Genomic DNA, 113,956 nt, shown 5'->3' with positions numbered 1-113,956 from the left:
CTGCAGCAGCGCATCCACTGCGGCATCCGGATGCGCGCCGCGTTGCATGCGGTATACGCCACGCTGCTGCACCTGCGCGATGAAATGCGACCAGCCGGGCTGGCCAGCTGCATATGGCTGATCCGCCGCCAGGCATGCAGCGATCTCCTCGTGCGCCATTGGCGTCAGCAGGTGGGCCGGATCGGTGGCCGGCACATCGCTCAGCAACACCACCGCCGCCAACGGCAGCGGGGCCGGCGCGAGCACCGCGCGGCTATCGCGCAGATCGACCTCGAACTTTTCCACCCCGCTGCGCCGCCGGATGGTGGGGGCCGCACTGATCCAGGCGCGGGTGGGTGCGTCCAGCAGGCCCAGTGATGCCGGCCGCAGGTGCAGGAAATTGGCTACACCGGTTGCGACCAGGCTGTGCGGCTCCACAAAGACACCGTCTTCTGCCACGAACTGCAGCCCACGCAACAGGCTGTGCAAGGCCAGGGTCGACTTGCCGGCGCCACTGGCCCCGAGCAAGAGCGCACCATGTCCCTGCCAGCCAACGCAGGCGCCGTGCAGCGGCACCAGCGACATGCCACGCGCTGCCAACAGGAACACCGCGAATTCGATCAACTCGTAGCGCAGGTGATAGGCATGCATCAGCATGTCGTCCGACACCACCACCATGGCGCGCCGCTCGGCGACCGACACCATCAGGTAGTTGCATTCGTCCATCACCCCGCACAGCAGACCGGCAGCGGCATGCGTGCGAACCGGCGGCGGCTCGGCCACCGGCAGCCGCGGCGCACGCGCCACCACATCCAGGGTGATATGGAACTGCGGGGCGCCATCGAAGCGATGCGCAGGCAGCCCGGCGTACGCGGCCTCAACCAGCGAAAGCAGCGCCGGGCTGTCGCTTTCGAAGTGGAACGACGCGCCAAGTACCTGCTTGCGCACGCCATGCCGGCGTGGCCCTTGCTCGTCAAACGGATCCAGCGGGGCCGGCATTGCAGCGTGCGCGCGCTCCGCCCGCAACGCGCTGATTGGCGCCAATTCCGCCACTGCGGCCGATTGCGGCATGCCGTTTCATCCGTGCACAAGTTCAGCCGGTGTGTGCGGCTCGGCCGCCGAAAGGTTGCGTGCATTGCCCGCCGCGCGCATGAACGGCGCGCAGCGCACGGCTCGTGCATCGGCACAACCAAAGTGGCTTGCATGCGCACCTACTGCCGAGCCGAATGCCGGTGTCTTGCGCGCGCCGCTGCTGCGCCCACCTGGCGACAGAACGAGAACCTTGCGCAGATGCTAAAGATCCAGGTCAGCCATTCGTACTTCCTGCGTTACGACCCCAAACAATGGGAACGCGGCAAGCCCTATCCGCCGCTTGCCACGTTGCAGGTGGCCGCCTTGCTGCGCGAACACGGCCATCGTTTGAGCCTGTTCGATGCCATGCTTGCCGACGACGTGCAGGACTACCCCGGCGCGCTGCAGGCGGCGCAGCCGGACCTGGTGGTGTTCTACGAAGACAACTTCAACTTCCTCACCAAGATGTGCCTGAGCCGCATGCGCGAGGCGGCCTGCACGATGATCGCCACCGCGCGCGCGCAGGGCTGCCGCGTGCTGGTGGCCGGCTCCGATGCCTCCGACAACCCGGATGTGTTTCTGGCCGCCGGTGCCGATGCAGTGTTGATCGACGAAGGTATCGCGCCGTTGCTGGAACTGGTGGCGCGGTTGGACGCGAACCCGCAATGCGCACCCGACACCTGGCTGGACGGCGTGGCACGCATCGCCACCGCGCATCCTGCCGCCGCTCGCGAACACGTGGGCGCGCAGCCGCCGGATGCGCGGCTGGGCGGATTGCCCGCGTGGGATCTGGTGGACATCCCGCGCTATCGCACCTTCTGGCAACAACGCCACGGCTATTTCAGCCTCAACATGGCCGCCTCGCGCGGCTGCCCGTTCCGCTGCAACTGGTGCGCCAAGCCGATCTGGGGCAACCACTACAAGCGCCGCAGCGCAGAAGACGTGGCCGCAGAGATGATCCACCTCAAGCGCACATTTGGGCCCGATCACATCTGGATGGCCGATGACATCTTCGGCTTCCATATCGACTGGGTGGAAACCTTCGCCGAGCAGCTCAGCGATGCCGATGGTGCGATCCCCTTCATGATCCAGACGCGCGCCGATCTTGCCAGCGACCGCATGGCTACCGCCCTGGCGCGTGCCGGTTGCGCCGAGGCGTGGCTGGGCGCGGAAAGCGGGAGCCAGCGCATCCTAGACAAGATGACCAAGGGCACGCAGGTGGCCGATGTCATCGCCGCACGCCGCCGCCTGGGTGCGCGCGGGATCCGCGTGGGCTTCTTCATCCAGCTGGGCTATCTGGGCGAAGAACTCGTCGACATCCTGGCCACCCGCGCCTTGGTGCGCGAGGCCGCACCGGATCTCATCGGTGTCAGCGTGTCGTATCCGCTGCCCGGCACCAAGTTCTACGAGGAAGTGAAAAACCAGCTGGGTGGCAAGACGCATTGGCAGGACAGCGACGACCTGGCAATGATGTTCCGCGGTGCCTACGACTCGGAGTTCTACCGCAGCGTGCGCAACCTGCTGCACACCGAAGTGGACCTGCAGCAGGCGCGCACCACGATGGGCGATCTGGCGTATGCGCAGGCGTGGCAAGCGCTGGAGCAGCGCTGGGACAGCTTGATCGCCTCCGAGCACGCACATCGCACCGAACCGTTGATGGCGGCGGCGCGACCAGTGCGCCAGCTGGCCAGCGTGCTGGTCGGCTGAAACGCGCCACGGCCCTGCACCACCGTTGTTACCTCTTTTCCGGATTGCCTCGATGCAGCCTTCGCTTCGCACGATCAAACACGGCCTGCGCACGGCCACCGAACGGCTCGCCCGGGAGCTTGCGCAGCCCAGCGACGCGCCGCCACGCTGGGATCGCCTGCAATGGCAGCTGGCAGCCGCTGCCGCCGCCGCACATGGCGTTTCGCCGCTGCTGCAACGCCAATCGCTGTGGCAGACAGCCGAATGGACACGCTTCCTCGATGAGCAGCGTGCGCACGTGGCGCATCGCCATCGCCGCATCGCCTTGCTGTTGACCCAGATCGATGCCGCCGCAAGAAGCGCCGGCATTGCAGTGACTGGACTCAAGGGCACTGCCCTGCATCGGCTGGGCGTGTATCTGCCCGGCGACCGGCCCATGGCCGACATCGATCTATTGGTAGAGGCTGAGGACGCGCCGCGTGCGGCCGAGCTGCTGTGTGCGCTGGGCTATGTGGCCTCGTTCGACCAATGGAAGCACCAGGTGTTCAAGCCGGTGCACGGCGAGGCCGTGGCCGGGCTGGGCGAGCACCGCGATGCACCGATCAGCATCGAGCTGCACACGCGCATCCAGGAACGCTTGCCGGTGGCGTGTGTGGACATCACCGCGCGTGTACTGCCGGAGCGTCCGCAGCCCGGTCTGAACGCCTATCCGTCGATTGGCGCGTTGATGTGCCATTTGCTGCTGCACGCCGCCGGCGGTATCTGCCACCGCAGCATCCGCCTGATGCACCTGCACGACCTGGCACTGCTGGTCACACGCATGGGCCCGCGCGATTGGGAGGTGCTGTGGGAAGACAGCGCTGCGCCGCCGTGGTGGGCGTTGCCGCCGCTGCTGTTGCTGCAGCGCTACTACGGCGATGTGGTGCCGGCCGCGGTGCTCGCACGCCTGCGTGCGCAGTGTGCGCCACTGTTGCGGATGCGCGCCGCGCGCCTGACCTTGACGACCGCGTCCTGCTCCAACCTGTGGCTGCCGGCGTTGCCCGGCATCGAATGGTCACGTTCGCTGGGCGAGGCACGCCAGTACCTGCGCCAGCGCATCGCGCCGTCGGCAGAGAGCCGCAAGGAGCGCGCCGACATGCTGCGCACGCAGCTGTGGCTGCAAGACCAGCCATGGGTGCGCCAGTCACAGACGCGGCGACTGATGACGCGCCTCACCCGGCCGGTGCCACGCACCGACATGCTATACGTGGTGCGCGCGGCGCTGGATGGGTATCTGCAGCCGGCCTGAGGCCAACCTGCAGTTGATCAGCGCAACGGTCGCTCCGCGCAGAGTTCGCGGTACAGTGTTTCGAACAGCCGGGTGGTCAGCCCGGCATCTTCGCGGGTGGCGCGGCATTGCGCGGCCCAGGCAAGCCGCAGGCGCAGTTCGTCGTCGGCCAGCACCTGGCGGATCGCTTCGGCCAGGCCGGCCCAATCGCCCGGTGGTACCGCCAGTGCGGCGCTCGGCGCCCACTCGGCCAGATGGCCCACCGCCGTACCCACCGTGGGCACGCCCACCAGCGCGGCCTCCAGTAACACCATCGGCCCGGCTTCGTGCAGCGAGGACATCAGCAGCAGATCGGCGGACTGCATGATCGGGCGCAATTCGCGCTGTGTCTTGAAGCCCACAAAGCGCACCTGCGCGCCGAGATCCAGCTGTTCGGCCAATGCGTGGATCCTGCCGTCGAGCGTGTCCACACCGACGATGTCCACCACGAACGCCACACCGGCACGCTTGAGGGCAGCCAGGGCGCGCAGCAAGGTGGTCTGATCCTTGACCGGGTTGAGGCTGGCCACGTGCAGCAGCCGCGCCACACCGCCGCTGCGTGCCCGCGGCGGCGCCGGTGGCCACGCGCGCAGGTCCACGCCCAGCGGCACACGCTGCGCCGTCACGCCCAGCGCATGCAACGAAGCAATGATGGGCAGGCTGGCCGCGGTGACACGGTCTGCCAGGCGCAGGATCACCGCCTCGCGCAGGCGCCCGCGCCAACGCCGGCGGCCGCCGTAGCCGATGCCGTGCAGCGCCACCAACTCGCCGCCGGCGATATGCACCACGCTGGGCCGCCGCAGCAGCTTGGCCGCCACCACCGCGATCAAGCTGCAATAGCCTGAAAACAGGGCCTGCACCACGTCGAATGGCGCGCGCCGATGCTCCTCGCGGATCGCGGCGATGGCACGCAGGCGGGTGCGGTGTTGGCCGATGTTGTGCACGGTGGCGCCGCGCAGCATCCAGGTCGCCGGTTCCGGCTCCTGGTGCAGCACGAACACATGCACCTCGTGGTTGCGTGCCAACCAGTCGATCAAGGTCAGAAACACCGGAATCACGCGCACTTCGCCGCTGCGATCCACGCCACCGGGCACCACTACCGCCAGTTTCATTGCCGTTGCCCCGCTGCCGTGCGCAGCACCTGTGTGTAGGCGTCGCGCCATTGCCGGCCCACTGCGGCAAACGACAACCGCGCATCAAAATACGCACGCACCCGCGCCCGGCCGGGGCGCTGGCGTGCGTGCGCCACCAGAAGATCGGACAGGCGCGCGGCATCCCCCACCGGAAACAGCGCGCCCATGGACGCGTTGTCGCTGAGCGCGCGGAAGGCGGGAATGTCGCTCAGCAGCGGCAGCGTTCCGCAGGCATAGGCTTCCAGCGCGGCATAGCCGCAACTTTCCGCATGACTTGCGGAGACGAACACATCCGCCGCCCGCTGCAGCTGCTGAATCTGCGCATGCGTGACCTTGCCCAGCAAGTGCACGCGTGATGCAAGCCGTGGGTCGTCGTGGATGCGCTGGCGCACCGCCTCCAGCAGCGGCGCCTCATGGAAGGCGCACCACAGCCGCAGGCCAGGCAAGCGCGCTGCCGCCATGGCCACGGCATCCAGCACGCACAGCGGGTCCTTGCCCTCGCTCAAATGGCCAACCCACAGCACGCATGGGTCGCCGGCCAGGCCGGTGACCGCGCGCGCCTGGATGCGGTCGCCCGGCGTGAAGCGGCTGCTCGATTCGGGGATCGCAAACAGCTGCGTGCGCGGCCCAAACAGCCTGGCACGGACGAAGGGCTGCGCCAGCGCCAGCGAGGTGAACGCGATGCCGGCCGCCGCCGCGTAGCGCGCGCGCCACACCGGCCTGCGCCACCAGCGCGGCGGCCGATTGGCATGGTCCTGCAGCACGATCGGCACCTGCGGCAACAACCGTGCGAGGCGCCGTGCATCGCCGGCAAATTCCAGCCCATGTACATGGATCACCGCAACGTCGAGCTGTTGCAACAGATCAGCCAGCCGCCGCGCACGTACGGCGCTGCCGCGTTTGCCAGGGTCGAGAAAGTGATACGCCACGCCCTGCCGTGTCAGCTGCTCGGTGTGCGCAGCCACCTGCAGTACCGTCACCTGGGTGCCGGTGCTGGCGACTGCTTCGGCAATGTCGGCCAGCGATGGCCACTGCGCGAATACCTGCACGGCGTCCCAGCCGCTTGGCGCGGGCAGCAGATTGAGATGGGCCACGTGCACCGTCAGTCCCCGGAGCGCAGGGAACGTGCGGCGCGCGCGATGTGGGCACGACTGCCCGCGTTCTGCGCGATCCGTTGCACGGCGTGGCGCCAAACCGCCGCCTGCACATCGCTCACCATGCCGCTCACGCGAGCCGTCGCAGGCGTAGCACCAGCGCCACCGGCACTTGCAGCGCGGCGGTGTCGAAGCGCGCGCCGGGCGGGATGTCGGCAGGATCGAGCATCGGCTCGGCCACCGCCTCGATCGCCAGATCCAGCGCCGCGCATGCCGAATGCCAATGGCTGTAGAGATGTTGGGTATGGCGGATGGCGTAGTGCTGGCCGTCGGCCTTGAAGTCGCGTCGCCAGCCCAGCGCATGACCGATCGGATGCACGTCGCTGCACAGCACGCTGCCGCCGATGCGGGTGACGCGCCGCAGTTGCTCCAGCGCCGTCCACAGCCGTGGCAGATGCCCGACCACCAGGCCGCACACGGTGATGTCGGCCATGGCATCGGCAACCGGCAACTGTTCCAGGCTGCCCTGCTGCAGGGAGAAGCACGTGGCGGGCCAGCGTTGCGCCAGTTCGTGCGCGGCGCGTTGCAGCATTTCCGGCGAGAGGTCTACGCCAGTGACCTGCGCAGCGCCGCGTTGCAGCGCCTGCAGCATGTAGCGCCCGCTGCCACAGCCGGCATCGAGCACATGCTGGCTGCGCAGGTCGGTGGGCAACAGCGCCAGCATGGCGCGCTGCTCGGCGAGCATCACCGGGTTGTGCGCGTGCGGCGGATACGCCTGCGCCCACAGCGCATACGCTGCGGCCGGCTCCAGCGTGGGCACACTGCTCATTGCACTGTTCATTGCGCCGCTCCAAATGCCACGCGCGTTGCGGCATGCGTGTGCGGCGACAGCAGCTGCACGCCGGGTTCAAGTGCCAGCACCTGTGGATCGGCCAACGCGGCGTCCAGCAATTTGGGGCAGCCATCCAGCAACACCGGCAAGGTTGCGATGCCGGCTGCGTCGAACCAGTGGGCGAAATCGGGGTCGGCAATCCGCGGTTTGCCATCGCGGATCACCGCGCGCAATTGGCTGCGGCTGCAACCCACCACACTCGCCGCAGGCTCACCGCCGCGGTCGCGCACGATCACCAGGTCGGCCACCGCGCCCGGTGCCAGGCTGCCGCGCGCGGGCAGGCGCAGGATGCGCGCCGCTTGATGCGTGGCCAGGCCCAGCAGCAGGTCCGGGGCCAACCCGCTGTCGGTGGCCAGGCGCAGATCGTCGAGCAGGTCGCGCCCGCCGCTGACGCGCGCATCGCTACCCAGCGCCAGCCGCCCGGCCATGCACAGACGCCAGGGGTCCAGCGTCTGGCCGAGCAGCGCCAGATTGCTCGACGGGCACCACACCACGGCCGCACCGCAGGCGATGATGCGGTCGATATCCTGCTCGCCCAGCCCCACACCATGGATCAGCACGCTGTTGCCGGCCAGGCAACCGAGACGGTCCAAGGCGTCCAGCTCCGCGCGTGCAACCGCGTCGGTGCCTTCGGCCAGATGGATCATCCAGGGCTGCCCGGACGGGGTCGCGGCGAAACTCTCCTGCACCGGCGGCCCATAAGCTGGCCCGCCCAACGCATAGCTCCAGCCGAATGCACGCAGGACCGCCACCGGGAAATCGGCCGTATCCAGTGCGGCGTGCCAGGGATCGTGCTGGGCCACGCAGGTAACCCCCGCGAGCAGATTCTTCAGACCACCCTGGCGCAGGCGTACGTCCTTGGGCACTTGCAGCGCAACGGCCACCTCGCGACGCTGAAAATGCGCCTGAAAGGCATCGATCCACGCATAGCTGTTGGCGAACGGTGCGCTCTGCGGCAGCGGCGGCACGGCATTGATCTGCAGATGCTCATGCGCGTTGATCAGGCCCGGCGCCAGCACATGCCCCTGCAGATCCAGCCGCAGCGTGCCGGTGCCCAGCGTGCCACCGAAGTGGCCGGCACGCAGCGTCACCGGCGCGCGCGATGGCCCGGCCAGGGTGATCGCGCGCGCGCCGTACAGGCACACATCGGCCATGGCCATCGCGGTCTCCACTCAGCGCTTGCGCATCACGATCAGGAAGTGATCGCCCATGTCGCGCAGCAACGGCCAGCCGCCCATGCGGTCGTCCAACTGCCCCAGGCGCGCGGACAGGCGCGGATGGCGCTCATAGAAGTCCACCAGATACGGCGGCGGCAGGAACAGACTCAACGCCTGGTAGCGATCGAGCACGAAGTGCTGGCTGAAAGCCCGGTAGAACTCGCGCGGCAGGTGATACCAGGTCCAGATGGTGTGGCCGTTCATGCCCACCGCGGTCGCACCCTGCGCCGCACGCACCGCCGCGCGCTTGAAGCGGCCGCGCACTGCGTAGTGGCCGACTTCCCACGGGCAGATCCGCCCGATCACCGAAAACACCAGGCAGCCATCCGGGCGCAGCAGGCGTGCGCACTCGGCAGCGACGGCCGGCAGGTCCGGCGCGCAGTTGAGCGGGCCGAAGTTGGAATACATGCCATCGAACTCGCCTTCCAGCCGCTCCAGCTGCTGGATGCCGACATGCGCGGCAGTGAGGCGCTCCTCAAGGCCTTGTCGGGCAGCACGCTCACGGGTGCGCGCCACCATGGCCGGCGACCAGTCGGTGGCCAGCACGCTGTAACCACGGCTGGCGAACTCGCCTGCATCCAGCCCGGTGCCGCAGCCCAGGTCCACCAGCCGCGAACCGACCGGCAGTTCGGTGGCCACGGTGTCCCATAGCGTGGTGCGCATGCGCTGGATCAGCGCGTTGTTGCCGCGCGGCCCATCGTAGTCGGCAGCCACGCTGTCGAAGGCACGCTGGGTTTCCAGCAACTGCGACGCATCCACACCGCGGCCACGCCGCGCCAGTGGCTCATTGGTTGCCGACATGCGCGCGCTCTCCCACCGGTCCTGCTGTTGTCACGACACTCTCCAGACGCGGCGCCGCACTCGCGGCATCGCTTGATTGAACAGTGAGTGCCGGCTGCCGCCACTTTGGTTGCGGCACTGCGTGCGCCCAATCCGGGTGGAACGAATGCGCGTCGCAGCACTCACACCGTCGCGTGCGGTGCCTGCCCGCGTCCGCGACCGCGCACGGCATTTCGCAACACCGCGGCCAGTACGCCAAGCGCACCACCACCGAGAATGCCGGCGGCCCAGGCCATGATCGCGTTCGGGAACGCCTGGTGGTCCGGCACATACAACGGCCACGCCAGCGAGGTCTGGTAGGTGTAGCGCTCGGTGAGCCGTGCGACCAGATCGTCGCGCTCGGCCTTCAAGGCGCGGATGGTGGTGTTGCTGTCGGTGAGCAGGACGCCGGCCAGCACCTGCGCAGGCGTGGCCTGGTCATTGGCTTGCGGGCTGCCCAACTGCTGCTGCAGCTGCGCGCGGCTGGCCGTCGCCACGCGCAGGTCCTCGTCCAGGCCGCGCAGGCGCGTCTTCGCGAGCGCCAACGCCGCGGTGTTGGTCTGGCCATGCAATGCCTGCAACTGCGCGACGGTGGCCATTGCGAGCGTGCGTGCCTGTGTTGCGGATTCGGCGCGGATGGTGATGCCGATCAGGTTGGCATACGGGTCCGGATCGGGCTTGAGACTGCCGCGGTACAGCTGCGCGGCACGGCTCTTCAGCGGCACGCCAGCGTGCGTCAGCACCGCGTCTTGGAACAGCCGCGTCTTCATCCGGTCGATCACCCGCTGGAACGGCTCCACCTTGGGATCGCGGCCGGCCGGGGTCGGCCCGATTTCGCCCACCTGGATCCAGGCCGTAGCCTCCCACTGCGGCTTGGCCACGCGGGTAAAGGCGAATGTGATTGCCAGCACCACCAGCATCGCGGCGAGCGCCCAGCGCCATTCGCGCAGCAGGATGCGCCACAGGTCGATCAGGTAGATCTCGTCTTCATCTTTCATCAGGCTTGGCTCGGCAATCGAAAACAAACGGGGGCGGCTACGCGGAGGCAACCGGCAGGACGCGACGGTTCGGCAACAGCAGCGTGCAGGCGTGCAAGCCCAGGCACAGGCCGATGAAGGCGAAGTTGGTCCAGGTGAATGCCTGCGGGGCGAACGGCGACATCAGGCAGGCGTAGGCGATCCGCAAAAAGATCAGCACGTGGAAGATCGAAAGCGACGCATTGAGCCGGCGCACGCTCCACAGCAAGGCGGCATACAGCGCCAGCAGTGCGATCACCGCGCCGGGTGCGCCCCAGGCCATCAGGAACGGGAAAAACTCGGTGCCCACGTTGATATTGGGCGCATCCAGCGGAATGCTGGTGTCGGCGGTGGCGATGGAGCCGCCCAGCGGCATCAGCTGGTTGATCAGAAAGCTGGCATTGACGTAGCCCTTGGCCAGGATCGCGCCGAAGTTGTACGGGCCCGCGCTGATGTACAGCAGCAGCCATTGCACGCCTTGCGGCATGGCGCGGTAGAACGCGCTGAAGGGCAGCGCCACGGTGGCCAGCGAACCCGAACGCAGCGCGCCGAGCACCGAGAACACCGCGCCACCCGCCATCACCAGCAAGGCGATGCGCTTCCAGGGCAGTTGCCGCGCCGGGTCGCGGCGCAGCAACAGCACCACCACGAACGAGAACAGCCCGGCAAAGATGCGATTGCGGTCGATCACCACGATCGGAAATACGAACCCCACCAGTACCATCGCGGTGCGCAACCCGCGGTGGCGCACGCACAGCAGCGCAATCGGCGGCAGGATCCAGCACATGTTGGAGATGTGCCGCACATGTGCCCGCAGCGGACTCAAGGTGGCATACGAAGACGGGTCACTGAACAGTGGAATCGGAAACAACGCCACGTCCAGCAGGCAGAACACCGCCACCCCGGCGGCCAGCGCCATCACCAGGAATGATTCGCGCGTGCCGGCATACCGCTGCAGGCGGAACTGCTGCGCGCTTGGCAAGCGGGTGCCGAGCAATGCGTCCATCAACAGAGTCAACGAGGCAGCAAAACCCAGAATCCACAATCCTGCGAGATAGCCGGACGGCAGCTCGTAGATCCAATAGGTGATGCCACAACTTGCCAGCATTGGCGGCCATAGAAACATCGATGGCCATCTGATGAGATTGCCCTTCATGTTATGAGCTGACCATCCTGTCCCACCCTGCTTTCGCCAAGACACTTCTCGTCAGATACAGCACAAGAAATCCCGATGCCTGCAGGTATCTCTTCTCGATGAAATGTATTTTGGATGAGATCAAGCTGGATTGAGCGAGTATGAATCGCTGGTCCCTGCGACCAAAAATATGACGGGACGCAGAAGCGACCTCCAGGAATTCGGTCAGGTTGCTTAGCCTCTTTCCAGGATCACGCGTCTTGCTTGCATTCGCTCCATGGAGCCGATACGCACACACCGGAACATCAATGAACGCAAGCAGATCTTTCGATACAAGCCTGAGATAAAAGTCCCAATCCTCAATCCGAAGGCTTTCGTTCCACCGGAGACCTGCCGCGAACGTACTCCTGCGCAGCAGCAATACGGCGCCGCTTACGGCCCACCTACAAATGATCTCGCGGCGAATCCCGTCATCGCTTGCGTAAGGGCCGCGACTCACTCCATGGAGTCCGGACATCGCACTTGCATGCAAGGTCGCGCCATCACCATCGATCACGATCGCATCGCCGATGACCGCCGCTTTATTCCTATGGCGTACCAGGTAGTCAACCTGAACGTGCAGTCCGCCAGGAAGAAGATAGTCGTCACTCGCACAAATGCGCAGATACTCCCCGCGCGCGCGCAATGCCAGCTCGTTGAGCGTGGCCGCCACACCGCGGTTGCTGCGCTGGACGAACTGCACCGGCACGCGATGGCCGTGCAGCGCGATCCATGCGGCGATCTGCTCGCCGGTGTCATCGCTGGAGCCATCATCGATGATGACGATCTCCTTGGACGGGTACGGGTCCTCCAGCACGCTGTCCAGACAGCGCTGCACAAAACGCGCATGGTTGAACGCGGGAATCAGCACCGACACCAGCGGCCAGCGCGCACGTCCGCTCGGGCGTTCCAGCAGGCTCATGCCGTCGTCCTCAGATAACGGCGCACCACCACGATGTTGAACAGCAGATACAGCACGTAGTTGACGACAAATGCATACATGGCGCCGATCAGGCCGAACTGTGCAGTGAACAGGTACACCAGCCCCAGATAGCTGGCGGCAAACACGCATTCGGACACCACGAACAGCCGCGTCATCGCCTTGGCCAGCATCACGTAGGACAGCACGAACGCGGCGATCTTGATCACATCGCCGAGCAGCTGCGGGCCATACAACGGAGCGGCCGCGGCGAAGCGGGCATCGAACAGTAGCCAGGTCACCCAGTCACGCAACAGGTAGACGCACGCGGCCATCGCCACCACCGCGGGCATCACGTAACGATAGGCGGTCCGCAGCTCGCGGCGCAGTGCCTGCCGGTCCTGCAGCGAGGCCAGCTTGGGCAGGTAATAGACGTTGATCGCGGTGGTAAAGAACAACAGGTAGGCATCGGAGACCCGGCTCACCGCCTGCCAGTAGCCAACCTGCTGCCAGCCAAACTGCAGCGCCAGATGATCGCGCACCAGCATGCCCACCAGCTGCGGCACCAACGTGGCGGTGAGGGTCATCACCGAAAACGCCGCAAGCTGGCGGGTCATCTGCGCATCCAGCCGCATGCGCAGCATCTCGCGCTGGAAATACGGGCTGCGCAGCAAGGCCGGCACGGCGGCGATCAACCACAGCACCTGGCCCAGCACCAACGCCAGCAAGGCGCCTTGCAACTGCCACCCGCTGCCCAGCCAGGCGACCAGGGCAACACTCAGCACCGCCCCGCTCACCTGCACGATGGCGAGCCGGCGTACGTCCATGAAGCCATTGATGATCGCCAGGATGTAGTTGACCAGCGCGATGCCGATCTGCGCCACCGCCAGCACACAGATCAGCCAACGCGCCTGCGCATCGCCCAACAACCGTTCGGCGAGCACGTCGCTGAAGACCAGCGCCAGCACTGCCATCACGCACGCCGCACTACAGGCGTAGCCGAGTGCTGCGCTCAACAGTCGTTGCAGTGCAAGTGCATCGCTGCGGTACTGCGCCACATACTTGACGATGCCGGTACTGATGCCGCCACCGGCCAGCACCGCCAGCACCGACATCAGGGCCAGGAACTGCCCCAGCCGGCCAACTCCCTGCGGCCCGGCAAACACCGCCACCAACTTGATCACCACCAGCGCCGCCAGCAGCTTGGCCAGCGTCGCAACGCCGGTGTAGGCGCTGCTGCGCACCAGATTCACGGTGCGCTACCGAACACTTGGCAGGCGGTGATGACGCGGCTGACTGCCGCGTCGTCCAGCGCCGGGCTCATCGGCAGGCTCAGCACTTCGCGATGCAGCTGCTCGCTGATCGGCAGGCAGGTATCGCCCAGCATGGCATAGGCCGGCTGCAGATGCGGCGGCACCGGGTAATGGATCTGGGTCTGGATACCGAGGTGCTGCAGATGGCTTTGCAAGGCATCGCGGCGCTGGCTACGCACCACGAACAGATGCCAGACATGCTGCTCGGCATGCGCCACCGGGGGCAACGTGATCCAGGGGTGATCGATCTCTTGCAGGTAACGCTGGGCCACTGCGCGGCGCTGTGCAGCCTCCTCATCCAGATAGCCCAACTTGACCCGCAAGAAGGCCGCCTGCAGCTCATCCAGGCGCGAATTGACCCCCTGGAACAGATGCTGGTATTTCACCTCCGAGCCATAGTTGCGCAGCGCGCGCACGCGCTCGGCCAGGCGCGGGTCGGAGGTCACTACCGCACCGCCGTCGCCCAGCGCACCAAGGTTCTTGGTGGGAAAAAAACTGAACGCCGCCGCATCGCCGAACGCGCCCGCACGCACACCGTCGCGGCTTGCGCCATGCGCTTGCGCGGCGTCTTCGATGAGCAGCAAGCCATAGCGGTGCGCCAACGTCTGCAGTGCCGGCATGTCGGCAAGCTGTCCGTACAGATGCACGGCCAGAATGGCGCGTGTGCGCGGCCCGATGGCGCGCTCCACCCTGCACGGGTCCACGTTGAAGGTCTGCGGATCCGGCTCCACCGGCACCAGCACCAGATGGTTGTGGCTGATCGCCAGGAACGTCGCAATGAACGTATTGGCCGGCACGATCACCTCATCGCCCTCGCGCAACACGCCCAATTCGCGGTAGGCGCGCAGGATCAGCGACAACGCGTCCAGCCCGTTCCCCACCCCCACCGCCTGCTGCACGCCGCAGTAGCTGGCGAACTCCTCTTCGAACGCCGCCAACTCCTGGCCAAGCACATACCAGCCCGAATCGATCACCCGCGCAGCGGCGGCCTTGAGCGCATCCGCGTAACGCGCGTTGACGGCACGCAAATCCAGAAAGGGAATTTCAGGGAGCGTCATTGACTGAATGTTCCAACGCATGTCTGCTCAGACAGGCACGCACTCAAATTCACGAACGCAGGCCCAATGACGCGCTCGCAACGACGTGCACTGCGACTACGACCAATGCGGCCAGCGATCTGCGCAAACTCGCCCGCCCCGATGATGACCAACGGCTTGCGCATGCTCATGCCTCCAGCCGGCTGACGCCGCGGGCTTCGGTGAGGAATTCGTCGTAGTCCAGGATGTAGTCGCCCGGGTCGTAGTACTGGTCGGCCAGCACCATCAACACGCAGTCCTCGCTGAACTGGTGCAGGTCGCGCCACACCATGCGCCCGAGCAGTACGCCCTGCGACGGGTCGTCCAGCACCACTTCTTCCGGGCCCTGGCCCTGGCCTTCATCCAGCAGCAGCGTCACCGACCCATGCAGGGCAACTGCCAATTGGTTGAGCTGGCGGTGCGCATGCTGGCCGCGATGCACGCCCTGGCGCGTACCGAAGATGTAGTACACGCGACGGATCTCGAACGGGACGTTGCGCTGCTGCTCCAATGAAATGAGCAGCCCGCGGTCGTCGCCGTGCGTATGCAACTGGATGCGTTCGATGGCCATGTTCCGGGGGCGTAACCGCTGACTGCACGTAGTGCGACATGCCTGAGTGCGTCCGGATGTGCGAAAGGTTGCGGCCCGTCACGCCATGCGCACACGCCAGACAGGCACGCCCATCTCATTGCGCACACGCCCATGCACGACGCACCGGCGGTGCGATTTCACGGCGATGCAACCTTTCGTCGGCATCGCCGCACATATCCGTGCACGTTCACCTGGCTGTCATGGCCGGCGTGGGGAGCGCAGGCCCGGCGACGCATCGCATTACCGGATCCAACGACCACCTCCGAAGAGGACCCCAACCCGATGAATGCCCCCCGGCATGCCCCTGACATGTCCGCCAGTAACGGCGCCGACGCACTGCCGCCGCCGTCGGCGACCACCGCGCCGGGCGTGGTTCCCCTGCCCCGCTCCATGCGTGTCCTGCACTGGCTGACGGTGCTGTGCCTGGTGATGGCCGCCAGCCTGATCCTGCTGCGCGCCGAACTGGAGGGCCGCGCCCTGCGGCAGTGGTTGCTGGAAGGCCACCGCCACTTCGGCCTGATGGTGCTGCTGCTCTTCGTCTTACGCGTCAGCCTGCGTCTGCGCTTGCGCGCCTTGCCGCCCGGCCCGCCCTCGCCGCTGATCATGCGCCTGGCTGCCGGTGGCACGCATGTGGCGATGTACGCGCTGATGCTTGCGCTGCCGCTGATCGGCTGGTCGCTGAGCAACGCTTACGGCAAAACGGTCTATCTGTTCGGGATAACGCTGCCAAACCTGGTCGCTGCGGATGAGGACCTGGCCGACACCCTCGGCACCTGGCACTTGAATGCGGCCTGGGCACTGCTCGCATTAGTCGCGGTGCATATCGTTGCCGCACTCGTGCACCACCTGGTGTTGCGCGATGGCCTGCTGCATCGCGTGCTGCCCGGCAAACATCACCGATGACCCGCTTCCTGCTGCCCGCCCTCGCCCGCTCCCGCACCGCCGAACAAGGACTTCCCATGCCTTCCACACTGCCCGCTCCCCGCCGCACCCATGCCGCACGCACGGCGTCGCTGACCTCCATGTTGTGCGTGTCCGGCCCGTTGCTGCTGCTTGCCAGCACCCAGGCCCAGGCCATTCCCTCGTTCGCGCGGCAAACCGGTTCGTCGTGCGCAGACTGCCACATCGGCTCCTACGGTCCCTCGCTCACGCCCTACGGCATGCGCTTCAAGCTGGGCGGCTTCACCGACACCGACGGCAACGGCACCAAGATCCCGGCGTCCGGCCAGCTCACCTGGGCCCGCACCAATCCCAGCCGCGGCGACAGCACCGCGCGTCTCACCCAGGCCGATCTGTATCTGGCCGGCCGGGTCAACGACAATATCGGCGGTTATTCGAAGATCCGCTCCAACAACAGCGGCAACGCCACCTTCGACACGCGCCTGGACGATGTGGATCTGCGCTTTGTCAGCAAGCCGTTCCAGATGGCGGGCAAGGACGCGATGCTCGGCGTCAGCGTCAATAACAACCCCGGCATTTCCGACCCGATCCACGTGCTGCCGAATGCCTCGACGCTGACACCGGCCTCCAATGGCGGCGCCTCCACGATGCTCAGCTCCTCGGCGCTGTCCAACCGCGTGATCGGCGCCAGCGTTTACGGGCTGTACGACCGCAACTGGTACGGCGAAGTGGGCACCTACAAGGCGCTTTCCACCGACACGCAGGACCGCCTGGGCTGGCCGATCAACGGCGACCCCGGCAGGCTCAGCGACACCAGCTACGCACGCGTGGCCTACATGAAGGACATGAAGCGGCAGTTCTTCTCGATCGGCATGACCGCGTTGAACACGCGCCGCCAGCGGCCGCGCAACGGGCCCAGCGACGACCTCACCGACCTGGGTTACGACCTGACCTATCAGTTCCTCGGCACCCGCGAACACACCATGTCGCTGGCCTACGTCAACATCTACGAGCGCCGCAAGTACGGCAGCCCGCTGGTGTCCTCGGACCCAAGCATGGGCCCGCTGGATCGCGGCAGCGTGCGTGACCAGACCCTCAGCATGAACTACGCGTTCAAGCAGACCTACGGCGTGCTGGCCGCGCACATGATCAATACCGGCTCCTTCGATGCGGCGCGTTATTCGCCGGTCGGCATTCCCGACACAACCAGCAATCTGATCCTGGTGTATTGGAGCCCGTTCGGCCGCGAAGGCACTTACACCACCAACGCCAACCTGCGCGTATCGGCCGGCTGGTTCCGCTTCGACAAGTTCAACGGCAGCACCTCCAACGTGTTCCGTGGCCCCCCGATCACCAACCCGCGCGATCTGGACAGCTTCTCGCTGTCGGTGAACCTGGCGTTCTGATCCCCATCGCTGCACGTATTCCGACGGACCCCCATGCATCCATTCCACAAGACCCTGTTGTGCGCCCCGCTCGCCGGCCTGCTATTGGCCGGCGCCACCCTGGCACCGCCGGCGCGTGCCGCCGACGGTGCGGGCAAGGACACCTTCATGGCCGAATGCGCCGAATGCCACAGCGCAACGCAAGGCAAGAACAAGAAAGGCCCGTCCATGTTCGGCATTGGCAACCGCCAGGCGGCCAGCCTGCCGGACTACAGCAACTACTCCGACGCGCTCAAGAACAGCAAGTGGCAGTGGACGCCGGCACAGCTGAAGACCTACCTGTCGCAGTCTTCGTCCAAGGCGCTGCCCGGCACCAAGATGAAGTACGAAGGCCTGGATGATCCCAAGGAGTTGGACGCACTCATCGTCTATCTCAACAGCCTCAAATGAGGCTGGGCATGACCGGCAGCGTACGGTCAGGCGCGGTGCACGGCGCCTGACTGCCCTGGGCCAGCCGCGTTGTCGGCGGTGATTTGTTCGCGTATACGAACGGAACCGCTGTTGCCGACGCGGCTGCACCTGGCCCGACCGGGCAGTATCGCCCACCGTTCACCGTAGACACCTACCGTTGCCGCACGCCTTCATCGCCAGCGCCGATCGCCCGCCCTGCTATGCCCATTTGAGCATGGCAGCGGGCAGCTATGGGCCATGCTGACCCCCCCTGCCCGCCTGCGCCGCGGCGCTTCGGCCTCCTTTCGAAACGCAGGCCACCCGGGGCCTGCCAACGGCCTATGGCTCGCCCTGGCGCTCACGCTGGGGCCGTGTAGCCACGCACTGGCTGACAACGTCGGCGGCGCTGTTTCGCTCTCCTCCAGCCTGATCGACCGCGGCATCTCCATCGCGCCCGACAAGGCCACCCTGCAGATGGCCGGCTATTGGCTGCCCTCACCCGGGTGGTCGGTCTCGGTGTCCGGCGCGCTGCAGGCGCCGTCATTGAGCGACCCGGTGGCGGTCGCCGCCCAGATCGGGCGTGCCTGGATGCTGGGCGATCGCTGGCAGATGCAGGCCAGCGCGCTGTATTACGGCTACCCGACCAACCAGGCCACGCGCACCTTCGACCGTCAGGAAGGCAGCCTGGCCTGGTCCTACCGCGATGTGCTCACCTTTTCGGTCTCGGTCTTCAACTTCCCGCGCGCCGACCAGTCACCGTGGAATGTGGCGGTCGACGTCACCGCCAATGTGCCGCTGCGTCACGATGTCAGCCTGGTGCTGGGCGCGGGGTCGTCGCGATTTCCGGCAATGGCCTACGGCGCCAGCGAAGCCGGCCGCTATCAATACGGACAGGTGGGGCTGTGCTGGAGCCGTGCCGGCTGGGCGTTGAAGCTGGAGCGCGTGATCACCAGCAACAACACCCCGCGCATGCAGGGCGGACCGGGCGAAACCCCCTGGCTGAGCAGCGTCTCCAAGTCGTTCTGATCCAGACGCAACCTTTTGCCCGGTGATGGGCACTGACCGATAACCTTTGCAGCGCCTCTTCGATGACTGACACCGATACCCTGGGTGACGCGACCGACCGCATGCTGCTGCGCCGCATGGCTGCGGGCGACCGTGACGCCCTGGCGACCATGTACACCGCCTATCACGGGCGGCTCTGTCGCTTCCTGTCGCGCCTGACCCGGCGCCCGGACATCATCGAAGAAGCGATCAACGACTGCTTCTGGATCGCCTGGCAAAAAGCCGGCGACTTCCGCGGCGATTCGCAGGTGTCGACCTGGATCATGGGCATCGCCTACCGCTGCGGCTTGAAGTGCCTGCGCCAGCACGACGGCGAGGCCATCGACGACACCGCCACGGTCGAAGACCACGCTCCCAGTACCGACGACAACGACGACCGCGAACTGCGCGACTGGCTCGACAAAGGCATGGAACGGTTGTCGCCAGACCAGCGGCTGGTGATCGAACTGGTTTATGGCGTCGGCCACAAGCTGGAAGAAGTCGCCGAAATCATGCAGTGCCCGGTGGGCACGATCAAAGCCCGGCTGTTCCATGCGCGGGTCAAATTACGCAATGTGCTGCCCGGCCTGGCCGGCAGCGCGCCATCTACGGAGACCATGCAATGAAGACGTTCTTCATCGCGCCGGGCAAGGAATGCTCGCACGCCTGGGAGTTGATGCCCGCCGTTCTGCTGGACAGCGCCAGCGAAGAAGAGAACACCTGGCTGATCGCACACGTGGCCAAGTGCCCGTCGTGCAGCGCCGAGTTCGCCCAGCAGAGCCGCCTGCGCCAGGCGCTGGCCCTGCCCTGCGCGGTCAAGCTGGATGCCAATGCCGGCCTGCTGCGGCTGCTCGGCAAGATCGATGCGCCCGAACAGGTGCCGGTCCCGGCACGCGCACCGCCCGCCCGCCGCTCAGGTAGCTGGACGGTGCGTGCGCTGGCCGCCGCCGCCCTGGTGCAGGCAGTCGGCCTGGGCGTCATGGGCGTCAAGCTGGCCGCGCCAGCGCCGGTGCACGACTACCGCACGCTCAGCAGCGCCACTGCATTGCCGGTACCGAAGGGCGCGATCCGGGTGGTACCGGATGCCGGCCTGACCGTCGCCGACTGGGATCGCCTGCTGCATGCACAGCAGTTGCAGGTGGTGGGTGGCCCCAACGAAATGGGCGCCTACACCGTGGTACCGGCCGCACAGCCGCCGGCGCCATCGCAACAGACCGTGCAGCAGCTGCGCGCCACCCCGGGCATCCGGCTGGCCGAGATCGTGTCCGCGCCATGACCACGCCCTGGGCCATCGGTCTGCTGGCGGCGCTGCTGAGCCTCACCGCCCCCGTGTGCGCGCAGGCGGCCGATCCGCAGGCCATCGCCGCGGCTGCCGAGGCAGAGAAAGCGGACGCCGACGCAAAGGTGCCCGACAGCAGCCGCGACATTCTGCTGGCGGTGGCCAACCCACTCACCGCGCCGCCGGCACGCGCCGGCTCCAGCCTGATCGGGTATGCCTCCAGTTACTACGGCGCCGGCCAGCATGCGGCCGCCCGCATGGAAGCGCTGAAGCAGCGCTACCAGTTGCGCGAAGTCTCGGCCTGGCCGATCACCTCGCTGGGCCTGTATTGCGCGGTGCTGCACCCGCCGGCCGGTGTCTCGCGCGACGAATTGATCAAGGCGCTGTCCGACGACGACGGCGTGGAGCTGGTGCAACCAGTACAGGAATTTTCGGTGTTTTCCACCGATGCCTCGGAAAAGACCGGCGCCCTGACCGGCTACAACGACCCGTACGTGGACCTGCAACGCGGCTTCATCGCCACCAATGCGGCAAGTGCGCAGGCCGTCACCCAGGGCCGCGGCGTGACGGTGGCCGTGGTCGACACCGGCGTGGACACCAGCCACCCGGATCTGAAGTCACGCATCCGCGAGGTGCACGACCTGGTGGACGACACCCCGGTCACCACCAGCAGCGATTCGCACGGCACCGAAGTGGCCGGCATCATCGCCGCCGGCAGCAACAACCATCAGGGCATCGTCGGCATGGCGCCGCGGGCCATGCTGAGCATCTACAAGGCCTGCTGGTATGCGCCCAGCACCGGCAGCACCGCCCGCTGTAATTCGTTCACCCTGGCCAAGGCGCTGGCGGCGATCAACAACAGCTCCGCGCGCGTGGTCAATTTGAGCCTGGGCGGCCCCGCCGACCCGCTGCTGCGCAAGATGCTCACCCACCTGGTCGACCATGGCCGCATCGTGGTCGCAGCCATGCCGCCGAACGGGCGCCTGGATGGCTTTCCGAACGATGTACCGGGCGTGCTGGTAGTGCGCAGCAGCAGCGCCACGGCCGCCCTGCCCGGCGTGCTCAGCGCACCGGGCAAGGACATCCTGACCACGCAGCCGAACGGCCGTTACGACTTCACCTCCGGCTCGTCGATGGCCACCGCGCATGTCAGCGGCATGGCCGCATTGCTGTTGTCGCTGTCGCCATCGATGGACGCCAACGCCTTGCGTGCGCTCATGCAGCGCACCAGCAAGGTCTCCGATGGCCAGTTGCAGGTCAACGCCGGCGCCGCGGTCGACGCGCTGGCGCTTTCCAAACACTCCAACTGACGACGCGCATGGCCAAGTGGATTCCCCTGTGGCTGCACAAGCTCAGCTCGCCGCCCACCTTCTACCGGTTCGCCGGTGTGGTGCGCCCGTGGGCGCTGGGCCTGGCACTGCTGCTGGCTACGGTGGCCGCCTACGGCGGGCTGGTACTGGCGCCGCCGGATTACCAGCAGCACGACGCCTACCGCATCATTTTCATCCACGTGCCCAGCGCCTGGATGAGCCTTTTCATCTACGCGGCGATGGGCGTGTCGGCGTTCATTGCGCTGATCTGGCGGATCAAGCTGGCCGAAGTGGTGACCATGGCCTCGGCACCGATCGGCGCCGCCTTCACCTTGATCACCCTGTGCACCGGCTCGCTTTGGGGCAAGCCGATGTGGGGCACCTGGTGGACCTGGGATGCCCGGCTCACCTCCGAACTGTTGCTGCTGTTTCTGTACCTGGGCGTGCTGGGCCTGTACCACGCGGTGGAAGACCGCCGCCAGGCGATGCGTGCGGCCGGGCTGTTGGCGCTGGTCGGCCTGGTGAACCTGCCGATCGTGCATTACTCGGTGGTGTGGTGGAACACGCTGCACCAGGGCTCCACGGTGCGCCTGCTCGGCCCCTCCAAGATGGGCGCGGACATGCTGTGGCCGCTGCTGCTGATGCTGGTGGCGACCAAGCTGTATTACGTGGCCAGCCTGTTCGGCCGCGTGCGGGTGGACCTGCTTGCGCTGGAAAGCGGCAAGGACTGGGCACGCCGCATCGTCTTGACCGAGCGCACCGCATGAGCGCCTTTCTCGCCATGGGCGGCTACGGCGCCTACGTGTGGACCGCGTATGCCTTGTTCGTGCTGGTGCTGCTGGCCGACCTGATCGCCCCATGGCTGCGCCGGCGGCGCTTGCCCGCGCAACTGCGCGGACAGCTGCAGCGGCAGGCGCCGCGCCGGCCGCGCGAGCAGCCGGTGCCGGTGCTGGAGCGCGACGCATGAACGCTACGCGTAAACAACGCCTGTGGCTGGTGATCGGCGTGCTGACGGCTGCAGCGCTGGCGGTGACACTGATCGCGCTCGCCCTGCAGCGGAACATGAGCTACCTGTTCACGCCCAGCCAGGTGGATGCGGGCGCGGCGGCCGGCTACCAGCAGTTCCGCCTTGGCGGCATGGTCAAGGCCGGCTCGATCCAGCGTGCCACCGACAGCCTCACCGTGACCTTCAAAGTGATCGACAAGCACGCCGCCACGCAGGTGGAATACACCGGCATCCTGCCGGACCTGTTCCGCGACAACCAGTCGGTGATCGCCAACGGCCGCATGCAGGCGGGGCGCTTTGTCGCCAACGAAGTGCTGGCCAAGCACGACGAAACCTACATGCCGAAGGAACTCAAGGACGCGATGGCCGAAGGCCACGTCGGCAAGCCGATCCCAGCGGCCGCGGCCCCGTTGAGCGGTGTGCGCTGACCCGCGCCACCACTCCATCACTCCGGATCCAGATGACTCTTTTCCGTTGCCCGCAGCGCCACGCCCATGACGCCTGAACTTGGCCAGATCGCGCTGATTTTGGCGTTGCTGTTGTCGCTGACGCAGGGCGTGTTGCCGCTGATCGGTGCCTGGCGCGGCAACACCGCGCTGATGGCGGTTGCGCGGCCTGCCGCCGCCGGCCAGGCGGTGTTCGTGTGGCTGGCCTTCGGCCTGTTGGCCTGGTCGCTGCTGTCGCTGGATTTTTCGGTGCGCTATGTCGCCGACAACGCCAACATCGCCCTGCCCTGGTATTACCGCATCGCCGCGGTGTGGGGCGCGCACGAAGGTTCGCTGCTGCTGTGGATCGCGATCCTGTCCACCTGGACGGTGCTGCTGGCCGCCTGCAGCCGGCACTTGCCGCAGCACTTCGCCGCACGCGTGCTGGCGGTGCTGGGGCTGGTATCGGTGGGCTTTCTGGCCTTCATCCTGCTGACCTCCAATCCGTTTGGGCGGCTGTCGCCGATTCCGCTCGACGGCAGGGAACTCAATCCGGTGCTGCAGGACCCGGGCATGACCTTCCACCCACCGGTGCTCTACACCGGTTATGTCGGCTTCTCGGTGGCATTCGCGTTCGCGGTAGCCGCCCTGCTGGGCGGCGAACTCGAACAGGCCTGGGTGCGCTGGGCGCGGCCATGGACCAACGTCGCCTGGGCCTGCCTCACCGCCGGCATCGTGGCCGGCAGCTGGTGGGCGTATGCGGAACTGGGCTGGGGCGGCTGGTGGTTCTGGGACCCGGTGGAAAACGCCAGTTTCATGCCGTGGCTGGTGGGCACCGCGCTGATTCATACCCAGGCAGTGACCGAAAAACGCGGCAGCCTGCGTGCCTGGACCATCCTGCTGTCGATCCTGGCATTTTCGTTGTCGTTGCTGGGTACCTTCCTGGTGCGCTCGGGCGTGCTCACCTCGGTGCATGCGTTTGCCGCCGACCCACGGCGCGGCCTGTACATCCTGATTTTCCTGGTGGCGGTGGTGGGCGGCTCGCTGCTGCTGTATGCGCTGCGCGCGCCCAAGATCGCCACCGGCAAACCGTTCGCAGCGGCCTCGCGCGAGACCGCGATCCTGGTCGGCAACCTGCTGCTCACCGTGGCCGCGGCGATGGTGTTGCTGGGCACCTTGTTCCCGCTGGTGGCCGATGCGTTCGGGCTGGGCAAGGTGTCTGTGGGCCCGCCCTACTTCGGCCTGCTGTTTCCGTTGCTGATGGCGCCGGTGGTGCTGTTAATGCCATTCGGCCCGTACTTGCGCTGGGGCAAGGCCGAGATGGCACCGCTGCTGTCGCTGGGCGCGCGTGCGGGCATTGCCGCCATCGCCTGCGCGCTGGTCGCCAGCGTGTTTGCCGAGGGCCAGGCCAAGGCCATTGCCGGCATCGGTGCGGCCGCCTGGGTGGCTGCCGGCACCGCGTTGTACATGCACAAGCGCTGGCGCGAGATGCCGCGCGGCCGGCGCTTTCCTGCCGAGATGGCCGGCATGTTGTTGGCGCACGCCGGTGTGGCGGTGTTCGTGGCCGGCGTGCTGGTGTCGGACAGCCTGTCGGTGGAACGCGACGTGCGGCTGGCGCCCGGCCAGAGCGCGGAGATCGCCGGCTACAGCTTCCGCTTCGATGGCGTGCAGCTGGTGGATGGGCCCAACTGGAAAGCCGAACAAGGCAGCGTGCAGGTCAGCCGTGATGGTGCGCCGGTGGCTACCTTGCATCCGCAAAAACGCCTGTACAGCAGTGAGCGCATCCAGACCGAATCGGCGATCGACGCCGGCGCCACCCGCGACCTCTACGTGGCGCTGGGCGAGCCGCTGGACGACCAGCACATCGAAAACGACTGGACGCTGCGGCTGTACTACAAACCGTTGATCCGCTGGATCTGGGCCGGCGGGCTGTTGATGATGCTGGGCGGGTTCGTCAGCGCCTGCGCGCGGCGCTTCCGCGCACCGGTACCTGCGGTTGCCGCGGTGTCGTCGCCTGCTCCCATCGCCCCCACTCCCCTCGCCGTTGCCGGAGAGTTGCACCTGTGAACCGCCTCCTGCCCTTGTTGGGCTTTCTGGCGCTGGCCGCGCTGTTCGGCTTCGGCATCTACTGGACGATGCAGCACAACCCGCGCGATGTGCCCTCGCCACTGATCGGCAAGCCGGCGCCGGCGTTCTCGCTGCCGCTGCTGGATCAACCGCAGCAGCAAATCACCCGCGATCAATTGCTGGGCAAGCCCTACGTGCTGAATGTCTTCGGCAGCTGGTGCGCCGCCTGCGCGCAGGAGCATCCGGTGCTGATGGCGCACGGCCGCACGCTCGGCGTGGCGTTGATCGGCTACAACTACAAGGACGCGCCGGCCGATGCCAACGCCTGGCTCGCGCAGCACGGCAATCCCTATGGCATGGTGATTGCCGATGAGCCCGGCCAGACCGCGATCGATTTCGGCGTGTATGGCGCGCCGGAAAGTTTCCTGATCGATGCGCACGGGATAATCCGCTACAAGCACATTGGCGTGCTGACGCCGGAGGTCATCCGCAATGAATTGATGCCGGCGATTGCGGGCTTGTCCCAAGGCGCGCCGTGAGCCTGCGGCAACGCACCGCGCGCCTGCTGCTGGCGCTGCTGCTGGGCATGCTGCTGGCCCCACCGCTGGCCGCCCAGGCGGTGGACCCGTTGCCGTTCAAGGACCGCAACGAAGAAACACGCTTCCAGCGATTGACCGCGCAGCTGCGCTGCCTGGTCTGCCAGAACGAGAACCTGGCCGACTCCAATGCAGACCTGGCCCGCGACCTGCGCCACCAGGTGTTCGCGCAACTTCAGGCCGGCCGCAGCGATGCGCAGATCAAGCAGTACATGGTGGAGCGCTATTCGGATTTCGTGTTGTACGACCCACCGGTCAAGCGCGGCACCTGGCTGCTGTGGTTCGGGCCGTTGCTGATGTTGGGCGCAGGCGCGGCCGTGGTCCTGCACACCGTGCGTAAACGGGCGCGTGCCGGCACCCCGGTGGCGCCACAGACCGAGGAAGACTGGTGATGATCGGGTTTTATGTCGCAAGCGCCGCGATGGTGGTGGGCGCCACGGCGCTGCTGGTGGTGCCGGTGCGCCAGCATGCGCAGCGCAACGGCAGCGCGCGGCATGCGCTGCCGTTGCTGCTGATGCTGGGCCTGCCACTGAGCACGGCGGGGCTGTATCGCCTGGTCGGCACGCCCGATGCAATGGCGAACGTGCAACCACAGCGTGCGGCTGCAAGCGCCCTCGCGCAGCCCGGCAGTGCAGCGTCTGCGTCAGGCATGACTGCTGCAGTAGAGCAAACGCCGGCACCGGACTCGCAACAGGCCGCCGCGCTACAGGCGCTCACCAGCTGGATGCAGCAGGCCAAGGCGCATGAGCAGGAAAACCGCCCTGCCGAGGCACGCGATGCGTATGCGCAGGCGTTGCAGCTGGCACCGGACAACAGCGCGGCCATCGTGGGCTGGGTGGCCTCGGACATGGCCACGCGCGCAGACTTCGCCATCGATGCGTCCTCGCGGGCACGTTTGCAGCAGGTGGTTGCCGCCGAGCCGGACAACCAGCGCGGCCTGTGGCTGCTGGGCATCAGCGATTTCCAGCAACACGACTACGCCGCGGCCACCGACCACTGGCAGCATCTGCATGGATTGCTCGACACCGGCTCGCCGATGCAGCAGGCCGTTGCCGACAAGATCGCGGTGGCGCAATCGTTGGCCAGCGCGCGGCAATCGAAGGCAGCCACGCGTTGATCCTGCAGCGCGTGGCGGCAGCGACGCACGCGCAGCGTTACGCAGAAGGCCCCAGCACTTCGTGCAACTTGCCGCTGAACTCGCCCAGCGTAAATGGCTTGGCGATCATGCTCATGCCCTCGCCCAGGAATTCGCCGCGATCGCGCGCGGTTTCCGCATAGCCGGTCATGAAGATCACCGGCAGATCGCGACGCGACTGGCGGGCGATCTCGGCCAGCTGGCGGCCGTTGAGGCCAGGCAAGCCGACATCGGTGACCAACAGATCGATGCGCTGCGGCGAGGCCAGGATCGGCAATGCCGCATCGGCATCGGCCACCACTTCGGCCTGATAGCCGAGCTCCTGCAGTAATTCGGTGACCAGCAGCCGCACCTGTGCATCGTCTTCGACCACCAGCACCTGCTGGCCTTGCCCGGCGACCACGCTGCTGGGCAGCACGGCCGGGCGCGCATCGTGCACGTTGACGCCGGAGGGCAGATACAGGCTGACGGTGGTCCCCGCGCCCGGTTCCGATTCCACCCACACCTGGCCGTTGGACTGCTGCATGAAGCCGTAGATCATCGACATGCCCAGGCCGGTGCCCTGGCCGATCGGCTTGGTGGTGTAGAACGGTTCGAACACCCGCTCCAGCACGTCCGGGGTCATGCCGGTGCCGCTGTCGGTGACCGAGACCACCGCATAACCACCGACCGCCAGCGTAATGCCGCGGCCGAGCAACAATGGTGCGTCGGTGACGGTCAGATGCCGGGTGGCGATGCGCAGCTGGCCGCCATCGGGCATGGCGTCGCGCGCGTTGATCGCCAGATTGAGCAAGGCGCTTTCCAGCTGGTTTTCATCCACGTACGCCGCCGGCATGTCCGCCTGCAGGTCGGTCACCAGCTGCACCGATTCGCCCAGCGTGCGCGCCAGCAATTCCTGCAGCGACACCACCAGGTCATTGACGTGCAGATGCCGGGCCTCCAGCGATTGCCGGCGCGAAAACGCCAGCAGCCGCTGGGTCAACGCTGCCGCGCGCAGCGCCGAGGCCGAGGCCACATCCAGGAACCGGCCCAGCCCTTCGCTGCGGCCCTGGTCGATGCGCAGCCGCGCCAGATCCAGTGCCGAGAGAATGCCGGTGAGCATGTTGTTGAAATCGTGCGCGATACCGCCGGTGAGCTGGCCCACCGCTTCCATCTTCTGTGCCTGGCGCAGCGCCGCTTCGCTGCTTTCGCGCGCCTGCATCTGCTGCTCCAACTCGGCGGTGCGTTCGGCCACCTTGGCTTCGAGCAGCGTGGCCTGCTGCTGGATCGACTCCATCGCCACGGTGCGCGCGGTCACGTCGGTGGCGAACACATGAAAGCCGTCCACCTCGCCATGTGCATCGAAGCGTGGCAGGTAGCGGATCTCCGCATCGCGGCGGCGGCCGTCTGCATGCGGCCAGCTCACCTCCACGGTGAGCGCCTTCCCGGCAAGGGCGGCATCGATCCAGCCGCGCCGCTGGCGCACCAGCGCCGGCCCCATCACCTCGTCCAGCGACCGCCCCACCACAGCGGCGGGCGACTGCCCGATCCAAACTTCATAGGCCTGGTTGGCGAAGCGGTAGATCAGGTGTTTGTCGATGAAGGCGATCAGCACCGGCAACGCATCGGTGACGCGGCGCAGCTCGGCTTCGCTCAGCGCCAGCGCCGCCTGGCTTTCGGCCAGCTGCGCCATCTGGTCGCGAATGACGAATTGCTTCTGACGCGAGCGCAGCGCTGTGGAAATGGCGCTCTGCAACGACACCGCACCCAACGGGCGTTCCAGCTCGATGACATTGATCGCCGCCGCCGGCAGCGTGGTGTGCCGGTTGTAATAGGCACCGCGCGAGGAGCGCAGCAGCACGAACGGAATGTCCGACCATGGCGGCTGCGCCTGCAGCGCGGCGGTCAAGGCCTCCACATCACCGGACACCGCTTCTTCGGTCAGCACCACCACGCCGGCGGAGTCGTCCAGCTGCCGCGCCATCTGCGCGAGCGAGTCATGGATGCACACCGACAGGTCCTGACGATCCAGGATGACCGCAATGCTCTCAGCATCGCGGCCGAACGGCGCCACGATGTGGACCGTGCAGCCGGGGGCCTCAACGCCGCGCAAGATCGTTGCCCAGCAGCGGCGCCTCGTCACCGATGAAATGCGGCGTCCCGGTCAGCACGCCGTGGAAGTCGTTGAGCGGCGCGCTCAGGCGAATGCCCGAATTGCCGATGCGCAGCTCGCGGATGGCATCTTCGTGCGCACCGCTGCGGTTCTTGATCACCGACAGCGCCTTGCGGATGCGGCCCTGTGCTTCGAAGAAGCGGAACAGGATGACGGTGTCGGCCATGTAGGAGATGTTGAGGTTGCCGGTGGACATCGTGCCCACCAGACCATGCTGCGGATTGATCAGGAACGTGGTCACGCCGCTCTGGTTGAGATACGACAGCAGCTCGTGCATCTGCAGCATCAGCTGTTTTTCCTGCGGCATCGACGACAGATAGCCGTTGAGGCTGTCGATCACCAGCAGGCGGCAGTTGCGCTGCTCCACGCTGGCGCGCACCTGCCAGGCGAACTCGCCCGGCGACAGCTCGGCCGGATCCATCTGGCGTAGCTCGAGCAACCCGGACTCCAGATGCCGGCGCAGATCCAGCCCCAGCGATTCGGCACGGGCCAGCAAGGTGCCGGTACGCTCGTCGAATTCGAAGATGCAGCAGTGCTCGCCACGCGCACACGCCGCAGCGACGTATTGCAGGGCGAGGTTGGTCTTGCCACTGCCGGCCGGGCCGGTGAGCAAGGTACTGGTGCCACGCAACGGCCCACCGTGCAGCAGATCGTCGACTTCCTGCACCCCGCTGGAGACTGCATCGCCGATAAAGGTGACATGGTGGTCGGAGGCGATCAGGCGCGGATAGATCCGCAGGCCGCCACGCAGGATCGACAGATCGTGATAGCCGGCAATGAAATCCACGCCGCGCAGTTTCTGCACCTGCATGCGCCGACGTGCGGCGCCGAAATCCAGGGTCAACCGCTCCAGCGACACCACGCCATGACACAGGCTATGCAGATGCGAATCGCGTCCCTCGCTGGTGCCGGTCAGATCGTCTACCAGCAGCACGGTGATATTGCGCGGCGCAAAGAACTGCTTGAGCGCCAGCACCTGGCGGCGGTAGCGCAGCGAGTCCTGCGCCAGCAGGCGCAGCTCGGACAACGAGTCGAACACCACGCGCTGCGGCTTGACCCGGTCCACCTCGGCCTGGATGAGCTTGACGGTGCCATCCAGTTCCAGTTCCCACGGATGCAGGATGGATTGCTGCCGCCCGTCGCCCAGAAACGCTTCGGCCGATGCCAGCTCGAAGATATGCAGCGCATCCAGCGACCAGCCGTGCGACTGCGCAACCTCTTGCAGCTCATCCAGCGTTTCGGACAAGGTGATGTACAGGCAACTCTCGCCTTTGGCCGCGCCTTCCAGCAGGAACTGCAGCGCCAGCGTGGTCTTGCCCGAGCCTGGCTGGCCTTCGAGCAGGTACAGCCGGTTGGACGGCAACCCACCACGCAGGATGGTGTCGAGTCCGCTTGTTCCCGTGGCGATACGCGTTGAGGTCATTGGATGAAGTGTCCCTAGGCCATTCAGGTTAACACGCGCGTTCACTCCTTCACCGTAGCCGGCTGAAGTGCTCAGCTTGCTGCCAGGCCTGCCGCTGGACACCGTCACACCTGCCCCAACGCAACCCTCACGGCCACTGCCCTAGCGTTGCATGCAGATCGCTGCACCGCGACAGATTGTTTTGAGGCTCTGGTGAATCACGCAACTGCACACGCACGCATCCTGCTGGTGGAAGACAACGACGCTATCCGCCTGATGACCACCGACATCCTGAGTGACGAAGGCTACACGGTGGTCGCCGCGGAGGATGCCGAAGTTGCATTGCAGCAGCTACAGAACCTGCCGGTCTTTGATTTGCTGTTGTCCGATATCTGCCTGCCCGGCATGAACGGGCGCGACCTGGCCGATAACGCACGTGTGTTGTACCCGAGCTTGCCCATCGTGTTCATGACCGGGTTCGCAGGTGCGGCATCGGCGCGCAAGGACTTTCTGGCCAGCGGCATGCGTCTGCTCACCAAGCCGTTCACGCTGCGCGATCTGCTGGACACCGTTCGCACCTCGCTGTAACTCACCGCGCTGGCAGCAGCAGTCAGGCAGCACCGCCGCCAGAGCTTGCGAGCAGTTGGCCAACCCTGCGCTCCAGGTCGGCGGCCAGGAATGGCTTGGTCAGCACTTCCATGCCTGTTTCCAGTTGCCCGGCACCCACGGCCGCGCTCGCTGCGTAGCCGGTCACGAACAACACCGGCAGCGCTGGCCGCTGCAGACGGCCGGCATCGGCCACCTGCCGTCCATTGAGCGCGCCAGTAAGGCCGACGTCGGTCACCAGCAGGTCGATCACCTCCGCCGATTGCAGGCGCTCCACCGCGGTACTGCCGTCCGCGACGTCGATGACCCGGTAGCCGGCATCGATCAGCACTTCGCAGATCAGGATGCGGATCGGCGCTTCATCTTCCACCAGCAACACGGTCTTGCTGTCGCCGGCCGTTGGCAGCGTGGGCGCGTCGATGGCGGCCTGGTCGGCGGGCAACGGTTCGCCGGTAAAGCGCGGCAGGTACAGCGACATGGTGGTACCGACCTCGGCTTCGGAATGCATGCGCACCTGCCCGCCGGACTGCCGGGTAAACCCATAGATCATCGACAGACCAAGGCCGGTGCCCTGCCCGATCGGCTTGGTGGTGAAGAACGGTTCGAACACTTTTTCCATCACCTCTTCGCTCATGCCCGTGCCGGTGTCCTGCACGCTCAGGCACACGTATTGCCCTTCCGGCAGCTCCAGCTGCTGCGCGGCGCTGCCACGCAGCTCGGCATTGGTAATGGCGATGGTCAGGGCACCGCCATCGGGCATGGCGTCACGTGCATTGATGCACAGGTTGAGCAAGGCGTTTTCCAGCTGCGGCGCATCGACCAGCACCTGCCACGCTTGCGCATCGGCACGCAGTTGCAGCGCGATCGATGGTCCCAGCGTGCGCGCAATGATCTCGCGCATGCCGCGCACCAGCGTTTCCACTTCCAGCGCCGTGGGCGCCAGCGTTTGCCGCCGCGAAAACGCCAGCAGGCGCTGGGTCAGCGCCGCCGCACGCGCCGCGCTGGATTGCGCCATCTCTACATAGCGCTCCAGCCGGTCGTAACGGCCTTGCGCGATGCGCGTTTGCAGCAGCTCCAGCCCCACGCTGATGGCAGTCAACAGATTATTGAAGTCATGCGCCAGCCCGCCGGTGAGCTGCCCCACCGCTTCCATCTTCTGGCTCTGGCGCAATTTTTCTTCGGCCAACAACAGCTCGGCGGTGCGCTCGCGCACGCGCTCTTCCAGGGTATCGGTGAGCTGGCGCAACTGCGCCTCGGCCTGCCGCTTGTCGGTGATGTCGGTGGCGGTGCCGAACCACTCGATGATGCGCCCGTGCGCATCCAGCAGCGGCACCGCACGCATCTGCGTCCAGCCGGTCTGCTGGTCGGGAAGATTGACGCGGTACTCCACATCCAGGCTGGCCGTGTTCGCGATGGCGGTGGCACTGGCTTGTGCCAGCTGCGCGCGATCGTCCGGATGCACCAGCTCCTGCTGCCAGCGTGGATTGGCCGGCAGGTCGTCGCTGAGCACGCCATTGCCCACGCGGTGACGCAAGGCACTCCAATCGGCACTGGCCGAAAAGATCGCATGCGACGACGCACGCACCAGCGCATCCAGGCGGCGCTCGCTCTTGAGCAGCGCTTCGCCGGCCAGGCGCTCGGCGGTGCGGTCGCGCAACACCTTCACGAACCCGATGGCTGCGCCGGTTTCCTCGCGCAGCACCATCATCGAGCCGTTGGCCCAGAAGCGCTCGCCGGAGCTGCGCACATGCCAGCGCTCATCCGTGCCGCTGCCTGTTTCCAACGCACTCGCCATTTCGACCAACAACTGCTTGCGTGCGATGTCCTCTAGGGTGAAGGTGCGCTCCAGCGTCTGGCCCAACATGTCGGCCTCGGCCCAGCCCAGGATGCGCCGCGCGCCCTCATTCCAGGACGTCACCCGGCCCTGCAGATCGGTGGCGATGATGGCGTAATCCATCACGCTGTCCAGGATCTGCCGGTTGCGCACCTCCGCTTCGCGCACGGCGCGTTCCAGGCTGAGGCGGTCGGTGATATCCAGGCCCTGAATGAACACGCCGGAGATCGCGCCATCGCTGCCGGTGATTGGCTGATACACCAGATCCAGCAGGCGCCGCTCCACTGCACCGTCCGGTTCGGCCTGCATGGTGTAGGCAAGCGCATTGGCCGTGTACGCACGGCCGGAGCGGTACACCTCGTCCAGCGGCTGCAGGTAGCCCTGCTCGGCCGCGTCCGGCAATGCCTCGGCCAGCGGCTTGCCGATCACATCGCGGTGCCCGATCAGCTTCGAATAGCCATCATTGACGAACTCCACCCGATGCTGCGGCCCGGTGAGGAACGCCATGAACATCGGCGCCTGCTCGAACAACCGGATCAGGCGCTCGTGTTCGTCGGCCAGGTGCTGCTGCGCCAGCTTGCGATCGGTGACCTCGTTGGTGACGCAGAACGCACCGCCCACACGGCCATCGTCCAGATAGATCGGCGAAAACGAAAACGTCCACCAGGTCTGCTCCGGGCTGCCGTGCCGATTCATGCCGATGGGCATTTCCTCGAAGCGCGACGCGTGGCCGGCAAACGCGGCCTCGATCGGCCCACGCACGGCGTCCCACGCATCGGCCCACAACGCGCGCAACGGCGCGCCCAACGCACGCCGTTGGCGCGGGCCCAGGATCGGGGTGTAGGCGTCGTTGTAGAAGAATGTCAGCGCCTCGCCCCACACCAGATACATGCTTTCGGGCGAGCTCAGAATAAGGTTGACCGCGCTGCGCAGCGGTGCCGGCCATTGTGTTGGCGGCCCGAGTGGCGTCAGCGCCCAATCGTGCTCGCGCACCGCTTGCGCCATGATGCTGGCACCGTGCGGAAATGCCGCCGTCACGCGCGTTCCCGCCGCACCTGCGGGGCCATCATCGCGCACGGCAGCGACACTTCGCCGATAAACACCTCTACGGCGTTGACGCTGGCGAACAACGCCGTGGCATCCGTGGTCACGCGTGCATACATGTGTCTGAACACCAGAAAGCAAAGGGAATGCGACACCGCAGCTGCACGTGACGAGGGCTAGCAGCCGCTGCCGCAAATGATGGGAGTGCGGCGCAGCCACGTCCAGCACGCACGCCTGGAGTGCATGTTGCTGTTGTCGCAGGTCGCTGATGAAGGTGTCGCGTTCTTTGCTGATGGTGTGGCACGCATCAGCCACGCAAGCGCTCAATCATGCCGCGCCGCTGGATGCTGCTGTGAGTGCAAGACCACGCATGCTGGTGCTTGCGTGTTTGCCGATCGGCCGTGCTCTGGCGATTCGGGCTTGCTGTGCATCCAGAACGCATCTTGATGTTGATGCACCATTGGCGTGCAACAAAGCGATGGCATGCATCAGTACGCGCGCATGCACAACGATGCAGCACGTGCACGACAGTTTGTTTGCACGCAGGTGATCGCGCTATTACACAGTTGAAGTTTTTGCGCTGAGTCACAGCTCGCGAAATCCAGCGTTGACGCTCGCGCTCGCTTGACGGATATCTAACTCACCGCGTGCCACTGCGTGGCGATAGGGGCGCGGCACCACCATTCACTGACAGGCCTACACAGGCGGCCTTCGGCTGCCCGCGACATCAACGCAATCACGCATCTCGCTCGACAGGCGGCGGACGTTTCCGGTGCCTGGCGCCAGCGGCGTGCGCCTAACTGACAGACACACTACCCACGGAGATGTGCCGCTATGCGTTTGGGAATCTTCCTCGCCGTTTTCCTCCTCACCACCTTCAGTGCCGGTGCCCAGGCCCAGGTGGTCACGCTCAACAAGGGCGGCTTCCTGCTGCGCTACGACTGCACCAACCGCACGGCCTTGCGTTACGAATACACGCTCACCGCCGACACCGGCTCGGCCGCGCGTCCGTCCAGCTTCTTCCTGGACACCGATCTGCCCAGCGGTTGCGCCGGCCAGACCACCACCAACTCGTATGCGAGCGTGCGCTCCGGCTACGACCGTGGCCATCTAGTTACCTCCAACCACATGGACTACAACGCCACCTACATTCGCCGTGCCAACTTCATGTCCAACATCGTTCCGCAGGTGGCTGGCTTCAACCAGGGAATCTGGGTACGTGCAGAAAATGTCGCCGAGTGCTACCGCGACATCGCCAGCGTGCAGGTCTATGGCGGCGTGATCTATAGCGACACCAGCAACGACTACTTCCTGGCCAGCCACGGCATCCGCACACCGGATTTCTTCTGGAAGACCATCATCACCGCCAACCCGGGCGGCGGCACGCGCGCGATCAGCTGGCTGATTCCCAACAGCGCCACGCTTGGCTCACTGGACAGCTACATCGTCAGCATCGATGAGCTGGAAGACCTCTACGGTGCCAGCGAGATCGGCATCTCAGCACCAGCCGCAGTGAAGGCAATGCTGCCTGCAACCACCTGGCCGCAGCCGAGCAATTGCGACCTGGGTTAACCGATCTGACGTAATGCGCAAGAAGCCCTGTATGCAGGGCTTTTTGCTTTTACGCGCGGCGCATAGTCGCGCTACTTACTAAAGCTTCTGCCTGCTTGCACTCCATGCATTGCAGGCCGGCGAGATTGGCTCTTGGCGTTCGCCCGAACCGCTAAGAGCGGCTAACAAAACGTAGCGAGCAGTCGTCAGGTGGGTGCGGAAGGCGCGGAGGAACCGGAGTGTACGGGGTACATGAGGATTCCGAGCACTGGCCGCGCCCGCCTGGCGGCTGCGCAGTAGTTTTGATAGCTGCTCTAAACATCGGTGGCGCGTTTGTGATCAGGTTCGTGCCCGACGCCCACGCCGATGCATACGCGCGCCGTAACTGCAGTGCGTCCCGATGCCGAGCAACTGCGTAGCCGTGGCCGGCCTCAAGCGCGGTGACCTGTCGGGTTACGTGTGGAACTGGATCGCCGCGCAGCGCCTACGCATCACGGCCGAGCTCTTCAAGACCATGCCAGGCAAGAATCTCGTCGATGCGCCGACCGACAAAGCGTGCATCTTCGACCGACAATGCGCGTGCCTCGATGACCTCAGCCATCCCGGCAAAGGCTTGCCAGAAATGGCAGCGATCCGGGCACGACTTCAGCAACGCCGGCACCGCGGCATCGAGATGATCCAGATGTGTGCGCAGCGCGGTTCGATCCATCCGACCTAGTATCGGCCACACCGTCTCACGGCATGAGACGCGGACTGGCGACACTTCTGCCATGGCACCCCCACCTCACCCGCCCACCAGTCTGTTCGAGCAGCTCTGCCGGCGCGTGGCGACCAGCGCGGACCCGTGGGAGGCGATCGAAGCGTTCGAGCGCGACCTGCTCCGCCGCTATCCCGACGATGGCGCCGAAGCGGTGGAGCTGGTGATCGCCTTCGCCTCCAGACTTGGCCTGCTGTCGCGGGAGGCGCTCGACCGCCAGCACGACGCGTAAGCATCGAAGCGGCAGAAGCGACGCAGGGCCTGCGGTCAGCCGATACGTTCGAACCGCGGCCGCATCATGCCCTCTACCTCGACCTGCGCCACAAACATCTCGAATGGCCGCACCCACATCCCTACGTCCGTCTCGAGCGGGCGGTACAGCACCAGCGGCGCCAATGTCTCGCTGTGACGAACCACGTCCAACACCTCGTAGTGCCCCCCTTTGAAATGCCGATAACGGCCGGGCTCAATGGACGGGAGTGGAGGCAAGGAAGGCATGGGCATGCGTCATGAGTGGAAGTGCGCAAGGGTAGCCTAGCTTCGCCGCTCGCGTGGTGCGATGGCTGCTGACTGCTGGACTCGCGCTCGCTATCAGCAGACGACATGACGCGTGCTGGCAGGCTTGCGTCAAAACACTGCAGCTTGCTTAGGCGCTGCGCGCGATGCGTGCAGGCTACGCATCGTGCTCCGCAAATAAAGCGCCCTGCTGCGGTGGATAAATCAAATCCGTGCCTGCCGCCTGCGCGCCGGGCGTCAGTTGGTGCGGCTGCGGGGGCTTCTCGCTCATCACGTGCAACACTGCATGGCCGCGGTGCACCAGCAAATCGGAAATCAACCGGCGGTGGCACTGCCACCACAGCGCCTCTGCACACATCAGCGCGCTACGCGTGCTCGCCGCAAGCGTGGTCACTCGCGCAAATGCCTGCTGGAATTCCGCGCTGGTCATATGATCGGCATAGCCCTGGAACGCGGCATTACGCCAGGCCCCATTCGGCGATCCCGGCTGCGCACGACGGCGTCCACCGAGCTGCGGCAACCAGACGTAGGCCAAGCCGATCTCGGCCAACGCCGATGCCATTACGTCACTTGCAAACCACGGATACCGCCTGGAGCCAGGAAAGCGCCGCACATCCACCACCGCCTCGATGCGGTGCACGCGCAGCAGTGCGAAAAACGCTTCCCAACTGCGTGTGGAATGGCCAATCGTCCAGACGGTGCTGGGAGCACCGGCATCCGCTTCGTCCAACGCATGTACCTCGTGGATCTGCGGCGTTTCATTGTTCATCGCCATGATTCATTGATCGCGAAAGTTCAGTGCGACCGTAAAAGATCTGCCACGCACGCGAGGTGAACTGGCTGTTGCGCCAGTGCATGTGCTTGCTGGCTGCAATTTCGCAACGTCGCTGCAAATGCCGCCGCTCCGAGACTCCCGCCTTTCTGTTGCTTGCACGCCAACGAATCCTCGTGACTGCCTGCTCACAGCACACGCAAGCCAACTCAACCGGCGTCATCACCGCGCCGCGATGACCGCCTCACACCTCTTGCACCGAGCGCTGCTTAGCTTTTCGTGATGAACGCACGCATCAGTCCGATGACACTCATTTCGTCATCACTTTCTCCAGCATCTGCGCAGAGCGGCCTCGACCTGGCCGCAGCGAATACGTGGCTGGCCATGCATCCCACGCTGCCCCTACCTGGCCGTGGCGACACCCTCGCACGCTGGCGCATCCTCGCCGACATCGCGGCGGCGGACTTGTGCGTTGCCAAATTGTTGGAGGCGCACTACGACGCGCAGGCCATCTGCGCGGATCTGGGCAGTGATCTCATGCAGCCAGGGCAGTGCTGGGCCGTGTGGGCGACCGAGCCGCCAGGCACAGACATGCACTTCACCGGCAACGCATTGCACGGCACCAAGGCCTGGTGCTCGGGCGCAGCGCATGTCACGCATACACTGGTCACCGCTCCGCACCAGGGTGCCCCAGGTCTGTTTGCCGTTGCGCTCGATCAGCCCGGCATTCGCATCGATGCCAGCGCGTGGCAGGCGCTCGGCATGCGCGCGATCGAAACGGCCAACGTCACCTTCTCTGCCACGCCGGCACAGCTGGTTGCCGCAGATGGCGGCTATCTGGCGCGCCCGGGGTTCTGGCACGGCGGTGCCGGCATTGCTGCGTGCTGGTTCGGCGCAACCGCGGCGGTGGCCGACGTATTGCGGCAATCACCGCGCGTGCGCCGCGACCCACACGCCGCTGCGCACCTCGGCGCCATCGATGCGGGCCTGGCCAGCACACGTGCGCTCATGCGCGAGCTGGCGGCACGCATCGATGCGCAGCAACACCTGGCGCATCAGCGCGAGGTGATGCAGCTGCGCAGCAGTGTCGAAGCTATCGCCCGCGACACCGTGGATCGCGTCGCCCGCGCACTCGGCCCGGGCCCGCTTTGCATGCAGGGCGCGCATGCGCAGCGGTGTGCAGATCTGCTGGTCTTCATTCGCCAACACCATGCAGAGCGGGACCTGCAATCACTGGGCGAGCGCTGCCACCAGGAGGCGGCCGCATGGACGCTCTAGCAGGGCAGCCGATCGAAGGCACCGGAACTCCGGAATCGGTGTGGCGCGCTGCAGCCGTGCTCCAGCACATGCCGCAAGCGTCACTGGGCGCGCTGCTGCAGGATGCGCGGCGGCTGGTGGTGGTTGCGCCACATCCGGACGATGAAGTGCTTGGCTGTGGTGGTTTGATGGCCGCCGCGCAAGCACACGGCATTCCAGTCTGTGTGATTGCGCTGACCGATGGCGAGATGGCCTACCCGCACGTGCCCGCCTGGGCACCGCACCTGTTGGCGCCTGCGCGCAGGCAGGAACTCGATGCGGCACTGGCGGCCCTTGGGCTGACCAATCACGCGGTGACCCATTGCGATCTTGGCGACGGCGCATTGCACGAGCACGAAGACGCCATGACGCACGCGATTGCCAGCCATCTCCAGCCACAGGATCTTGTGTTGGTCACCTGGCACCGCGACGCGCACCCCGACCACGAAGCCGCTGCGCGTGCCACCCGCGCCGCCTGCGCGCGCCACGGTGTGCGCCTGCTCACCTATCCGGTGTGGGCATGGCATTGGTCGCAACCGGGCGACGGCGTTTTCGAAGATGACCGCGCGCTGCGTTTCGAGCTCACGCCCGCCGTGCACGCCGCCAAACAGCGCGCGATCACGTGTTTTTCCACCCAGCTCGGCACCTGCACTCCGCCGGTCAACGAGCCGATTCTTCCGCCGCATGTGCTGGCGCGTTTCGATCGCACGTTCGAAGTGTTCCTCGCATGAGCGTGTTGAACAGCGACGACTCCGAGCAGCTCTACGCGGACGCTGACCCGTTCGGTTACCGCTCGCGCTGGTACGAGCAACGCAAGCGCGCCGTGCTGCTGGCCGCCCTGCCCTTTCCCTTGGTCGACCGCGGCTGGGAATTCGGCTGTTCCAATGGCGAGCTCACCGCAGAGCTGGGCACGCGCTGCACCCGCTTGCTGGCAACCGATCTTTCTCACCACGCCGTCAAGCTGGCCAGCGAGCGCGTGCAGCAGCACCCAGGCATCACGCTGCAACAAGCCAACCATCCGGCCGACTGGCCAACCGGTCAATTCGACCTGATCGTCTTCAGCGAAGTCGGTTATTACCTCGACGCAAATGCATTCGAGCGCACCGTCGCTTTGTTCGCCACATCGCTGGCGCCGCAAGGTTGCCTGGTGGCCTGCCACTGGCGGCATCCGTTCGAAGGCGCGGTGCGCAGTGCGGAGCAGGTGCATCAAGCGCTCGATCAGGTGCTGGCGCGCGATACCCTGTGCCGCTACGAAGACGCAGATTTCCTGCTGCAGGCATGGATGGCCGGCCCCTCAATCGCACAACGCGAGCAGTTGCGATGATCGCGGTCACCATCCCCGCGCATAACGAGCAGGCACTGATCGGGCCGTGCCTGCAGTCCATCCGCGTGGCCGCGCAGCACCCGGCACTGCAAGGCGAAGCGGTCGAGATTCACGTCGCACTGGACCGTTGCACCGATCAAACCGGCGTCATCGCCCGCGCGCATGGCGCGATCACCCAGGAGGTGTGCGGCGGCGTGGGCGTTGCACGCGCGGCCGCCGCAAGCGCGGCGATTGCGCGCGGTGCGCATTGGCTGGCGTGCACCGATGCCGACACCCGCGTGCCGCCCGATTGGCTTATGGCGCAACTCGCCTGCGCGGCAGATGCCTTCTGCGGCGTCGTGGAAGTGACCGACTGGCGCGATCACCTGAGCCAGACCCGCGCCGCGTTTCTGGCCAGCGAAATCCGGCACGACGGCCATCCGCATGTGCATGGCGCAAACCTGGGCATGCGGACCTCCGCCTATCTGGCCGCCGGCGGCTTTTCCAACGCGAGTAGCAGCGAAGATGTCGCGCTGGTCGCCGCCCTGGAACAGGCCGGCATGCGCATCGCGCGCCTGGCCAGCCCGGTGGTGAACACCAGCGCGCGCCGCAGTGCACGTGCCAGTGGCGGCTTCGCCGATTATCTGCTGCGCCTGGAGGCAGCCCTGCTGGCAGCCAGCCCAAGCCTGGGCTGACCCTCTCCACTAAGAGCAGCGATCAAAACGACTGCGCAGCCGCCAAGCGGGCGCGGCCGGTGCTCGGAATCGGCATGTACCCCGTACACCCCGGTTACTCCGCGCCGTCCGCATCAGGTGACGATTGAAATCGGGTGCACCGTCGTTCCACCAGACCGCCCCACGCTCACCGAGTCCTGTTTTTGCAGCATCCACCTCACCGCGCGCTGCTTTGAGTTGCATCGCGTCGCGCGTACGTAGCGCCGCTTTGACCGCACGTCGCGCGTCCATCAAGGCATGCACCAGCGCATCGCGTGCTTCTGCCGGTAGATCAGGATTGGTCGCGCGCCACAAGCGCCCGCAGACTACGAGATACCGGCCATCTGGGGTGCGGAGAGGCCCGTCAGCTGCTTGCTTGGGAGTCGCGCTACGCATGTGTGGCAGAAATGTCGAGAGACGCGGTAGTGAACCGTGCCTTCCGCGAATGCGATGTCGAGAAGCAGGAGGAGAGCCTTCGGAGTTAACTATTCGAGGCTTAGCGGCGGTCGAGGTCGAACGCACAAGACGATTGGCGGAGAGAGTGGGATCGGATCACCTTCGACTCAAGCCCTTCTCACCGTTGCAGAAAGCCTGCTGGGCAGGTTTCCTTTCGATGTTTCCTCGATCATAACGCCGGGCTTGGCTCGATTGCTAGCGCCCGCTTGCCATCGGCAAGTTGCTGACGCCATTGTCTGTCTGCATAAACTCGGACCTCACAGACATGAGCAACTCAAACAACCCGCTTGAAGCACATTTCGCCGTGTTGGTCGATTGCGACAACGTGCCGACGGACATCGTGGAGCACGCGTTGCTCATGGTGGCCCACCAAGTCCAGGCCTTAATCGCACCCGCGACCTTCGAAGCCCTGACCTGGCAGCGCGATGGGCCTCCCTCATTGGCCTGTATACCGGCGCCCGCGCGTCGGAGGTCGGCCAACTGCTGACCGCCGATGTGGTGGAGGACGGCGGTATCCCCTGCATCCAGATTTCAGATGAGGGAGAGCATCAGAAGGTAAAGACGGACGTGAGCTTGAGGACGGTGCCGGTCCACCCCGACTTGCTCGCCCTGGGCTTCCTGGACTGGGTCGAGCAGGCGCGGGGCCAAGGCCAGGAGCGCTTGTTCCCGGCGGCCAAAGCCGATGCCAAGAACGGCCAGGGCAACTGGATTTCCAAAGCCTTCAGCCGGCACCTGGCCGAAGTGGGCAAAAACTGGCCCACGGCCAAGCGCGGCTTTCACTCGCTTCGCAAAACCCTGATCCAAGAGTTGCAAGGCGCCGGCGTGGTGTCCGAGCTCCGGGCTCAGTTGGTCGACCACGAATTGGACGACGAGCACCACGTCACTTACAGCCGGGCCTTCACCGCCAAGGAGAAGCTGGACGGACTCCGGGCTGTCTCGCCGGGCCTGTCCGTGCTTGATTACGGCCTCAGCCTCGATTCCCTGTCGGCCTTGATGAATCAGACAACGTCAGTCGTTTCCTTGAAAAGCAATGCTCTGAGAGCTTGATGACCTCAGCGAAGGCGTCAACTGACAACGAGCGAAAATATCCTCTACATTCCTTAAGTAACGCCAGGCATCCACAGCTACAGCCAAGGCGCATCTGTCGCATCAAACAGACTGCGCCCTAAATGGCTGCAAGCAATCGAACGAAGGGCATCATCTGCTACCCAATTAGGCTCCTACCGCTGGATTTGAGCAGAGCTTCCTGTAAATATCAGGATTCACGCTGTTCCACCGATACTGCCTGCCGGAAGCCGCCCCTAAAAACACGACTTGCTGATATTTCAGCGACTCGTCGCTCGCCTTCACCTCTCTGCTCTCACATCCATAACGTATGTCCACGATAGTGGCACCTGCAAATCCAACGTTGTCCTGGACAAGCTGGTATTGGCCAGCAGGCAACCGGCGATTGAACACTTCAGAAACAGCCACACTCTGAGCAGTTTTATAGGACATCATCGTGAGACCCGAATCAATATCAGAGTAAACATCGATTTCGGTAGCATCACTAGGTATGCCACCTAGCGACGCTGAAACTGAAAAATCATTCGACCTCTTCAGGCTTTCTAGATCCTTATAACTTCTTGGGGCGTCATAGGGGGCACAGCCCGAAAGAGCAAGAAGAGCGAACGAAAAAAGTGTGGACCTACTCATCTTGACCCTGAGGTTTCCCCACATTTCCTCCTGGCAAATCAATCACTTGCGACGTAATTGCCTGGAAGAAAGTGCGCGCATGGCGCAATCTTCAAGGTGACTAAGCCAGAGAAGGTTGACGACCATGCGCGCCAGCGAAGTATTGCAGAAGTGCCTGCCCAACTCACTGTCCGGGATGCATGCGTTGCGCGAACGCGCGTTGCTGCATGCGGTCGAGGCGTTGTTGCACGGACGCAGGCTGACACTGATGGACATCGCACGTTCGTGGCCGAGCGCACTGCGGGTGCGCGCGCCGCTCAAGGCAGTTGATCGCCTGTTGAGTAATCGCAATTTGCAGGTCGAGCGATCAGTGATCGACCACGAGATGGCGCACTGGCTGCTGCGCGGCGCGCAGCCGGTAATCGTCATCGACTGGAGCGATCTGAAGCCAGACAAATCGTGGTGTCTGCTGCGCGCAGCGGTGCCGGTGGGCGGCCGCACGCTTACCTTGCTGGACATGGTAGTGCCAGGAAAGCAGCAGGGATCGCCTGGTGCAGAAAGACGCTTCTTGCAACAACTGAGGGCACTGGTTCCGGACGATGTTCGCCCGATCCTGGTCACTGACGCCGGCTTCCGGACACCGTGGTTCCGCGCTGTATCGGCCATGGGCTGGTGTTGGGTTGGGCGACTGCGCGGGCGCACGCAAGTCAAGCCGCAGGACGTGCGGGATGAAGCAGATCAGTGGATCGACAGCCGGAAACTGCATGTGTTGGCGTCCAATCGTGCATGCGAGTTACCGCCGATGCAGGCCAATCGCAGCGATCCACTCGATTGCAGGTTGGTGATTTACGCCAAGGCACGGCAAGGGCGCAAACAGTGCAATCGCCGCTCACCCGCCAAAGTCTCGCGTGCGTCATCGAGTCTGAAGGCCGCAGCGCGCGAGCGCGAGCCTTGGCTCATCGTTGCATCCCCGCAGCTGCAGGCGCCCAGCGCAAAGCAGTTGGTCAATGTGTACGCACGACGGATGCAGATCGAGCTTGCATTTCGCGATCTGAAATCACATCGCTACGGCCAGGCGCTGGAAGACAGTTTGACCCGACGCGGCGAGCGACTGCAGATCCTGCTGCTGATCAATACGTTGGCTGCATTCGCCAGCTGGTTGGCGGGGCTGGGATGCGAAGCGACCGGTATCGCCCAGTGGCTGTCTCCTCGCAACAGCACACGCAAGCTTTACTCCACGCTACGCATCGGCCGAGAAGCGCTGGTCAGGCAGTGGCCGATGGAACCCGTCTCACGGTGGATAGGGCGCTTGCGCGCACTGCCTGCGGCAGTGCGCGAGCAGATGACGCTTACGGTGTAAAACGTGGGGATACCTTAGATCTTGACCCCATTCCGGGATGTAATTGGATAAAAATGGCCGAGAGCGCTCCGGGACAAGGCCCATACAACGACGGGGGCAATCCTCGCCCATCTGACATGTCGCACCTAGCTGATTAGCGGCCATATCTTGCTGATTGTCACTTTGCATCTCGTAATGGCCACGCCGCCTTCCATCCCCATACAATCCCAAGCGTCCAGCGTAGTAATCCTTGGTTTCCTTAAGTGCCATCATTTCTAAGACTAGGCCAGGATTCTTTGTCGCTTGCGTTGCCCTACAAGAAGCGAGGCAGTGATAGAACTGATCGCTCCCCGCAATATTTCGGCTCTTCATTTCTGAATTCAACGAGGAAAGTATCTTCATTGCCGTCGCACCACCTCGATTAGCGCCCGACTCAAATTCTGCTGCTTCATTCGGTACTGGCCAAATTGGAATGTGCCAGACTCAAGCCCTAGCGGATCAATCAGGTAAAGTGGACTTCCTCCAACATAGCCAAATGTCGACAAACCGCCGCCCAATCCAATCGGATCACTCTGCCCATACCGCCCGGTAGCAGAGTCGTAGTCCCTGAAGTAATTTTGATTCAACCCGCTAGCCGCATCAAACCGCTGCCCCGGAAAGCGCATATCCAACACCAGCGCCGCACCATCGCCATCCGGATCCTGATTCGGCGCAGTGTTGCCGAAGGCCTCGCCCTTTAGGCTCCAGCTCCACGCCGCCACGTTACGAACCGGGTCAACCACCACACGCGGGCTGCCCAGGTGATCAGGTTCGATGTAGTGCAGCTTGTTGGCGTTGGCCAGCAGGCCCACCGGTAGGTCGTCCAGCCAGATCGCCTGCTGCTTGGGCGCGCCATTGTTATCGTAGTCGCCCAGCCAGTGGCCGGCTTCGTCATAAAGCGTGTAGGTGATAGTTGTGCCCAAGAAGCGGCGCACCTGCTCGCCTTTACCGTTGTAGCGATAGTTCATCACCAGCACGCCTGCACGCTTGACCATGCTCATGCGGCCGGATGCGTCGTAGGGGAACTCCCGCGCCTTGCCACCGATGCTCAGCGTATTGCCTGTCTTGTCGTACGTGCGCGCCACGCCGGCTACTGCACTCAGGCGATGATTGGTCGTTGGATAGGTGTAAGCCTGTGTAACGCTGCCGACTTTGGCGCTGAGGCGATTGCCGGTGGCGTCGTAGCTATAGCCATCAATGACGGTTCCGGTGACACCGTCGGTGAGGGCTGTGAGGCGGCCGAGCGTGTCGTAGCCCAGGCCGATCTCCGGCGTTGGATTGCCGGCTGGGGTCAGTGAGGTGAGATTGCCCACCTCATCGAACCCGAACCCGACATCCAGACCGCCAACCGCTTTGTCCTGAATGGCCTTGGGGCGGTAATCCTGGTCGTAAGCTCGAGTCAGCACGCGGCCGTTGCCGTAGGTCCAGCCGTCCACCGGGCCCATGGGCAGATACGTGGCACCCTTGACCAACACCTCGCGCGAGCCTCCAGGCGCGGTATAGCCCACCTCGGCGACCTGGCCCAGCTCATTGCGTACATAGTCAACCATCGCCCCGTCCGGATAGACCATGCTCGTCAGGCGCCCGCCTGCCGTGTAGGCATAACGAACCGTCAGTGCCTTGCCATTGGTCGTCTGGACCTTGCGCACCAGGTCACCGAATCGGTTGTAGCAATACTGCGTTGTGCCGCTGCCGTCCTTCATGCTGGCCAGGCGCCCGGCTGCGAACTGCTCTCCCGCCACGCAGACAGCCGGGGCCACGTCGTAGACAAAACGGGTCTCAAGCGCTGCATCGGCATAGGACACCGATACTGGCCGGTTTAAGGCATCGTAGGTGTAGGTGGCCTGCCGGTTGGCTGCGTCCTTCCTAGACAGCACGTTGCCTGCGTCGTCGTAGGTGAAGCCGGTGCTGCCCGTGTCGGGACTTGTCAGCGCCAACAGTTCGCCCAGACCGTTGCGCTGGTAGGTAGTCTTCAAGCTTTTCGGATCCGTCACCACTGACGGTTGTCCAAGCACGTCGTATTGAAAAGCGCTCGTCGCCTTGATGCCGCCGGCGTCTTCGATACTCTGCTTCAAGCGATGCAAGGCATCATAGGTATAGGTGCTTGACCTACCCATGGCATCTGTCCGCTCCTTCAACGTGCCCACTGCATCGTAGGTAAAATCCGTCGGGTTGCCCTGCGCATCTGCGGTTGTTTTTAGGTGGCCTAGCTCATCGTAGAGCCGGGACATGGTGGCCTTAAGCACACCTTTTGAGTCCTGGATCTCCTCCTTAACTCGCCGTCCGGATTTGTCGAGCGTATAGAGGATGGCATTTCCGTAACGATCCGAAACCTTGGTCAGGCGGAATGCGCTGTCGTAGGTGAAGTCAGACACGTCGCCACCCGGCAGCGCAACCTGCTTGACCAAGCCGGTGGGCCAATAGCTGTAGCGCGTAATGCGGTCATCCGTCTCCGAGCCGCTGTCCTGTCCCCGGACAATGCTTGCCGTCAGCCGACCTCGCGCATCGTAGCTGTAGTCGGTCACGACCCCATTCGGATCCTTCTGCGACAGCAGGCGGCCGGCGCTATCGTAACTAAGGAGTCGCCCCTGAAAAACCCCCTTCAAGCACCAAGTGTCATCGGCGACAGCGGCACGGCGCTAAAGGATGGCCATCCCATCGCCCGCATCCAGGCACGCAAAAACGCGATCCAGCGCAGCAGCCAGCGCAGGTTGTAGCCGGCGGCGCAGCCGAGTACGTGCAGCGCATCGCCTTGTGCACCTTTCAGCCTGCAGCGACGCAACCTGCAGTCGTCTTTCAGATGTCCGATCACCGGTTCCACCGCCTGCCGTCGTTTGATCCAGCGCCATTGCCGTCGCGTCAGCGTCTTGGCCTTGCCACGATGGAGCACCTGCACGCCATCGACCTCGCGCCCGCGATAGCCCAGGTCCACGATCGCCACCGTCGGTTCTACGCTCAGATCCTGCAGCAACCCGCGTGTCTGCTCCAGCTGCTCGGCCAAGGTGTCGCCGTCGTACGGGTTGCCCGGGAAGCTACGCGCACCCACGACCAATCCCTTGCAGGCGGTGACCGCAATGCCGACCTTGACGCCGAATTCGTACGCTTGACGCGCCTTGCCCTTACCGATGCATTCCACTTCCGGGGCATGCAATGCGTACAGTTTTTGTTTGTCCTTCGGACGCTGCGTGTACAGCCGTTGCGCACGTTCCAGCCAGACCGCGATGCGCTCGCGCACGCCGGGTTCCACCTGGTCCAGCTTGCGCGCGATATCGCGCAACACCCGCCCCAAGACCGTGCGTTGACGTCGCAGCACGCGCTGCATGCGCTTGAACTGGCGTGCATGCGCATAGCGGCCCGCCTTGCGGCTCAGGGCCGGACCTTGCCGTGCGTAGCTCTGCCGCAACCCGATGCCGTAACGCTTGGCCAGCAGCACCAGTTTCTTGCGTGCCACCTCCAGCAACCGACTATCGGTCGGATAGGCAATCGCCTTTTCCTGCACCGTGGTGTCCACGATCACCCGCGACAACTCGCGTGCGTCCACCGCCTGCATGGCATGTGCAGCGTTGATGGTGTGTGCCAGCAACTCTTCCATCCCCGCTTCGTCAAGCCGCTGACGCCAGCGCGTCAGCGAGCTGGCATCGCACGGCAAGCGCGTCTGGAACACGACCTCGCCAGTGAAAAACTGCCAATACGGATTTTCCAGCCAACGCTCGCACACCGCCTCATCGGACAGGTCGTAGGCGTGTTTGAGGTAGAGCAAACCGGCGATCAGCCGCACCGGCAATGCCGGCCGACCGCCACCAGCCTGGGTGGCCGGCAAGCGCGATGAAAGTGCTTGCTCCAACGCCGTCCACGGCATCCGTTGGCTCAGCTGCGCCAGCGGATGCCGCAGATCGATCTGGTTCTCCAGGCGCGAACGAAACAACTCCTCGGCAGGCATGTGCTCGGCAGCAGGACGGCGTGTATGCATGAGTGGAAATTGCCAGAAACCAGCCTTCAGCGTAGCGAAAACTGGTAGTTCTGGCACGCCGCTGCAGACATCAAGGCCTTGCGGGCGTTGGGTGATTGGGGGTTTTTCAGGGGCGACTAAGGAACTGGGTGACCTGGCCCACTGCGTTGGTGATCGTCTTCAGGTCCCCGCCCTGAGCCGCGGGATAGTAGTCGTACGTGGTGGCGTCGCTGAGATCTGTTCGCGCTCCGTCCACACGCAGCAGCACTCCCACCAGGGGGCAGCTTCCTGCGGTTACGTCGGCCTGCTCGCAATAGGTGAAGGTCTGCTGACGCTGCTTCCCGGAAACGGCATCTTGCTCGACCTGGGTCAGTGCTTGGCCACGCTCATTGCGAGTCCATCGCTTGGACACAACCAGCCCCTGTGCCCCCTTCACATTGAGCTCGGTCAATTGGTGGGTCAGCGCATCCCTCACGCTCTCAGTGCGCACCGCCTCCTGCGTGCCGTCACCGACCGTCACGGCTGATCGATACGCCGGCGCGTATTCGTAGGAAACCTTACTGCCCGATGCGTCCGTCACGCTTTGCAGTCGACCATCGCTGAAGTAGGTGTTGGACGTGCTTGCTGCGCCTTCGGTTACGTTGTTGACCGGGCTGAAAATGGTAGACCCATACTCGAAGCGCTTGACCGCGCCAGATGCCTGGGTGACTTCCGTGACGCCTTCGGCCACGTAGTTCAGAGTCACTCCATCGACCGCCCCGGTATCGCCATGGAGAACGCTGCTTATCACGCGTCCATAGGTGTCGTAACCAAACGATGCATAGCGCTGCCCGCTCTCCCCGGTGATACCAGTTAAATAGTTGACCAGCTGAGGTTCCGCAAGTCCCTTCTCGTGATAGTGGTAAAGGTGCTTCGCACCATCGGGATACGTGGCGGCAATCAAATTACCGTCAACATCGTAGTCGTAAAGAACGATTCCGCCACCCGGAATCTCCATGCCCGTGACACGCCCGTCCGTATAGGCGAACGTCACGGCGCGGCCATGACCATCGACCAATCGCGCAATGCGCGTGCCCTCGTAGACTACGGTTACGTCACGGTCCGGCGAGGCTGGATTGCGCACCGCGAGCAGCTCGCCATCCTTGCCGAAATCGCGATATTCGCCAGTTTCTTCGATGACTCGGTAATACGTAGTGCTATTGCTGATGCGGCGATACAGCCGTCCCGAATTCCGGGCACGGCCGGTGCCAGCAGCAACCGTGGTGAAAACATCCCTGTTGCCCGCCTCGTCGAGATAGGCTGTGTTGGAACTGTCGAATCGGTCGCTGTAACTCAACGACCAGCCCTCTCCGACCGGTATGACACTCTTGGTCTGATTGACGGAATGATAATAGCGATTGAAAGAACGACCTGCGAACTCGAAGTCTTTCTCTTCGCGAGACTTATCGCCTGTCGTGGGATGGCAAGGGTTGTTTGTGCTGCAACTTTGGAACTGCTTCAAGGGCGACGTGACCCAGGTGTTGTCATCGTTCTTGGGCTTACAAACAGCCTCTGTCGTAAGAGCTGCCTCCGCGAGAATTAAATTTCCCTGAGAAGGCGTGAAGTTTGCTTCGCACGTCAACTTTCGCTTCTTGTAGACATTCCAACGCCACGACACTGAGACAGGTGCCCCCGAGTTCGACAGACAATTAAATGTCGCGTTGAAATATTTGTCTGAGCTATAACTAACATCGCCATTTGAGGAGAGGCCAAGACCAGTCGTATTGTAATCCGACGTTTGAGTACTGGACTGAAGTGAACAAGATTTCCCGAGCTTTGTCGTTAGGATGTCCAAGGACTTGGCGATGAGTGCGCCTTCCTCCGTGCACCAGCTTGATCCAAACTCTGGGGACGCTGTGCAGCCGGGGTTTCCGACCCCGTAGATACCCAAATTGACTCCATAGGACGGGCCAGAGACCGAGGCGGCCTTTAGAAACGGGACACGGAAATAGGTCCAGACCTCTCCCGCTCCCCGATTCAAAAAAGCTTTTGAGTAGGGCTTCAAATACTGCCCGATGCCTTGATAGTCCTTGGAGTTGCGAAGGGCATCGGCAGCCTTCTCCATCGTGTCGTAGCAGCCGAGGGGCAGCGCGCAGAATGTAGCTTTAGGCGGGGTTTGGGCGTGCGCAGGGCTAGCGCCTAGTAACCCATAGGCACTAAAAAAAAACGGTATCAAGAGAGCTGCGCAACGCGCGCCCTTTGACGGGACTGAGTAAACAGAGAGACACGCAACGGCCCGAATTGACACGGCAACACTCCTTGTCAGCTGCACTTGCAGCATCAGTTAGGAATCCATTCCCACCCACCCCACGCTGGCAGCGGTGGTGATTACAACCAGTCCCACGAAGGGACCGCTAGTTTCGACGATATCGGATTAGTGATGCGCCGACAAGCGAGGCGTTTGCGGACAGAAAGATTGTCTGGAGTAAGGGTGGCCGCGTCAGCGGCAGCGGCTCGGGGCACTCCGAATGTAACGAAGTCAAACCGTTGCAGGAAGCCTGTTCGGCAGGTTTGCTTTCAGTGTTGACATGATCAGAGCTCCGCGCTTCGCCCTCTTGCTAGCGCCCGTTTGCCAAGGGGAGTTGCTGACGCCATTGTCTGTCTGCGTAAAACTTGGATCTCGCCGGCATGAGCAACCCGAACAGACCGCGTGAAGCACGTGTTGCGGTATTGCTTGACTGCGACAACGTGCCGACCGACATCGTCGAGCACGCGTTGCTCATGGTCGCCCAATTCGGCCGGGCCGTGCTTCGCTGCGGGTATGGCAATCACAACACGCTCGCCAACAAGTGGCGGGAGGTCTTGGTCCGCCAGACCTTCCAATTCCATCAGCTGCCTACGAACCTGTTCACGATCTTTCCTGATCAGTGCAGACTATGCGGATGCGCCAAAAGACCTATCCGAGCGACATGAGCCGGGAGCAGTTCGAACACGTGCTGCCGATCCTGGAACAAGCGCGTAAGCGCACCAAGCCACGCCGTGTGGATGTGTATGAGGTGTGGTGCGCAGTGTTGTACGTACTGCGAACCGGTTGCCAATGGCGAGCGCTACCCAGCGACTTTCCAAAGTGGCGGACCGTGCACTCGTACTTTGCCAAGTGGAGCGAGTGCAACGATGAGGGAGTGAGCCTGCTGGAGCAGGCACTTAAAAAATCAGGTTGGCGTGGCCCGCGCCAGACAGGAGCGCAACGCTTGCACCAGGTTCTTGATCGTGGACGCGCAGAGCGTAAAGAACACGGACACAGCAGGGCAAAAGGGATATGACGCGGGCAAGAAGGTGTCGGGCATCAAGCGGCATATCGCTGTTGATACTCAGGGATTGCCCCATGCAATCGCGGTGACGACGGCGGAGGTGACCGACCGCAAAGGTGCGCTGCAAGCGTTGGAGCGCTGCCAGTCAAACTTGACGCATGTACAAAGCTTACTGTGCGACAGCGGTTACACCGGAGTACGGTTTGCCGACGGCGTGCGAGAGATTTTAGGCGAACAGCTCACGGTGCAGATTGCCAAGCGCAGCGAACTGCATACCTTCAAGGTCATGCCCAAGCGATGGATCGTCGAGCGTAGTTTTGCTTGGCTGGAGAAGAACCGAAGGCTATGGAAGAACTGCGAGCGCAAACTCAACACCAGCCTGCAGTTCATCCATTTGGCCTTCTTGGCACTATTGCTCAGAAGATCGTGAACAGGTTCTAAGAAAACTTCCGGTCCTTAGCGCTGCCGATTTGCCGCTGCTCCGTCATCCTGCCGTGCAGCTGATGGGTGCGCTTGAGCGTCAGCTCCTGGAGATTCCCGGCACTCGTCAGACGAGCTATGAGCAGCGTCCGACTTGCTGAGCTTGGCCACGCGTTGATCCTTCAACTGTGCGAAGAGCCGAGCATAGCCCTCCCCAAGCACGACCGCACGCACGTAGGCCTGCGCCAAGTCCTTCGTTTGCCGGAACTGCACGGGCAAAAGAGTTGGAGGTCGAGGTGATGCAGACCTTGGCTCGCTTGAGCCCGGAAGCTGAGCAAGAACGTCCTGCACCCCCATCGCAGGCCGAAGGTGCCACCGGAGATAGGGACAGGCTCTGGTCTCCACCCGTGGCTCCGCCTGACTCGGCACACCGCCCCAAAATTTATGCCAATCGCCCCAAGGATGTGCTTGCTGCGTGGTCTGCGCTGGAGGTCCTGTCACCCCAAACCTATGACCGCCCTATCGACCTGGCGAAGGGAGACCGCGCCATCGTTTCCATCAGTGATGGCCGCCTGCCTTGGGACAGAGGGCCTGCGAGCTCGCGCCCCAGGCAGAAGATTTATTTCCACATCGTTTTGGCAACCATTCCTGCCGCGCCCGCTTTCGCTGCATTGATCGACCGCTTCAAAGACTCCCGTCTTGAACGCCCGAGCGTTAAAGGTGACGTTGTTCTTGCCTCATTGCTTGTGGACAAGGAAGGAATCCTTGCTGGAGAGGCACCCGTCTCGCTGTCCGCGTTCGGATGGGGCTTGCCTGTCGCCCTGGGAGGGTCGCTCAAGGACTTGGCTGCCTGGACCCAACAAGAACCGCGGCTGATCGAAGGCCTCACCAAGCAGTTGGGCGTTTCATCAACAGAGACCCCAGTTCCACTGACGTGGGAAGCGCTACAACGCGCCTCTTCCTGGCTGGTAGACACCCTTGGGTTATCCGGACACCAAGTAAGCGGCCCGACATTCGCTGTCGCCCATTACCTCTACTACACGTTGCGGATTGTTCCAGATCCGCTTCTTCTCAATAGCTTTTACCTGCGCGACTTGGCCAAGGCACGAGAGATCGCCAACAAGGGCGAACTCCCCAAAGCGTTGTCTCTCTATCTGGGCAGCCAGAAGCCAGCAGCACGACGGGACTTATTGAAAGACGATGCCGCCCTGGAAGCTTCGTTGGCTCCAGCCGATGTGCCGCTGGGTCGATGGCCCACCCCTGCATCGCATACCCCTGCCCTGTTACAGCAGGCTGCTGTCAACTCGGCGGGGCGTTTGTCCGGAGGCCCCGGGATTTTAGGCGTCAATGGCCCACCTGGGACGGGAAAAAGCACCCTGCTGCGTGACATTGTGGCGGATTTGCTGACTCGCCGAGCCACAGCCATGTGCGCGTTCACCGACCCGACCCAAGCTTTTAAAGTCGGTTGGACAAAGAGGGCCAAGGGAGAGACCCAGGAGCTTCACGCGCTGGATGCCAGCTTGCGGGGATTCGAGATGATCGTTGCCAGCTCGAACAACAAGGCCGTCGAGAACGTCAGTGCAGAAATGCCATCGATGCAAGCGATTCCCGGCGACTCCCTCCTGCGCTATTTCGCGCCGTTGGCTTCTGATCTATTGGACCGCGAGGCATGGGGGTTGATGACAGCGGTCCTCGGCAATGCATCCAATCGGTCTGCGTTCCGAAAGAAATTTTGGGGAGACTCGCCACGCTCCCTTGAACGCTACCTCAAACAGGTCAGCGGCATCGCACCGCGTGAAGACGGGTCTCCCGAGGGCCTGGCCGAACTTTGCAGTGCGCCATCTACTCCAAAGGAAGCCCAAGACCGCTGGGAGCGTGCTCGAAAGCATTTCAAGCAACTCTCCAGTGCGTGCTCCACGCGGTTGTCTCAGCTGGAAAACTTGCGACGCGCCTTGATCCAACTGCCCAAGCTGCGGGAAGAAGAGAAGGCAAAACGCCAACAACATCTGGAGGCATCCAGTCATGCCAACCAGGCACAGTCGCTGCTTGCTGCCTTGGTTCGAGATACACAGACCGCAACTTTGGCGCTACAGCAGTGTGAGACCGCGCTGTCCCATCATGCGCAAAAGCGACCTAGTTTTTTCAGTCTAAGGCGTCTTTTTGGTGCCCAGTCCGCCAAATCTTGGGAGGTCACGCATGGGCCTCTCAAACATCAGGCTGACATCGCAAAGACGGCGAGGGGCATCGCTGTAGAAGCCCAATCCAAGGCAGATGGTTTGGCGCGGGCAGCTGGGCAGCAAGCAGTGATTGCTTCACAGGAACTCGAAAAGGCCAGTAAGAAACGCGAAGCGACGGAGCAGCAGTGCCACGAGGTGCAGATCGGCGCTGGAGCTCACGTGCTGGACGAGCATTTCCTTTCACTGCCGCACGAGCAGAAGCAGCTGGCCGTGCCCTGGCTGGACAGTGAGCTACAGAAGCTTCGAATGGAGGTCTTCGAAGCAGCCATGGAAGTGCATCGGGCCTTCATCGACGCAGCAGCAAAGCCCCTTCTCCATAACATCAACGCCTTGGTCGGAGGAAACTTCAACATTCCACCAGACCGACAGCACTTGAGCGGACATCTATGGAGCAGCTTGTTCCTGGTCGTGCCGGTCATTTCAACAACGTTTGCTTCCGTCGAGCGAATGTTGGGACGTCTTCCCCAGGAAACCTTTGGCTGGCTTCTGGTGGATGAAGCAGGGCAAGCGACGCCGCAAGCAGTCGTAGGTGCCCTGCTTCGATGTCAGCGAGCAGTGGTCGTGGGCGATCCGCAGCAAGTTGAGCCAGTCGTTCCGCTGCCTGACGTGCTGACTGCTGCCGTCCTTCGCGAGTTTGATGCCGACCCTGACAAATTCGGAGCCCCAAATGCGTCGGTTCAAACCTTGGCCGACGAGGCTGGAGACTATTGCGCCACGTTCGATACGGCCGGTGGATTCCGGACGGTGGGATCTCCCCTGCTCGTCCACCGTCGGTGTGCGTCGCCGATGTTCGAGATTTCCAACACAATTGCTTATGGCGGGTTGATGGTCCAGGCAAAGCCCCCTAAGGGCTCGAGCATTCGAGATGTCTTGGGCAACTCCCATTGGATAGACGTGCTTGGAAGTGCGCGGGACAAGTTCTCACCGGAGGAAGGCCAGCAGCTGTTGCTTTTTCTCAGGACGTTGAGAAACAACGCGGTTCTCCCTGATCTCTACATCGTCACGCCCTTTGTCGCCGTTCAAGATGGCCTTCGAGAGCTGGTGAAGCAGGACGGCGTCTTGCAAGGCTGGGTGGAAAATGCCTCCAAGTGGCCATCCGAGCGGATTGGCACTGATACGCCCAGGGTTTCCTAGACATCTCAAGGCCATGGAAAATGGTCGATTCGGAGGTGTCTATGAGCAGCAAGCGATATACGGATGAGTTCAAGATCGAGGCGGTCCGGCAAGTGACTGATCGTGGGTTCAAGGTGGCAGAAGTCGCCGAGCGGCTGGGTGTCACGACGCACAGCCTGTACGCCTGGCTGCGCACGTTCGGCAAGTCTGGCGTGGTGCATCGCGCCGAGGTGGACCAGAGCGCCGAGGTTCGGCGGCTGAAGGCAGAGTTGCGTCGAGTGACCGAGGAGCGCGACATCCTAAAAAAGGCCGCCGCGTACTTTGCCAAGGGGTAAAGGCAAAGTACGCCTTCATGCAAGCCCACTGCGGGGAATTCAGGGTGTGTGCAATGTGCCGGGTATTGCGGGTCAACCGGTCGGGTTATTACGCCTGGTTGTGCTCGCCCAACAGTGAGCGCGCCAAGGAAGATGATCGCTTGCTTGGACTAATCAAGCACCACTGGCTGGCCAGCGGCAGTGTCTATGGGCATCGCAAGATCACCACGGATCTGCGCGATCTGGGTGAGCGTTGTAGTCGTCATCGGGTGCATCGGCTGATGCGCACCGAGGGACTGCGTGCCCAGGTGGGCTATGGTCGCAAACCGCGCTTCCATGGAGGAATGCAGTGCAAGGCGGCGGCCAACCTGCTTGACCGACAGTTCGACGTGACGGAGCCGGACACGGCCTGGGCGAGCGATTTCACCTTCATCCGCACGCATGAAGGCTGGATGTATTTGGCTGTTGTGATCGATCTGTTTTCCAGGCAGGTCGTCGGCTGGGCGATGCGCGATCGGGCCGACACCGAGTTGGTCGTGCAGGCGGTGTTGTCTGCGGTGTGGCGGCGCAAACCCAACACTGGTTGCTTGGTTCACTCGGACCAAGGGTCTGTCTACACCAGCGATGACTGGCGCAGTTTCCTGGCGTCCCATGGCTTGGTGTGCAGCATGAGTCGGCGTGGCAACTGCCACGACAACGCACCCGTGGAGAGCTTCTTCGGCCTGCTCAAACGCGAGCGGATCAGGCGGCGGACCTATCCCACCAAGGACGCCGCTCGCGCCGAGGTATTCGACTACATCGAGATGTTCTACAACCCCAACCGCCGCCACGGTTCAACTGGCGACCTGTCACCTGTAGAGTTTGAACGGCGCTACGCGCAACGAGGGTCTTGAGTGTCTACGGAACCCTGGGCGTATCAGGCAGCCTCATGCTGGTCAACCGGCTCGATCTGTTGGCTTTCAGCGGGAGCCAGAGAGAATGCGGGGTTCAGCCGACATACGTGTGAAAATGACTCACAAGCTCGGATTTCACCCATTGCATCAGTGAGTTAGCGGATATTTCTGGGTAACAAAACTCCACTACCAACAGCGATTAGCTCACTTTTGGCTGTTTTTTACACGAATCCCTGCCGCCCCTTATCTTCGCGGCCAGTCGACGGAATTCGTTCATGCTCATGTCCGTCACAAAAGGCGCGTTGATTGCCCTTGCGCTGTGAGAAGTACCACCGCCTTCTTATCGAAGGAAACGAAGGTTTCCCCGCCAAGCCAGTTGCCTTCGTAGGCAATGACGCCATCGGCAAAGTCTCCGCCCGCGTCGAGCACCAGCAAGCCAGCCTCCACGGCAGGCCGGTTCACTTCCACATTCGCGGCGGCCAGTAGTGCCCGGATCGCGCTGGCCGCGTCGGCTTGCTGGAAGCCGTAGACTCGCAGCAGCACCCAAACAAATTCACATAGGCACGGCAACGCGACCGCGATCAACTCGGCGTCGGTCAAGACTGCGGCGGCAACGTCCGCTTGTGCGGGATCGTCACGCACAACCGCACGCACAAGGACGTTGGTATCGGCGGCGACCTTCATTGCTTACCTGCCCAGCCTTGCGCCGCCGCCTCGTTGATTTCTTCGATGGTTGCAACCTTCTGCGTCCTGCCCGCGAGCAGGCCGACAAAGCTGGCTATCGTCCCTGCGGGCCGGGCCGCCTTGAGCACGCCCCGACCATCTGGCAGCAAGTTCAGTTCGATCTTGTCGCCTGGCCTGATGCCGAGGTGTTGCAGTACGTCCTTCCGAAACGTCACTTGTCCCCGTGCGGTAACGGTCAATGTGGTCATGATGGTTTGCCTCGCAATCCAAGGTTGATGCTTTGCATTGTAATGCAAAACTGCCTTACTTTCAATGTCCGTCAAACGATCATTAGTCGGCCATGCCGGACATTGTCCGGCAATGCACTTGCTTAACGGGTTTTCGGACATTATGATAGGCGGACAGAAAGACGGACAAAAGGGGCGGTAATGGTACTGATCGGCTATGCGCGGGTATCGACGGCGGAACAGGACACCGCTTTGCAGACGGATGCGCTACGCAAGGCAGGCTGCGAGCGCGTTTTTGAGGACACGGCTTCTGGGGCCAAGGCCGACAGGCCCGGCTTGGCTGATGCGCTGGCCTACCTGCGCGCCGGCGACGTGCTGGCCGTCTGGCGTCTGGATCGGCTCGGGCGCTCAATGCAACACCTCATCGAGACAATCGCCGCGCTGGAAGCGCGTGGCGTCGGCTTCCGGTCGCTGACCGAAAGCATCGACACCACCACGCCGGGCGGACGGCTCATCTTCCACGTCTTCGGCGCACTGGGCCAGTTCGAGCGCGACTTGATCCGCGAGCGCACCAAGGCCGGGCTGACCGCTGCCGCCGCACGCGGGCGGAAGGGCGGGCGAAAGCCGGTTGTCACCGCCGACAAGTTGCAGCGAGCGCGGGAGCACATCGCCAACGGGCTTAATGTCCGAGAGGCCGCTAAACGGCTCAAGGTGAGCAAGACGGCTCTATACGCCGCGCTGCAATCCACTAGTGCAGCCAACTTCTGACATTCCGTGCAGCTGTCCTCTGAGAATGACACATCCGCGACCAGAGGACAGTTCACCAACTCAAGGGCGGGCGACCCAAGGCGTCCAGTCGCTCTGCGTCCTCCAGGATCGCTGTTGTCGTGCGCGGCGAAATGGGCTGCGCTTCATCCAGCCCGTAGGCTTGCCGCGCAGCATCGGCGGCTAAATCCTCAAGCGTCCCTTGTGAGTACTCTTGCAGTCTTTGACGCGTGCCTTCGGCAAGATCCGGGGCGATGACCGGCATCGAGGAAAAGATGTAGCCCGGCGCATGCTTGGCATGGTTAGCAAGAAAGACTGCCCCCAGGTCGCGCGCATACGCATGCCGCGTAGTTTGCGGATCCTCGATCTCGGCTCTGAATCCGTTTGTCCTGTCCAGCGCTTCGATTGCGTCAGGCTTGTCGAATCGTTCAACTACAGTGGTGGTCGTTCGGTACGTTTCGGCCCAGCGCGAATCCCCTAGTCGCACGGCTGGACCATCGCACCATGAGTCAAGGACCACCGCGGACTCCTCCGCCTCTATCGCGCCTGGTGGCTGGTAAAGCGCGTAGATGTGGGGCACCCCGTAGTCACGTACGGTCATCATCTGCCCGCCATCCTCCATGCGGACGGCATGTTGACGTGCATTGATCGCTGCGTTCTCGTCACAGTTGCCAGCCCCCAAAGCCAGTGCGCTTCCTGCCCATGAATTCTGGTCATTTCTACTGAGGGTGTAGGACAGAGCGCTGTAGGTGGCGCTCCGTCCGTTGCTGAGCCTCAGATCGCTATCGACATTGCCTCGTCCAAGGTGCAAGGCGAGTCGTGTCTCGTGCACCGTCGCTGTGGCGTCGGCAAGGCGTTGGCGGTCGCGCGCATCTTCGATGGGTCTGTCGTTGAGGCGCATACCAAGCTGGTAGGCCGCCTGCTGAACTTCGTGCGGCTGTAGGGTCGGCCCGGCGCCCGCCCGCCTCGCCCTGCGAGCCCCGAGTGATGGCAAGCCATGCAGGCTGGGTGACATGGGCGCCTCGGAGGATGAAGGCGTAGAGGGCGGGGTTTGCTCTAGGGCGTGAGTTGCATAATGGTCAGGTGACCCTGCCACGCTCGGCTTCGAAACGCATAGACCCATTTCCAGCTCCTGCAGTACTGAGTCATCAAGGTTAGCGAGAAGCTCTCCGATTTGCGTAGGCTCACCGAAGTCATGGCTGGGACCACGAAGGATTGGCGCTGGTACGCGCGCGTGCTTGCCGGCAAGCACGCCTGCACATCTGAAAGATTGCGGCGAACCCTGGGGCAATGCCGAGTCATCCATTGCTGGTAGCGGCGCTGTGGCTGCACTCTGTTGCCGGGTAAATCGGTGTTGGAGCAAGAAGGGCGTGTATCGATGAAGGAGAAGTACTGGCCGGATCATCTGGCCAAGGGATTTATCGGGATTGACGATGCCCAATTTTCACTGGCGCATCTGCAGCCATTCACTTACCAAGTGACCATTGCCACGCCCGACCGGGCGGCGGTGGCGGTGTCTGTATCCGTGGAATTCAGTTCGCACTGCGTCAGCAAGGGCCCGCCCAAGCAAGGGCCGGCGCTGGTCTTCCACGCAGGCCACGACGACCTGGTTATCGACCAGCGTCGGATCTGGCGCTGTTTTCATCCCGCGCGTTATGCAGCCTCAGCGCTCCTGCCCGACATCATGCGGACGCTCGATCAGCGCCCCTGCTTGTTTACCAATGGCGACAACTTCCTGACGATGGAGCTGCAGGAGCTGATTCCCGGTGACCTGCCCCCACCGGCCATACCAGTGATTACTGATAAAGCCCGGGGTTGAAGGGTACTGCGTTGTTGCCGGTTTGTGCTCGGTGGTTGGAGGCAAACTGCGCTGGCGGGATGCGACCACAGCTGCTGTGCGGACGTACCTCGTTGAAGTCACGCCGCCAATCGGCGATGACCTCGCGAGCCTGGATCAGCGACGTGAACCAGTGTTCGTTGAGACATTCGTCGCGGAACTTGCCGTTGAAGCTCTCGATGTAGCCGTTCTGCATGGGTTTGCCGGGTTCGATCAGGATGTGTTCGATGCCACGCTGCTGTGCCCAAGCGATGAAGGCGCGGCTGGTGAACTCCGGGCCGTTGTCCGTGCGCACCGCGCGGGGATAGCCGCGGAAGCAGGCGATCTGCTCCAGCACACGCATCACGTAAGCCCCGCTGATGCCATGGTCCACCGCGATGTCCACGCATTCATGGGTGAAGTCGTCGGCGACGGTCAGGCATTTGATGCGGCGGCCACTGGCCAACTGATCAAAGACGAAGTCCATGCTGATTACCTCGTTGGGATGCCGCGCTGGCCGTAACGGCTGCCGCTGTGCCGCCGGGAACTTGGCCTTCTTGCGCCAGCGCACGCTCAGCTTCGCCTCGCGGTACAGACGGTAGATCTTCTTATGGTTCACCTGCGGAAACTCCGGGCGCAGCAGGTCGTGCAGGCGGCGATAGCCGAAGCGGCGACGCGCCTGCGCCAGTTCCACCAGTCTGGCCGACAGGGTTTGCGTCGCCGGCGTGGGTGTCGGCGCGTGGCGGAAAGCATCGCGGGAGATCCCCGCAAGGCGACAAGCCCGGCGCTCGCTGATCGACGTCAGCTCGCACATGCGCCGGATTGCCTCGCGCTTGCGTTGCGGGGCTAGCGTTTTACCCCGAACCCGACCTTCAGCGCCTCGATGTCCAGGTGCGCCTCGGCCAGCAACCGCTTCAGGCGGTTGTTCTCCTGCTCCAGCTCCTTCAGGCGCTTCGCGTCTTCGGCCTCCATGCCGCCGTACTTGGCCCGCCACTGGTAGAAGCTGGCCGGGCTGAAACCGTGCTGGCGGCACAGCTCAGCCACCGCCATCCCGGCATCCGCCTGCTTGATGAATCCGATGATCTGCTCGGTGCTGAAACGACTCTTCTTCATGTCCGTCCTCGTGGTTGACGGACTTTACAGCTTCACGTGGTACGGCTCAGCGGGGGCAGGTCAAGGCGAGCAAACCAAGCCTTTCCATTTTTTAAGAATCGAGCTTATCGCTGACACGTCTCCCGTAAGTGCACGACCATTCCGATTAGGGGCGCCAACCGAAATTAGGAGCTCATCCGTTCCAGACTTATCCTTCTCGCCTATCACCCTCTGAAGAATTTCATCAAAGAGAGATTGACTTAAGTTGCTCTGCTGACCAGCAGAGATCTCAAAACCTGTTCGATTTGCAAAATCGCTTCCATGAAAGGGAATGTCCGCTACTGCAGTGACAGACCAGTCAACTCCGGAACCAACCACGCTCCCACTCGGCATCGGGGGGGAATCATCGCCAAAAAAATCAATGGCATTGGGGCGACTATCTGCACAACCTTCAATTTGACCGACCAAATCATAAAGAACCGAGTCAGAAAGCCTTGTCGGTTTACCCCCTAAACCATTAAATTTTAACCGAAACTCCATGCCAACGAGTCCCCTCAGCCTACCGGACTCATACAAAGATAGAAGTTTATCTTGCAACTTTGAGAAGAATTCAGCTCTTTGTATCCGATCCTCTGCGGGCCAAACAGTCAATTCAATCCCGCTCCGCACCCCATCCCTAGATATGAAAAAATCAGGCGGATCAAGGCCTGGTCCAAGTGTCTCGAATGCTAACTGTGGATTCTGCTTTTTGAGCAAATCGCTCAAATGCTTGAGATGATCAGCCTCCATAGATTGCTTTGACTGGTAAGCATCCCATTGAAAAACAGAGTCGGAAACCATATAAATTTCCTCACTACCTAAAGTTTTACCAATCAACGTTGGACAAATTGGAATCATCGCTTTCTCGTTGAAAAATTGACCCTTTCTTCCACCTGGCCACAATCAGCAAACTTCATCACGCGGCCGGCGCAGTGCGCAGGCTGACCGCTCTGTATTGCCTCTGGTTGCCGTAACGCGGCCCGTTCTTCTCAAGCGTGGCGCAGAGCCGGCCTTCGCCACAGGGAGCTAGGTCAGCGCGCGAGACGCGGTCCATGTAGTCGATGGAGGCACGAAGCTGTGCGAGTTCGGTTCGCTTCTCGTTGATGATGCCGACCGAGTAAGCCACCGCACTCAGCCCTAAGACGCCCGCCACGAGCATCGTGGCGGACGCCATACCCATGCGCCGCGTGATCCGCGTTTCCAAGGATTGCTGGGCCTGCGTGTAACGCCGAGTGGCTTGCTGCAACGTCTCGTCCGCAAGGGCCATCTCTTTGTTGAACCGCTTGGCGGCTGGCTCCAGCGTCTGCGTCAACGCTTGATTGGTCAGCTGCGTTAGCCTCGGCAGTGCGTTCTCCAGCACCCGATTGACCTTGGAATCAGCGCTGCCCACCGCGTTCTGGAGCACCTGGAGTTGCTCGGTGACCACATCGCGCAACCGTTGTTCGCGCTGCTGCATGGATGCCACCAGCGTCGTTAGCACTTTGACCGTCTCCTGCAACGAGGCGTTCGATGCATTCAACGTGGCCATCATTTCCGCCATTGCGGCAGCGTCTTGCTTGTCCATGAGGTTTCCTAACTCGGCTGGTCACGGAAGCGATTTTGACTAACCACCGCCTCCACCACCACCGCCCCCTCCTCCTCCGCCGTCTCCACCTCCACCGCCATCCCCTTGGGGACCGCTCTGCATCGGCCCCTTGGCAAACTCTGGCAGCGTCATCACCATGACCGGCCCGCGGCTGGTGTTGATCTCCGCTGAGACATCCATTCCCAGCGCCTGGCGCGTGGCGACGTGCTCCTGGGCTTCCTGCTGGGCCTGTGCCTCCAGGAAATCGTTGCCTTTTTTCAACAGCGCCTGCGTCGCTGCGCTGTTGGCCACCCGGTTCAGCGCTTGCTCGATCGCCAGTTCGTTCTTGCTGTCGAGCGCATAAAGCACCTCATCCACGTCGGGATCGCCCGTGATCGATTTCCGTTCATCTTTCGACGAATCGTTTGGGGCATCGCCTCCTCCTGGACCGGCGAAGCGCTGAGCTAAAGATGGGAAGGCATCGGTTTGCTCAGCAGCTTCGCTGGGAGAGCGGCGACTTGGTTGGTGCGCGCTGAATGCATCAATGCTCCCACTCTCCTGGTCCCGCGCGCCGTCGCGAACGAAGGGATAGGGTTCTCCGCGCTCGCGATACTCCTTCCATTCTTGATGGAAACGTTCGTCTTCCCGATCCGCCGCCTCAATCTCCTGTTGCAGTTGGCGCAACGAGCGCATGGTCTCTTCCAGGAACAGGGCACCGCCCGGATCTGCGGCGCTGCGGTCCTGCGCCGGGGTCGATTGGGCCTGCTGGCTTTCCGCGTCTGCTGGCTCCGTGGGAAAACGATTCTCTGCGCTGCCTCCCAGCGATTGCCCGTGTGCTTGCGCGAGATTTATTGCGGGCAGCACAGCCGCCCCATGGTCGATGGGAGAGACGTCTGAAGGACTCGCCTGCCGTGCCTCAGCTGCTCGCTCAAGAGTGGTAGGCGCAGGGGGCTGCGACGCAATCAACGGTTCTGCTGTCGCAGGCGCTGTTTGGGCCATCACGCGAACCTGCTCTGCCTCCTGCTTACGGGCCACGTCTTGCTGACGGACCGACGCTTGCTCCATCTCCGCTTGCTGCGTTTGCACGCTGGGAGGCAGCGCTGGAGGCACCGCATCGGCCTCCGCGCCTTGCGAAAATTGGTTACCGGATTCCGGGCCCTCGGATGAAGACACTTGAAGGCGCGCGGCGGCGCGACTCTCCACCGCCGACATTTCCAGCGCGCGTTCCGCTTCTTGTGCTTGATGCGGCCGCGCGTCGCCTGGACTGTGCGTTTGCTTCAGTGGGTCAGGTGCGTCAGGAGCCAGATGTTCGTGTGCCTGTTGGTTCCGCATCTGTGGCTGCTGGCGTGCGTCTTCCTGCTGCGACTCGGGTCGTGGCGTTTGTTGAACCAACGCAGCATCTGGAGCGTGCGGCTGAGTGTCCAGTTGCGGCGAGGCCTGCCGCGGTTCGAGTCCTTGAGTTTGTTGCTGCTGATCATGTGTTTGCTGAGCCTGAGCTTCCTGCACCTCAACTTGCCGGGTTTCTTGAGCCTGGCGGTCTTGCTGCTCCCGCTGCTGGTTGTCCTCGGATTGGCGTTCCTGCGCCTGTCGTTGCTGGACTTCCCTACCCTCACGCTCCTGTAGCTCGCGTTGCTGGTTGGTGTGTGCCTGACGCTCCTGTTGCTGGTGGTCTTCCTGTTCGCGTTGCTGCTCCGCTTGGCGTTGACCTTCCAGCATCGCGTGCGCCTGGACTGCCTGCTCGCTCTGCGACTGATCTTCGCGCTCAGGCTGTGCCTGATGGAGGTGCTCGCGCACCTGCGCGGCATGCTGCTCTTGCGCGAGACGATCTTGCTGTTCGCGTTCTTGTCGCGCCTGCGCGGCGACAGAAGCCTGCATGCGTGCCTGGATGTAGAGCACCTGCTGCGGATTGGACGAGTCGGAGGTCGAGGTGTCTGTCTCCCCCGTCGCCTCGGGCGCTCGCGCAAGGGGCGGCAATTCTCGCCGATTGCCTTGCGCCTCATTCAGCGCCTGACGGATGTCGTCGCTGCTGGTGACGGCCACCACCCGAGCGACGCCATCGCTGCCGCGCTGGAGGTGGACGATGGGGCTGTCATAGCCGTATTGCCCGGACTCGTTGCGCTGGAGTTGCTGCATGGTCGGTCCGGCGATGCCGCTGGCGTCCCTGGTCCGCTGCGAGGCCAGCTCCACGGCCTGCTGGGTCTGCGGGTTGACGTTCAAATCAACGCCTGCAGCCCGGTAACGGTGCAGCAGCTCGTTGTGCTCCATCTGCGTAGCTGTGGGCGCGGGAAGCGCCTGGATCGCGGTCAAGGCTTCCTGGGAGCGCTCCAACGAGGGCTGCCGCATCTGGTCGGTCAGTTCCAGCTCTACCGCCAGGTTGCCGCTGGCGACGCCATCCTTGCCCGCCCACTGGCCTGACTCGGTGCGCTGGTAAAGCTGAGCGTCCGACCCCAGCACCGCGCCTGACTTGGCCCGGGCGGCTTGGACGGCTGCCGGCACCTCGACTCCGTAGGCCTGGGCTCGCTGCGCGGCATGGTTCTCGATGTATGCGGCCGCAATGGCCTCGCGCCCGGTGGCGACGTTGGTCTCGATGCGTGCCAGCGCCTCTTGATTGAGCTGCTGCACGCGTTCCGGGGGTGCGAGTTGGAGGGCATAGCTGCCAATCTCATCGGTTCCAGAGGCCGTGGTCCTGACTTGGCGCTCCCAGGTCTGACGCTCGGGATTGCGCTGCCAATTCTGGTTGTCCAATCCCACCTGATCGCTTGCCCGTGCAGGGAGGTTGAACGGGTCCTGGGGCGTCGGGACCTTGCCCAGCGCCAGTTCCACCGCTTTGGCGTTGGCCAGAGCGCCCAGTTCCTGCGATTTTTCATAGCTGGCGACCACGGGCTGCTCGCCCGACGTGCGGCGGCCATCCTGGGCGAGGTCGATGGCGGCTTCGCGCTGCCAGTTGCGACCGTTGAACTGCCACTCCACGCCCGCTTTGTCGGTCTGGTGGTAGATGGCGCGGTTGTCCAGCAAATCGGCGCCTTTGTCGAACGCCTTGCTCATCAACAGCGCGTCGCCCACAACCAAGGCCGCAGGCACAAAGCCGCTACCACCCAGCGCTGCTGCCGTGGACGCGCCACCGGCCCAACCGCCGACGTTGCGGGCCAATGCATGGGCGACTTCGGACTGGGCGGCGGTGGCATTGCCTTGTTCCAGCAACTCGGCCGAACGGCGGGCGGTCAACACCGCATCGGCGCCGGTGGCCAGCAAGCCGCCCGAACGCACCAAGCTGCTGGCCGATGCTTCGCCCAGCAGCAGTTCCATGGATACGCCACCCCTCTGGCCTCGGGGGACGCGCAGGTTATGTGCGGCCTCCTCGCCCAGGGTCTGCTCGACCTTGAGGATGCCTTGCTCTGAAAAAACCACGCGCCCATCGTGGTGGGCATTGGAAAGGGCAAGGGACAGCCCGCTGCGCTGAAGCTGGATATCCCCGCCCCGGATAATTGCGCTATTGCTAACCTGGATTTGGTTGAGCGTGGCGACGATGCGCGACTCAGAGTGCGCGACGGCACCCCAGCCGTGATCCACTCCAGTGAATCCTTTCAGAGCTTCAATCTGTTGGGCATGGGTCTGCTGATAGGTCGGGATATCGCGGAAAAAGTCTTGAACCTTCTGGTTGGTCTGCGGAGGGGTTAAACCAACCGGCGTATTGGTGTTCAAGTCGCCGTTGATTAGGCCTACTTTGACGGTATCGCGTAGGTGCTCGACGCGCTGGACAACGCGGTCCATTGCCGCTGGGTCGCCCTCCAACATGGCTTGTCCATCTCGGGACGCGTAAAGATCTTCAAGGTGATCAAGCAGCCCATACTGGTATGCGCTAAGAGGGCCGCCGCTATGTGGCGTGATGCCCATCGTTTGAGCGAACGCGGGGTTGGCCGGCAAGAACAGTCGGTTTTCCGGTGCGTGGATGTCAAACTTCCCCGCCCGTTGCAACTCATCAAGCAACTCGCTGTTCTTCAGCGTCTGCTGCTCGATGCTGTGGTGGTCCTGAAAAAGCGTGCGGTAGTTCGGCATGGATCAGGCTCCTTCCTTGCGACTTTGTGGCTCGCCTTATCGGTTGACCACGTCGTAGAACCAGAGGCCATCCGATTTACCTTGCGCGCCTATCCCGGCTGCTTTAACAGCATCTTTGAACACCCGGTCACAAAAGACCCCACCGTGAAATGGCAGCCTGAACACATGCGCCGTCCCGAGCACGTCGCGTTTGAAGGCCAGTCGCGAGCCCCCCGCCAAGCTGTAATATTTCCCGTCTTCGTATTCCTCACTCACCTTAATATCTAGGTGAGAAGTATCTTCATCCAGCGCGTCCACCGTGCGGACCACATCGCACAGGTAGACGTTTGGCCCCTTCGAGCCATCGGCCAAGCGATAGTCGGTATCGGCAAACGCGAACGCCGCAGGATCTACCGTCTCCATCACTCGACGCAGGCGCTCTGACACCAGCCAGTAGCCGCTGAATCCCCCTTCCAGATCTTCGGGAAGCACGCCTTCACTGGGGTGGTAGACCAGGCGTGGGATCTCGCGCAAAGCGGGAAATCCGCCGTCCTTGGGCTTCAGAATTAGCCTTGGTGGAGTTAGGAGAGCGTCTCGGTTCTCAAAGACAACCCCATGGCCTTTGCCACCTCGCCGAACGTCCGGCTGCAGGTGGAAGAACTCCCCTTTCTTAGGCTGATTGGTCGTCGTTGTTTCCATGCGTTGCGTCTCGTCCAGTCCACCAGGGTATGGTCTCCACCTCAGTCGAGCAGAGTCTACCGTCTCGATAGCGGACTTGGGCAGACAACGGGGCTCAATTCCGACTTGCCGCAGCTCGCTCTACCTCAGCCCGGCTTCGTCTACTCAAGCGCAGGACGAATTCCTCCTGACGCCAATATGGCCCTAACCTCCAACGACCCATTAGGCGAGCGCAAGGGGGCGCCTAGCTCGTTCAGGATGCTGCACCAGCAACGGTCAGACGCTAAAAGATCGACCGGACGGCTTGGCAGCTGTCCTTTTGGTCTCGCACCTTAGGACCAGACCACGAACCACTTAAAATTCCTGATGGTTTAACCTACATTTTGGAACTGGGGGCATTGCTACGACTTACCTACGCCTAGGTTAGACGCGAGAAGCCTTTGGTGCCTGAACAGAATAGCGTGCTCGATGCTTTGATCGCTCACAGTGGCGATGGAAGGCAAGAGCTTGACAATACGAAACAATTCGTATAGCTTGAAATGGAGTTCAATATGGGGTTTAAGGCAGTAAAACAGAAGGTCGTTGCGGGACTGCTCTCAGGCGACTACGCCCACGACGGTCGAGCAGACATTGATGACAAGAACCTGCTTAAAACAGGCAAGGTGAGTCCGCAGGAAGTTGCGAAAGTGCTCAAAAAGAGCAGTGGCAAAAATCACTCCAGCAGCCTTCATCATCAAGACAGCTCCATTGAGGTGCACGTAATCAAGTGTAGGGCCTGGTATGTGAAATTCTACTTTGACCCCGACACAGTCTTTATTAGCGTTCATCAGTAAAATGAGATCCCACAAATGAAATTTTTCATGCCTGGCGACAACAAAAGCGCTCTCTGCCATCGAGACGGCAGAGTAATGACTACCTTTGGTTACAGAGACGTGCCGTTCCGAGACGGCAATGGAGTGGTGCAGAACGTATTGGTCGGCACTTGTGACGTGTGTGGCGATGCGATTCTCATCCCAGCTCAGTCAACCCCAGCAATCGCAGCTGCGCGAAAGAAAGTAGAGCACTCGCTAGAAGTGAACATCCCGGCCACGTTCGTAGATGCATTAGACGCGGCCATTGTGCGCGTGACTGCTCACCCGAGTCCTGATTTCCGAAAGCAACTGCTGGTCTATTACGTCAACCGTTACGCGGCTGGGGAAGAAGATTCTGGTGAACTTAAGCGCCTCATCAACGGCACTTCTGTCCTGCTCAAGTCTAAAACAGTGCCGAAAAGACGCCTATCAATGAAATTCAATGGCGTCATTGATGGCCGAATCGAGAAGATTAGAGAAGATACGCTGCTGTCCAAGACAGACTTGGTCAAGTCGATTGCTATCAAAATCTACGACGACATCGTGCAACCTGATGAGCCAAAACACCACAAGGCGCTGTCTGAAATCGCAGATGTGCTTTACGCCTGACACAGGTTCGACACTATATCGTGCATCGCTGGCTATCATTTGTGCAGGCAAAATTGTAAAAGCGGCCTGAGCGTTTGCCTCCCGTGGGTTAGAACACCCTCTTAACCGAAGTATCAGGGATTTCCATCATGGCAGATAAAGAAAAAGAAAATACTTCAAAGGCGCCTTTGCTGAAGAAAACCGATCTTCAACACGAATATTCCTGGAAAGCGTTGGAAGGCGACAATCCTCACGTCGTTGGCGCCCCCGACAGCACACTACTCAGTCGGTCCGAGGGTTACGAAGTTTTGGACTTCATTAATCGTTTTGCCGAGCAGCACAACCTAAAGCAGAAAAACAGCGGAAAAAAGACGGAATGGCTCATTAAAATAAAGCTCCCCTCTAACGTCCGCAGCCACGCTAACGTTAGAAGTTGGCTGGAGAAGAACTGGAAAACCTTCAACGACGAATGGGACAACAAGCTAAAGCGCGGCGACATCGTCGGTTGATTAGCGGTAATAGAGGCCGGCGATATCGCCAACTTCTATAATTTCTGCAGGAAATCAGCTTATCACACCCGATCGAGGACGTTGCGGATCTCATAGAGCTTACTACTCGCGTCATGCAGCCTTGAAATGAACTGATCGAGGAACGAGTTGGAAACCTCAAAACTCTGGCCATGCTTGGGCTGCCGATAAAGTATCTGGGCATTCTCTCCGTTGGTGATTGGATAAGCATGTACAAAGTGAGAGCGGTCCTTATTGAGACTTCTGATAAGGCGAAGTGCCATCCCTCCTGCTTCTTCGGTGTAAATACCCCTGCTATTAGCATCTGCTAGTGCCTTTTCTAACTTACCACACAATTTCCCTGCTTCTAGAGCACTGAGCTCGTCCTGGCTCCCATTAGGAACAAGACGGCAAATGATCTCAATCATGAAACTCGTGATCGATGCGAAGCCGTAGAGCGCGACTCCAAGGCGGTAGAGGTAGAAGTCATCAGCAGGGAGAGAAAGCCTTGTCTGCTCGCGGATAATGTCGAAATTCATAGTCAAATTGCTCCAATTTGCTTGGTTGTGCGGTTGACTTCTCTTGTTTTTTGCGCCTCAGGGCAGCTCGATACCCGATGCGTCGATAAAAGAGATGCCGCTTTCACCCGCATCATCAGGAATCCCCGCGTCATGGACCGCGTCTTTGAAAGCCCGGTCGCAAATCACGAATGAGCTAAAGGGCGTAAGGAATACGTGGGCTTGACCCACGACTTCCTGTCTAAAGGCCAAGCTGGCCCCTCCTCCCACCGAGTAGAACTTGCCATTGACATAGTCGTCGTCTATTTCGATTTGAAGCCTCGAGGCAACTTCGCCCAAGGCATCAAGCTCGCGAACAATGTCGCACAAAAAGTGGCGCGGACCTTTGGTTCCATCGGCCAAGCGGTAATCCACCTCCGCGAAGGCAAAGGCGTCGGAATCCACCAAAACCATGGCATCGTAGAGTCGCTCTGAAACCAACCAGTAACCGCTGAATCCCGGCTCTAGATCGCGCGGGGCTGGACCTGTTTTGGGGTCGTAGGTCAGCTGCGGTGTTTCGCGGAGCGTGGGAAATCCTCCCTCCTCCGGCCGCAGGATCAACCTCGGAGGGGACAGCAGGTGGCGGACATTGTCGAACCTCACCCCACAGGGCTGCCTGTTGCTCTCCATGTCCGCTTCAAACATGTAGAAGCTCCCGGCCGTCGGCTGATTGGGCGTTGTTGATGACATGCGTTTTATCCCGTCCGTGCGCTGTGGTCTCAGCTGACAGAAAGAGCTTAACTCGGCCGCTGTGCCGACCCAACCCATAAGCCAATGGAGGGGCTATACCCACCCCCTTGCGGCCAGGCTGGTGTGCTGCCGACCGCCGATGACCAGGTGGTCGAGGACGCGGATGTCGAGCAGCGCCAGCGCCTGCTTCAGGCGCTCGGTGACTTTGCGGTCGGCTTCGCTGGGCTCTGGATTCCCGCTCGGGTGGTTGTGGAAGAGGATGACGGCGACGGCGTTGAGGTCCAGGGCACGCTTTGCTACGACTCGCGGGTGGACATCGCACCCGTCGATGGTGCCGCTGAAGAGATGTTCGGTTGCGAGGATGTGATGCTTGGTGTCGAGGAAGACGACCCCGAAGACTTCGTGCGGCAGGTGAGCGCAGCGGGCAACCAGGTAGTCGCCGGCTTGGTCGGGGCTGTGGATGCGGCCTTGGCGTTGAAGGCGCTGTTCCAAGATGGTCGCGGCAGCGAGGAGAATCCCCTCCTCGTCCATCTCAAGTTGATATTGGACTGCTCGGTCTTGGGTGCGCTTCATCGGTTTGTCTCCACCAGCGCGTTGTGCGCCTCGTGGGAACCGACAGGCGAAGCGTTAGGCTCGACCGCACCCGGGAGTGAGCACCGTTAGGCGCGCAGCGGAGGGCCGCAACAGAGCGCCAGCGTCGAGGAGGAGGCTCGCCCTTGCGGTCGGGACAGCGAAGCCAAGATTCCCTTCAAGAGGCCCAGCGCGGGTGGAGAAAACAGCATGCATGCCAACAAGGCTTACGGGCCAAACGGCGTGCGGATTGAGGGGGGCGACTGATGTTGTCAGCAGGCGATGGCTGGGTTTTGCAGCCAGTGATGAGCCTACTGCGGACCTGTGCTTGCCTGAAGCCCTTATGACTGCGCATGAGCAGCACGCAAGCTTCGGGATGGACCAAGGCAGCACCAATGGACTCAGACGTGCTCGGCCATGTTTTCCAGTCCGTGCCAGGACAATATTTCCTCGGCCCGACGGCCGACGAACTGCGCGTCTTCGCTCGTCGCTGCCTTGCTCTCGATGGCGGCGGCCATGCTGGCAAAGGCTTGCCAGAAGTGGCGGCGGTCGGGACTGGAGGCCCGTAATGTCGGCACCGCAGCATCCAGACGCTCAAGGTGACGGCGAGACCGGCTCTGTCCATGGGCTCGAGTATCGGCAGTGTCGTCGCACCACTTGAGACTTAGCATCGTCAGGACAGCGAAAGCGAACTTCTTGCAGGGTGCCGGCACGACGCTGCTCAAGCATTCCATGGGGGAGCTTCTCAAAGCCTGGCAACGCCCACCGAGCCCTAACGTGTAGGCCAACGAAACGCTTTCAACCTCACCAGCGCCACCTGGTTCCTCTCACCTTTTGAAGAACGAGAATCACCTGGTGACAAAGAAAAACGCCCCAGCTTTGAACTGGGGCGTTCTTAGAAAAGCTCGACCTGATCTCAGCTCGGCAGGGTTTCGATGGGACCCACATCACCCGTCGGAATTCTGCCGCCGCAAGAGCCGTAGCAACCGCCGCCGATCAGCACTCCACCACCACCACCGCCGGTTCCAGCGGAGCCGCCGCCACCACCGCCGCCGCTCGAAGGCTGCTGAGCAATCTTCTCGGCCATTTCCTTTGCCTTCTTTCCGCAAGGCTTCTCAATGTAGACCATGCCCCGGCCAGTATAGTTGAGAATCTTTACGGTGTAGGAAACATAACCCTTATAGGAGTTTGCAACCCAATTTCCCTCACCCAGCAGTTTGGATGCTGCCGAATCAAGCCTATCCATAAAAACGGCATTGGCGGGATTCTTGCTGTCGCTAAACTTTGGCAGCTGCGTCAAGGGCACCTGAATTGGCACCAGTGGCGGCATCGGGAGTTCCGAGCACGCAAATGCAGCCCCCATAAGCCCCGTCAGAGACATCGCAGCGACGCCAGCTTTCTTCATAATTTCCATTTACGCCCTACTCCTTTTTTTAAACAAAAATTAACCACATAAACCTACTGACCGATTGGACGTTTATCCAATACCGGTGCCCTGCCATGCTTCGACGTATAGATCCGGTCTATTTCAGCGTTGAGTCGCAGGGCTTCAGACTCCCCGAGCATTCTTTGCTCTGTTGAAAGTGACCTAGACATCATCACTTCCCGAGTAACAGACGCACGAGTATCTCCACGCATTTCCGCCACACGCGACACGGCATACGCAGCAACAGGATCCCCGCTTGCGCTGCCGCCTTGAAAGGACGCCAGCATATTCAAAGCGAAAAGGTTTCCTTCCGCACCAGCGTCTACCAGACGCTGTTGCGCCATAGGATCAGAAGCGAGTAATCGCGCATCTAAGATCGTCTGCGCGACCTTATCCCCTGCCTCTGAGGCCTGCTTCAGCAGGGCCTCTGGCGCGCCCATGTAGGCGTCGAGCTGCTTTTCATTGGGAAAGCCATGACGATCCAGCCACTTCTGCTCGGCCTTACTTTCGGCATAGCCCGGGTCGTTATCGAAGCTCATCCCGTCTCTAGTTTTCGGCACTTCTGGGAACGGATGTCGAACACGAGAGTCATTCCGAAGATCGACGCCGCCTTCAACCGACTGAGACGGGGCCCGATCCTTGACTGATTCGTTCGCTGCATTGGGAATCTGATTCTGGGAGATGCCCTGCGTTGACCCTTCGTCCTTACGCGCTTCGTGCGTCCAGATGATGCCACCTACTACGACTGCCAGTGCGGCTGCACTTAGCGTTACTGCTTTGTTGCCCATCTCACCTTCTCGTAATTCCATTACAGCTGCGTAAGCGCAGTCCGAAGGAGGATAGCGTTGCAGATCAGCTCGCTTCACGCAAGCTTAATCTTGCAAAAACTTAGGTCCGTATCGGAGCAACGGTCTGCCGAAGCAGCGAACGATAAAGATGCGAATGCGAGTCCAATTTTCTCGCCTCTTCAGCGCCATAACACCAAATGAGACCTGGACTCACCATGATGTCGCGAGTGAGCTTCTTACAGGGTGCCGGCATGAGGCTGCTCAAGCGTCCCGCGAGGTGAGCGACCATCGGTCCCGCGTCCGGCAGAATCAGATTGCGCTTCTGGCATTCCTGAAACCATGGGTCTCGCGCCCGACGGGATGTCAGGAAGTTCTGAGCCAGCCGTCATCCAAGAGCGCCAAGCTTCCCGAGGGATCTCCGGCGCGACCAGGTCACGGCCGCACAGAAGTGACGGGACATCAACCATTACGCGGGGACGGGGTCCTGATTTCAGCCCAAACGTTTCGCCACCAGGTCCATCCACCCGGACTGGGATGCGGAAGCTTGCGCGCTCAACGGGCCGCGGCCCGCGATGACCTGGAACGCGTCCAGGCCAGCCTGATCCTGGGGAAAGAGCGGCCCGTCCACGCCCCTGACGAAGTGGTCGCCTTGAATGGCCCCGCATACTTCACAGTGGTTGGCCCAATAGGTCGCGCTCGCGGTTTTCGAGCGCCCAGGCTTGAGCCATGGTGCAACCTCTTGGATGTGCGCCGCTGTGTCTGGGTCCAGCGCCTTGATGTAGCCCAGTATGGCCGTGCCACCTATCTCGGGCTCGTCGTCTGGCTCTTCCACACCCTCGTTGTCGACGAAGGACAGCACCCACACCGTGGTGACAGGAGTGGCCTTCGCACACTTCCAGCACTGAGTGGTCGCTTGCAGGAGGGCATAGCTTGGAGCGCTAAAAGTCAGCGGGGTCATGGGGTCGTATCGGTGTATGCGCCACGATTCCAAAACCGGTAGCGCCAAGGCACCACGTTCTCCAAAAACGTGATGCGGGGGCTGGGAAGGTTGCCAAATCCTTCGATGCTGGCGCGCAGCCGCTCGGCCTGAGCCTCGGGGACAAAAAGCCAAGGCCTCAGCGTTTAGTCCAGCGGCACACCGCTGTCTCGCTCAAGGGCTCCCCTGATGCCGGCGCAGTGCTCGTTCCATCCTTTCAGGCGAGCAATCAACGAACGGGCCCGGGCTGCATAGCTGATCTCGCACAAATAAGCCGCCCCCTCCTTGAAGCTCACGGCCACTGCGTCGCAATACCAATGCGGGCCGCTGGTGTCCGGGTTGGCGCCCTCGTTGAGCTGGATGCAGCACTGGCTGTTGACGAACAGCGCGCGGTCCGCTCGAAGGTAATCGAGCACCACGCCCTCGAAGTGGTCCATGTTAGTTAACTCCCGTTTTTGGCTGCTTTATCTACCTAGATAATACTAACATTTGATCAAGTCATTTAGGAACGGTACACCTTAAAAACTAACATGCAGGCCTATTTAGTTAGCCTATTTGCATTAAACAGTACAATAATGACAGGGCAAACCACTCGAAATCATTCCCCGACGCGCCGCTAAACCATTGAATTATATAGGACCACCGCACTTAAACCAGACATAATAATTTTGGCGGAATTTCAGGCTAGGCCTTTACGGTAGAGTTTGCTTCAGGAAAAGTAAAAAATTGCTCTTTTTGATTGACGAATTTCCGGGCTGGATTATCACTACTTCCATTGAAACAATGGAAGCAAGCAATGTCCTCTATCGTCCAGCAACAGCTTCGCGATTACATCACCTCCCCCTTCGGTCTCCTGCAAATCAAGGGCGCGCACGTCGGCAACATCCGAGCGACCGAAATCAACATCACGGGTCGCGAAGCCGCGATCCACGCACTAGAACTCTTTGACCGCGCGGATGAGCGCTCTCGGCGGGTGCGCCTCAGCAAGAACCGAACGCTCTACCCCGAGCCCCTGCCCCTCGGCTCGCCGGCGCGCTTGCTCTCGGTCGAGATCTCGGATTACCTCGGGCACCGCGACCGTTGCGGCCTGGCCAAAGAGACCGTCGAAGACACGGCTCGGTCGCTGAAGCTCTTGCGGATTGCCTGCGGTGACGTTCCTGTCTCGCGCATCGACCATGCTCACATCTACAGGCTGTGGGACCTGATGCGTTGGGCACCACCGCTTCTGCTGTCCGATCCCAAATATCAGGCTTACACGTTCGAACAAGCCGTCGCCCTTGGCAAGGAACTCGGCGTGGCGCCCCCGGCTCCCGCCACGCTGGAGAAGCATCGGCGGTTCCTGGTGACCTTCTTCAGCAAGCTGGTAAAGGCGAAAGCGATTCCCATGTCGCCCATGGATGCTTTCGCTGAGATCAAGAAGGACTTGGTCGTAGACACGAGCAAGCCCGAGCGCTTGTTCGACGAGGAAGAGCTTCAGCGCATCTTTTCACCCAAGACGTTCCCGGCTTGGGCCAAGAAGTATCCCCACCGGTGGTGGCTCCCCATGATCTCGCTCTACACGGGCGCGCGCATCAACGAGCTCGCTCAGCTGAAGGTGGCCGACATCGTTGAGGAGGCCAAGGTGTGGTGCATCCGCATCCAAAAAACGGTCGACGCCGATCTCAGGCATAAGGATCGAGACAGGAGCCGTCAAAGCCTAAAAGGCAAAGCAGCGGTTCGCACCCTGCCCATCCCCAAACCATTGCTGGATGCTGGTTTCCTGGATTTCATTGAGGACATCAAGGCTACTGGCCATCCCAGACTCTTTCCGCATCTGTCTGCGGGCGTGAACCGGGAGACTGGAGAGACCAATGCGCGCTACAGCCAAGGCGCGGTGAACCAGTTCAGCAGCTACATGAAGACCTTGGGCTTCGGAAAGGGGATCGGCGCTCACGCCTTCCGCCACACGCTTGCCACCGAGCTTCACCACAAGAACGTGTCCGACCAAGACATCGCCCTCATTACCGGCCACTCGCTGCGGAAGAACGTGCCCGTCTTGCACGACGCGTATTTCCACAAGAAGCCAAAGCTTGCCCGGGCCACGCAGATCAGAATTCTGGCGAAATACAAGCCGCCGGTCGAGTTGCCCAAGTATGAGCGTGGCCAGTTTTCGGAGTGTTTGGCGGACCCGAGCAAGTTTTACCCCTGACCGTGCCCTGCCCTGATGTCCGGTTTTGCAACCTTGTTGCGGTGCTGTCGCCACCGCTATGTCGCCTGCTTCGACCCCCGTTGTTGGGCAACTGAAGACGGAGGCCAAACGACTGACGCAGCCGGCTCAAACCTCAACGCCCTTCTCCACCCTTCCTTCTCCACCCTTTCGGAATTCAATCATGAGCATCACCAGCACGCCTACTGCCGAACATCTGTCCTCTCTCCTCAATCAACGCCTACCTGGCAAAGTAATCTTTCGAACACTTCGCAGCACCGCAAGCACCGCATTTGTTATGAATGCCGAATCTCACCACCAACGCCCGCAGCGTCTTGCTGAGAGCGACCTAGCGAAGATTTTCGCATCTCCGGCCTACGATCAATGGGCAGCCAACGAACCGCTGCTTTTTTGGGCACCCTTGCTCGGACTCTACATGGGTGTCCGGGCGTCGGAGACGGTTGCGCTGTCTATCGACGACATCATCGAGCGCGCCGGGCTGATGTGCATCGTGCTCAAGAATCGAGCTGCGCCGGAATCGGAAAGCGCCACTGCCTCCAAATACCGAACTCGACAGAGGCATAGCACAGGGTCAATTCCGGTGCCGAAAGTGTTGCTTGATGCCGGGTTTCCGGACTACGTCGCAGCCATCAAAAGCAAGGACAGGCGGGAACTCTTTCGCACCAGCCAGAGGGAGCGAACAGCCGACACAGCCGCATGGCTTAGGAGCAAGTTCGCTCGATACTTGCGCTCTCATGGCATCAAAAAAAGCGGATTCTCAGCGCTACGCCAGACCTTCGGGGAGCGCTTGATGGATGCTGACATCAGCTGGGCTGATAAAAGGGAGTTGGCCCGAGCGTCAGAGCGCCACTTCCCGGCTTTTACGTGCTTCTTTTACCCAAGTTGTCGGATGAGTAGCCTAAAAAAATCGCTGAATAAGATCTCCTGTGATGGGCTGACCTTGCCACGCTTTATGGGCGACCAGGTGCTTGTGCGCACGCATGGGGCTGCCCGTTACAGGTGACTCTTCCAGCCTCAGAAAAAGCGAAGCAGATCGCAGAGGAGCGGAACCCTAGCTTGTGCTACCTAATTCGTTTTGCACTATGGTGAACACAGGAAGAGCGACCTTCTCTTGTGTTTATAGGTCTACTGTTACTCAGGCACGGCTACCCTGTCATGGCTCGCCTGTCATCCCCAATCACGGCTTCTTAAAATCCTCAGCGGTCAGTGGCTTGAGGTCCAAGTGCCCACGGCGAGCCAAGGCCTTCTTGGCATCCGCCCTTTCTGCGTTGACGCAATCCGGCGTCTCGCGAAGCTCGCCAGGGTTGTCGCGACACCGAGCCAGAACGGTCTTCCGTTCTTCGTTGTGCTCAGCGTAATAATTCACCGTCTTCGGTGTCGCGGCGGGTGCTTGGCTGCTCACGGCAAGGCCGCATGCCAGGGCCGCCAGCCATCTGTGAAGGTTCATCGCCGCCACTCCCTAGTTGTTAGGAATGATCAACGTATCGCGGCTCCATGAGGAGTGCAACGGCTCAGGGACGATGCGCTCGTCACAGGCCACAGCACAGACCCACGGGGCCGCGTCCAAGTGCTACGCAGGCACTACCTCCACAAGAGGCCGCAGGTGACGCGCAGCAAGCAGATCAACGCTTTGGAGCTGTATCAGCCCAACGTGGAGCTGCCGCGCTACCAGCGGGGACAGTTCACCAAGTGCTTGGCCGATCCCAGCAAGTTTTATCCCTAGTCCAAGGGCTCAGAAAAAATATAAGGGCTGCGGTCACTCAACATTAGACTATTGACCAATTTTTCCACATCATGAGAATAAACCTCATGCAGCTTCAACTCCGATGCGCCCATCCCCAGAAAATAGAGAAATGAATAGACAGTCACGACTTGCACCTTGGATCTATGTCCTTGCCGTCGTGGCTGCCTCCGGTTGCATAGCAACTCTCGCATGGGCAGGGGAAATCCAATCAAAAGACCTCGCCCTAGCGCTCCTTGCGCTTCTAAGCACGTTTTTCGGCGCGCAGTTTGCCTTCCGACTAGGTGAACGTCGCGAGTTGGAAAAGGAGGTTCAGCGACGAATTTCGGCAATTAATCGGTCGCTACTGGTTTTAGGCGCTCAGCACAACGAAATAAGAACCATGAAAAAAGAACTAGACAAGTTCGAAAAAGACGTGGACTGCGCCCTCGGAATGAACGCCTTTGTTCCTCCGGATACCATAGGGCTTTCTCAAAAAATCGATGATTTGGATTTCCTAATCGATTCATCAGATCCGAACCTCATTTTTAAAATTCACATTGAGCAATTACGATTCGACCAAACACTTGTCGCTACTCGCTTGAGAGCAAAGCACTGCTTAGATGAGTTTCAGCCTGCATTTGCAGCTTCCACCCTGGCAAGAGGGGCCGCTTACAGTTACAAAGATCTGAAAGCAAATCTGGGTGAGCAAGTCCTGGAATCCGCGGTAAATCTCGTTACCACTATGCGGTATCACGTCTATCAAAGCGATGAGTCAATCCCCGTCTTGCAGAAAGAGATTAGAGAAATTGCGCGACGGTTATTCCCTAAAGCTAAAATTATCAAATTTGACCTAGGGAACCTCTGAACAACGCACCACAGATACGCGACACTACCCGCCTGATGTTGAGGGGTGATCCATGCAACTGACGTTCGGTGACGCTGAGGGCCTGGGCAAGCGCAAGCAGACGCGCCGGGAGATCTTTCTGGCCGAGATGGAGCAGGTCGTCCCGTGGCAGCAACTGCTCGGGCTGGTCGCGCCGCACTATCCGGTCTCGGGGCGGCCAGGTCGGCAGCCGTACGCACTGGCGACGATGTTGCGGATTCATCTGCTGCAGCAGTGGTATGCGTTGAGCGATCCGGCGATGGAAGAAGCACTGCACGAGATCCCGACCTTGCGGCGCTTTGCCCAGCTCGGTGGCTTGGACAACGTTCCGGACGAGACCACGATTCTCAACTTTCGCCGCCTGCTGGAGACCCATGGCCTTGCCGCGCGGATGCTGGAAGCGGTCAACGCGCATCTGGCGCGCAAGGGCCAGAGCCTGCGGTCGGGCACGATCGTCGATGCGACGCTGATCGCGGCGCCCAGTTCGACCAAGAACGCCGACCATGCGCGCGACCCTGAGATGCATCAGACCAAGAAGGGCAATCAGTGGTATTTCGGGATGAAGGCGCACATCGGCGTGGATGAATTTTCCGGGTTGGTGCACCACGTCCATTGCACAGCCGCCAACGTCGCCGATGTCACGGTGACGCACGCATTGCTGCATGGCAAAGAAGACAGCGTGTTTGGCGACAGCGGCTACACCGGTGCGGATAAGCGCGAAGAACTGCAGGACTGCGAGGCTGCATTTTTCATTGCTGCCAAGCGTTCGGTGCTTCAAGCCATCGGCAACAAGCGGGAGCGTGCTCGGGAACAGCGCTGGGAACACTTCAAGGCCAGCGTGCGTGCGAAGGTGGAGCATCCGTTCCGGGTGATCAAGCGCCAGTTCGGTTACACCAAGGTCCGCTATCGCGGCCTGGCGAAGAACACCGCGCAGGTGCTGACGCTGTTTGCGCTGTCAAACCTGTGGATGAAGCGAAAGCAGTTATTGCCTGCTATGGGGAGCGTGCGCCTGTAACGCAGGCAACACCCTGCAAACGCGCCGGAAACGGCAAAAAAATCGAGGATCTGAGCGCCGTCAGCCTGGCCGATGTAGTTGGGCTCATCCTCCGACGCCGTTGATCAGACCATCCCTAGTGGATGTGGACCCACAATTTGATCCAAGAAAATCACTATGAGGGAAGGCTAGATTTGCAAGAGGTTGCAACCCTCCGGCTCGCAGCGCGCGGCCAGCGCCACCGCCGCCTAGGCATTCACGCCGACTTTGGACATACCTCTCAGCCCCAATCGGCGAACGCCAGGATGCTCTCCATTCGCGTGACAGCTGTTTCCTTGCCTAGCGCTTTTTTCCAAAAGACCTCTCTTTTTGCCTGTTCACCGGAACCATCCCATTCCACCACGCGGATGCGTTCCGGTGACCGTCGCTCCAACAGCTCATTGAGATGGGTATCCAGTCCGGAATAGCCAAACAATATGACCTCGTTGGACTCCTCCAAGGCCGACTCCAGGTGCTGCCAATAGCTCTGCAAGAGCGCTGATGCGGCGATGACCGTGGGCTTGTGTTTGACATGAGTCAGCACGATGTGGGAGCCAACTACATCATCGTCTCCACCAAGCTCTCCCTGCTGCAACTTTCGGACGATGTCGTCCTGGTCGATGAACAGTGGGGAACCATGTAGATGAAGGTAGTAGCCGAAAGTTCGCCCCCATTTCCGCTCCAGGTTCTCCGGCGAGAAGCCACGTCCCAGCATACCGTCAACCAACGCGCCGTCGTATCCGCTGAGGACATGCGCCTCAATCATTCGCTGATACAGCAGGTTGTCGTAGTTAAGGGTCGCGACGTGCGAGTGGGTCTCATGAAGAAAGGCGGCCAGCGGCTGAGCGAACTCTAGCGGAAGGAGCACATCCCTCCGGTGGAACTGGAGTGCCGTCTGATAAAGAAACTTGCGCACTGCGGCAGGAAATCTTTGCCCATGGTCGCTGAGCCAATGTGCACCGCCTTGACTCATCCGATCCAAGAAGTCACATGACGAGACCACCAGTTGAAGCGCGTCTAGGTCGCCCTCTCCGTGAGGTCGCTCTGTATCGCCATCATCCATTAGGCAGCAGCGAACCAAGGCCCGCGTCTCTGCATCAAAGATCCCTTCGCCTTCCCATGCCCGTCCGATCGCCTCGTCGAGCGAGAACAGGGTTGGGTCAAGAGCCAATGTCGACTCCCCGCAATTCAATGCCAGATAAAGCTAGAGGTCTGCGGTTGATGTTGCTCACGGAACTCGGCGGGCGTTAGCCCGCCCAGGCTGTCGTGCGGTATTTGTTGGTTGTAGTCGGCCAGCCACTGTTCGGTCTGTTCGCGGACCTCGCTCAGCGTGCGGAATATGTGCATATCCAATACGCCACGCCGGTAGCTGCCGTTGAAGCGTTCGATAAAACCGTTCTGCATCGGACGCCCCGGCTCGATGAAATCCAACGCGATACCCTTGCGCTCAGCCCACTCGGCCAAGGCCAATGCAACAAATTCCGGGCCATTGTCCAAACGCAGCTTGTTCGGATAGCCGCGCCAAGCTGCGATACGTTCCAACGTGCGGATGACGCGGGCAGCCGGAAGATTCAGGTCCACATCGATGGCCAAGGCTTCCCGACTGAAATCGTCGATGACATTGAACGTGCGGAACCGTCGACCATCCCATAGCGCATCAGACATGAAATCGATCGACCATCCAGCGTTGGGTCGATCACCGCATGCCAGCGGCTGTGGATGACGCGTCGGTACCCGGCGCTTGCTGCGGCGACGTTGATTGAGTTTCATCAAGCAGTACACGCGCCAGACCCTCTTGTGATTCCACAGATGTCCGCGACGACGGATGATCTGAAAAAGCTTTCCAAATCCGCGCTCGGGAAAACGCTCGGCCAACTCGGACAACAGCGCAATAACCTCCTCATCCCGATCGGGACGGCGCCGATAACGTGCTGTCGAGCGAGCCACGCCAACCACCGCACAAGCCCGGCGCTCGCTCCAGCCATGCTGCTCGATGAGCCAGGCAAGAAGCGGGCGCTTATGCGCCGGGTCTACAGCTTTTTTGCGATGACATCCTTCAATGCATGGTTTTCCATCGCGAGATCGGCGTACATACGTTTGAGCTTGTTGTGCTCAGTCTCCAGGTCGCGGAGGCGTTGCACGTCAGCGGCCTCCATGCCGCCGTACTTGGACTTCCAGACGTAGTACGTCGCATCGGAAATGCCCAGCTCGCGACAGACATCCTTGACCTGGCGACCGCCCTCGACCTGCTTCAGCGTGGCGACGATCTGGCTCTCGGTGAACTTGCTCTTGCGCATTGGTGGTCTCCTTGGTGGCTAGTGTGCCCGGAGACCTCTAGTTATGGATGGATCAATTTTACGGGGAGTCGACACCATTCCTAGCCCGTTTCCAAATATAAGCGTCTTCCTCACGTCCTTGTCCTCACGCATCAGCAGGCACTGTCCCTATCGGCGCGCACGTCGGATTCTTAAACAAACGTAGCATCCCGCGTGGCCCGCTGTTGAGGTCGTGAGCGGAGCGGCTGGGGTAGCTATCCATCTCTGAAGAGCCAAGTAGGATTTATGGGACCCGCCCCTGCGCTTGGGACGTAGTTTTAACCCGGGGGCCTGACCAGAAACACTTGGGATGGATCCACTCCGGGCCCAGCGAAGAGTTCGGGCGTATGCGCCTCAGGAATCCATTCAAGCATCAGGGCCGCCCTAGCCTGCTCAAACGCCCCCGCTACCGATAGCCCAAACCCTACCGCCGAATAAAACTGGGCGGCGAAAACGCGAGCGGCCTGATCGCCGATGGACGTATTCATCCCAATCGCGCAGGGCACATGCTCCACGATCGCAGCGGCTTGGCCATGGGAAAAACAAGTGTTGAAGAAGACAAGCTGGATATCGCCAGACCCCGCCATCATCGTTTGCACGATGGCTTCCTTACTGACCAGCTTGGACCGGCCAACGCTGTCTTGGAACAAGATGTCATCTTCTTCCGATCCATGACCGCTGAAGTGCACAACGCCCGGCCTGCATTCGTTGATGGCCTGAAGCACGTCCAACGGCTGGACCGCCCACCTGGACTCCAATTTCACCACATCACGGTGTTCGGACTTCCGCACCATTTCGTGGATGGACCTGGCCTCCTCGTCAAGCCGAAGCTGCTGTTGGTCAATGGGATTGGAGGCCAGGAACAGCACCGTTAACAGCTCTGGCAACTCCTGTAACCGCTGCAAAGTAGCCTCAGTGCTTCGGTGTAAATGGTCGTGGTGCGTAAGACGGCCTTGGACCCTAGAGAGCTCTTGCGCGCTCGCGGCCATTGCCCGCTTACGCTCAGCATCTCTTTTCTTGTCCTCCTGGACTTGCTTCTTTTGCTCCTGAACTTGCGCTGCGGAAAGCTGCCGGTTGGCATTTCCTAATCGCTCATGCTCCCGGGCTATCTTCGTCTCAAGGTCAGCTATCTTCTTTTGAATTGCGACGGCATTGCCTTCGTAGCGCTGGGCCTCGCGCAGCTTCGACTGCTGTGTGGAAACAGACTTTGTCCGAGTTGCGGCCGCCGACGCATCGAACGCCTTCTTCTTCTCCCCAACGGCCTTGGTCTCTTCTCGAGATTTTTCGGTCTGGAGCCGGGCTATTTCCTTTTGATGTCTTTCGACATCCCTACGGCGCTGGTCGACTGACATTGGATTTCCTCGATGCAGGTTAGAGGCAGTGCTCGCACCAAGTCGGAACACCCGTTGGTGTCCGGTGCGGCAATATCCCTTATTCCTAATCCTAGGCTTGGACTATCTCATTGCCTGAGATTCGGCCAAGCATCGGTCATCACAGGCTCAACTATCTCCGTTATTCGCCGGAGTGCTTGCCTGCAAGATCCTTGAGTCGCTCCAAGGCCTCCTTCTGCTTCGCGACGGGCAACCGCGACACAATCAAGATGATGTCGGCCAGCACGTCTGACGTTGCGTGGAAATAGGCCACAGGCAGCTTCAACGCCTTCGCTAGTGCCTCAGCCGTCGCAGGGTCCGGGTCATGTTGCCCCGTCTCGTAGCGGCTCACGCGCGTGGCTCCCGACACCGAGTCCACCATCCCAATGCGCTCCGCCAGCTCGGCTTGTGTCCAGCCCATGGCCATCCGCGCATGGCGCAGACGCGTGCCATAGACCGTGGCCGGTGTCTTAGGTTTGGGCATCGAGAAGATTGCACGAAAGCTGAATTTCCTCAGTGTGCCGCTTGGAAGCGGGCGACTCATCTGCGATTATCGTAAATGCTGCCAGACCGGCGGTCTACAGGGGCTTTTCGTATGAAGCACACAGGACAAGGAGCGTTCGCTGCGCTCTTGGCGTTGACGCTCATCTCGCCGTTCACTGCCCACGCTCAAGACGTGCCGGAACAAAAGACCGGCTTCTTTCGTCAGCTCGGCAAGGGCTTGGCCGACACGGGCAAGCAGATGGTCGGCCTCAAGCCGAACGCCGGCACCAAGGCCGGCAGCCAGGGAACTGGCTCGATCTACGCGCCCACCAGCGGCGCCGGAAGGCTGCCCAACCTCTTCAAGACTGACAACCACCAGCAGGCCCAGCTCGGGAAGTTGGACTGGCCCCGAGTCGCGTTGACCTTTACCGAGTGGGGTGCATCCCTGCCCTGCTGGACGGCTGAAGCGCGCATCTGGACCAGCCCGAACGTGTCGAGCGTCGAGACCTTCCGGACCTGCTTCGATGCCGCCGTAACGGAGACCGATGACCTGGGTGAGACGGCCGAGCTCAACACGTCGGCTCTTTGGAAAGGCCGGGATGTCCTCAACGGCATTCGCGTGCCGCCCAGCAAGCCCAACACGGGCGCTCAGCGGTCTACGGGCCCCAACCCGCCGGCTCAGCCGTTCGTGGTCAATGTGAGCCGGCCTGGCGTCGCTGACCGGGCCGTGGACGTGTCGCTGCGCATCGCTTGGGTAGCCGGCTTTATCCAGATCGCCGACCTGCACCCAGGACCCAGCGGCTTGCTGACGCCCTTCAAGGACACACGGATGTGGATAGCGGGGTTCAAGCCCGACGGGAACCGCGACAAGTAACCCGGCCTCCTACTTCCCAATCCCTCTCGCTCTCAAAGGACAGACATGAAACACGCAAGGATCGGCCTGGTCGCGTTGACCATGGCCCTGGGCCTGACCGCCTGCGGCGGCAAGCCTTCGTCTGACAATGCCAAAGAGGCCTTTGTCCGGTTGCTTCAAGACAGCGGCGCCGGCCAAGTCACCGACGTTCAGAATTTCGAGCTCACCGGCTGCGTTGAGGCGGAGGGCGTCGACGGCTATCGCTGCGACACGAGGGGCAAGGTGGCGATCGACATCGGAGGCCGGCAAGTGCCCATCCCCGTGAGCAAGAACCTGCGCTACGCCAAGAGCGACGGCACCTGGAGGGCCTACGCCAAATGAAAACCCAACCCGATTCGATGGTGGGAACTTCAGCCGGCGCTGTGGGCGGCTTCCGCGAAGACGTCGTCATGCGCGCTGCCCCTAAAAAGGTGACCACCCCGCACAACCGATTCTTCTGGTGGTTCTCGCTCAGCCTGCTCTTCTTGGGCCCATTCGGCTTTATCGTTGGGCCGCTCATGGCTCGGCGAGGTTTGCGAAAAGCAGAGCGCCTCTACGCTTTCGAGGCTCACATGGCCCGCCAGCGCGATCGTGGCTTCAGCTGGTGGCAGTGGTGGGTGATGACCCCGCTGACCGTGATGGGGGCTTTCTGGGGCAGCTCGGTGCTCAGCGGACTCCCCATGGTGCTGCTGGTGTTGTGGCTTCAGCTGACCCGCTGATCCCAATGGGGCATCTGCATCAAGAAAGCGCGGCACTCCGGGCTTTCTTTTTGCTCCATGGATTGCCGGTATTGCGTCGCTGTTGAGGCCGCCGCTCCTCAAGAAGCTATCCCCAATTAGCCGGACAATCCTCCTTTCGCTCCAGCGTTGGCCCCATGTCACATTCGTGCGAGGATGCGATCCACGCTCTGTCGCTCAGACTGGCAGGACGTAATTAATAGCCAAGGAATGGGGGACCGATGACGGGGTCGACTGCAGGGACGAACACTGCGTTTGGCGCTGGCGACTCAGCGCTGGGATACCTCTATCAGATCCGCATGGCGCTTCTGACCGCCTTGCGCCGCATCAACCCCGCAGACGACGACGATTTCTCGATCTTCTTGGAGACGCTGGACGACGTCGTCTTTGAAAAGACCGGGACGCCTCTTGAGCTTTTTCAGCTCAAGCACCACTCCAACGCGCAAGCGAATCTTACCGATGCCTCTCCGGACATCTGGAAGTCGCTGCGCGTATGGATCGAAGGGAGGAAGTCTGGGACCGTCACGCCACTTGATCGCTTGGTGCTCATCACTACACAAATGGTGGGCAAGGGTTCGATTGCCAGCAAGCTTCTAGCAATGAATCGCGATGAGGATGCTGCGCTCACGGCCCTGCGAAACGTTGCACAAACATCGGTAAACGTTGAAAACGCCGCCGCTTACACCGCTTTCAAAGCATTGAGTTCAGAAGAACAAAAGGCTCTCGTTGCCTCCGTCGTCATTGCGCCCAATCAACCCAACATTGAACAGGTGGGTGAGGACATTCGACACGAGGTCCGCTTCACTGTTCGACGGGATCATGTGGAGTCTTTCGTCAGTCGCTTGGAGGGATGGTGGTTCACTCAATGCTTGAGGCACTTGGTTGGGAAATCCAAAGAGCCGTTGCGCTGCTCTGCCCTGCAGGCGCAGATGGACGACCTTCGTCACCAACTGGTCAGCGCTCTACCCGTCGATGACGACATATTTGAGCATGAGGTAGAGATTTCCAGCTACGAGAGCGAGTTGTTTGTGCACCAAGCAAGGTTGACAGGGGCTCACCACTCGCGTGTTCTTGCTGCGGTCAGAGACTACTACCGGGCCTTTGAGCAGCGGTCTCGCTGGGTGCGGGAGCACTTGATACTGGTGGGTGACTTAGAAAAATACGAGCGCACGCTCCACGAAGAATGGGAAATTTCGTTTGCCCAGGCACTGGACGATCTTGGCCCTGGGGCAGCAGAGGAAGAGCAACAAAAAATGGCACGCGCGGTTTTCAAGTGGGTGGAATCCGCGTGCCTTCCTATCCGGAAGAACGTCGACCACCCCAGCATCTGTCGCGGATCCTTGCACATGATGGCCAATGAGTTGCGCATTGGCTGGCACCCAGAATTTGAAGCCAGACTCCGACACCTCCTCGCAATTCCAGGAGTCGCGGCATGACCGTCCACCGTGAACCGAGGCTCATTGAGCCTCTATGGCGTCGTCAGCCGCAGGAACAAGTCCGCCTACTCAACCCTGCGTTCTTGGGAGCATTGATCTACAGTGCCGCAAAAGGATACGAAGAAGAAAGCGACGGCAGCGGTCTCCCCTATGCATTGGCATTTGTTGCTTTGCCGACGGTCTTACAAAAAGTGACGCGTGAAGCCCTTCCCCGAGCCATCAGCACTAGCTTGGCAGCTTGGCTGAGCGTCCATCCATCTGCCTTGGTTGGATTTGCCGATCGGGCTAAGGCCATCGCTCCACTTGTCCGGCAGTCAATTGCGGTCGCAGCGTCGAGCAGAATGATTTCTATGGATGGGCATAGGCTTGTTCCAGAATTAAATGTGCGCAAGATCAACAAGTATTATCGCGACTTCGCCACACCTGAAGTGGCCGACTGCATACAGAAAGCCCACTTCACTGGTCGCTGGTTCGCGGCCGCTGGCGATTACACCACCGTTATGGCCCTGTGGGGCGTGCGACCATGAGCATCCAGATCCTCGACATCGTTATCTACCATGCAGGCCGAAAACCTCGAATCATTTCGCTGAAGCCAGGTCAGGTGAACATTATCACCGGCGAGTCCGGCACAGGAAAATCGTCGCTAATCACCATCGTCGATTATTGTTTGGGCAGCGGGACGTGCGAAATACCCCACGGCATAATGGCCAAAACCATCCACTGGTATGGTCTTCGACTGACCGATGGCACGGAGGAACACTTCGTGGCACGTCGTGCGCCTGACAAGGGGAAAACGACAACCGGGGACGCCTATTACATTACCGGCAGCATCCTCGCAGTTCCCAGCTATGAACAACTGTCGGTTACGACCAACATCGACGCTGTCATGGCACGTATCGAGCTGGCAACTGGAATCGGCTCCCATCGACACGTGCCGCCGGAGGGCCATACTAGGGCCCCACTGTCGGCCAGCATCCGACATGCTTTGGCCTACGTTTTCCAGAAGCAAACGGAAATTTCCCAACCTGGGTTTCTGTTCCACGGGCAAGGCGATCACTTCGTCGCTCAGGGGATCAAGGACACGTTTTCCTATTTTATTGGTGCGATGGACCACGACCACGTGGAGCTATCGGCCAAACTTCGCTCCCTGCGCCGTGAGCTTCGACTAAGGGAGTCCGAACTTTCCCGATCGCTGTCGCTGAGCAGCGAGGCTCGAATCGACGGTCTGGTAGCTGAAGCCAAGTCGGCCGGACTTATTGACGCGGACTCTTCAGGGGCAAGCTATCAGGACATGCTGGAATCCTTGCGCGTCGCTTCCACTGCGCCGTTTGAAGACCAGCTCGCACGCGCGGAGACCGAGGTTGACCAACTGGCCTTAAGTCAGCTCACTGCAACGAGATCCGAGTTGCGTGTCCGCCTTCATCTGGTCAACGATGAGTTGCAGTCAATGTCGGGCCTGCGCACGGACGGCAGCAATTTCGCCAAAGAATCTGCGGAACAGGTATCTCGACTGGAGAGCATCATTCTCATCGATGAGGACGAGCATACCTGTCCGCTTTGCAGCCATGCCCTGACGGAGACAGTCCCATCTGCCAAGGACCTGCGCGCAGAACTCGTGTCATTGAGGACACAGCTCCAGAACGTCCGTCGACACACCCCGGGTCTGGACACGTTGATTTCGGAGAAAGGCAAGGAACTCGATGGCATCAAGGAATCTCTAAAAAGCAACTGGGCTGCGCTTGAAGCCGTGCGCGCCTCCGACTCCCGGCTTCAGTCGATGCGGGAGGTCACCTCTCGCCGTGCACATGTGTTGGGTAGGATCAGCCTCACATTGGAATCGCTCCCGACCGCTAAAGACAACGAACAGCTCCGCCAGACTATCGAGGCTCTCTCTGGGCAGATTAGTGAACTGGAGTTGCAGCTCAGCGACGAAAGCGTTCGCGAGCGTATCGCCTCGGCCATGAGCCGGGTGGCAGCGCTGATGACCCGCTGGGCGACGTTCTTAGAACTGGAGCACGCCGGAATCCCCTTCCGGCTTGAGCCGAAGAAGCTCATCGTCGTCGCCGACACGGAAGACGGTGCCGTGCCCATGAGCCGAATGGGTAGCGGTGAGACTTGGCTCGGCTGCCATCTTATCGCCTTCCTTGCCTTACACGAATTTTTCGTTCGCAGGGAACGTCCTGTGCCGCGGTTCCTGATCCTAGACCAGCCGTCACAGGTCTACTTCCCGGCGGAAAAAGGTCGTGATGTCAACCAAGTGGGCGAGGAGGATGAGGATCGCCTGGCCGTGATTCGCATCTTCCGGCTGATTGTTAACGTCGTCCAGGACCTGTCTCCACGCATGCAGGTCATCATCACGGAACACGCAGACATTCAGGAGCCGTGGTATCAGGATCTAGTCGTGGAGCGCTGGCGAAACGGGAAGGCGCTAGTGCCAATGGACTGGGCTGATGATTCCGTGACCGCCCCGCCTGAGTCCGAAGTGTAGCGGCGCGGCACCTGGGCCAGCTGTCCGGCAAAAGGAGCCCCCTCATTGCCGCTAGTCCGCATGCCCGTGACGCCTCGGCACCGGCTCTTCTGGTGGTCATCGGGCGCCCCGCTCTTTTTTGGACGTTTCGGATTTGTCATCGGGCCGGTCCAGTCTGACGGCGCCAGCTTGAGAGCTCTCTCACATTATTTTTGGACGCGGACGTGGGCATGTCACGAGAGACCTGTGTCACCACGAGCCGCCCAGTATTAAATTAATTAAGCAGTTGCAGCCCTGCGCGCGCCTGCCCTCTTTGCAGCAACCTTCTTTACAGCTTTCTTGGCAACTCTTTTAACAGCCTTTTTTGCCGTTGCCTTTTTTACCGCCGCCCTCTTTGCGCCGCCAAATACGGAAGCCGTATAGCCACCGGTATAATGTAAAATTTTAGTCGCGGACTGACCAGACTTCTTTGAAGTAGCCACTTGCTTAGTTAGCTTTGCGAGCACTTTAGCAGCGTTAGAATCCTTAACTATATCCAATACCTCAGCATACTTCCTCGGGCTAGAAGCATCCGTCTGTGCTGCCGCCAGTATTCCCATCTCAATATACTGGCGCAGCAAATCGTTCTTGCTTGTTCTAGACGAGAATGCCTCCTGCTTAAGCCAATCATCCAAAGCAGGGTTAATGTATATCGTACGCAGCACCATATTTTTATCTACCACTGATCCACTACTTGACATATACCACCCCATTGAAAGACCCATACATATGTATACGCTTCAACTACAGCTCTGTCAAATGACCCTCTAAGATCCTATGGGCTAGGCCTCCAAGTGACATCAAGCTCTGAAATCCAGGTCCGATAGTGCTCGCAAGCATTGGAGCGTAGAGAGGGGGCAACTTCCAGTCAGGACCGTCAAGCATAAGACTAGGGAGTATTGAAGCCTGCAGGAGCTTTTTTAATTCATTACCGTTAGCGGCACGAATCTCATCGTCCTCTATTAAATCCAGCCACCAAACGCCATTGAAGCCGACGGCATCAAATACTATGTTTGCTGGAACATCAATGGGCGGGCCGTCCGACCTTGCGACATTTACGAACAAAGAACCATCTCGCTCAAGAACCTCCTCAGCCTTGCCGAATACAAATTTCACCCCGCGCGCTACAGACACCTGGTCCATCACTGTTGACCAAACCACTCCTCGATTAAGTCGGTCGGCAAATTCGATTTGCGATTCACGCGGCAGAGATGCCCAGGAGTCCTCATCATTGAATAGCCTATTCTCGAATACGCTATCACCTCTTGTGTAGAAAGCAGGCTGCTGCGAAATTATGATTATTTCTCGATCCTTACAACCATTACGCACAAGCCAAGCGAGAATAGCTGCCGCAGTTCCACCCGCTCCTAATATGGCGATCTTTCCTTCCATGTCTTGACCCGGCCGAGTCTCCTCCAGCGCCGACCTAACTTCATCCAGTGCCATCCACATCTTCTCACCATCAAACACACGCGCCACTCCGCCAGGCGCCTTCACCCGGTTAGCAGGACCGGGACCTGTAACAACGATGCTATCGTAACTATTTTTACTGAGGCGATTTGTAGATCCTGCCCTGCACCTCACCCGCCACCTTCCTTTTACCGGCTGAAGTCCAATAACCTCCTTTAAGATAAGGTTTGCGTCCGACTTGTTTATCGCCCAGGTTAGATATTCGGCAAAAAGTGCGTGAGATGGTGGCCGCCTACCTCCATCTACCCACTCCACAAAAGCTTTATCCGCTCTGGAAATCAGATAGCTCGACCAGGAATAATTTTCATGAATGGATACACCAATCTTCTGGCGAGCCCGAGTATACGGGTAGCCCAAATCTCGTTCGATTGGTGTACACAGAGGCTGCTCCCCATCGGTATACCCATGGAGCCCATTCCAACTTGATCCCACCTGAAATTTTTCATATATATCAACACTCACCTCGTGAAATTGTTTTGATTCATTTAGCGCTGTAGCTCTGACAGCTATTGCGGCGGCTTTCGCGCCCGCCCCAATGATCGCGATCTTTTTCCCGCTCAAAATTACCCCCCCTCTCTTGATATTGGCAAACATCTCAATGAATTTGAGAATAAAAATTTATTCCACCAACAACTAGCAAAATCCAGTTATTGGAAGAAGGACAAGCGAGAAATTCCAGGCGAGTGCGGCCCGAGACCTCTGAGCTTTTCAACTACTGTAAAATCCCTGCCGTAGGTTGAGTGATGCTCGTCGTCCAGCTCATGGCCGACTATTTGAGCCCTTAGCTCTGACACCACGCCAGCGCCCTGCAGCTCTTGGATTAAGGTCTTCCTGAGCGAGTGGAAGCCACGCTTTGCCGGCTCCCAGTTTTTGCCAACCTCGGCCAAGTGCCTGCTAAACGCCTTAGTGATCCAGTTGCCCTGCCCGTTTACCGCCGTTGCTTTAGCCGCCGGGAATAGCCTCGTTTCACCGACCTTGCGCTTGCCACCAACCCACTCAAGGAAGCCCATCTTGAGGAGCTCGGGGTGGAGCGGCACCGTCCGAAGGCTGACCTCGGTTTTGACCTTCTGGTGCTCGCCCTCGTCAGAGATACGAATGCACGGGATGCCGTCTTCTTCGAACACGTCCTTGACCAGAAGCTGCCCCACTTCGGATGCCCTGGCACCTGTGTAGAGCCCAAGGAACGAGGCCCAGCGAGCCGACTCTGATAGCTTGGCCAGCGCCTCAGGCGCGAACAGCGCCTGGATCTGGGCACGGTCATACGCTTTAAATCCCAGCTTCTTCCGGGCCCGCTTCTCGCGCTGGGAGTAGCTCACGTGGCCGCTCGCCGGGTTATCGCCCTTCGGGTAATGGCCCGACGCCATGGCCCATTCGAAAAAGCCTCCCCGCCCACCGATATACGACTGCTTGTTCGTGAGGGTCGGGGTCGAAGCGCCCTTCTCGCGCATGTCTTGATACCACCGTGCCAAATCCGACCGGGTGATGGCATGGACCTTCATTGTCGGTCCCAGAAACGACACCAACGCCTCAATGGCGGTTTTCTTGATGGTGTAGGTCTTGGGCAGCGTCGAGCCCTTGAGTGTCGCCAGAAAGGCGTCACGGGCTTTGCCCAGCGTCATCGTCTCGATGGCCGGCGCAGATGACTGCCTACTTGGGCCAGCGTGCGTTGAGCCAAACATGGTTGGCACGGCAACCGGGTGGGCCCGAGCCTGCAAGGCCGCACCGGCCATCGCTTCCAACTCCATGAGCTGCCGATACAGCTTCAAGTCCTTCGGGCTGTCGATCTGCCACTGCTCCGTCACCGTGCCATCCGGCTGGCGGGTGCGGTTGAGCGTCAGGTCCTGAAGATTTTCTGCGCTCGTCAGACGCGCAATCAGGAGGTCAGCGTCCGTCTTGCTCAGCTTGTCCACGCGTTGATCCGTCAACTGTGCGAAGAGCCGAGCATAGCCCGCCCCAAGCACGACTGCACGCACATGCGCCTGCGCCAAGTCCTTCGTTTGCAGGGTGCGTTTGATAAGCCGGCAGCCCATCACGGTTTGCAAATCGACGGGCACACGTTGGACGAACGACCAGCGGCCGGTCGGAGAACGGCTCAAATGATGAGGGATGCGCATGCGAGTGTTTCCTCTGCATGCTTCCTGCCTCCAATCAACCTACCCAAGAAATTAATGAGTGAAATCAATAATTTAGGAGTGACTGGCGGAGAGAGTGGGATTCGAACCCACGGAAGGTTTGACCCTTCGCCGGTTTTCAAGACCGGTGCCTTAAACCGCTCGGCCATCTCTCCGATGCTGCTGGTGCGTGCGTCAACGACCTTGGTCGCTCGCACGAACGCCACCATGCAGTGCAGGTGGCGCTGAGGGTGACCGCCAAACTGCTTGGGGCTGCCACCGCCGGGATCACTCCCGGGCGCGCATTCTCGCATGCCCGGGCCGGTTTGCCCACGCGTCGGCGTTGGCTCAGCCGGCTTCGGCCACCACCAGGCGCGGGGCCGCTGCGGCGGTGGCGCGCTTGAGCTTTTCCGCCAGTTCGGCGCAGTTGCCGCCGCAATCCAGGCGCGAGCGCTCGATTTCCTGCGGCAGGTGTTCGGCCAGGAAGTCGATGAACACACGCACGGCCGGCAGCAGGCCGCGGCGCGAGGCGAACACGGCGTGGCAGATGCCTTGCGGCAGCGACCAATGCGGCAGCACCACTTCCAGTTCGCCATTGCGCACCGCTTCGGCGCACACCGTCTCCGGCAGCATGGTAATGCCGAAACCGTCGCGCGCCATCGATTGCAGCAGCGGGAAGTCAAAGCCGGCCAGCCGCGGCTGCAGGTCCACGCGGCGCATCTCGCCGTTGGGGCCGTGCAGTTCCCAGCGCTGGTGCGCTTCGTCCTCGCTGGTGCTCATGGTGGTGTGGTTGGCCAGCTCGCCCGGGTCCTTCGGACGTCCGGCGCGGTCCAGGTACTTGGGGCTGGCCACCAGCAACTCCTGCACCTGGCCAAAGCTGCGCATCACCAGGCTGCCGTCGTCATCCAGCCGCGAACGCACGCGCAAGGCGACGTCGTAGCCCTCGTTGATGACATCGACGCGGCGATTGCTGATGTTGAGCTGCAGCCGCACCTTCGGGTATTTACCGAGGAATTGCGGCAGCAGTTTCGGTAACTGGATCTGTGCCAGCGACACCGGCACGCTAACGCGCACCAGGCCGCGTGGCTCGGCGCTGAGGCGGTCCACTACCTCGCGCGCGGCTTGCGCTTCGGCCAGCATGGTTTGCGCATGCCGGTGCACGCTGGTGCCGACGTCGGTCACCGCGAAACGGCGCGTGGAGCGCTGCAACAGGCGCACGCCCAGGTCGGTTTCGAGTTGGCTGATGCGGCGGCTCAGACGCGATTTGGGAATCCCCAGCGCGCGCTCGGCAGCCGCAAAGCCGCCGTGGTCCACCACCATCGCGAAGTAGTACAGGTCATTCAGGTCGTGCATGGCGCAGGTATCCATGGATAGAACGATGCGCGATATTTAACCACCTTTATCCCAATCGAGCAACGAACGTGTCCGGCGTCACGCCTTGCGCCGCCCGCCTCAAATGCCAACGGGGCCGTCACCGGCCCCGTTGGGTTACGAACACTTTTGGGTCACTGCGTCGAACGTCGTTGCTCATGCATCGCTAGCGCCCGCTTGGGCCGGCCGAACGCTGCGGCAGCCGCGTGACTACCAGCTATCTAATGCCCTCACGACTCCGCAGCCACACGGCTGCGCAGCAGTCCAATGACGCTCAGCCAATCCGCTCCAGCCCGCCCATGTACGGGCGCAGTGCGTCCGGCACGTCAATCGAGCCATCGGCGTTCTGGTAGTTCTCCATCACTGCGATCATTGCGCGGCCCACGGCGGTGCCGGAGCCGTTGAGCGTGTGCAGCAGCTCCGGCTTGCCGCTGGCCGGATTGCGCCAGCGTGCCTGCATGCGCCGCGCCTGGAAATCACCACAGTTGGAGCACGAAGAGATCTCGCGATAAGTCGCCTGCGAGGGCAGCCACACTTCCAGGTCGTAGGTCTTGATCGCCGAAAACCCCATGTCGCCGGTGCACAGCAGCACCTTGCGATACGGCAGGCCCAGTTTTTCCAGCACCACTTCGGCGCAGCGCGTCATGCGCTGGTGCTCGGCCTCGCTGTCTTCCGGGCTGCACGCGGTGACCAGTTCCACTTTCTCGAACTGGTGCTGGCGGATCATGCCGCGGGTGTCGCGGCCACCGCTGCCCGCTTCGGCGCGGAAGCACATCGAATGGGCGGTCATGCGCAGCGGCAGGCGCTCGGCGTCGACGATGGCATCGCGCACGATATTGGTCAGCGGCACTTCGGATGTGGGAATCAGATAACGCTTCGAATCGCCCACTTCGGTCTGGAACAGGTCGTCTTCGAACTTCGGCAACTGGCCGGTGCCGCGCATCGAATCGGCGTTGACCAGCAGCGGCACGTTGGTTTCTTCGTAGCCATGCTCGCCCACATGCAGGTCAAGCATGAATTGCGCCAGCGCACGGTGCAGGCGGGCGATCGGGCCACGCAGCACGGTGAAACGCGCGCCGGACAACTTGGCTGCGGTTTCGCCGTCCAGCCAGCCGTGCGGCGCGCCGAGTTCGACATGATCCTTGACCGCAAAATCGAACTGCCGCGGCGTGCCCCAGCGCGCCTGCTCGACGTTCTCGCTCTCGTCCTTGCCCGCGGGCACATTGGCGGCCGGCAAGTTGGGAATGCCCAGTGCAATGCCTTCCAGCTGCGCGCGGATGACATCCAGTGCGTCTTCCGATGCCTTGAGCTCATCGCCAAAGCCGGCCACTTCGGCCATCAACGCCGCCACGTCTTCGCCCTTGGCCTTGGCCTGGCCGATCGCCTTGGACTTGGAATTGCGTAGGCTCTGCAGCTCCTGCGTGCGCACCTGGATCCGCTTGCGCTCGCTCTCCAGCGACTCCAGTTCCGCAGTGTTCAAGTCGAAGCCGCGCGTGCTGCGCAGGCGCTCGGCAAGGTCGGCGGGATGTTGGCGAAGCAGGGCCGGATCTAGCATCGGAGGATCGTTTTTGGTGGGAGCCGGGGATTATCGCCTGTTCCGACAGTCGCTGCGATCGATTCACCGATGCTATGCCAGAATCGGCCTGATCCTTCAGGTGAGCCCTATGCCCGCGCCCCGCCCTGCGTCCGATCGCCACATCGTTCTGCGTCTGCCCCGCCACACCCTGAAAATTGCCGGTATCGCGTTCGTCGCGGGCCTGCTGCTGTTCCTGCTGGTCTGGGCCACCGGGCGCAAGGACTTCTACAAGGCCTCGCCCGCACAACCAACCGCTGGCGCACCCGCCGACACCATCCAGCCGCTGCCGGCGCCGTTACCGGCGCAGGATGGCTCCATCGAGATGCCGCAGGCCAAGCCGCCCGAAGACGCGCCCGCTCTGGTGGAAACCGCCCCGCCTGCGCCGCCCGCACCGGCCCCGCTTCCCGAAGACGCAGTACCCGGTGCACCTGGCGCCCCGACCAGCGCCGCGCCCGTTGCAGGCGGTGATCGGCCGGTGCCGATGCAGGGCCAGATGCCGCCGCCACGCTATCCCGCAGCGGCGCTGCGCCGTGGCGATGCGGGCGATGTGGTGGTGCGCGTTGACGTGGATGCCGCCGGCAACCCTGGCGGCGTGGCGCTGGTGCAGCGCAGTGGCTCGCGCGATCTGGACCGCGCCGCGATGGAGGCGGTGCGTCGCTGGCGCTTCCACCCGGCCCAGCGCGGCGGCCAGCCGGTGGCTGGCAGTATCGATATCCCGTTCGAGTTCAAGCCCGCTCAGTAAGCTGAACCTCGCCCGGTCGCCGACCGGGATGTGAAGGCGTCGCCTTAGCTGCGCCTCAGGCAAGGCCGACCAGACTGTGGGTGTCATCCCAAAGATGCGCCCGGAGGTTGGCCATGTCCTTCACCTCACAGTCTTCATCCCACCACGCCACACCGCTGCCGCGCGACGCAGGCCGCCGCGTGCGTGATCACGAAAGCGACGGTGCCTCGCCCTGGTTGTGGGCGACCGTGCTTGCCGTGCTGGTGGTCGTTCCCAGTTGGTGGTGGGCGCGGCATAGCGACGAATCGCTGGCAACTGATGCTCCAGCGCCGATGGCGCGCCAGGTCCTGCCCGCGTCCGATGCGCCACGTGAGGCAATGATGATTCCGCATCTGCCGGTGCGCCCGCCGATCAGCAGCCAGGAGCCGCAACCGCTGCCCGGCAACGCGATGCCTAATTACCCCTCGCAGGCTCTGCAGGATGGCAGCGCCGGCAGCCGCATCGCGCGGCTGCAGTTGGATGTACAGGGCCGCGTCAGCGCGGTGACCATCGTGGAGCGCCAAGGCAGCCCGGATCCGCGCCTGGACGAAGCCGTGGTGGAAACGCTGCGTCAGTGGCGCTTCGAGCCTGCGCTGCGTGACGGCCATGCGGTCGTCAGCAGCGTGCAGGTGCCGGTGGAATTCACGGACGCGCGCTGAGCCCGAACCCGGCGCCCTGCGCCAGGCTGTCGAAGCCTGGGAACGAGGTGGCCACGTTCGCCACGTCGTTGACCTGCACCGTCCCGGTGGACAGCTGGCCTGCGATGGCAAACGCCATTGCAATGCGGTGATCGCCGTGGCTCTCGATGACGCCGCTGCCCAGCGTGCCGCCGTGGATGGTGGCGCCGTCCGGGGTTTCGTCCACCACAATGCCGAGCGCGCGCAGGCCGGTGGCCATCGCGGCAAGGCGGTCGGATTCCTTGACGCGCAATTCCGCCGCACCACTGACGACCGTGTCGCCGCGCGCCGCAGCTGCTGCGACAAACAGCGCCGGGAACTCATCGATCATGTCCGGCACCAGCGCTTCGGGAATCTGCGCGCCCCGCAGCGGGGCATAGCGTACGCGCAGGTCTGCCACCGGCTCACCGCCGTGTTCGGCGTGATTGTCTTCCACGATATCGGCGCCCATCAGCCGCAGGGCGGCCAACAGGCCAGTGCGCCGCGGATTCAGTCCTACCGCACGCAAGGTCACGCCCGAGCCGGGAATGATGCTGGCGGCTACGATGAAAAACGCTGCCGATGAAAAATCTGCCGGCACCGCGATATCGGTCGCGCGCAAACGCTGTCCGCCACGCAGACGCGCCTGGCCAGGAGAAAACGCGATCTCCACGCCGAATGCGGAGAGCATGCGTTCGGTGTAGTCGCGCGTGGGATGCGGCTCACTCACCGAGGTCTCACCCGTTGCGTATAACCCGGCCAGCAGCACGGCTGATTTGACCTGTGCGCTGGCCACCGGCGAAGCAAACGTAATGCCTTGCAGCGCCTGGCCACCGTGGACCCGCAGCGGCGGTGTGCCATCCGATTCGGTTTCGATACGTGCACCCATCTGCGCCAGCGGGCCGGTGACGCGGCGCATGGGCCGCTTGGACAACGACGCATCGCCCACCAGCACGCTATCGAACCGCTGCGCCGCGAGCACGCCGGCCAGCAAGCGCATGCCGGTGCCGGCGTTGCCACAATCCAGCGGCCCCTGCGGCGGCTGCAGGCCGTCCACACCGACGCCATGCACGATGCGCTGCGACGCCGACGGCGTTTCAATGCGTACGCCCAGCTGGGCAAAGATCGCCGCGGTGGAGCGCGTGTCTTCGCCCTCCAGAAAGCCGTCGATCTTCGAGATGCCATCCGCCAGTGCGGCGAACATCACCGCACGGTGCGAAACCGACTTGTCGCCGGGAATGGTCAGGCTGCCCTGCAGCGCGGTGCCGCGCTGTGCGATCCAGTGTTGCGTGCTGTTGCTCATGCGAATGATCCGATTGCGACGACATCGCTGCGGTCAGCAATGCGCGTGGGAAGGAAGGCGGTGTAGAGACAGGCGCCGCGTCAGGGCCGACGCGGCGCCGCAGCCGATGCGCTGCTCAGGGAATGGCGACCGGATACGAGCCCAGCACCTTGATCTGTGCCGAATGCGCTTCCAGTTCGGCCAGTGCCTGTTTCATCGACTCGTCCTCCACATGGCCGGCCAGGTCGATAAAGAAGCCGTATTCCCACTTGGCCTGGTGCGACGGCCGCGACTCGATGCGGTTCATGCTGATGCCATGCCGCGCGAACGGGCTGAGTACATCGAACAACGCGCCCGGCTTGTCGTGGATGAACACCAGCACCGAGGTCCGGTCATGCCCGGACGATGGAAAGATCTGCCGGCCGATCACCAGAAAGCGCGTGGTGTTGTCGTCGTCGTCCTCGATCGATTTCATGATGACTTTTTTCAAGCCATACACGTGCGCGGCGCTTTCGCCACCGATGGCCGCCGCGTCCTCGGCATTACGCGCACGGCGCGCGCCTTCGGCATTGCTGGAGACCGCAATCTTTTCCACCTTGGGCAAGTGCGAACGCAGCCAGCCGGCGGTCTGCGCAAACGACTGCGAATGCGCGTAGATGCGTTCGATGTCTTCCAGGCGCCCGTTGCGCGAAAGCAGGTACTGATGCACACGCAACTCGACTTCGCCGCAGATCTTGAGGTTGGAGGTGAGGAACATGTCCAGCGTGACCTGGATCGTGCCCTGGCCGGAATTTTCTACCGGCACCACGCCGAAATCGGCATTGCCGGCTTCCACTTCCTGAAACACTTCTTCGATGGTCGCCATCGGCAGACCCACCGCCGACCGGCCGAAATGCTTGAGCACCGCCTGCTGGCTGAAGGTGCCTTCCGGGCCGAGATACCCGATCTTCAGCGGCTCCTGCTGCGCAAGGCACGCAGACATGATTTCGCGGAACACATGCACCAGCACTTCATCGCTGAGTGGTCCTTCGTTGCGGTCCACCACCATGCGCAGCACCTGCGCTTCGCGCTCGGGGCGGTAGTAATCCACCGCCGCTGCCAGCTTGCCCTTGGCCTTGCCGACCTGATGCGCGAAGTTGGCGCGCTCGGCGATCAACGCCTGGATGCCACGGTCGATCTCGTCGATCTTGGCACGCACATCGGCCAGCACTGGGGCAGCGGTTGCCAGTGGCTTGGCGCTGTCCTTGCCAGCCAACTTGGTGGCTTTCTTGCTGCTGGCCTTGGTAGCCGACTTGGCGGTGCCGCCAGCGGCGTTGGTGTTCTTGGGCTTGGGAGCCATCGGGGGGCTTTCCTTCAATAAAACGGCGCACTGCGCCAGCGCGGCAATGCCGCGGTTGTGGGGGACTCAGCCGTGGCGCTGCTGGAAATCGTGCATGAAGGCCACCAGTGCCTGCGCACCGGCCACCGGCATGGCGTTGTACAGCGAAGCGCGGATCCCGCCCACGGCCTTGTGCCCCTTCAGCGCGAGCAAGCCGGCCGCCTTGGATTCGCTGACGAACAACGCATCGAGCTGCTCATCGCCCAGGAAAAACGGGATATTCATGCGCGAACGCACCGTCGGCATCACCTGGTTGCGATAGAAGCCACCGGAGCCATCGATTGCGCCGTACACCAACGCGGCCTTTTCGGCATTGCGCTGCGCGAATGCGGCCACCCCACCCTGCTCGAGCATCCATTTGACGGTGAGCCCGAGCAGATACCAGTTCCAGGTAGGCGGCGTGTTGAGCATAGAATCGCGCGCCACGTGCGAGGCGTAATTGAAGATGTCTGCACGCGGTTGGCCGGCACGCTCGAGCAATTCGCGGCGCACGATCACCACCGAAATACCCACCGGGCCCAGATTCTTCTGCGCGCCGGCATAGATCAGGCCATAGCGCCTGATGTCCAGCGGCTCGGAGGCGATCGACGAACTGAAGTCGGCAAACAGCGGCAAGGTGCCCACGTCCGGCGTGTCGCGGAACTCGACCCCGTGAATGGTTTCGTTGGCAGTGATGTGCACGTACGCGGCGTGCGGCGACAGCGTCCAGCTCGCGACCGGCGGAATGTCGACATAACCGCCGGGCTGGCCATCGGCGGCCACGCGCACATCCACATACGGCGTGGCCTGCTTGATCGCGGTCTTGCCCCAATGGCCACTGACCACGTAATCGACTGCTTGGCCAGGCGCGGCGAAATTCAGCGGCAACAGCGCCTGGATGGTGGTCGCGCCACCGGAGGTGAACAGCACCGCGTAGTCGTCGGGAATCGACAACAGCGTGCGCAAGTCTGCCTCGGCGGCGGCAGCCACCGCCATGAAGTCGGCGCTGCGGTGGCTGATCTCCACGATCGAGGCACCCACGCCGTTCCACTCGACCATCTCTTCCTGCGCTTGCCGCAGGACCGATTCCGGCAATGTCGCAGGGCCGGCACTGAAATTGAACGCGCGTGTCATGGCACACCTTGTCGAGCTAGCCTCTTAGTATGCCGCAGCGCATCCGCGTTGGCAGCGCCGACAAACGGTTGCACCTGCATCCTTTTGACCCTGCGCCGCGTAGTCTGGAGACCTGGAGCAGAACTTTCGTCCTGGTCCGTTAGTCTCACCTTGCAGCCACTGCCTGGAGCCTGCCATGTCACTTCGCGATGCCTTGAAGACGCCGTCCAGCGAGATCACCGATGAGGCCGTTTATCGCGACCGGCGGCGCTTGCTGCAGTTGTTTGCGCTGACGCCTGCGTTGAGCGTGGCCGGGTGCGCCGAGGCCGATCCGCCGCCTCCGCCGAAGACCGTGGTGACGCCTGCGCAAGCGCGCAGCGGCTTCCGCACCGCCGAGGAACTCACCCGGCTGGAAGATGTCACCAGCTACAACAATTTCTACGAGTTCGGCACCGATAAGACCGACCCGTCCAAGGCGGCCAAGACACTCAAGCTGTCGCCGTGGTCGGTGAAGGTCAGTGGCGAGTGCGAAAAACCCGGCAGCCTGTCGCTGGACGAGTTGCTCAAGGGCATCAGTGCCGAAGAACGCATCTACCGGCTGCGCTGCGTTGAAGGCTGGTCGATGGTGATCCCGTGGACGGGCGTGCCGCTCGGCGAAGTGCTCAAGCGCTTTGCCCCCACCTCCAGGGCCAAGTACGTGGCCTTTACCACGCTGGCCGACCCGCAACAGATGCCCGGCGTACGCTACCGCTCGATCAACTGGCCGTACCGCGAAGGCCTGCGCATTGACGAGGCCATGCATCCGCTGACGCTGCTCGCCACCGGGCTCTACGGCAAGCCGCTGCCGCAGCAGAACGGTGCGCCGCTACGGCTGGTGGTGCCGTGGAAGTACGGCTTCAAGAGCATCAAGTCGATCGTGGAGATCCGCTTTGTCGAGAAGATGCCCGAAACCGCCTGGCACGACCTGCAGCCGTCCGAGTACGGATTCTTTTCCAACGTCAATCCAGCCGTGGATCATCCGCGCTGGAGCCAGAAGACCGAGCGCCGCATTGCCGGCACCGCCAGCAAGCTGTTTGCCGAACGAATTGCGACCAAGCCCTTCAACGGCTACGCCGACCAGGTCGCCTCGCTGTACGCGGGGATGGATCTGAAGAAGTGGTTCTAGGGACGCAACGCCCAACGTGACATCCACCCGTTGTCTGTAGGCGCGCACCCGGGCGCGATGGCTTTCCCGGAACTGCCTCTCGCGCCCGAGTGCGCTCCTACGACAACCAACGCATCGCGGCTGCGATGCGTCGCTTCATCTTCGAGATCGCATGGCCAAGAAATCCGTTTCCGTGATCGCTGCCAAGACCGCCGTGCATGCCGCCGTGCTCGCGCCCATTGCACTGCTGGGCTGGCAGTTCTGGCAGGTGTGGCAGCAAGGCAGCGATGCACTGGGCGCCGACCCGGTGGCCGAGATCGAGCATCGCACCGGGCTGTGGGCGCTGCGGCTGCTGCTGATCACCCTGGCCATTACGCCGCTGCGGCAGCTGACCGGCCAGGCGGTGCTGATCCGCTTCCGCCGCATGCTCGGCCTGTATGCGTTTTTCTATGCCAGCGTGCACCTCACCGCTTACCTTTGGCTGGACCTGCGCGGGTTCTGGACACAGATTTTTGAAGAGATCGTCAAACGCCCGTACATCACGGTCGGCTTCACCGCCTGGCTGCTGTTGGTGCCATTGGCGATCACTTCGACCCAGGGCTGGATGCGGCGGCTCAAGCGCAACTGGGGCCGGCTGCACATGCTGATCTATCCGATCGGGTTGCTGGCCGTGCTGCACTTCTGGTGGCTGGTCAAATCCGATATCCGCGAGCCAGCGCTGTATGCCGGCATCCTGGCGCTGCTGCTGGGGTGGCGCGTGTGGAAACGGCTCAGCGCGCGCCGAACCACAGCAAGGCACTCAGCGCCGCCGCCAGCAACACCGCGCTGAGCAGCAGCCACGGCCAGCGGGCCACCTTTACCGGCGCTCGGGTCGGGGCTTCGCTCACGCGCGGCAACGGTTGCGGGTCGCTCTCGGGCACATGCCAGGTGGCGTCGTGCTGGATCTTGGGCACTTCCACCACGAAACGGTGGCGCGCGTCGAATACAACCTGATCACCGGCTTGCAGCCAGCCGTCGCGCACCTGCACGCCGTTGATCCAGCTGCCCTCTTCCGAGCCGAGATCGCGGATCAGCACCCGGTCGCCATGCCGTTCCAGGCGGGCATGCTGGGCGGCGAAGGCCGGGTCGTCGATGACGATGTCCGCCGCCGGGTCGCTGCCGACCAGCCGCGAACGGTCCAGCGTGAAACTGCGCCCATGGTGGCGACCGCCCAACCCGCGCAACAGCAGGCAGACTTCGCTCAGGCCGGCATCGTCGTCCTGGATGTCGTTGGCCGGCGCGCTGGACGGCGCACTGCGCAACAGCATCTCCACGCCATCGGCATACAACGCGTCGCCGGCACGCAACAGCGCCATACGCCGCACCGGCCGGCCGTTGACGTGGATGCCGCGAATGCCGTTGGCCACCTGCAGCCAGAGACCGCGCTGATCCAGGCAGAACTGCGCCAACAGCAACGCCCCCTGGGCATCGTCGACGATCCGCACGCTGCCGGAGGCATGGCGTACGATCCGGTGGACCCCGGGCTGGAGAGGATGATCCGGCTGCTGCCGGTGGGTGAAATGAACTTGCAGATCGCGCACCCGCCGCAGCCTAGCAGGTTTGCCCGCAGCCCCATAGCGCATGCCGCTGCACTTGGAGCGCGCCCCGCACATGCGCACAATGCGCGCTCCATCGCATGACTTCAGGAACCCATGTCCAGTATCGATATCCGCCACGACCATTCCAGAACGCCGGCGCAGGCCCGTGCGGCGATCGAGGATGCGGCACGCAAGCTGACCGATCGTTACGGCATCGCTTCGCACTGGGAAGGCGACACCTTGCGCATCGCGCGGGCGGGCGTGGATGGGGCGATCAATCTGCTGCCGCAGCAGGTGCAAGTCACCGCTGAGCTGGGCTTTTTGTTGTCGGCCATGCAGCCGATGGTCGAGTCCGAGATCCGCCGCCTGCTGGCTGAAAAGCTGGCCTGATCCAGCCCCAGGCTTCAGCCGCAAGTCACCTGCGCCACAGCCTGCGGGCGGATGCTTGATGGACGCTTCACCTGGCCGATGCAGGACCGGCACTAGGGTGAGGCAACGTCAGTCCGCAACCGACAGGAGCATCGCATGACGACCGGATACGATCAGAACGGCAACCGCGGCAACGCGGCCCATGGGTTCCAGGCGCAGGCCGAACAGGTGTCGCGCCGGCTCGGCGAATCGGCGCAGACCGTCTGGCTGGCCGGGCTCGGCGCCTTGGGCCGTGTGCAGAGCGAAGGCAGCAAACTATTCGACTCGCTGGTACGCGAAGGCGCCGCGTACGAACGCAGCGGCCAGCGCAAGGCAGCGGCCAGCGCAGACGAATTGCGCGAGGAAGTGGAAACCCAGTTCGAGCAGGCGCGCGATACCGCGGTGCGTGGCTGGGACCGGCTGGGCAAGGCGTTCGATGAACGCGTCAAGGGCGTGCTGCGCACCCTCAACATCCCCGAGCAGGACGAGCTGGAAAACCTGCGTCGCGAGGTGGAGTCGCTCAAGGCACAGGTGCGCGCGAACACGGCTGCGACCAAGCGGGCCAACCGCACCGCCAACCAGGCCGCACAGGCGGCCAGCAGCGACACTGCGCCTGGCACCGCAACGCCGGGCAGTGGTCCCGCAGCTACGCACAATGCGGCCTTTGACGGCGAATAAACCCTGCATAACTGGATTGTTGCAAAGCAGCATGGTTTTTTAGACAATCGGGAAGACCCGCCAGTCCTGCAACACGAAGTCCGTTTGCTCCCCTCCCCTCACGGCTTCGGACTGGCGGGTCTTTCGCTGCCTGGGTCACGGCTCGTGCATTCACCGACCGTGATCCATTGACGAATCTGCCGCGAAGGATTCTTCTAAGCGCACTGCTTCGTTAGACGCGCCATTGCTTCGCTAGATACTCATGTCCCATTGGATGTTGGCGCTTGTGGCTGCACTCCTGCCCTGGTTGGCGGTGAGTGGCTATCTCTGGTTGGTGCGCCGACGCGCCAACGAACTGACCGAAGGCGTACGCGCGCTGGCCGCGATGCATTGGCGCGACTTTTCCGCCGTGGTGCTGCGGGTGCTGCAGGACCAGCGCGGCTGGCAACCCACCCAGCTGCCGCAGGACGGCCTGCCCACCGCCGATTTCATGATGCAGACCGAGCACGGCACCCGTCTGGTGGCCTGCAAACATGGCCGTGGGTATCGCATCGGCGTGGCTGCGGTGAACGAGCTGGGTGCGATGGCCCGCCTGGCTGGTGCCAATGGCGGGGTGATGGTCACCGAAGGCCGCATGGAACGTGAAGGCATGGCCGCGGCCGACAAGCAGTCCATCGAGGTGCTGGATGGCGCGCGGCTGTGGCCGCTGCTCAAGCCCTACCTGCCCGGCGATATCGAAACCGGCGTGGTCGGTGCGGCCAGGCGCCGGGCGATCCGCCACACCGTGATTGCCGGCGCAGCGGCGGCAACGCTGGGCGTGGTGATGGCAGTGGCTTTGCAGCCGGCTGAGGTGCCGCCCGCCCAACCACTACCGCGCACGTCAGCACCGCTGAGTCCCGCACCAGGTGCAGCATCGGCTGCTCCACCGGCTGTTGCGCCGGCTCCGGCATCGGCCGCACAGGCAGCGACGTCGACTCCAGCGGCAACGCCGGTCGCCGCCGGCGACGAGCCAGACCTCGCCACGTTGCAGGGCTACCAGCGCGAAGTCTCCAAGGCATTGGCGCAGACGCCGGGACTGGTGCGCGGAATCTGGCTGACGCAGTTGACGCTGGCGGTGGACCGCACCGTGGACGATGCGACCGCCTGGCCGCTGATTTGCCGCGAACTGGAGCGTTACCCCTACCTGCGCACGGTGCGGGTGCAGCTCAATCCGCGCGCCGGTGTCGCCGAGCCGGTGCGCTGGCGGCAATGCACGACGATTTGAGTCGCGCGGACTGATGCGTGCGGGCGGTGCGTTCTGCGCGACACCCGCCAGCCGCGACCACCTCGCCCACCGCTCGCCTTGCCCGTCACTTCATCCAACCCGTCGATTTACCCAGTACGCACCCTGCCGCCACCGGCCGCATGCGCGCGCAAGCTCGACGTGCGCAGGCAGTGCAATCGCTTCAGCGCATGCCAGGCGCGAAGCGTGCAATCAGATCGTAAGACCCGCCCAGGAACAGCTGCCGCACATAGGTGACCGGCTGGTCGCCGCGCCAGGTGTGCCGGTCGATGACCAGGCAGGCCGCGCCATCGGCAACCTGCAGGCACCTGGCCTGGGCAGGATCGGCACTGATCGCGCTGATGCGGTGCTCGGCACGAGTCCAGGGCACGTTGCGCAATAGCCAGCTGCCGGGCGCGATGGTGTCGAATGGCTGCGCCAGCGCCTCGGGCACGGTGGTGATGTCGATGACGCGTTGCTCCAGGGCGAACGGACTGCCATCGGCCAAATGCACGCTTTCCAGTGCCAGCAATTTGCCGCGGCTGCCCAGCGCACGCTCCTGCGGCACGCGCTGCCGCACCGCGCGCACGCGCCGCGACAGCAACTGAAACTGATAGACATGGCCGCGCGTGGTCATCTCCACTTCGATATCCGGGATCGACAGCGCCACCTGCTCCAGATGCGGATGCGGCCGCGCGACGAACGAACCAGTGCGGCGGCGGCGCTCGATCATGCCGGCGTCGGCCAGCAGGCCGAGCACCTTGTTGACGGTCATGCGCGAGCAACCGTACTGCGCCATCAATTCATGCTCGGGCGGCACGCGGTGCCCGGGCGGCCAGTCGCCACTGTGGATGCGTTGCTCCAGGTCCTGCCGGATCCGCTGATGCAAGGTTCCGGGTGTGGCGGGGGTGGCGGTGGTCACGACAGGGTCTCCGGTGAGACCTGCATTGTGCCCGCTTCGCACATCGCGCCGATCACCCGTGCAACAGCGTTTGCATGACGGCGGCAAAGCGTGCGGCGACACGCTCGCGCGCCACGTGGCGGCCATCGCGCACCACCCACTGCCCGGCACGCCAGACATGCCGCACTGCGCCGGCGCGTGCGGCGAACAGCCAGCTGTCGAGCAACGCATCGTCCGTGCGTGCCAGCAGCGCCGGATGAGTGTGGTCCAGCTCCAGCAAGTCGGCCGATGCACCGACGCAGATCCCGGGCTGCCCGCTCCCCAGCGCCTGCGCCGCGCCGGCCAGTGCGCTGCTGTACAACCAGCGGCCACTGGAGGTGTCGGCGGGCGCCAGCACATTGCGCGCGCGCAGCTGCAGGCGCTGGCCGTATTCGAGCAGGCGCAGTTCTTCGGCCGCATCGATCAAGACATTCGAATCCGAGCCCACACCGAAGCGCCCGCCGCGGCTGGCGAATGCCTGCATCGGGAACAGGCCGTCGCCGAGATTGGCCTCGGTGATCGGGCACAGGCCGACCACCGCGCCACTCTTGACGATTGCGTCGAGCTCCCCCGCCTCCACATGCGTGGCGTGCACCAGGCACCAGCGCGCATCCACTGGCGCATTGGCGTACAGCCACTGCACCGGGCGCTGCCCCGACCAGGCCAGGCAGGCCTCCACCTCGCGCTGTTGTTCGGCGATATGGATGTGGATGGGGCCATCCACCAGCGGCACCAGCGCGGCGAGCTGCGTGGGCGTTACCGCGCGCAGGCTGTGCGGCGCCAGCCCGAGCACCGCGTCCGGCAGTGCGGCCAGGCTGCGCGCGCAGTCCGACAACAGCCGGGCAAAGCCGTCGATATCGTGGATCAGCCGCCGCTGCGCAGGGTTCGGTGGCACCCCACCGAAATCCGAGTGCGCGTAGAACACCGGCAACAGGGTCAGGCCGATGCCGGTGCCCGCGGCCGCCGCAACAATGCGCTCGGCCATTTCGGCGGGCTGCGCGTACGGCGCGCCGCTGACGCTGTGGTGCAGATAATGGAATTCGCCCACGCGGGTGAAGCCGGCTTCCAGCATTTCCACATACGCCTGCTCGGCGATGGCCTGCAGGCTGTCCGGGTCCAGCCGGTCGACGAAGCGATACATCAGCTCGCGCCAGCTCCAGAAACTGTCGCCGCTGCGCCCGCCCACTTCGGTCAGCCCGGCCATGCCGCGCTGGAAGGCATGGCTATGCAAGTTGCCTAGCCCGGGCAGCAGTACCTCGGCACGGGTATCGGTGGCGGCGGGCATGGCCTCCGTCTGCACAGCGGCGATGCGCCCGTACGCCACGGTGATCCGCACGTCGCTGGCCCAGCCATCGGGCAACAACGCCCGGGCCGCCCACACCGCTTGCACTGCTTGGTCTGCCACTGGACACCCTCGGTTGCCGACTCTATTGTATATACATATCAGACCACACAGGCCTGCGCCATGCATTGCGACGTCCTTTGGCACAACGCGCGGTTGATGACGCTGGACGCTGGCGACGGCGGCCTGGGCAGCGTGGACGATGGCGTGGTCGCCTGCCAGGACGGCACCATCGTGTACGCCGGGCCGGCGGCCGATGCGCCGCCGCTGCAGGCCAGCCACGTCCACGATTGCCAGCGGCGCTGGATCAGCCCCGGCCTGATCGATTGCCACACCCACCTGGTGTACGCGGGCAACCGCGCCAATGAATTCGAACAACGCCTGCGCGGCGCCAGCTATGCGCAGATCGCCGCGGCCGGCGGTGGCATTGTGGCGACCGTGCGCGCGACGCGTGCCGCCGATGATGCCGCTTTGCTCGCCGCCAGCCTGCCGCGCCTGGACGCGCTGCTTGCCGAAGGCGTGACCACGCTGGAGATCAAATCCGGCTACGGCCTCACGCTGGAAGACGAAATCAAGCAGCTGCGCGTCGCGCGCCAGCTCGCCACGCTGCGACAGGTGGAGGTGGTGCCTACCTTCCTGGGCGCGCATGCGGTGCCGCCCGGCGCGCAGGGGCAGACCTATATCGATGCAGTGTGCCAGGAGATGATCCCGGCGGTGGCGGCGCAGGGCCTGGCCGAAGCGGTGGATGTGTTTTGCGAGCACCTGGCGTTTTCGCCGGCGCAGGCCGAACAGGTGTTCGTTGCTGCGCGGGCGCACGGGCTGCAGATCAAGATCCACGCCGAGCAATTGAGCAACCAACACGGCGCCGCGTTGGCCGCGCGCTACGGTGCCTTGTCGGCGGACCACATCGAATACCTGGACCAGGCCGGCATTGATGCGATGGCCAATGCCGGCACCGTCGCAGTGCTGTTGCCGGGCGCGTTCTACTTCACCCGCGACACCCAATTGCCACCGATTCCCGCATTGCGCGCGGCCGGTGTACCGCTGGCCCTGGCCACTGACTGCAACCCCGGCACCTCGCCGCTGACCAGCCCGCTGCTGGCGATGAACATGGCCGCCACCTTGTTCCGCATGACGGTAGACGGATGCATCACCGGCTTCACCCGCGAAGCGGCACGTGCGCTCGGACGGGGCAACCGGCTGGGCCGGCTGCGCGCCGGCATGCAGTGCGATCTGGCGATCTGGGACATCGACGCGCCGGCCGATCTGGTCTACCGCATGGGCTTCAACCCTCTCCACACCCGCGTTTGGCGCGGGCATCCTTGCTGACCCGGAGTCGTCATGAGTGCGTCTGTTGTGTTGCAGCCCGGCCAGGTCACCCTGGCGCAGTGGCGTGCGCTGTATCGCGGTGCCGAAGTCACCCTGGACCCTGCCTGCGCGCAGGCGGTGTTGCGTAGCGCGCAGACGGTGGAGGCGATCGTGGCGCGGGGCGAGCCGGTGTACGGGGTCAACACCGGCTTCGGCAAGCTGGCCAGCGTGCGGATCGAACGCGACGATCTGCAGACCCTGCAACGCAATATCGTGCTCTCGCACGCGGCCGGTGTCGGCGACCCCACGCCGGTGCCGGTGGTGCGGCTGATGATGGCGCTCAAGCTCACCAGCCTGGCGCAGGGCGCCTCGGGAATTCAGCCCGATACCCTGGCGCTGCTGGAGGCGATGCTGCGTCAGGGCATCACGCCAGTGGTGCCGTGCCAGGGCTCGGTGGGTGCGTCGGGCGACCTGGCGCCCCTGTCACACCTGGCCGCGGTGATGATCGGCGTGGGCGAGGCCTTCGTCGGCGATCAGCGCCTGCCGGCGGCGGATGCGCTGGCCCGGGCGCAGCTGCAGCCACGCGTGCTCGGTGCCAAAGAGGGCCTGGCGCTGCTCAACGGCACCCAGTTCTCCACCGCCTGCGCGCTGGCCGGCTTGTTCGAGATCGAAACCGTGCTGCAGGCCGCGCTGGTCACCGGCGCGCTGTCGGTGGAAGCGGCCAAGGGCTCGGACACGCCCTTCGATGCGCGCATCCATGCCTTGCGCGGGCAACCCGGGCAGATCGCAACCGCGGCCGCCTTGCGTGCGCTGATGGCGGAATCGGCCATCCGCGAATCGCATCGGCTGGGCGATGTGCGTGTGCAGGATCCGTACTGCCTGCGCTGCCAGCCACAGGTGATGGGCGCGGCACTGGATGTGATGCGCCAGGCCGCGCGCACATTGGAAATTGAAGCCAATGGCGTGTCCGACAACCCGCTGGTCTTCAGCGATACCGGCGAGGCATTGTCCGGTGGCAACTTCCACGCCGAGCCGGTGGCATTCGCGGCCGACATGCTGGCGCTGGCGGTGTGCGAAATCGGCTCGATCAGCGAGCGCCGCACCGCGATGCTGGTCGACCCTGCGCTCTCGGGCCTGCCGGCGTTTCTCACCCCGCGCCCCGGCTTGAATTCGGGCTTCATGATTCCACAGGTGACCGCCGCCGCGCTGGTCTCGGAAAACAAGCAATGCGCCTACCCAGCCAGCGTCGATTCGATTCCGACCTCCGCCAACCAGGAAGATCACGTGTCGATGGCAGCGCATGGCGCACGCCGCCTGCTGGCGATGGCCGACAACGCCGCGCACGTCATCGGCATCGAACTGCTGGCCGCCGTGCAGGGCTGCGATTTCCACGCGCCGCTGCGCTCCAGCGCCGCGCTGGAAGCCGCGCGTGCACTGCTGCGTGCGCAGGTGCCCACGCTGCAGGACGACCGTTACTTCCATCCGGACATGCTGGCCGCCAGCGCGCTGGTGCGCTCGGGCGCCCTCGCCACTGCGGTGGGCATCGTACTGCCTGGCGTGGAGCTGAGCGCATGAGCCGGCCCACCGCGTCGCATCGCAGAGCGCGCGCATGAGCGCCCTGCCCGACTGGCTGCACGTGCAGCGCGGCAACGCACCGCTGCTGATCAGCTTCCCGCACACCGGCACCGACCTGCCGCAGAGCGTGGCCAACCACTTCGTCTCGCCATGGCTGGCCTGCCGCGATACCGATTGGTGGGTGGATCAGCTCTACGACTTTGCGCAGAGCCTGGGCGCCACCACCGTGCGCACGACGGTTTCGCGTTCGGTCATCGACGTCAATCGCGACCCGAGTGGTGCCTCGCTGTATCCCGGCCAGCACACCACCGGCCTGTGCCCGTTGACCACCTTCGACAATCAGCCGCTGTACCGCGACGGGCAGGCGCCGGATCCGGCACAGATCGCGTTGCGCCGCACGCAATGGTTCGATCCGTATCACGCTGCGCTGGCCGATGAAATTGCACGTCTGCGCGCACTGCATCCGCGCATCGTGGTCTATGACGCGCATTCGATCCGCTCACACATCCCGCACCTGTTCGCAGGCGAATTGCCGCAGTTCAACATCGGCAGCAACGACGATGCCAGCTGCGATCCGGCGCTGGCCGATGCGGTGGAACAGCTGTGCCGAAGCAGCGGCTCCAGCACCGTGCGCAACGGCCGTTTCAAGGGTGGCTGGATCACCCGCCACTACGCGCAGCCGGATCAGGGCGTGCACGCGCTGCAGATGGAATTGGCCTGCCGCGGCTACATGCAGGAACCGGAACAGATCACCCCGGACACCTGGCCAACGCCGTGGCAACCGGTACACGCAGCCGCACTGCGCGCCGTATTGCGGCATGTGTTGCGCGCCTGCCTGGATTTCGCCGCGGGCGCCACGCCCGCCGCTCACCGTTGATTGAAGGACCTTGGCATGACCCGTCACGACTCCACCCGCGTCATCCGCGCCGCCACCGGCACCACGCTTACCGCCAAGAGCTGGCTCACCGAAGCGCCGCTGCGCATGCTGATGAACAATCTGGACCCGGACGTGGCCGAGCGTCCGCAGGAACTGGTGGTCTACGGCGGCATCGGCCGTGCCGCGCGCGACTGGGAATCCTTCGATGCAATCGTCGCCGCGCTGACCCGCCTGGACGATGACCAGACCCTGTTGGTGCAGTCGGGCAAGCCGGTCGGTGTGTTCCGCACGCATGCCGATGCGCCGCGCGTGTTGATCGCCAATTCCAACCTGGTGCCGCGCTGGGCCACCTGGGACCACTTCAACGAACTGGATAAAAAGGGCCTGGCCATGTACGGCCAGATGACCGCCGGCAGTTGGATCTACATCGGCGCGCAAGGCATCGTGCAAGGCACCTACGAAACCTTCGTGGAGATGGGCCGCCAGCATTACGGCGGCAGCCTGGCCGGCAAGTGGCTGTTTACCGGCGGGCTCGGCGGCATGGGTGGCGCGCAGCCGCTGGCCGCGGTGATGGCCGGCGCCTCCTGCCTGGCGGTGGAATGCCGCCGCTCTAGCATCGACATGCGCCTGCGCACCGGCTACCTGGACACCTGGACCGACTCGCTGGACGAGGCGTTACGGCTGATCGAGGAATCGTGCACCGCGAAGAGGCCACTGTCGGTCGGCCTGCTCGGCAATGTCGCCGACGTGCTGGACGAACTGCTGCTGCGCGGCATCAAGCCGGACCTGCTGACCGACCAGACCTCCGCGCACGACCCTGTCAACGGCTACCTGCCGCAGGGCTGGAGCGTCGAAGAATGGGACGCAAAGCGCGTGAGCGCGCCGAAGGACGTGGAAGCCGCCGCGCGCGAGGCGATGGCCAACCACATACGCGCCATGCTCACCTTCCACGCACTCGGCGTGCCCACCGTGGACTACGGCAACAACCTGCGGCAGATGGCGCTGGAAGAAGGCATCGACAACGCCTTCGACTTCCCCGGCTTCGTGCCCGCCTATATCCGGCCCTTGTTTTGTCGCGGCATCGGCCCGTTCCGCTGGGTGGCGTTGTCCGGCGACCCGGAAGACATCGCCAAGACCGATGCCAAGGTCAAGGAACTCATCCCCGACGATGCGCACCTGCA

The 113,956-nt window shown here is 62.6% G+C and carries 109 protein-coding genes, 1 tRNA gene, 1 other RNA gene and 4 pseudogenes (2 of these 115 cut by a window edge); 57 read left to right on the top strand and 58 right to left on the bottom strand.

From position 1 onward, the window contains the following. Positions 1–1,050, bottom strand: the 5' portion of a protein-coding gene (locus XCC_RS08785; protein WP_011036860.1) for an HPr kinase/phosphatase C-terminal domain-containing protein. It extends 39 nt beyond the left edge of the window; only the first 1,050 of its 1,089 coding nucleotides appear in the window; its start codon is at positions 1,048–1,050; its stop codon lies off the left edge, out of view. 219 nt (positions 1,051–1,269) lie between these two features. Here XCC_RS08785 and XCC_RS08780 point away from each other — a divergent pair, with 219 nt between their 5' ends. Beyond that, positions 1,270–2,757 (top strand): B12-binding domain-containing radical SAM protein, encoded by a 1,488-nt coding sequence (locus tag XCC_RS08780; RefSeq protein WP_228442250.1) that lies wholly within the window; start codon positions 1,270–1,272, stop codon positions 2,755–2,757. Between the two features lie 52 nt (positions 2,758–2,809). After that, positions 2,810–4,024: a nucleotidyltransferase family protein gene (locus tag XCC_RS08775; protein ID WP_050911566.1), complete on the top strand. Its 1,215-nt coding sequence runs from the start codon at positions 2,810–2,812 to the stop codon at positions 4,022–4,024. A 17-nt stretch (positions 4,025–4,041) separates the two neighbouring features. Here XCC_RS08775 and XCC_RS08770 read toward each other — a convergent pair whose 3' ends face one another. The 11 genes from XCC_RS08770 to XCC_RS08720 form a co-directional block, all read right to left on the bottom strand. After that, positions 4,042–5,154 (bottom strand): glycosyltransferase family 4 protein, encoded by a 1,113-nt coding sequence (locus tag XCC_RS08770; RefSeq protein WP_019237733.1) that lies wholly within the window; start codon positions 5,152–5,154, stop codon positions 4,042–4,044. Continuing rightward, a complete protein-coding gene (locus tag XCC_RS08765; protein ID WP_029628975.1) occupies positions 5,151–6,281 on the bottom strand; it encodes a glycosyltransferase family 4 protein in 1,131 nt (376 codons plus the stop codon). The genes XCC_RS08770 and XCC_RS08765 overlap by 4 nt, the downstream gene beginning before the upstream one ends. A gap of 118 nt (positions 6,282–6,399) precedes the next feature. After that, positions 6,400–7,098, bottom strand: a complete 699-nt coding sequence (locus XCC_RS08760; protein WP_029628976.1) for a class I SAM-dependent methyltransferase — start codon at positions 7,096–7,098, stop codon at positions 6,400–6,402. A gap of 8 nt (positions 7,099–7,106) precedes the next feature. Continuing rightward, the gene (locus tag XCC_RS08755; RefSeq protein ID WP_040942332.1) at positions 7,107–8,321 is read right to left on the bottom strand and encodes an amidohydrolase family protein; all 1,215 of its coding nucleotides are present in this window, start codon (positions 8,319–8,321) and stop codon (positions 7,107–7,109) included. A gap of 12 nt (positions 8,322–8,333) precedes the next feature. After that, positions 8,334–9,179 carry a class I SAM-dependent methyltransferase gene (locus tag XCC_RS08750; protein WP_011036853.1) on the bottom strand — a complete coding sequence of 282 codons (846 nt, stop codon included), beginning with the start codon at positions 9,177–9,179 and terminating at the stop codon, positions 8,334–8,336. A 161-nt stretch (positions 9,180–9,340) separates the two neighbouring features. Further along, positions 9,341–10,195, bottom strand: coding sequence for a Wzz/FepE/Etk N-terminal domain-containing protein (locus XCC_RS08745; RefSeq protein ID WP_029628977.1), 855 nt, complete (start codon positions 10,193–10,195; stop codon positions 9,341–9,343). A gap of 37 nt (positions 10,196–10,232) precedes the next feature. Next, positions 10,233–11,369 (bottom strand): hypothetical protein, encoded by a 1,137-nt coding sequence (locus XCC_RS08740; RefSeq protein WP_043877792.1) that lies wholly within the window; start codon positions 11,367–11,369, stop codon positions 10,233–10,235. 1 nt (position 11,370) lies between these two features. Then, the gene (locus XCC_RS08735; protein WP_011036850.1) at positions 11,371–12,309 is read right to left on the bottom strand and encodes a glycosyltransferase; all 939 of its coding nucleotides are present in this window, start codon (positions 12,307–12,309) and stop codon (positions 11,371–11,373) included. Further along, positions 12,306–13,559 carry an O-antigen translocase gene (locus XCC_RS08730; RefSeq protein WP_011036849.1) on the bottom strand — a complete coding sequence of 418 codons (1,254 nt, stop codon included), beginning with the start codon at positions 13,557–13,559 and terminating at the stop codon, positions 12,306–12,308. The genes XCC_RS08735 and XCC_RS08730 overlap by 4 nt, the downstream gene beginning before the upstream one ends. Beyond that, positions 13,556–14,698, bottom strand: a complete 1,143-nt coding sequence (locus tag XCC_RS08725; protein WP_011036848.1) for a DegT/DnrJ/EryC1/StrS family aminotransferase — start codon at positions 14,696–14,698, stop codon at positions 13,556–13,558. The genes XCC_RS08730 and XCC_RS08725 overlap by 4 nt, the downstream gene beginning before the upstream one ends. Positions 14,699–14,843: 145 nt before the next feature. Beyond that, positions 14,844–15,266, bottom strand: coding sequence for a sugar 3,4-ketoisomerase (locus XCC_RS08720; RefSeq protein ID WP_011036847.1), 423 nt, complete (start codon positions 15,264–15,266; stop codon positions 14,844–14,846). A gap of 330 nt (positions 15,267–15,596) precedes the next feature. Here XCC_RS08720 and XCC_RS08715 point away from each other — a divergent pair, with 330 nt between their 5' ends. The 14 genes from XCC_RS08715 (at position 15,597) to XCC_RS08650 (ending at position 26,866) form a co-directional block, all read left to right on the top strand. Beyond that, positions 15,597–16,190: a cytochrome b gene (locus XCC_RS08715; RefSeq protein WP_043877793.1), complete on the top strand. Its 594-nt coding sequence runs from the start codon at positions 15,597–15,599 to the stop codon at positions 16,188–16,190. A gap of 56 nt (positions 16,191–16,246) precedes the next feature. Continuing rightward, a complete protein-coding gene (locus XCC_RS08710; protein ID WP_011036845.1) occupies positions 16,247–17,593 on the top strand; it encodes a cytochrome c in 1,347 nt (448 codons plus the stop codon). A 33-nt stretch (positions 17,594–17,626) separates the two neighbouring features. Beyond that, a complete protein-coding gene (locus tag XCC_RS08705; protein WP_012438587.1) occupies positions 17,627–18,022 on the top strand; it encodes a c-type cytochrome in 396 nt (131 codons plus the stop codon). 258 nt (positions 18,023–18,280) lie between these two features. Next, the gene (locus XCC_RS08700; protein ID WP_011036843.1) at positions 18,281–19,048 is read left to right on the top strand and encodes a hypothetical protein; all 768 of its coding nucleotides are present in this window, start codon (positions 18,281–18,283) and stop codon (positions 19,046–19,048) included. Between the two features lie 62 nt (positions 19,049–19,110). Next, positions 19,111–19,692, top strand: coding sequence for an RNA polymerase sigma factor (locus tag XCC_RS08695; protein ID WP_011036842.1), 582 nt, complete (start codon positions 19,111–19,113; stop codon positions 19,690–19,692). Next, a complete protein-coding gene (locus XCC_RS08690) occupies positions 19,689–20,342 on the top strand; it encodes a zf-HC2 domain-containing protein (RefSeq protein ID WP_040941449.1) in 654 nt (217 codons plus the stop codon). Before XCC_RS08695 ends, XCC_RS08690 begins: the two co-directional genes overlap by 4 nt. Then, a complete protein-coding gene (locus tag XCC_RS08685) occupies positions 20,339–21,655 on the top strand; it encodes a S8 family peptidase (protein WP_011036840.1) in 1,317 nt (438 codons plus the stop codon). Before XCC_RS08690 ends, XCC_RS08685 begins: the two co-directional genes overlap by 4 nt. An 8-nt stretch (positions 21,656–21,663) precedes the next feature. Further along, positions 21,664–22,422, top strand: coding sequence for a heme ABC transporter permease CcmC (gene ccmC, locus XCC_RS08680; RefSeq protein WP_011036839.1), 759 nt, complete (start codon positions 21,664–21,666; stop codon positions 22,420–22,422). After that, positions 22,419–22,622: a heme exporter protein CcmD gene (gene ccmD, locus XCC_RS08675; protein ID WP_011036838.1), complete on the top strand. Its 204-nt coding sequence runs from the start codon at positions 22,419–22,421 to the stop codon at positions 22,620–22,622. Before ccmC ends, ccmD begins: the two co-directional genes overlap by 4 nt. Continuing rightward, complete coding sequence (gene ccmE / locus XCC_RS08670) at positions 22,619–23,089, top strand: cytochrome c maturation protein CcmE (protein WP_011036837.1); 471 nt, start codon at positions 22,619–22,621, stop codon at positions 23,087–23,089. The genes ccmD and ccmE overlap by 4 nt, the downstream gene beginning before the upstream one ends. A gap of 66 nt (positions 23,090–23,155) precedes the next feature. Beyond that, positions 23,156–25,153 (top strand): heme lyase CcmF/NrfE family subunit, encoded by a 1,998-nt coding sequence (locus XCC_RS08665; RefSeq protein WP_011036836.1) that lies wholly within the window; start codon positions 23,156–23,158, stop codon positions 25,151–25,153. Then, the gene (locus XCC_RS08660) at positions 25,150–25,692 is read left to right on the top strand and encodes a DsbE family thiol:disulfide interchange protein (RefSeq protein ID WP_011036835.1); all 543 of its coding nucleotides are present in this window, start codon (positions 25,150–25,152) and stop codon (positions 25,690–25,692) included. The genes XCC_RS08665 and XCC_RS08660 overlap by 4 nt, the downstream gene beginning before the upstream one ends. 47 nt (positions 25,693–25,739) lie before the next feature. Next, complete coding sequence (locus tag XCC_RS08655) at positions 25,740–26,141, top strand: cytochrome c-type biogenesis protein (protein ID WP_225443923.1); 402 nt, start codon at positions 25,740–25,742, stop codon at positions 26,139–26,141. Beyond that, positions 26,141–26,866, top strand: a complete 726-nt coding sequence (locus tag XCC_RS08650; protein WP_019237738.1) for a tetratricopeptide repeat protein — start codon at positions 26,141–26,143, stop codon at positions 26,864–26,866. The genes XCC_RS08655 and XCC_RS08650 overlap by 1 nt, the downstream gene beginning before the upstream one ends. Positions 26,867–26,903: 37 nt before the next feature. Here XCC_RS08650 and XCC_RS08645 read toward each other — a convergent pair whose 3' ends face one another. Both XCC_RS08645 and XCC_RS08640 read right to left on the bottom strand, forming a co-directional pair. Next, positions 26,904–28,880, bottom strand: coding sequence for an ATP-binding protein (locus XCC_RS08645; RefSeq protein ID WP_372357233.1), 1,977 nt, complete (start codon positions 28,878–28,880; stop codon positions 26,904–26,906). 82 nt (positions 28,881–28,962) lie between these two features. Further along, positions 28,963–30,459 (bottom strand): ATPase domain-containing protein, encoded by a 1,497-nt coding sequence (locus XCC_RS08640; RefSeq protein ID WP_019237740.1) that lies wholly within the window; start codon positions 30,457–30,459, stop codon positions 28,963–28,965. Positions 30,460–30,651: 192 nt separating this feature from the next. On the opposite strand from XCC_RS08640, the gene XCC_RS08635 reads away from it, so the two are divergent. Then, positions 30,652–31,026 carry a response regulator gene (locus XCC_RS08635; RefSeq protein WP_011036830.1) on the top strand — a complete coding sequence of 125 codons (375 nt, stop codon included), beginning with the start codon at positions 30,652–30,654 and terminating at the stop codon, positions 31,024–31,026. Positions 31,027–31,048: 22 nt separating this feature from the next. On the opposite strand, the gene XCC_RS08630 is transcribed toward XCC_RS08635, so the two are convergent. Both XCC_RS08630 and XCC_RS22550 read right to left on the bottom strand, forming a co-directional pair. Further along, positions 31,049–33,916 carry a hybrid sensor histidine kinase/response regulator gene (locus XCC_RS08630; RefSeq protein WP_011036829.1) on the bottom strand — a complete coding sequence of 956 codons (2,868 nt, stop codon included), beginning with the start codon at positions 33,914–33,916 and terminating at the stop codon, positions 31,049–31,051. Further along, positions 33,913–34,041 carry a hypothetical protein gene (locus tag XCC_RS22550; protein ID WP_014507435.1) on the bottom strand — a complete coding sequence of 43 codons (129 nt, stop codon included), beginning with the start codon at positions 34,039–34,041 and terminating at the stop codon, positions 33,913–33,915. The genes XCC_RS08630 and XCC_RS22550 overlap by 4 nt, the downstream gene beginning before the upstream one ends. A 715-nt stretch (positions 34,042–34,756) precedes the next feature. Between XCC_RS22550 and XCC_RS08625 the strand changes: the two genes are divergently transcribed. After that, a complete protein-coding gene (locus tag XCC_RS08625; protein WP_011036828.1) occupies positions 34,757–35,494 on the top strand; it encodes a DNA/RNA non-specific endonuclease in 738 nt (245 codons plus the stop codon). 159 nt (positions 35,495–35,653) lie between these two features. On the opposite strand, the gene XCC_RS08620 is transcribed toward XCC_RS08625, so the two are convergent. Beyond that, positions 35,654–35,727, bottom strand: a non-coding RNA gene (locus XCC_RS08620) — sX9 sRNA. A 167-nt stretch (positions 35,728–35,894) separates the two neighbouring features. Between XCC_RS08620 and XCC_RS22765 the strand changes: the two genes are divergently transcribed. Beyond that, the gene (locus XCC_RS22765; protein ID WP_170873826.1) at positions 35,895–36,191 is read left to right on the top strand and encodes a hypothetical protein; all 297 of its coding nucleotides are present in this window, start codon (positions 35,895–35,897) and stop codon (positions 36,189–36,191) included. Between the two features lie 52 nt (positions 36,192–36,243). Next, positions 36,244–36,462: a hypothetical protein gene (locus XCC_RS08610; protein ID WP_011036826.1), complete on the top strand. Its 219-nt coding sequence runs from the start codon at positions 36,244–36,246 to the stop codon at positions 36,460–36,462. Between the two features lie 35 nt (positions 36,463–36,497). Here XCC_RS08610 and XCC_RS08605 read toward each other — a convergent pair whose 3' ends face one another. Together XCC_RS08605 and XCC_RS08600 are read right to left on the bottom strand one after the other, a co-directional pair. Beyond that, on the bottom strand, positions 36,498–36,728 hold the full coding sequence (locus XCC_RS08605) for a DUF1653 domain-containing protein (protein WP_029628979.1): 231 nt from the start codon (positions 36,726–36,728) through the stop codon (positions 36,498–36,500). A gap of 175 nt (positions 36,729–36,903) precedes the next feature. Further along, positions 36,904–37,515, bottom strand: a complete 612-nt coding sequence (locus tag XCC_RS08600) for a DUF488 domain-containing protein (RefSeq protein WP_029628980.1) — start codon at positions 37,513–37,515, stop codon at positions 36,904–36,906. A gap of 285 nt (positions 37,516–37,800) precedes the next feature. On the opposite strand from XCC_RS08600, the gene XCC_RS08595 reads away from it, so the two are divergent. The 4 genes from XCC_RS08595 to XCC_RS08580 are packed head-to-tail and all read left to right on the top strand — an operon-like array spanning position 37,801 to position 40,812. After that, entirely contained in the window at positions 37,801–38,796 is a 996-nt protein-coding gene (locus XCC_RS08595; RefSeq protein ID WP_019237742.1) for a hypothetical protein, read from the top strand. Beyond that, the gene (locus XCC_RS08590; RefSeq protein ID WP_019237743.1) at positions 38,784–39,545 is read left to right on the top strand and encodes a PIG-L deacetylase family protein; all 762 of its coding nucleotides are present in this window, start codon (positions 38,784–38,786) and stop codon (positions 39,543–39,545) included. The genes XCC_RS08595 and XCC_RS08590 overlap by 13 nt, the downstream gene beginning before the upstream one ends. Next, positions 39,542–40,138 (top strand): class I SAM-dependent DNA methyltransferase, encoded by a 597-nt coding sequence (locus XCC_RS08585; RefSeq protein ID WP_011036821.1) that lies wholly within the window; start codon positions 39,542–39,544, stop codon positions 40,136–40,138. Before XCC_RS08590 ends, XCC_RS08585 begins: the two co-directional genes overlap by 4 nt. After that, complete coding sequence (locus XCC_RS08580) at positions 40,135–40,812, top strand: glycosyltransferase (RefSeq protein ID WP_019237744.1); 678 nt, start codon at positions 40,135–40,137, stop codon at positions 40,810–40,812. The genes XCC_RS08585 and XCC_RS08580 overlap by 4 nt, the downstream gene beginning before the upstream one ends. Positions 40,813–40,821: 9 nt before the next feature. On the opposite strand, the gene XCC_RS22400 is transcribed toward XCC_RS08580, so the two are convergent. Next, positions 40,822–41,226 (bottom strand): hypothetical protein, encoded by a 405-nt coding sequence (locus tag XCC_RS22400; protein WP_225443813.1) that lies wholly within the window; start codon positions 41,224–41,226, stop codon positions 40,822–40,824. A 424-nt stretch (positions 41,227–41,650) separates the two neighbouring features. Between XCC_RS22400 and XCC_RS08575 the strand changes: the two are divergent. Continuing rightward, positions 41,651–42,333: pseudogene (locus XCC_RS08575) on the top strand (site-specific integrase); the annotation flags it as partial. A 165-nt stretch (positions 42,334–42,498) separates the two neighbouring features. Here XCC_RS08575 and XCC_RS08570 read toward each other — a convergent pair. Continuing rightward, positions 42,499–42,783 carry a hypothetical protein gene (locus XCC_RS08570; protein ID WP_138922046.1) on the bottom strand — a complete coding sequence of 95 codons (285 nt, stop codon included), beginning with the start codon at positions 42,781–42,783 and terminating at the stop codon, positions 42,499–42,501. A gap of 322 nt (positions 42,784–43,105) precedes the next feature. On the opposite strand from XCC_RS08570, the gene XCC_RS08565 reads away from it, so the two are divergent. Continuing rightward, positions 43,106–44,320, top strand: coding sequence for an IS4-like element IS1481A family transposase (locus tag XCC_RS08565; protein WP_011035386.1), 1,215 nt, complete (start codon positions 43,106–43,108; stop codon positions 44,318–44,320). A gap of 377 nt (positions 44,321–44,697) precedes the next feature. On the opposite strand, the gene XCC_RS08560 is transcribed toward XCC_RS08565, so the two are convergent. The 3 genes from XCC_RS08560 to XCC_RS08550 form a co-directional block, all read right to left on the bottom strand. Next, positions 44,698–46,944 carry an RHS repeat-associated core domain-containing protein gene (locus XCC_RS08560; protein ID WP_011036817.1) on the bottom strand — a complete coding sequence of 749 codons (2,247 nt, stop codon included), beginning with the start codon at positions 46,942–46,944 and terminating at the stop codon, positions 44,698–44,700. After that, positions 46,941–48,308 (bottom strand): IS5-like element IS1478 family transposase, encoded by a 1,368-nt coding sequence (locus tag XCC_RS08555; RefSeq protein WP_011035783.1) that lies wholly within the window; start codon positions 48,306–48,308, stop codon positions 46,941–46,943. Before XCC_RS08555 ends, XCC_RS08560 begins: the two co-directional genes overlap by 4 nt. A 106-nt stretch (positions 48,309–48,414) precedes the next feature. Continuing rightward, on the bottom strand, positions 48,415–50,391 hold the full coding sequence (locus XCC_RS08550) for a DUF6531 domain-containing protein (RefSeq protein WP_228442285.1): 1,977 nt from the start codon (positions 50,389–50,391) through the stop codon (positions 48,415–48,417). Between the two features lie 563 nt (positions 50,392–50,954). Here XCC_RS08550 and XCC_RS08545 point away from each other — a divergent pair. Both XCC_RS08545 and XCC_RS08540 read left to right on the top strand, forming a co-directional pair. Next, positions 50,955–51,146, top strand: a pseudogene (locus tag XCC_RS08545) (NYN domain-containing protein); the annotation flags it as partial. Between the two features lie 62 nt (positions 51,147–51,208). Beyond that, positions 51,209–52,007, top strand: a protein-coding gene (locus tag XCC_RS08540) for an IS5 family transposase (protein WP_139115361.1) whose coding sequence is annotated in 2 segments (ribosomal slippage) — positions 51,209–51,480 and positions 51,479–52,007 — 801 coding nt in all. Because the reading frame shifts where the segments join, the coding sequence is not laid out codon by codon here. Between the two features lie 16 nt (positions 52,008–52,023). Here XCC_RS08540 and XCC_RS22635 read toward each other — a convergent pair. After that, a pseudogene (locus tag XCC_RS22635) lies at positions 52,024–52,276 on the bottom strand (integrase); the annotation flags it as partial. 128 nt (positions 52,277–52,404) lie between these two features. Here XCC_RS22635 and XCC_RS08535 point away from each other — a divergent pair. Both XCC_RS08535 and XCC_RS08530 read left to right on the top strand, forming a co-directional pair. After that, positions 52,405–55,368, top strand: coding sequence for a DEAD/DEAH box helicase (locus XCC_RS08535; RefSeq protein ID WP_228442284.1), 2,964 nt, complete (start codon positions 52,405–52,407; stop codon positions 55,366–55,368). A 41-nt stretch (positions 55,369–55,409) separates the two neighbouring features. Next, positions 55,410–56,554, top strand: a protein-coding gene (locus XCC_RS08530) for an IS3 family transposase (protein WP_138922047.1) whose coding sequence is annotated in 2 segments (ribosomal slippage) — positions 55,410–55,647 and positions 55,647–56,554 — 1,146 coding nt in all. Because the reading frame shifts where the segments join, the coding sequence is not laid out codon by codon here. Positions 56,555–56,842: 288 nt separating this feature from the next. Here the strand turns inward: XCC_RS08530 and XCC_RS08525 are convergent. Both XCC_RS08525 and XCC_RS08520 read right to left on the bottom strand, forming a co-directional pair. After that, complete coding sequence (locus XCC_RS08525; RefSeq protein WP_011036811.1) at positions 56,843–57,238, bottom strand: type II toxin-antitoxin system VapC family toxin; 396 nt, start codon at positions 57,236–57,238, stop codon at positions 56,843–56,845. Beyond that, positions 57,235–57,486, bottom strand: a complete 252-nt coding sequence (locus XCC_RS08520) for an AbrB/MazE/SpoVT family DNA-binding domain-containing protein (protein ID WP_002804328.1) — start codon at positions 57,484–57,486, stop codon at positions 57,235–57,237. Before XCC_RS08520 ends, XCC_RS08525 begins: the two co-directional genes overlap by 4 nt. 180 nt (positions 57,487–57,666) lie before the next feature. Between XCC_RS08520 and XCC_RS08515 the strand changes: the two genes are divergently transcribed. Further along, a complete protein-coding gene (locus tag XCC_RS08515; RefSeq protein ID WP_011036809.1) occupies positions 57,667–58,233 on the top strand; it encodes a recombinase family protein in 567 nt (188 codons plus the stop codon). Positions 58,234–58,285: 52 nt separating this feature from the next. On the opposite strand, the gene xopE is transcribed toward XCC_RS08515, so the two are convergent. Further along, positions 58,286–59,353 (bottom strand): XopE/AvrPphe family type III secretion system effector, encoded by a 1,068-nt coding sequence (gene xopE / locus XCC_RS08510; RefSeq protein WP_011036808.1) that lies wholly within the window; start codon positions 59,351–59,353, stop codon positions 58,286–58,288. A 255-nt stretch (positions 59,354–59,608) separates the two neighbouring features. Here xopE and XCC_RS08505 point away from each other — a divergent pair, with 255 nt between their 5' ends. Beyond that, on the top strand, positions 59,609–60,049 hold the full coding sequence (locus XCC_RS08505) for a hypothetical protein (protein WP_075287478.1): 441 nt from the start codon (positions 59,609–59,611) through the stop codon (positions 60,047–60,049). Here the strand turns inward: XCC_RS08505 and XCC_RS08500 are convergent. The 5 genes from XCC_RS08500 to XCC_RS08480 form a co-directional block, all read right to left on the bottom strand. After that, a protein-coding gene (locus tag XCC_RS08500; protein ID WP_087942919.1) for an IS3-like element ISXca1 family transposase occupies positions 60,027–61,159 on the bottom strand; the annotation gives its coding sequence in 2 pieces (ribosomal slippage) (positions 60,027–60,904 and positions 60,904–61,159; 1,134 coding nt in all). The genes XCC_RS08505 and XCC_RS08500 overlap by 23 nt on opposite strands. Before the next feature lie 60 nt (positions 61,160–61,219). Next, positions 61,220–62,035 carry a hypothetical protein gene (locus tag XCC_RS08495; protein ID WP_138922048.1) on the bottom strand — a complete coding sequence of 272 codons (816 nt, stop codon included), beginning with the start codon at positions 62,033–62,035 and terminating at the stop codon, positions 61,220–61,222. 58 nt (positions 62,036–62,093) lie between these two features. Beyond that, positions 62,094–62,741: a hypothetical protein gene (locus XCC_RS08490; RefSeq protein WP_011036805.1), complete on the bottom strand. Its 648-nt coding sequence runs from the start codon at positions 62,739–62,741 to the stop codon at positions 62,094–62,096. A gap of 39 nt (positions 62,742–62,780) precedes the next feature. Continuing rightward, positions 62,781–66,797: a hypothetical protein gene (locus XCC_RS08485; RefSeq protein WP_011036804.1), complete on the bottom strand. Its 4,017-nt coding sequence runs from the start codon at positions 66,795–66,797 to the stop codon at positions 62,781–62,783. A 36-nt stretch (positions 66,798–66,833) separates the two neighbouring features. Beyond that, the gene (locus tag XCC_RS08480; protein ID WP_011036803.1) at positions 66,834–67,475 is read right to left on the bottom strand and encodes a DUF1629 domain-containing protein; all 642 of its coding nucleotides are present in this window, start codon (positions 67,473–67,475) and stop codon (positions 66,834–66,836) included. A gap of 518 nt (positions 67,476–67,993) precedes the next feature. Between XCC_RS08480 and XCC_RS08475 the strand changes: the two genes are divergently transcribed. From XCC_RS08475 to XCC_RS08465, 3 genes are all read left to right on the top strand, one after another. Further along, positions 67,994–68,287: a hypothetical protein gene (locus XCC_RS08475; protein WP_198424441.1), complete on the top strand. Its 294-nt coding sequence runs from the start codon at positions 67,994–67,996 to the stop codon at positions 68,285–68,287. Between the two features lie 15 nt (positions 68,288–68,302). Further along, positions 68,303–68,914 carry a hypothetical protein gene (locus XCC_RS08470; RefSeq protein ID WP_228422939.1) on the top strand — a complete coding sequence of 204 codons (612 nt, stop codon included), beginning with the start codon at positions 68,303–68,305 and terminating at the stop codon, positions 68,912–68,914. Between the two features lie 128 nt (positions 68,915–69,042). Next, positions 69,043–69,402, top strand: coding sequence for a hypothetical protein (locus XCC_RS08465; RefSeq protein ID WP_011036801.1), 360 nt, complete (start codon positions 69,043–69,045; stop codon positions 69,400–69,402). Between the two features lie 62 nt (positions 69,403–69,464). Here the strand turns inward: XCC_RS08465 and XCC_RS08460 are convergent, their stop codons facing one another. The 8 genes from XCC_RS08460 to XCC_RS08425 all read right to left on the bottom strand — a co-directional run bounded on the left by XCC_RS08460 (position 69,465) and on the right by XCC_RS08425 (position 74,843). After that, positions 69,465–69,938 (bottom strand): hypothetical protein, encoded by a 474-nt coding sequence (locus tag XCC_RS08460; protein ID WP_228422940.1) that lies wholly within the window; start codon positions 69,936–69,938, stop codon positions 69,465–69,467. A gap of 57 nt (positions 69,939–69,995) precedes the next feature. Further along, the gene (locus tag XCC_RS08455; RefSeq protein WP_029628983.1) at positions 69,996–70,646 is read right to left on the bottom strand and encodes a DUF1629 domain-containing protein; all 651 of its coding nucleotides are present in this window, start codon (positions 70,644–70,646) and stop codon (positions 69,996–69,998) included. A 93-nt stretch (positions 70,647–70,739) separates the two neighbouring features. Beyond that, positions 70,740–71,219, bottom strand: a complete 480-nt coding sequence (locus XCC_RS08450; RefSeq protein WP_011036798.1) for a JAB domain-containing protein — start codon at positions 71,217–71,219, stop codon at positions 70,740–70,742. A 398-nt stretch (positions 71,220–71,617) separates the two neighbouring features. Further along, positions 71,618–71,806 carry a hypothetical protein gene (locus XCC_RS08445; protein WP_194734445.1) on the bottom strand — a complete coding sequence of 63 codons (189 nt, stop codon included), beginning with the start codon at positions 71,804–71,806 and terminating at the stop codon, positions 71,618–71,620. Positions 71,807–72,132: 326 nt separating this feature from the next. Next, a complete protein-coding gene (locus XCC_RS22210; RefSeq protein ID WP_011036796.1) occupies positions 72,133–72,630 on the bottom strand; it encodes a hypothetical protein in 498 nt (165 codons plus the stop codon). Positions 72,631–72,674: 44 nt separating this feature from the next. After that, complete coding sequence (locus tag XCC_RS08435) at positions 72,675–73,181, bottom strand: hypothetical protein (RefSeq protein WP_016945337.1); 507 nt, start codon at positions 73,179–73,181, stop codon at positions 72,675–72,677. Between the two features lie 739 nt (positions 73,182–73,920). After that, entirely contained in the window at positions 73,921–74,388 is a 468-nt protein-coding gene (locus XCC_RS08430; protein WP_019237757.1) for a hypothetical protein, read from the bottom strand. Positions 74,389–74,552: 164 nt separating this feature from the next. Further along, positions 74,553–74,843, bottom strand: coding sequence for a hypothetical protein (locus XCC_RS08425; RefSeq protein ID WP_043877798.1), 291 nt, complete (start codon positions 74,841–74,843; stop codon positions 74,553–74,555). 359 nt (positions 74,844–75,202) lie between these two features. Here XCC_RS08425 and XCC_RS08420 point away from each other — a divergent pair, with 359 nt between their 5' ends. Further along, complete coding sequence (locus XCC_RS08420; RefSeq protein ID WP_019237759.1) at positions 75,203–76,594, top strand: site-specific integrase; 1,392 nt, start codon at positions 75,203–75,205, stop codon at positions 76,592–76,594. 181 nt (positions 76,595–76,775) lie between these two features. After that, entirely contained in the window at positions 76,776–77,615 is an 840-nt protein-coding gene (locus XCC_RS08415) for a site-specific integrase (protein ID WP_228442274.1), read from the top strand. Between the two features lie 174 nt (positions 77,616–77,789). On the opposite strand, the gene XCC_RS08410 is transcribed toward XCC_RS08415, so the two are convergent. Continuing rightward, entirely contained in the window at positions 77,790–78,059 is a 270-nt protein-coding gene (locus tag XCC_RS08410; protein WP_043877799.1) for an EexN family lipoprotein, read from the bottom strand. A gap of 75 nt (positions 78,060–78,134) precedes the next feature. Here XCC_RS08410 and XCC_RS22630 point away from each other — a divergent pair. The 3 genes and pseudogenes from XCC_RS22630 to XCC_RS08400 form a co-directional block, all read left to right on the top strand. Further along, positions 78,135–78,335 (top strand): annotated as a pseudogene (locus XCC_RS22630) (integrase); the annotation flags it as partial. A 130-nt stretch (positions 78,336–78,465) separates the two neighbouring features. After that, entirely contained in the window at positions 78,466–79,200 is a 735-nt protein-coding gene (locus XCC_RS08405) for a hypothetical protein (protein WP_138922049.1), read from the top strand. Positions 79,201–79,252: 52 nt separating this feature from the next. After that, the gene (locus XCC_RS08400; protein WP_011035385.1) at positions 79,253–80,233 is read left to right on the top strand and encodes an IS5-like element IS1646 family transposase; all 981 of its coding nucleotides are present in this window, start codon (positions 79,253–79,255) and stop codon (positions 80,231–80,233) included. Positions 80,234–80,492: 259 nt separating this feature from the next. On the opposite strand, the gene XCC_RS08395 is transcribed toward XCC_RS08400, so the two are convergent. The 4 genes from XCC_RS08395 to XCC_RS08380 form a co-directional block, all read right to left on the bottom strand. After that, positions 80,493–81,422: a hypothetical protein gene (locus tag XCC_RS08395; protein WP_019237763.1), complete on the bottom strand. Its 930-nt coding sequence runs from the start codon at positions 81,420–81,422 to the stop codon at positions 80,493–80,495. Positions 81,423–81,439: 17 nt separating this feature from the next. Further along, a protein-coding gene (locus tag XCC_RS08390; protein ID WP_087942065.1) for an IS3 family transposase occupies positions 81,440–82,548 on the bottom strand; the annotation gives its coding sequence in 2 pieces (ribosomal slippage) (positions 81,440–82,287 and positions 82,287–82,548; 1,110 coding nt in all). 296 nt (positions 82,549–82,844) lie between these two features. Next, positions 82,845–83,918 (bottom strand): CHAT domain-containing protein, encoded by a 1,074-nt coding sequence (locus tag XCC_RS08385; protein ID WP_019237766.1) that lies wholly within the window; start codon positions 83,916–83,918, stop codon positions 82,845–82,847. Positions 83,919–84,078: 160 nt separating this feature from the next. Next, positions 84,079–84,480: a helix-turn-helix domain-containing protein gene (locus tag XCC_RS08380; RefSeq protein ID WP_228442197.1), complete on the bottom strand. Its 402-nt coding sequence runs from the start codon at positions 84,478–84,480 to the stop codon at positions 84,079–84,081. A 51-nt stretch (positions 84,481–84,531) separates the two neighbouring features. Between XCC_RS08380 and XCC_RS08375 the strand changes: the two genes are divergently transcribed. From XCC_RS08375 to XCC_RS08350, 6 genes are all read left to right on the top strand, one after another. Next, positions 84,532–85,293 carry a hypothetical protein gene (locus XCC_RS08375; RefSeq protein WP_019237765.1) on the top strand — a complete coding sequence of 254 codons (762 nt, stop codon included), beginning with the start codon at positions 84,532–84,534 and terminating at the stop codon, positions 85,291–85,293. A 45-nt stretch (positions 85,294–85,338) separates the two neighbouring features. After that, the gene (locus XCC_RS08370; protein WP_011036783.1) at positions 85,339–85,653 is read left to right on the top strand and encodes a hypothetical protein; all 315 of its coding nucleotides are present in this window, start codon (positions 85,339–85,341) and stop codon (positions 85,651–85,653) included. Then, a complete protein-coding gene (locus tag XCC_RS08365; RefSeq protein WP_029628985.1) occupies positions 85,650–86,030 on the top strand; it encodes a hypothetical protein in 381 nt (126 codons plus the stop codon). Before XCC_RS08370 ends, XCC_RS08365 begins: the two co-directional genes overlap by 4 nt. A 317-nt stretch (positions 86,031–86,347) precedes the next feature. After that, entirely contained in the window at positions 86,348–87,484 is a 1,137-nt protein-coding gene (locus XCC_RS08360; protein ID WP_228442195.1) for an ABC-three component system protein, read from the top strand. After that, entirely contained in the window at positions 87,481–88,011 is a 531-nt protein-coding gene (locus XCC_RS08355; protein ID WP_138922050.1) for a three component ABC system middle component, read from the top strand. The genes XCC_RS08360 and XCC_RS08355 overlap by 4 nt, the downstream gene beginning before the upstream one ends. Then, entirely contained in the window at positions 88,008–89,972 is a 1,965-nt protein-coding gene (locus XCC_RS08350) for a DUF3732 domain-containing protein (RefSeq protein ID WP_194734323.1), read from the top strand. The genes XCC_RS08355 and XCC_RS08350 overlap by 4 nt, the downstream gene beginning before the upstream one ends. Before the next feature lie 257 nt (positions 89,973–90,229). On the opposite strand, the gene XCC_RS08345 is transcribed toward XCC_RS08350, so the two are convergent. From XCC_RS08345 to serS, 6 genes are all read right to left on the bottom strand, one after another. After that, on the bottom strand, positions 90,230–90,673 hold the full coding sequence (locus tag XCC_RS08345; RefSeq protein ID WP_138922051.1) for a hypothetical protein: 444 nt from the start codon (positions 90,671–90,673) through the stop codon (positions 90,230–90,232). A 61-nt stretch (positions 90,674–90,734) separates the two neighbouring features. Then, the gene (locus XCC_RS08340) at positions 90,735–92,054 is read right to left on the bottom strand and encodes a SidA/IucD/PvdA family monooxygenase (protein ID WP_228422600.1); all 1,320 of its coding nucleotides are present in this window, start codon (positions 92,052–92,054) and stop codon (positions 90,735–90,737) included. A gap of 53 nt (positions 92,055–92,107) precedes the next feature. After that, positions 92,108–93,574: a site-specific integrase gene (locus tag XCC_RS08335; protein ID WP_019237801.1), complete on the bottom strand. Its 1,467-nt coding sequence runs from the start codon at positions 93,572–93,574 to the stop codon at positions 92,108–92,110. 83 nt (positions 93,575–93,657) lie between these two features. After that, positions 93,658–93,747 (bottom strand) — tRNA-Ser (locus XCC_RS08330). 172 nt (positions 93,748–93,919) lie between these two features. After that, positions 93,920–94,939 carry a LysR family transcriptional regulator gene (locus XCC_RS08325; RefSeq protein WP_011036777.1) on the bottom strand — a complete coding sequence of 340 codons (1,020 nt, stop codon included), beginning with the start codon at positions 94,937–94,939 and terminating at the stop codon, positions 93,920–93,922. Between the two features lie 277 nt (positions 94,940–95,216). Further along, entirely contained in the window at positions 95,217–96,497 is a 1,281-nt protein-coding gene (gene serS / locus XCC_RS08320) for a serine--tRNA ligase (RefSeq protein ID WP_011036776.1), read from the bottom strand. A 109-nt stretch (positions 96,498–96,606) separates the two neighbouring features. Here serS and XCC_RS08315 point away from each other — a divergent pair, with 109 nt between their 5' ends. Both XCC_RS08315 and XCC_RS08310 read left to right on the top strand, forming a co-directional pair. Next, positions 96,607–97,260, top strand: a complete 654-nt coding sequence (locus XCC_RS08315; RefSeq protein WP_012438644.1) for an energy transducer TonB — start codon at positions 96,607–96,609, stop codon at positions 97,258–97,260. A 113-nt stretch (positions 97,261–97,373) separates the two neighbouring features. After that, positions 97,374–97,937: an energy transducer TonB gene (locus XCC_RS08310; protein WP_012438645.1), complete on the top strand. Its 564-nt coding sequence runs from the start codon at positions 97,374–97,376 to the stop codon at positions 97,935–97,937. Here XCC_RS08310 and aroA read toward each other — a convergent pair. The 3 genes from aroA to serC all read right to left on the bottom strand — a co-directional run bounded on the left by aroA (position 97,921) and on the right by serC (position 101,707). Beyond that, positions 97,921–99,237, bottom strand: coding sequence for a 3-phosphoshikimate 1-carboxyvinyltransferase (gene aroA, locus XCC_RS08305; RefSeq protein ID WP_011036773.1), 1,317 nt, complete (start codon positions 99,235–99,237; stop codon positions 97,921–97,923). The genes XCC_RS08310 and aroA overlap by 17 nt on opposite strands. Before the next feature lie 115 nt (positions 99,238–99,352). Then, complete coding sequence (gene pheA, locus XCC_RS08300; RefSeq protein ID WP_016944749.1) at positions 99,353–100,555, bottom strand: prephenate dehydratase; 1,203 nt, start codon at positions 100,553–100,555, stop codon at positions 99,353–99,355. A 66-nt stretch (positions 100,556–100,621) separates the two neighbouring features. Beyond that, positions 100,622–101,707, bottom strand: coding sequence for a phosphoserine transaminase (gene serC / locus XCC_RS08295; RefSeq protein ID WP_011036771.1), 1,086 nt, complete (start codon positions 101,705–101,707; stop codon positions 100,622–100,624). Between the two features lie 175 nt (positions 101,708–101,882). Here serC and msrP point away from each other — a divergent pair, with 175 nt between their 5' ends. Together msrP and msrQ are read left to right on the top strand one after the other, a co-directional pair. After that, positions 101,883–102,851 (top strand): protein-methionine-sulfoxide reductase catalytic subunit MsrP, encoded by a 969-nt coding sequence (gene msrP / locus XCC_RS08290; protein WP_011036770.1) that lies wholly within the window; start codon positions 101,883–101,885, stop codon positions 102,849–102,851. A gap of 151 nt (positions 102,852–103,002) precedes the next feature. Beyond that, positions 103,003–103,659, top strand: coding sequence for a protein-methionine-sulfoxide reductase heme-binding subunit MsrQ (gene msrQ / locus XCC_RS08285; protein ID WP_011036769.1), 657 nt, complete (start codon positions 103,003–103,005; stop codon positions 103,657–103,659). On the opposite strand, the gene XCC_RS08280 is transcribed toward msrQ, so the two are convergent. Continuing rightward, positions 103,601–104,410, bottom strand: coding sequence for an FHA domain-containing protein (locus XCC_RS08280; RefSeq protein WP_011036768.1), 810 nt, complete (start codon positions 104,408–104,410; stop codon positions 103,601–103,603). The genes msrQ and XCC_RS08280 overlap by 59 nt on opposite strands. Positions 104,411–104,521: 111 nt before the next feature. On the opposite strand from XCC_RS08280, the gene XCC_RS08275 reads away from it, so the two are divergent. The 3 genes from XCC_RS08275 to XCC_RS08265 all read left to right on the top strand — a co-directional run bounded on the left by XCC_RS08275 (position 104,522) and on the right by XCC_RS08265 (position 106,736). Continuing rightward, a complete protein-coding gene (locus XCC_RS08275) occupies positions 104,522–104,797 on the top strand; it encodes a polyhydroxyalkanoic acid system family protein (protein WP_011036767.1) in 276 nt (91 codons plus the stop codon). Positions 104,798–104,932: 135 nt separating this feature from the next. Then, positions 104,933–105,493: a phasin family protein gene (locus XCC_RS08270; RefSeq protein ID WP_011036766.1), complete on the top strand. Its 561-nt coding sequence runs from the start codon at positions 104,933–104,935 to the stop codon at positions 105,491–105,493. Positions 105,494–105,734: 241 nt separating this feature from the next. Then, positions 105,735–106,736 carry a restriction endonuclease gene (locus XCC_RS08265; protein WP_011036765.1) on the top strand — a complete coding sequence of 334 codons (1,002 nt, stop codon included), beginning with the start codon at positions 105,735–105,737 and terminating at the stop codon, positions 106,734–106,736. 181 nt (positions 106,737–106,917) lie between these two features. Here the strand turns inward: XCC_RS08265 and hutC are convergent, their stop codons facing one another. Beyond that, positions 106,918–107,655 carry a histidine utilization repressor gene (gene hutC, locus XCC_RS08260; protein WP_057672755.1) on the bottom strand — a complete coding sequence of 246 codons (738 nt, stop codon included), beginning with the start codon at positions 107,653–107,655 and terminating at the stop codon, positions 106,918–106,920. Between the two features lie 52 nt (positions 107,656–107,707). Beyond that, positions 107,708–109,078, bottom strand: coding sequence for a formimidoylglutamate deiminase (locus XCC_RS08255; protein WP_050911577.1), 1,371 nt, complete (start codon positions 109,076–109,078; stop codon positions 107,708–107,710). Positions 109,079–109,138: 60 nt separating this feature from the next. Here XCC_RS08255 and hutI point away from each other — a divergent pair, with 60 nt between their 5' ends. The 4 genes in view from hutI to hutU are tightly spaced (at most 34 nt apart) and all read left to right on the top strand, a layout consistent with a single transcriptional unit that may run on beyond the window. After that, complete coding sequence (gene hutI / locus XCC_RS08250; RefSeq protein WP_011036762.1) at positions 109,139–110,344, top strand: imidazolonepropionase; 1,206 nt, start codon at positions 109,139–109,141, stop codon at positions 110,342–110,344. 12 nt (positions 110,345–110,356) lie between these two features. Continuing rightward, positions 110,357–111,898: a histidine ammonia-lyase gene (gene hutH / locus XCC_RS08245; protein ID WP_011036761.1), complete on the top strand. Its 1,542-nt coding sequence runs from the start codon at positions 110,357–110,359 to the stop codon at positions 111,896–111,898. Between the two features lie 34 nt (positions 111,899–111,932). Beyond that, positions 111,933–112,775, top strand: coding sequence for an N-formylglutamate deformylase (hutG, locus tag XCC_RS08240; protein ID WP_011036760.1), 843 nt, complete (start codon positions 111,933–111,935; stop codon positions 112,773–112,775). 15 nt (positions 112,776–112,790) lie between these two features. Next, positions 112,791–113,956 carry the 5' portion of a urocanate hydratase gene (gene hutU, locus XCC_RS08235; RefSeq protein ID WP_011036759.1) on the top strand. It continues 502 nt past the right edge of the window, so only the first 1,166 of its 1,668 coding nucleotides appear in the window; the start codon lies at positions 112,791–112,793; its stop codon lies beyond the right edge, outside the window.

Source organism: Xanthomonas campestris pv. campestris str. ATCC 33913 (assembly GCF_000007145.1).
In the GTDB taxonomy this organism is placed as follows: domain Bacteria; phylum Pseudomonadota; class Gammaproteobacteria; order Xanthomonadales; family Xanthomonadaceae; genus Xanthomonas; species Xanthomonas campestris.
This window is presented reverse-complemented; position numbering and strand designations above follow the sequence as displayed.

Bases quoted from the DNA above. Each gene is read 5' to 3' on its own strand.
- XCC_RS08780 (WP_228442250.1), top strand. From the start codon at position 1,270: ATGCTAAAGATCCAGGTCAGCCATTCGTACTTCCTGCGTTACGACCCC.
- XCC_RS08775 (WP_050911566.1), top strand. From the start codon at position 2,810: ATGCAGCCTTCGCTTCGCACGATCAAACACGGCCTGCGCACGGCCACC.
- XCC_RS08770 (WP_019237733.1), bottom strand. From the start codon at position 5,154: ATGAAACTGGCGGTAGTGGTGCCCGGTGGCGTGGATCGCAGCGGCGAA.
- XCC_RS08760 (WP_029628976.1), bottom strand. From the start codon at position 7,098: ATGAGCAGTGTGCCCACGCTGGAGCCGGCCGCAGCGTATGCGCTGTGG.
- XCC_RS08755 (WP_040942332.1), bottom strand. From the start codon at position 8,321: ATGGCCATGGCCGATGTGTGCCTGTACGGCGCGCGCGCGATCACCCTG.
- XCC_RS08750 (WP_011036853.1), bottom strand. From the start codon at position 9,179: ATGTCGGCAACCAATGAGCCACTGGCGCGGCGTGGCCGCGGTGTGGAT.
- XCC_RS08745 (WP_029628977.1), bottom strand. From the start codon at position 10,195: ATGAAAGATGAAGACGAGATCTACCTGATCGACCTGTGGCGCATCCTG.
- XCC_RS08740 (WP_043877792.1), bottom strand. From the start codon at position 11,369: ATGAAGGGCAATCTCATCAGATGGCCATCGATGTTTCTATGGCCGCCA.
- XCC_RS08735 (WP_011036850.1), bottom strand. From the start codon at position 12,309: ATGAGCCTGCTGGAACGCCCGAGCGGACGTGCGCGCTGGCCGCTGGTG.
- XCC_RS08725 (WP_011036848.1), bottom strand. From the start codon at position 14,698: ATGCGTTGGAACATTCAGTCAATGACGCTCCCTGAAATTCCCTTTCTG.
- XCC_RS08720 (WP_011036847.1), bottom strand. From the start codon at position 15,266: ATGGCCATCGAACGCATCCAGTTGCATACGCACGGCGACGACCGCGGG.
- XCC_RS08715 (WP_043877793.1), top strand. From the start codon at position 15,597: ATGTCCGCCAGTAACGGCGCCGACGCACTGCCGCCGCCGTCGGCGACC.
- XCC_RS08710 (WP_011036845.1), top strand. From the start codon at position 16,247: ATGCCTTCCACACTGCCCGCTCCCCGCCGCACCCATGCCGCACGCACG.
- XCC_RS08705 (WP_012438587.1), top strand. From the start codon at position 17,627: ATGCATCCATTCCACAAGACCCTGTTGTGCGCCCCGCTCGCCGGCCTG.
- XCC_RS08700 (WP_011036843.1), top strand. From the start codon at position 18,281: ATGCTGACCCCCCCTGCCCGCCTGCGCCGCGGCGCTTCGGCCTCCTTT.
- XCC_RS08695 (WP_011036842.1), top strand. From the start codon at position 19,111: ATGACTGACACCGATACCCTGGGTGACGCGACCGACCGCATGCTGCTG.
- XCC_RS08690 (WP_040941449.1), top strand. From the start codon at position 19,689: ATGAAGACGTTCTTCATCGCGCCGGGCAAGGAATGCTCGCACGCCTGG.
- XCC_RS08685 (WP_011036840.1), top strand. From the start codon at position 20,339: ATGACCACGCCCTGGGCCATCGGTCTGCTGGCGGCGCTGCTGAGCCTC.
- ccmC (WP_011036839.1), top strand. From the start codon at position 21,664: ATGGCCAAGTGGATTCCCCTGTGGCTGCACAAGCTCAGCTCGCCGCCC.
- ccmD (WP_011036838.1), top strand. From the start codon at position 22,419: ATGAGCGCCTTTCTCGCCATGGGCGGCTACGGCGCCTACGTGTGGACC.
- ccmE (WP_011036837.1), top strand. From the start codon at position 22,619: ATGAACGCTACGCGTAAACAACGCCTGTGGCTGGTGATCGGCGTGCTG.
- XCC_RS08665 (WP_011036836.1), top strand. From the start codon at position 23,156: ATGACGCCTGAACTTGGCCAGATCGCGCTGATTTTGGCGTTGCTGTTG.
- XCC_RS08655 (WP_225443923.1), top strand. From the start codon at position 25,740: ATGCTGCTGGCCCCACCGCTGGCCGCCCAGGCGGTGGACCCGTTGCCG.
- XCC_RS08650 (WP_019237738.1), top strand. From the start codon at position 26,141: ATGATCGGGTTTTATGTCGCAAGCGCCGCGATGGTGGTGGGCGCCACG.
- XCC_RS08640 (WP_019237740.1), bottom strand. From the start codon at position 30,459: ATGACCTCAACGCGTATCGCCACGGGAACAAGCGGACTCGACACCATC.
- XCC_RS22550 (WP_014507435.1), bottom strand. From the start codon at position 34,041: ATGTATGCACGCGTGACCACGGATGCCACGGCGTTGTTCGCCAGCGTC.
- XCC_RS08625 (WP_011036828.1), top strand. From the start codon at position 34,757: ATGCGTTTGGGAATCTTCCTCGCCGTTTTCCTCCTCACCACCTTCAGT.
- XCC_RS08610 (WP_011036826.1), top strand. From the start codon at position 36,244: ATGGCACCCCCACCTCACCCGCCCACCAGTCTGTTCGAGCAGCTCTGC.
- XCC_RS08605 (WP_029628979.1), bottom strand. From the start codon at position 36,728: ATGCCTTCCTTGCCTCCACTCCCGTCCATTGAGCCCGGCCGTTATCGG.
- XCC_RS08600 (WP_029628980.1), bottom strand. From the start codon at position 37,515: ATGAACAATGAAACGCCGCAGATCCACGAGGTACATGCGTTGGACGAA.
- XCC_RS08595 (WP_019237742.1), top strand. From the start codon at position 37,801: ATGAACGCACGCATCAGTCCGATGACACTCATTTCGTCATCACTTTCT.
- XCC_RS08590 (WP_019237743.1), top strand. From the start codon at position 38,784: ATGGACGCTCTAGCAGGGCAGCCGATCGAAGGCACCGGAACTCCGGAA.
- XCC_RS08585 (WP_011036821.1), top strand. From the start codon at position 39,542: ATGAGCGTGTTGAACAGCGACGACTCCGAGCAGCTCTACGCGGACGCT.
- XCC_RS08580 (WP_019237744.1), top strand. From the start codon at position 40,135: ATGATCGCGGTCACCATCCCCGCGCATAACGAGCAGGCACTGATCGGG.
- XCC_RS22400 (WP_225443813.1), bottom strand. From the start codon at position 41,226: ATGCGTAGCGCGACTCCCAAGCAAGCAGCTGACGGGCCTCTCCGCACC.
- XCC_RS08570 (WP_138922046.1), bottom strand. From the start codon at position 42,783: ATGTCCTATAAAACTGCTCAGAGTGTGGCTGTTTCTGAAGTGTTCAAT.
- XCC_RS08565 (WP_011035386.1), top strand. From the start codon at position 43,106: ATGCGCGCCAGCGAAGTATTGCAGAAGTGCCTGCCCAACTCACTGTCC.
- XCC_RS08555 (WP_011035783.1), bottom strand. From the start codon at position 48,308: ATGCATACACGCCGTCCTGCTGCCGAGCACATGCCTGCCGAGGAGTTG.
- XCC_RS08550 (WP_228442285.1), bottom strand. From the start codon at position 50,391: ATGGAGAAGGCTGCCGATGCCCTTCGCAACTCCAAGGACTATCAAGGC.
- XCC_RS08525 (WP_011036811.1), bottom strand. From the start codon at position 57,238: ATGAAGGTCGCCGCCGATACCAACGTCCTTGTGCGTGCGGTTGTGCGT.
- XCC_RS08520 (WP_002804328.1), bottom strand. From the start codon at position 57,486: ATGACCACATTGACCGTTACCGCACGGGGACAAGTGACGTTTCGGAAG.
- XCC_RS08515 (WP_011036809.1), top strand. From the start codon at position 57,667: ATGGTACTGATCGGCTATGCGCGGGTATCGACGGCGGAACAGGACACC.
- xopE (WP_011036808.1), bottom strand. From the start codon at position 59,353: ATGGGTCTATGCGTTTCGAAGCCGAGCGTGGCAGGGTCACCTGACCAT.
- XCC_RS08505 (WP_075287478.1), top strand. From the start codon at position 59,609: ATGAAGGAGAAGTACTGGCCGGATCATCTGGCCAAGGGATTTATCGGG.
- XCC_RS08495 (WP_138922048.1), bottom strand. From the start codon at position 62,035: ATGATTCCAATTTGTCCAACGTTGATTGGTAAAACTTTAGGTAGTGAG.
- XCC_RS08490 (WP_011036805.1), bottom strand. From the start codon at position 62,741: ATGGACAAGCAAGACGCTGCCGCAATGGCGGAAATGATGGCCACGTTG.
- XCC_RS08485 (WP_011036804.1), bottom strand. From the start codon at position 66,797: ATGCCGAACTACCGCACGCTTTTTCAGGACCACCACAGCATCGAGCAG.
- XCC_RS08480 (WP_011036803.1), bottom strand. From the start codon at position 67,475: ATGGAAACAACGACGACCAATCAGCCTAAGAAAGGGGAGTTCTTCCAC.
- XCC_RS08475 (WP_198424441.1), top strand. From the start codon at position 67,994: ATGGAGTTCAATATGGGGTTTAAGGCAGTAAAACAGAAGGTCGTTGCG.
- XCC_RS08470 (WP_228422939.1), top strand. From the start codon at position 68,303: ATGAAATTTTTCATGCCTGGCGACAACAAAAGCGCTCTCTGCCATCGA.
- XCC_RS08465 (WP_011036801.1), top strand. From the start codon at position 69,043: ATGGCAGATAAAGAAAAAGAAAATACTTCAAAGGCGCCTTTGCTGAAG.
- XCC_RS08460 (WP_228422940.1), bottom strand. From the start codon at position 69,938: ATGAATTTCGACATTATCCGCGAGCAGACAAGGCTTTCTCTCCCTGCT.
- XCC_RS08455 (WP_029628983.1), bottom strand. From the start codon at position 70,646: ATGTCATCAACAACGCCCAATCAGCCGACGGCCGGGAGCTTCTACATG.
- XCC_RS08450 (WP_011036798.1), bottom strand. From the start codon at position 71,219: ATGAAGCGCACCCAAGACCGAGCAGTCCAATATCAACTTGAGATGGAC.
- XCC_RS22210 (WP_011036796.1), bottom strand. From the start codon at position 72,630: ATGGAAATTATGAAGAAAGCTGGCGTCGCTGCGATGTCTCTGACGGGG.
- XCC_RS08435 (WP_016945337.1), bottom strand. From the start codon at position 73,181: ATGAGCTTCGATAACGACCCGGGCTATGCCGAAAGTAAGGCCGAGCAG.
- XCC_RS08430 (WP_019237757.1), bottom strand. From the start codon at position 74,388: ATGACCCCGCTGACTTTTAGCGCTCCAAGCTATGCCCTCCTGCAAGCG.
- XCC_RS08425 (WP_043877798.1), bottom strand. From the start codon at position 74,843: ATGGACCACTTCGAGGGCGTGGTGCTCGATTACCTTCGAGCGGACCGC.
- XCC_RS08420 (WP_019237759.1), top strand. From the start codon at position 75,203: ATGTCCTCTATCGTCCAGCAACAGCTTCGCGATTACATCACCTCCCCC.
- XCC_RS08415 (WP_228442274.1), top strand. From the start codon at position 76,776: ATGAGCATCACCAGCACGCCTACTGCCGAACATCTGTCCTCTCTCCTC.
- XCC_RS08410 (WP_043877799.1), bottom strand. From the start codon at position 78,059: ATGAACCTTCACAGATGGCTGGCGGCCCTGGCATGCGGCCTTGCCGTG.
- XCC_RS08405 (WP_138922049.1), top strand. From the start codon at position 78,466: ATGAATAGACAGTCACGACTTGCACCTTGGATCTATGTCCTTGCCGTC.
- XCC_RS08400 (WP_011035385.1), top strand. From the start codon at position 79,253: ATGCAACTGACGTTCGGTGACGCTGAGGGCCTGGGCAAGCGCAAGCAG.
- XCC_RS08385 (WP_019237766.1), bottom strand. From the start codon at position 83,918: ATGTCAGTCGACCAGCGCCGTAGGGATGTCGAAAGACATCAAAAGGAA.
- XCC_RS08380 (WP_228442197.1), bottom strand. From the start codon at position 84,480: ATGAGTCGCCCGCTTCCAAGCGGCACACTGAGGAAATTCAGCTTTCGT.
- XCC_RS08375 (WP_019237765.1), top strand. From the start codon at position 84,532: ATGAAGCACACAGGACAAGGAGCGTTCGCTGCGCTCTTGGCGTTGACG.
- XCC_RS08370 (WP_011036783.1), top strand. From the start codon at position 85,339: ATGAAACACGCAAGGATCGGCCTGGTCGCGTTGACCATGGCCCTGGGC.
- XCC_RS08365 (WP_029628985.1), top strand. From the start codon at position 85,650: ATGAAAACCCAACCCGATTCGATGGTGGGAACTTCAGCCGGCGCTGTG.
- XCC_RS08360 (WP_228442195.1), top strand. From the start codon at position 86,348: ATGGCGCTTCTGACCGCCTTGCGCCGCATCAACCCCGCAGACGACGAC.
- XCC_RS08355 (WP_138922050.1), top strand. From the start codon at position 87,481: ATGACCGTCCACCGTGAACCGAGGCTCATTGAGCCTCTATGGCGTCGT.
- XCC_RS08350 (WP_194734323.1), top strand. From the start codon at position 88,008: ATGAGCATCCAGATCCTCGACATCGTTATCTACCATGCAGGCCGAAAA.
- XCC_RS08340 (WP_228422600.1), bottom strand. From the start codon at position 92,054: ATGTTTGCCAATATCAAGAGAGGGGGGGTAATTTTGAGCGGGAAAAAG.
- XCC_RS08335 (WP_019237801.1), bottom strand. From the start codon at position 93,574: ATGCGCATCCCTCATCATTTGAGCCGTTCTCCGACCGGCCGCTGGTCG.
- XCC_RS08325 (WP_011036777.1), bottom strand. From the start codon at position 94,939: ATGGATACCTGCGCCATGCACGACCTGAATGACCTGTACTACTTCGCG.
- serS (WP_011036776.1), bottom strand. From the start codon at position 96,497: ATGCTAGATCCGGCCCTGCTTCGCCAACATCCCGCCGACCTTGCCGAG.
- XCC_RS08315 (WP_012438644.1), top strand. From the start codon at position 96,607: ATGCCCGCGCCCCGCCCTGCGTCCGATCGCCACATCGTTCTGCGTCTG.
- XCC_RS08310 (WP_012438645.1), top strand. From the start codon at position 97,374: ATGTCCTTCACCTCACAGTCTTCATCCCACCACGCCACACCGCTGCCG.
- aroA (WP_011036773.1), bottom strand. From the start codon at position 99,237: ATGAGCAACAGCACGCAACACTGGATCGCACAGCGCGGCACCGCGCTG.
- pheA (WP_016944749.1), bottom strand. From the start codon at position 100,555: ATGGCTCCCAAGCCCAAGAACACCAACGCCGCTGGCGGCACCGCCAAG.
- serC (WP_011036771.1), bottom strand. From the start codon at position 101,707: ATGACACGCGCGTTCAATTTCAGTGCCGGCCCTGCGACATTGCCGGAA.
- msrP (WP_011036770.1), top strand. From the start codon at position 101,883: ATGTCACTTCGCGATGCCTTGAAGACGCCGTCCAGCGAGATCACCGAT.
- msrQ (WP_011036769.1), top strand. From the start codon at position 103,003: ATGGCCAAGAAATCCGTTTCCGTGATCGCTGCCAAGACCGCCGTGCAT.
- XCC_RS08275 (WP_011036767.1), top strand. From the start codon at position 104,522: ATGTCCAGTATCGATATCCGCCACGACCATTCCAGAACGCCGGCGCAG.
- XCC_RS08270 (WP_011036766.1), top strand. From the start codon at position 104,933: ATGACGACCGGATACGATCAGAACGGCAACCGCGGCAACGCGGCCCAT.
- XCC_RS08265 (WP_011036765.1), top strand. From the start codon at position 105,735: ATGTCCCATTGGATGTTGGCGCTTGTGGCTGCACTCCTGCCCTGGTTG.
- hutI (WP_011036762.1), top strand. From the start codon at position 109,139: ATGCATTGCGACGTCCTTTGGCACAACGCGCGGTTGATGACGCTGGAC.
- hutH (WP_011036761.1), top strand. From the start codon at position 110,357: ATGAGTGCGTCTGTTGTGTTGCAGCCCGGCCAGGTCACCCTGGCGCAG.
- hutG (WP_011036760.1), top strand. From the start codon at position 111,933: ATGAGCGCCCTGCCCGACTGGCTGCACGTGCAGCGCGGCAACGCACCG.